This is a genomic window from Marinifilum sp. N1E240, assembly GCF_009295825.1.
Lineage (GTDB): Bacteria > Bacteroidota > Bacteroidia > Bacteroidales > Marinifilaceae > Marinifilum_A > Marinifilum_A sediminis.
In genome coordinates this window covers 1-107826 of sequence record NZ_WHKF01000010.1, presented here as the reverse complement: position 1 = coordinate 107826, position 107826 = coordinate 1, and the positions used below count along the sequence as shown (strand labels likewise).

The following is a 107826-nucleotide window of genomic DNA, read 5'->3' as shown; positions in this document are numbered from 1 at the left end:
ATTACTGCTGTTTCTTACTGAAAAATGGAAATAGAATTTTTGTTACCAGTTTAAGCTTTCCTATTGAAAAAACCTTGAGAAAAAATAAGATCAATTTTAGTAAGATTAAGATGATTATGCCTTACCTCGATAAAAAAATAGGTGAATTATTAGTTGAGAAGTGAAAGTACAACCTACAACAAAAGTTAAAATTAAAGGGCGGTGACGCTCAACTTGGTAATGTAACAAAAACAATAAACGTAATACGGTTTTGATAAGGCGGAAGTTGTACATCACCCATAAAATTTTATAAAGACTGTCTAAGAAATAGATATATAAACAAACTGCCATTAACACAAATACAGAATAATATGAGATTTATTAGATTCTTAATTATCACATTACTTTTCAGCTTTATTTTTATTGAAGCTTATTGTCAGGTGAATTTGTCAAGTCATTCTCCGATTACTATCAAGTCAACTACCCTGGACACGATAAAATTGACAGATAAAATTAAGATCATTGACGTTTTATGGTTAAATGACACAATAAGAGTGAGTGTTTCGAATCAAGATGTAAAAACTGACACTTCAGTTGTAAAAAATGTAAATAACAAGGGCTATTTTGCTTCAAGAGGTTTCATTCTTTCAGATGAGTCGGTAATGCAAAATTGTTTTTCATACGCCTTGGAAAAATATTTTGAAAACAGTGAGACATATAGTCAAAACATCTTCAGAAAAACAACAAGCATTGATGGCAAATCGATAGAAAAAATACTGAATCATTCTTTTGTAAAGATTACTGAATTTACTACAAAACCCAGAAAGAATCTAAAACAAACGATTCCGAATGATGTTGTACTTGCTTTTGTTAACAATTTTGGATCGGTGATTCACACTGTATATTACCGTAATGAAAAATTTTACACAAAGAATGGAATGTTTACACCTGATACATTTAAATCATTAAATAAATTTATACAGAAGACCTATTGGGATACAAAAAAAATTATTGTTTATAGGATTGATGAAGATAAAATAAAAAGTACTTAGGCAATTTAGCACTAATCGCAAAAAAGAAACAATTGATAAGAATATCAGATGCATGGCAACATATAATATAGCCAATAAAACAAACAACATGATTAAAACTAATAAAGCAATAAAAATTCTATTTCTAATTCTGTTATGCAATGTTGCCTTTAGCACTCACCTATTTTCTGAGAACAAGTACAAAAGAAAAATATCCATCAGTGAATGGATTGCTGAGATGGAGAATTGCAAAGACAAACTATATTTATTAGAAGACACAGAAATATATTTCGATTACGCTAAAGATTCTTTGTATTCTTTTATCCACCCTAGAGGTATCAAACCTTCGGTTAGTGATAAAAAAAATGTAAAGACGATATTGCCAACAGTTATAATTCATCATTGCAAATTACCGGATAATTCAACCTGTCAAGTTAGAAATATAATTTTTCAGAATAATATCGCCTTTAGGCATTGTGAAGGTGCTGGTCAACTTATTCTTTACAATTGCACCTTTAATCAAGGGTTGGACTTGCATCAGTCAAATTTGGGAAGTTTAGAATTTTGGTATAGTTCTATATTGCAAAGAACTGTCGTTTGTGAATTACAAATTAATAATCTATCATTCAGAAACTGTTCGTTCTATACCGACTCTAAACGTGTACAAACTATACAACGTTACGGATTTGAAATAGAAAATCAAACTTATCAGTATTTATTCAGAATTCTACAGAGTGAAAAAAATATAGATAAATTTTATTTGAGCGAATGCGAAATATTGCCAACTGAAGTGAAGCCAATTATTACATTCATAGGTGGTAAATATGATGAAATTAGCTTTAAAGGGATTAATTTTTCAAATAGCATTGTGAACTTTTCTAAATGCTCAGTAAAGGAAAACCTTACTGTTAGCAAGTGTAAGTTTAACCTACCAATTGGGACTCGGAAATTTAATTTTCCAAAAGACAATACATCTTTTCATTGGAACCAATTGGATTCGGTAGGTCTAGGATTGTATGGGGATTATGCACTAGCTCCCAAAACCAATAAAACAGATTCTTTAATTTCGGATGTTGATCTTTATAATGAACTAAACAGCTCCTATCGAAAGTTTTTCTCGATGTACCGAACCCAGGGAGATATGGAATCGGCTAACGCTTGCTTTATACAAATGAAAGATATGGAGACCAGAAGATACCGCCATTTGTACCGAAACGATCCAAGCATTAAAACATGGTTCAATTGGCGTTTCAATCAATTTCTAAAATATTTTTCAGGATATGGGACTAATCCAGTACAATCATTGATTATTTCGATGTGGACCATTCTTATTTTCGCTGGCATGTACTTCTTTTGTTATAGTGAATGGGATTGTATAAACAGAACATTCCTGATTAAACAACATCGGAAAATAATGCAATATTTCCGCTCTGAGCAAAGGTTGGAAGATTTTTATATGGAGGATTATATTGAGGATTTAAAAGCTTTCGCCGATTATAAGAACGAAATGGTAGAGAGCAAGCTCGAATTACCAACTTTTATTATTTTGTTGGGTAAGCCCTTATATCTGTTCTCAATTATAAGACATAAACTACTATCGTTTACTTACCGAAGAACTGAAGTGCTTCAGGGGCGTTGGATAGATCTTAAGCCTGCGCGTAAAGTATTTGTAGGCTTAACTGTTTCCTTTTCTCTTCTAATTTATATTATTTATTTGGGATTTATTCGAGCGCTAAATGCCACAACACTTAGTGTTAATGCTTTTTCTACACTTGGTTTTGGGGCAATACCTGTAAAAGGAGCTTCGAGGTATATTACTATACTAGAAGGATTTTTAGGCTGGTTTCTGTTGAGTATTTTTAGTGTATCGTTAATAAGCCAAATGTTACAGAATTAAAAATAATTACTGACTATCACATTTTGTATATTCCATTAAGAGCATAAAAACAAAGAATGTCTGAATTGATATTAAAAATAGAAAGAATTATGCGTGCCTTTGTTCCTGAAGCAACGCCATACATTGATGTGGAAAAGAAGAATAGTATCTGGGAGGATTTTTCTTTAAAAAACAATGGTTCCTTTAAGATAGTAAGAAGCAGAGACCATACATTTAGTCGCTTGAGAATGGAGATTCCTTTGGCTAAATATACGGTCAAATTTGAGGAATCGGATACCCATCTTTTGAGAATTAAATGCGATATCGGATGCAAAGATTTTATGTTCTACATAAGTTTCGAAGATCTATTTGAAAAGATAATAAAGACCTTTAATAACAATGAAATTGAAATCGGAGACAAAGAATTTGACGACAAATACCTGATTACAACCAACGATGAAAGAAAAATGATGAAAATTTTGTCTGATCGGAAACTAAAAGATCTTTTGATAAAGAATGATGTATCCAATTTTCACTTAGATAATGGTGAGCTTTTTATTCTAGGTAATCGCCAATTGGATAGCATTGAAGAACTGAATGATATTCTGAAAATATTTAAAAATGTAATAAGTAAAATCTAACCTAAGCAGTATTTCTTCAACGAGATATTATACTGACTTAAGAGGAAACAGAAAAATATTTAAAATATGGCAAACGCACTGGATGATTTAATGGATGATGCAAAGAAAAAAGGATCGGAACTTTGGAGTAGTGTTAAAAGTTCGAGTAAGGAGAAACTGAAGAAAGGCATTCAAAACTTAAATGATGCACAACCAGATATTGAAGAAGCTGGATTTGTTCTGATTCGTTTAGATGTAGACATTGCTCTACTTCCCCGTTTATTTGCTCGTTTTAAACAAGTACACACGATTAGCGAGGAAGAACGAAAGGCAATTCTCGACAAGACCAAAAAGAATAAATTTCTGAACTTCATTTTGATTGGTCTGTTTAAGGCTGTTGACATTAAGGGTGAAGTGAAGATTGACAGCATGGATTTAGAGGAAATCGAACTGGAAATCGGTCTCACTCCTTCTGCCAAGTTGATATTCCGCAGAGAGGAACGATTAAAATTGATGGAGTAACACTTTTAGATTACTTGATAAGCAAGTTTGACAAAATCATAAAAAATAGATGAAAAAGCTTACTATCCTACTCATAGGATTATCTCTTACATTCTCGGTTTATTCACAAAGCAATAAGCAAATAGATTGGAATACTGACTTGAACTATATTGCAGATTCATTACCTAAAAAGCATTTCAATTTGTTCTCGGTAAAGAACCAGGAGGAATATCTTACAGGAATCGAGAATATTCGTAAAACCATAAGTTCTAAATCGGATTTCGAAATTGCAATAAGCCTACAACAATTGATAGCAGAATGTGGAGATTCACATACCAATATTAACTGGCGACAGTTGATTGATAAAAGACAAATATTACCACTAAACTTATACTGGTTTAAAAACGGCATTCATATCCTTAAAACATCTAAGGAAAACAAAGCCATTTTAGGACATCAATTACTAGCCATAAACAATGTTAAAATAGAACAAATTGTTGATAGTTTGAGTTCTTTAATTACGGTTGACAATCAAGCATGTGTAAAAAAAACTGTTCCTAATTTTATACCCTTGGTACAACTGCTAAGAAAGTTCGGCATTGTAAAAAGTGATAAAATTGAATTGAAACTGATGGGTGAAAATGGAAAGATTAGTTCCTGGAATATAAAACCAGTACTACCCAACAGAAACAATTCGATTGCATTCAAACCTGATTCAATTGCTCTCTGCTTTCGAGACACCAAAACCTATTTCTTAGATTACGATCAAAAAGAAGATGACATTTACTATGTGCAGTATAATAAATGCTCGAGCCGAGAATGGGAAAAGATGCGTGGTCGTAAGGACGCTGATACAAAGCCCTCCATAAATGAATTTGCTGTTAAAGTATTAAAAACATTGGATACTAAAAACGCGAGTAAATTTGTTTTCGATCTGCGATTTAATGGTGGTGGAAGTTCCCATCCGGGCACAAAACTCATTGAGAAAATTGCTTTGATTCAAAAGCAAGATCCTAAATTGAAAATATACGTTGTATTAGGCAGAAAAACTTTCTCGTCAGCTATTATTAATGCCATGGATTTTAAACGATTAAGCAATGCAATTTATTTGGGAGAAGAAACATCTGGGAAACCTAACCATTTTGGTGAGCTCTGGGATTTTACATTACCTAGCTCTGGTATCAAGGTTCTCTATTCTACTAAATACTTTAAAGAAACGGATGACCATGTAAACTCAATCATGTCCGACGAATTATTGGAAGTCAGTTTTGAGGATTTCAAAAATGGAATCGATCCGGTATATGAGTGGATCAAAAAACAATAGCTAATTATGAAGAAAACTGAAAAAATACTTGCTGCCATTTCCATTTTGGGAATTCTACTCAGCCTTAATCTTATACCTTATGGAGGTACTTTATCCATAATAAGCATGACTTGCCTGGCAATTTTATACATGTATTTAAGTTTTGCACTATTCAATGATATTCCCATAAAAGGCATCTTTAAAAAAGATAGCTACACTAAGATAAGTAAGCTAAGAGTTTTTGGGACTATTGTAACAGGGCTAGTTTTATCTGTCAGTATTATTGGAATTCTTTTTAAATCGCAATTATATCCTTATTCATCAATCCTATTAGCTGAAGGAGTTATCGGATTATTTATTGCGGCAATTGTTGCTTTCGTTCAGCTCAAAAGAAGCAAAGACAAATTCTATTTTAATATTCTAAAACGGATTGTAATCATTGGTATTTTGTCAATCATTTTCTATCTCATCCCGCGAGAAAAGATATTGGAAATAAGCTACAGAAATCATCCCGAATATGTTGAAGCCATTAAGAAAGCATGGACCAACCCAGACAATATGGCGCTATGGGATAAAGTGTATGAAGAAAGCTTGAAAATTCATAAATAAGTTCATCGCTTGCTTTTCGCAACTAAACTGCTAACCAGATAACAAACCTACTGAAATGAATTAAGTTAATGGAAATTACAATTAAAAAACAAAGTGCATCAATCGGCTATGACTTCTTAGTTCTCAAAAATGGTGAAGCCATTCTTTCAGCTGTTTCGGAGAAGCTATTTATTTTCTTCAAAATATCGATGTGGAAAACTGGAGAAAATAAAAAGCATATCACCATAAAGAATAAAAAGCTTGATTTTATCCTAAAGCCTTCTTATTGGATCTATTATCGAGGAGAGAAAATTAGATTCAAGACAAAATCGTATCACAAAAGACATTTCCAAATAGAATTGAATGATGATCTCTATGATATTTATGGGCATCACAAAAGTTGGAAATATAGTGTGTACAAAAACAATGTACAAGTTGCCTGGTGGGACAAACAAACACAAAAACATCAGGGACCTGACATATTTACAATACAAATGAATGATGATTGCAATATTGAGCTGATTACATCATTCTGCTTGATATTAGACGATCATATTGATATGGGAGCAATCTACAGAGGCGAGTTTTTTAATACAGATTTGAGTATGAATCTCGATTGGAAAATGTATGGTGAACTGAAATCATTCGATGAGAATTGGAGGGCAAAAACCCAGTGCAATCCATAAAATACATTTCCCTTATATGCACACTTAGCAAATAACCTTTAAAAACAACCATTTATAAAACAAAATCATGCCCCAGCAAAACTATCCAGGAGTACCCGATCGAGTAAAAGCAGTGATCTGCGATTCTATTGTAATGATAGGATTCATGTTTGCGGCTACTTACACCTTCGCACAGTTCGAAACTGTACCCGATGATGCCAGAATTATCGCCTTTATCTTCATATTTGGTTTGTACGATCCAATTTTCACCAGCTTGTTTGGAGGAACCATTGGTCACTTCCTTATTGGCATAAGGGTTAAGCGAGAGAGAAAGCCAGAGAAAAACATCATTTTTCCTTTTGCTCTAATTCGCTTTGTTGTTAAAGCAACACTGGGTTGGATTTCTTTATTAACAGTATCGAATAACCTAAAGAGAAAGGCAATTCATGATCACATGATTGGTTCGGTTGTGATATACTCTGATCCTAATGAACAAGAGGAGATAGAGCAAAAGTAGACAACTAATTTCTAACATATCCTAAACCGATTCGTATGAGTTCCAATAATTTTTTCCACAAAATTTACACGAAAAAAAGCACAGAAGAATTGCAAGCCATTGCGGTAAGTAAAGATTATGCAAGCGATGCAAAACTTTGTGCTATTACAGTTTTAAAGGAAAGAAATGAACCAATAGAAAATCTACTAGAAACCCAACAAAAACTAATTGAACAACGAGACCTGCGCTCGGGTTCAAAAATAGATAACAGAAGATATAAAACCGGAACTTCCAGATTGTTAGCACTTATTATTGACGGCATTATCCTTAGCCTCTTTGGCTGGTTTTTTAAATTGTTTAATGGTGTAGAATCCATTGTTCTTATCAACTTAATCAATCTGCTTGGTCTTATTACTCCCTATTTGTATCATATTTTATTTCACGGTGCCTGTGGTCAAACCATCGGTAAAATGGTAATGGACATTAAAGTCTATGATGTGTCGGAAACTAAAGTAATATCCTACAAACAAGCATTAATAAGAGATATTATTCCATTAAGTGCCCTGCTTGTACTGCATGGTTTATCCTACTTTACAACAATAAATTCAATTGGAATATTGATTTACATGTCAATCGTTATGTCATTGATTCTTGTATTTTGGTCGATACTTGAAATTATCACCATGCTTTTTAATAAAAAAAGAAGAGCCTTACACGATTTTATAGCTCGGACAGTAGTATTAAAAATGCATGAAAACAATTAAATTCTAAACCCAAGCCAACCTACTTATGAAAATCACCGAACAAAATCACCGCAGAGCCGAACTTAACAAAGTCATGACCGAAAACGATGAATTCTTTACCACATTTGGACAACTTGACAATGCGGTTTATGCTGAAGAAGCAATTCCTAAAAAGTACAAGGAGTTGACAGGATTGTCAATCTCCATTTTATCGAGATGCGAAGAGTGTATTTTGTATCACCTGCAAGGCTGTCTGGAACAAATGGCAAGCAAAAAAGAAATAATAGAAGCCATTAAATTAGGAGTAATTGCTGGCGGTTCTATTACTTATCCATCGGCACGGAATGCTTTTAAAATAATGAAGGAATTAAACATAGCATAACCATCAATTATCTATTAATGAGTTTTTTTTATAAAAGCTATTAATAACATATAAATACAATTAACCTAAACCTTTAAATTGAAAACTAAATTTTATGAAACGAATCTTACTATTGGTATTCACCACTACATTATTCTTTAATCTAAATGCCCAAATACAAAAGGGGTCAATAATAACCGGCGGTCACTTTAATTATAATAACACAGATCATTCAACTGACAACTCATCATTCAGTAATGGTCATAATTATAGTTCAAATAGTCTTACAATTTCTCCACGAATTGGATTTTTTACTTCTGAATCAACTTTGGTTGGTATAGGTTTGGTTTTTGAACACAGAGATTCGGAAAGCGAATCTTCTGGATATTATGGTACAAGTATAGATAAATTTAAGAGTAACCTTTTTCTAATCAACCCATACGTTACCAAATACAGTAAAATTAAAGATAAATTCTACTTTACTACAAGAGTGAACTTAATGGCAGGAATTGGTAAAGAAGATGACAATAAAGTATTCGAATTAAGGGTAAATGCAACGCCTGGACTAAGCTACTTTGTAAATGACAAGTGGGCCTTAACATGTAGTGTTGGTAATATATATTACAATTATAAAGAAGTTAAACTTGAAGACGATTCAAACAATAAAGTTAAAGATAAACAGTACGGAACCAATTTAGATTTTAACACCTTCACACTTGGATTCCAGTATGTGATTAATAAGAGATCGAGAGAATAAACTAGCTCAAATCTAACAGTTATAACTTAATTGTATGAAACGAATTTTACTACTATTGTTTGCATTTTCCTTAATGTCTAATCTAAATGCACAAATACAAAAAGGATCGATAATTATTGGTGGTGACTTAAACTATAATGGAAAGGATTATTCACAAAAGCCATCCCCCGTAGGAAATCTTACGATCAATAGAGAATCAAACAATTTGAAGATTGCACCACAAATTAGTTTTTTCGCCAGTGAATCAACACTTATTGGCTTGGGTTTGACTTTCGAGCACTCTGACTATAAAAATATACAACGAACAATTTATCAAGATGGAACGTCTGTTATTCACTCTGAAGAAATTACTTCTAAAGAAAAACGCAATCTATTTTTAATCAATCCATACGTTACCAAATACAGTAAATTAAAGGATAAATTTTACTTTACTACAAGAGTAAATCTAATGGTAGGATTTGGAAAACAAGATGATAGTAAATTGACTGAATTCAGAGTAAATGCTACTCCAGGTCTTGCTTATTTTGTTTCTAATAAATGGGCACTTACATGTAATGTTGGTCAAATATATTACAATAGAACTCGTTCTAAACTTGACATGGATAACTTCTCCAACAAAAGTATTAATGAGGATTACGGTATAAATGTGAAATTCAACTCATTCACCATAGGATTTCAATATGTAATGAATAAGAAATCAAAAAAATAATCAACATTTTCATTCCCCTTTTCAGAGGGGAATGAAAATCAAATTTAATCTTTTATAATTCCTAAATTCTTGATACTTTCACCTCTCATTTCATCCAATAGTTTTGTCTCTTTTTCGAAATTCTTCCACTGCTTGCTCAAATCCTCACTCAACATATAGGTTTCACATTCCTTAAACTGAACCATCACCGATTGAGGAATACATTTCTTATTCGCCCAATCGTAAAACTTTTGAAATTCAAGCACTACTTTTTGCTTGTAGGCTTCAGGCAAAGCTTTAGTATTGTAGTGAAGGGGACGATCGAGCATGTTAATGTACAAGCCATCTGCTTCTATAATTTGTTCCATCAGGCAGGTTTGATACAAAGCCGGTAAATTCTGTATTGATAACACGGATATGGTTGGCGCGATTACAAAACGTATGTGTTTGTGTGGTCGCAAGAGTTCTCTATTGACCTGGAACTTCTCCCAATTGAATCCTTTACGGATGTATTCTCCTAACTTTCCGTGAGCATCGATACTAGCCATAATCTCCACCACAGGAAAATGTTTCCAAAATTTCAAAACATCATACTCTCCCATTTTCAATTGTGAAAAATTGGTGTTGTATCGCAAATGAATCTTGGTAGCTTTATTCTTCACCAGCCAATCGAGTAATTGATAATGCTCTTTGGTTACCAAAGGTTCGCCTCCGGCAAAGTAGATCTCTTTAGCTTGCAATAAGACTTCACCAGTTTCAGATATAAATGTATCAAAATCAGTTATATTTTGTAACAAAGCGGTATCACCTAGGTTTCGTTTCATCTGTTTGGCTTCAGGAAACCATCCGGAGCTGGCACCATGCCAACAAGTACGGCAGGCAAAATTGCAGGCATTGGAAAAACGAATATCGAAATAAACAGGCAATTTGGGGTTGTTCTGTTCAAAATAATCATCATACTTTTCATGAGTTTCCTGACGGATACTCTTCCCTCCTGCCTCTTCCAATCTTTTACAAACACCACATCTGTTATCTACTTCACCATTCGAGAACTTTTCACGCAATTGCGTAATTGCTTCCCCATTCCATATCTCATCAAAAGATTGAATATTACAATCTCCGTAAGGAATATTGGCAACGCAACAAGCTTTAACTCTTCCGGCATTTCCAACATGGTAATGAAGCCATGGCATTAGGCAGTATGGTTTTGTTTTTGTCATGATGCAAAGTTAGAAAAAGCAACCAGCTGTCAGCAGATAGCTATAAGCTTTTCTTCCGTAAATCTTACTTTCTCATTAAAACTAAAAAAGGGAGACCAAAGCCTCCCCTTTAAATATATGATGTTGAAAATTAATCTGCCATTAACACCGATAAAGCAATACAGTAAAATTTCGATTTCTCACTTTCACTTCTCGACATTACCACAACTGGTTTTGTTGTTCCCTGAATCAATCCTCCCAATTCTCCACCTGCAAATAACATCAATCCTTTGTAAAAAGAATTACATGCTTCCAATGATGGGAAAATCAAACAGTCCGCTTCACCATTAATCGGTGTTGGAATTCCTTTGATCTCAACCGAAGCAGGATCACAAGCAAGGAAAACATCCAATGGTCCATCAACAATGCAATCTTTAATCTGTCCACGATCAGCCATTTTACAAATAATTGAATCATCTACAGATCCCTGAAAAGCAGGATTTGGTTTTTCAGTTGCTGATATCAAGGCAACCTTTGGTTTTTCTATGCCAAATTTCTGTGCCATTTTCACAGAATAGTTCACCATAGCAATCTTCTGGTTCAAATCAGGATATGGCAATACTGCAGTATCGGACACAAAAAGCAATTTATCGTATTTTGGTAAATCCAAAGCACAAACGTAGCTCATTACCGCTTTTGGAGGCAATAGTCCATATTCTTTGTTTAAAACCGCTTTCAAAAATTTATCAGTACCGACCAATCCTTTCATCACAACATCAACCTCATCGGCACGAGCCATACGAACAGCTTCTGTAGTTGCTGCCACATCATTTGGAATGTGAACAATGGTAAAAATATCAGGATTGATATTCTCTTCCTGAGCTTTAGCCCTAATTTCAGCCTCATCACCAATCATTACCGCTTCAACAAAACCTTCGTTGATAGCTTTGGCAATTGCACCAATAGTATTAGGATCCTGAGCATAAGCAACAGCAATTTTCTTTTTCTTTCCGCTTTCGCGAAGATGATCGACCATTTGGTCTAATGAACGAATTGGGGACATGTATTTATAATTTATTTGAATAGAGACGGACAGCCGTCCGTCTCCACTGGGATATATTATTTTGAAGCAACTAATGCTGCCAATGCGATAGAATACAATTTGGTTTTAACACTATCGCCACGTGATGAAAGAATTGCAGGACATTTTGCGCCAACAACCATAGCACCTAACTCAGCATTAGCTAATTTTGTATTGCATTTGTAGAATACATTACCCGATTCGATATTTGGGAAAACCAAGCAATCAGCATCACCTGCTACTTTAGAATCCAATTTCTTAATCTCAGCCGATTCTTTATCAATTGCTACATCAAGAGCCAAAGGTCCGTCAACATAAGCGCTTTTGATCTGACCACGATCAGCCATTTTAGAAATAATAGCAGCATCAACACATGCATCCATTTTAGGCAATACTTGTTCCGATGCAGCAACCAAAGCAACTTTAGGAGTCTCGATACCTAATGACTTAGCAACATTTACTACATAGTTGGTTAAGGCAATTTTCTGATTCAAATCAGGCTGAGGAATAACAGCAACATCGCTACATACCAATAATTTGTGATAGTTCGGATTCTCCATTACGGTTACGTGACTCAACACAGCTTTTGGAGGCATCAAACCTTTTTCTTTGTTAAGGATAGCTTTCATATACTTGTCAGTACTAACCAATCCCTTCATGATCATATCACCTTCGCCATTATTGATCAATTCTACCGCTTTTTGTGCAGCTTTCAATTCATTAGGCTCATGAACAATCGTAAATTTGTTTGCATCGATATTGTGATCTGCACAAGTTTTCTCAATTGTATCTTTATCACCAACTAAAACACCAGCAACAATACCTGCCTCTACTGCATTGTTTACTGCTTCGATAGTGTGTGCATCATTCGCATAAGCTGCTACCAAACGCTTTTTGTCGTTACTTTTAAGAACGTCAATGATTTGCTCCAAACGTGTAATCATCCTTTATATTTGTTTAAGTGATTGTTTTGCGGATTAAGTATCCATATTTAAGTTGTAAGGCAAAAATAAGAAATAATTACGAATCACATAAAAAGCTCTTATTAAACTTTCGATTTTCCAGACAATAAAGGGAAATGATAACAATGTGAAATTTACACACAAATAAAAAATCAAAATTAATTTATACTCTCATTCATAACTAAAGTAAATGATCAAATATAATAACTTACCATTTTTTAAGTGGTATAGAGAAGTAAAATGAAGTGCCTTTATCTTTAACACTGCTAACGCGAATTTGTCCACCATTCATTTCAACAAATTCCTTACTCAACATCAAACCAAAACCGGTTCCTGTTTCATTGGCAGTTCCTTCGCTTGTAAAAATAGAATCAATTTTAAACAATTGTTTCACCTGTTTTTCCGACATTCCAACCCCCTGGTCTTTCACCTGAACAATAGCAAATTTATCTTTTTTCATTGCCCGTAGCACAATATTTTGTCCAGGAAAGGAGAACTTTATAGCATTGGATATCAAATTTCTGATACAAGTATCAACCATAGATTTATCAGCATCAACCAATATGCTCTCGAAATCTCCCTTAATGTGAATATCCTTTAATGAGGCTAAAATCTGATGTGATTCCAAATTGTTTTGCAAAACCGTTGCCAAATCGAACTCAACTTTATTCAGTTTGAAATTTCCTTTTTGCACATTCGCCCATTCCAACAAACTTTCCAAGAGTTTAAATGTATCATCGGAAGATTTATGAATCATTTCAAGAAGTTCCTTCTTCTCTTCATCGCTCAGCATGTCGCCATCATGTAGCAACATCTTAGAAAATCCCCGAATGGCATTAAATGGGTTTCTTAAATCGTGACCAATAATCGATAAAAATCTATCTTTCGCCTTATTGGCAAGTAACAAACTCTGGTTGGCATCCTGCAACTGAACCGTACGTTCAGAAACTTCTTTCTCTAATATTGCCATGTGCTGCTTTGCACGTTGCTTACTATATGCATTTGTAGCAAACACCAACAATAGTATCACTATCAACTCTGACAATAATGTATACCATCTCAAGTACCAAACCTGATTAACTTTTAAAGGAATAATCCGATGATCACTCCAAGCATAATTTCCTTCATGCTTACAACGAATACAAATTTGATAATCTCCAGGTTCCAAATCAGATACAATTACTTGATTTTTACCAGACAGTTCTTTCCAATCGGTAATTTTTGCCTCTCCTTTAAGAATACAATACTGAAATTGATTTTGTTTCTGAGGATAAATCGTAGCCGTTACATCCAATAACAACATAGCGCCGGTAGTTACCTCTAATTGTGTATTAGGATAAATAAACTGTGTTTCCTCCTTTGCAACGTGTACAATAGGTTTTGGCGTTTCGGGAATAGAATCACTAACATGCGCGTAAGCTAATCCGTTTGAAGTACCAACCCAAAGGTACCCTTTATCATCAACCAATAAATTTCCAATAGTAAAAGTTTTAGATGGTAACCCCTGATCAGGAGTAAACAGAGAAATATCATCTTTACGCTTACGAATTACACCTTTACTGGTTGTTATCCAAAGTGCATTGTACTGATCAACAGCAATTGCATTAATTTCACCCCGATTGATATCTCCAAGATCAATTTCTTCTATTTTAGAATCGTAGTACTTAAATAAACCTGAAGAACTTCCAATATAAATGGTATCCTTAACTGGTTCTAGATCACGAATCCAAAAATCACCTGTTATCTTAATCGGTAACTCTTTACTAATGTTCTCAAAACTATCAGTTTCTCGGTTATAGCTATACAAATAAGAGTGTTCGTACTCACCACCAACAAAAAGTATATTATTTTTGTGAAAACAAATATCCTGAACAATACGTCTATCATTGAATTGATCGAGATAGGAATGAATGGTTTCTTCATCTAAATTAACCTTAAAAAGCTCTTTATCAGAAACAATCCAAACCTCACTGGATGTTTCATACTCTATATCGGTAATCGCCTGATTGCTAATAGTAAGTGTTTTTACAAAGGTACTATCCTGAAATAAATGCAATTCTCCACTTTCCGTACCAATTAGCATATAATCACCATAATTCTGAAATACATTGAGTGAACCTTCAATCTCAAAATCCTGAATTTGTACTCTCTGATCATCTATTACTTTATACAAATGACTTCTTCCTGCACAAACGATCTCGCCTTTGGTATTTTTTCTAATACTTGCTACATATTCTGAATTTGCCGTTAAAAACTGTGAAGTAAAAAACTTTTTCTCCATCACTATGGCTCCCGAATTGGTTGCCACCCAAAATTTTCCAAAATCATCCTTAAATAAGCCATTAATTGTAAAATAAGGAAATCCACTCACAGGATAAAAACGATGCTCATCACTCAATTCTATTTCCACTAATCCTTGAAACCAGGTACCCGCCAGAATGCGATTTTCACTTATTCGTTCGAAGCATGAGGCAAGAATGTCTTTTGAAATTACTTCGTTATGAACCACTCTACCATTAAAATCAAAAATAATTTTCACAATTCCTTTCGAAGTGCCGAGTAAAAATTCATTAGCACCAATTTTAAATGAAGAGTGAACTAGAAATTCCGGTTTAAAAATGGATTCCTTAAATGAATTAGTCTTACTTTCATATTTATAAAAAAAACCTTTTTGAGAAACAACAATTAAATTCCCATTATCACATTCTAAAAATTGAAATGATCTGGCATAAGAACTTGTTAGGTTCTTTTCATCCATGGTGTATTTTTCAATAGTTCCACCATTTAGTCTAAATATATGATTGTAATCAGTTATCCAAATCCTATTTTCATGATCTTCAAATGCATGTTTTGGATATTTTGGTGCAGAAGGATCAAAATTACATTCTATTATTAATTCTATATCATTTTTCTCAAATGATGGATTAACCTGATATATCGCATCATCGGAAACAGCCAATAATTTACCACTATTCAGCTTAAATAATTCCTTAAAATATTGTGATTTACCTTCAGGTAATTCGAATTGATTAAATTGATCATTGATTAATGAATATACACCTCCATCCGTAGCAAAATAATAAATACCCAAAGAATCCTGACTCGTTGACTTGACCAGTTCTTCATTTAATTTGTTCTGCTTATTGTATTCGTGAAAACGAAAATTTGTACGCTGAGCAACAGATGAAAATCCGATTAAGACGAATAAGGCAAAAAGTGGTAAATATTTGTGCGTTGTTAGGAATTTAAGCATATACAGGTTTCTTTTATCTCCTTTCGGTGATGAGTCTTTGCAACTAAACGATTTTATTATGATTTTGTTTCACGAAACATCCGTAAAATCAACAAAAGAGTAATAATTATCAATGTTTGCTTTGCTCAAAGCAACTACTTGTTTGCTTCTATTTTTTCACAGGCACTGATGCTATACAAAAAAAGCCTGGCTTAAAAACCAGGCTTCTCACAATTATATTGAAGTTATACTATTTCAACTCACTCACAATTCTTTGAGTATCAGAAGCAATAACCAACTCTTCGTTCGTAGTTACTACCATTGCTTTAACTTTTGAACCTTCCTTAGAAATAACCATGTCTTTACCACGTAAACCATCGTTAACTTCAGTATCAAAATCAAGTCCTAAGTATCCGAAATCTTTTGCAATCTTCTCACGAGAAACTGAATCATTTTCACCAATACCACCTGTAAAGATAACCAAATCAACACCGCCCATTGAAGCAGAGTAGGATCCAACAAATCTCTTTACACGGTATGCGAACATATCCAATGCCAATTGAGCTCTTTCGTTACCACCTTCAGCAGCAATTTCCAAATCTCTCATATCAGAAGAAATACCAGAAATACCAGCTAAACCTGATTGCTTGTTAATCAATTTATTTGTCTCCTCGATTGAAAGGTTTTTCTTCTCAGCAATATAAAGAAGAGCGCCCAAGTCAAGGTTACCGGTACGAGTACCCATCAACAAACCTTCGTTTGGAGTAAAACCCATTGAAGTTTCGATAGACTTACCACCATCAACAGCACAAACAGAAGCACCGTTTCCTAAATGACAGCTAACAATCTTCTTATCTTCGATATTCCATCCTAGCAATTCACATGCTTTATTAGCAACAAATTTGTGAGATGTTCCGTGGAAACCATACTTACGAACTCTGTATTTCTCATAGCAATCGTATGGCAATCCGTACATGAACGCCTCAGCAGGAAGAGTTTGGTGGAATGACGTATCGAAAACTGCAACTTGCTTCAATCCTGGCAATAGCTTTTCGATAGATAAAATTCCCTCTAAGTTTGCAGGATTGTGAAGTGGAGCCAATTCGCAACAAGCAGCAATGTTCTCTTTTGCTTTCTCGTCGATCAATGCGCTATCCTTAAAGAACTCACCACCATGAGCCACACGGTGACCAGCTGCATTAATTTCTTTCAAATCGGCAATTACGCCATGCTCAGGATTTACCAATGCCTCCAATACCAAATTGATACCTACGCTATGATTTGGAATATCCTGCACCAATTCAAATTTTGCTTTCCCCTCTGGTTTGTGAGTCAATACACCTTCTTTAAGACCAATTCTCTCAACAAGACCTTTTGCCAACAATGTAGCTTCCTCACCCATGCTTAACAACTGATACTTTAAGGAAGAGCTACCACAATTAAAAACTAGAACGTTCATCGTTATTTTTGTTTATTATTTAGTTTTGATTTTTTCTTACATACCTGCAGCTTGGTTTGCCGTAATTGCAACCAAGTTTACAATATCACTTACAGAACAACCTCTTGACAAATCGTTAATTGGAGCAGCCATACCCTGTAATACAGGACCTACAGCTTCAGCACCAGCCAAACGTTGTACCAATTTGTATGAAATGTTACCTACCTCTAAAGTTGGGAATACCAATACGTTTGCTTTACCTGCAACCTCACTGTTAGGAGCTTTTTTAGCACCAATTGCCTCAACAATTGCTGCATCTGCTTGCATTTCACCATCAATTTGAAATTCAGGAGCCATTTCTTTAGCTAAACGAGTTGCTTCAACAACTTTATCAACCATTTCGTGTTTTCCCGATCCCATTGTTGAGAAGCTAAGCATTGCAACTCTAGGTTCCATTTCAGCAATTGCCTTAGTTGTTTTTGCTGTAGCAACTGCAATCTCAGCCAACTCGCTAGCTGTTGGGTTTGGATGAACAGCACAGTCAGCAAATACCATCATACCATCGTTACCATAGTTCTTATCTTTCAAAATCATAATGAAAGCACCAGAAACTACAGAAATACCAGGCATTGTTTTCACAATCTGAAATGCTGGACGTAATACATCACCGGTAGCATTTAATGCTCCTGCAACTTCACCATCAGCATCACCTGCTTTAATCATTAAGGTTGCCAAATAAAGAGGATCCTGGATTACTTCCATTGCCTTCTCCATTGTCATTCCCTTCTTCTTTCTTAATTCAACCAAAATTTCAGCATACGCTTCCATTTTGTCATGACTTTTAGGATCGACAATTGTTGCTTTGTCAATATTTTTCAATCCTAAACGAGTAGCTTCACTCTTAACTTCTTCTGGAGCTCCAATTAAAATAATTTGAGCAATTCCTTCTTCTAAAAGAATATCAGTCGCTTGTAAAGTTCTCTCCTCTGTTCCTTCTGGAAGAACAATAGTTTTGTTGTGCAATTTGGCGTTCGCCTTAATTTTCTGCAATAAGTCCATTGGTGGTCAATATATTAATCCGTTTTGTAATCTCGACATTGCAAATTTAGGAATAAAACGTAAACTTTAGATTTCTAAATTCATAATTTTTGTCAGTTTTTAGGTCAAACAATTAATAAATATTCATTCTTGATAAGATTAAATATTAAAATAAAAATGTAATTTCATTTGATGTAAAACTAAATCACACACATACACTCAAAAACACAGCAATTACATATGAACTCGTCCAATTTAAATGATAAATTTCAGCAATTACAAAATCGAATCTCTGGTGAAGTATTAAGGGATCAGAGCAGCAGGTTAATTTACTCAACGGATGCTTCAGCTTATAAAGTGATGCCTTTAGCTGTTGTATATCCTAAAGATGAGTCCGATATTAAGCATTTAATTCAATTTGCTAACAAGGAAAAGTTATCGTTGATTCCAAGAGCTGCGGGAACTTCACTTGCCGGACAAGTTGTAGGAAATGGAATTGTAGTTGATATCTCGAAGTATTTTACCAATATCATTGAATTAAATACCGAAGAAAAATGGGTTAGAGTTCAACCTGGAGTAATTTTAGATGAGCTCAATCTTTATTTAAAGGAGTACAATCTATTTTTTGGACCTGAGACCTCAACAAGTGGAAGATGTATGTTAGGTGGAATGCTTGGAAACAATTCCTGTGGTTCTCATTCTATAATATATGGTAGTACGCGTGATCATACGCAGGAAGTAACAGCCTATTTAAGTGATGGATCAAAAACGGTTTTTAGTCCTTTAAACAATGAGGAATTTGCACTAAAGTGTAATGCAAAATCAGGAATTGAAGCAAATGTCTACAATAATATAAGAGATTTACTTTCAAATAAGGATAATCAGGAAGCCATACGAAAAGAATATCCTGATCCAGCAATTAAAAGAAGAAATACAGGATATGCCATTGATCTTTTATTGGAATCAGAACCATTTACTCCCAATACCGAAGATTTTAATTTTAGTAAATTATTGGCAGGATCAGAAGGAACTTTGGCATTCACTACCGAAATTAAATTGAACCTTGTACCGGCTCCACCTAAAGAGAAAGCATTGATTTGTGCTCATTTTGAAAGTTTAGAAGAATCCATAAAAGGCAATCTTATAGCTTTAAAATACAAACCTGGTGCAGTGGAATTAATGGATGATCAAATCCTAAAACTAACCGAAGGCAATATCACACAAGCAAAAAACAGGTTCTTTTTAAAGGATAAGCCAGGCGCACTACTTATTATTGAGTTTGCAAGAGAAAGTATGGATGAAATTGAATCCATTGCAAATAAAATGGAAACCGAATTTAAAAGTAACAATTTGGGTTATCATTTTCCTCTTGTCACAGGATCAGAGAACATAGCCAGAGTTTGGGATTTGCGAAAGTCAGCATTGGGAGTTCTCTCTAACATGCAAGGAGATGCCAAACCAGTTTCCTTAATAGAAGATACTTCGGTTACCCCTGAGGTTTTATACGATTATATTACTGATTTTAAGGAATTGATGAAAAAGCATGAAATAAGTTGCGTCTTTCATGCTCACATTGGTAGTGGTGAAATTCATTTACGACCCGTTTTAAATTTAAAGGATAAGATCGATCAGGAAAAATTTCATGCAATTGGTTTGGATTCAGCCAAATTAGTAAAGAAATACAAAGGCTCTTTAAGTGGTGAACATGGCGATGGAAGATTACGCGGTGAATTCATTCCGGTAATGATAGGCGAACAGAACTATCAACTTTTACGTGAAATTAAGCAGGCTTGGGATCCTAACAATATTTTCAATCCGGGTAAGATTGTGGATACACCCAAAATGAATACTCACCTGCGCTACGAGCCAAACCAAATTACAAAAGAGATAGACACCTATTTCGATTTCTCAGCAGATATGGGAATTGTTCGTGCAACAGAACGTTGCAATGGTTCCGGAGATTGTCGAAATACTCATATTACAGGTAAAGCTCTTTGTCCGAGTTACCAGGCTAGCTTAGATGAAAAATTAAGCACCAGAGCAAGAGCCAATTTGTTCCGTGAATTCCTCACCAACTCCGACAAAAAAAATCCTTTTAATCACAAAGAGCTTTATGATATTTTGGATATGTGTTTATCCTGCAAAGCGTGTAAGTCTGAATGTCCTTCGAATGTAGATATGGCAAAACTAAAAGCCGAATTCTTACAACAATATTACGATTCTAATCCCATTCCTTTACGCAGTAAATTAATTGCAAACATCAGTAAAATAAATAAACTTGGAAGTTATGCCCCTACTCTTTTCAATTTTGTAAACCAACATCCTGTAATAGGCAACTTAGTGAAAAGTAACTTAGGATTTGCCAAAGAAAGAAGCATTCCTAAATTGCACAAAACAACTCTTAAAAAATGGCACAATAAAAAGTACCCCTCTCAATCTCCCCTGAAAGGGAGACTTTCATCCCAGAATAAAGTTAAGACAGTATATTTATTTGCTGATGAGTTTACCAATTACAACGACACTCCAATAGGAATCAAAACAGTTCAACTTTTAAATAAACTTGGCTATGAAGTTGTAATACCTAAGCATGCAGAAAGCGGAAGAACTTATCTGTCGAAAGGATTGGTTAAAAAAGCCAAGTTTTTGGCAATTAAAAATGTCACACTACTTAAAGATTTGATAACTGATAAAACACCATTAATAGGAATTGAACCGTCTGCCACTCTCACTTTCAGAGATGAATACATCGATTTGGTTCCAGATAACTTAAGAGAGTATGCAAAACAACTTGCCTCAAATACTTTTATGATAGAAGAATTTCTACAGAAGGAAATGCAAAAAGGAAACATTAAAAAAGATCAGTTTACCGATAAAGAAAAACAAGTAAAATTTCATGCACATTGCTATCAAAAATCATTGGCATCTTCTGCTCCAATAAAAGAAATACTCAATTTTCCTGAAAACTATTCTGCTATTGAAATACAATCGGGATGTTGTGGAATGGCAGGATCATTCGGATATGAAAAAGAACATTACGATTTAAGTAAAAAAGTTGGTGAACTGATTCTTCTTCCGGAAGTAAGACAAACTCCACAATCCATTATAATTGCTGCATCCGGCACCTCCTGTCGTCATCAAATTAAAGATGAAGCAGATCGTGATGCAATGCATCCTGTTGAAATTTTATTTGAAGCGTTGGAATAAAACCTATAGTTAGAACAAGTTTGTAATGGATGAAAGGCATTTAGAATCATCCTTGTGCAATAAAAACTTCTAATGATTGGAGAATTCCTTACTACCTGAATAAAATCTTTTATCAGTACAATAAAATGGAATACAAGTAAGAAAAATACTCTAAAAGTGAAGGGAAATCCTTCCCAAGTAAGAGAAAATCAGACAAGAATGGAGGAAAAAGGCAAAAAGCCGGGGAAAACACAAAAAAGCGACAGAAAGTCACACAGAGGTACGGGGAATTACTAAAAAGCTAGGGGGAACTGCTCAAAAGTGATAGAAAGACTGAAAAAATGAACTGAAGAACAGATTTTTAAAATGAAAAACCTTATAAAAATAACAATTTAATTCACCTCTATTTGGGAAGTAAGTTCTTTAATGAGATAACCGTTGCAAACTCTTCATGTAAACTTGCCAAAGCAGTATCATGAATCAATTGTGCTGCATATTTTTCACCATTCACTCCTACTTTATCAAAAGTTGCGATGGCATCTTCAATCAAGTAAGTTTCGTATCCAAAATTACCAGCCATTCGTGTTGTGGTTGAAATGCAGTGGTCTGTTGTTAAACCGACAATCACCAATCTCTTTATCCCCTTATCATCGAGTTGCTGTTTCAAATTCGTTCCAATAAATGCAGAATTTACATTCTTTTTAATGATTGGTTCTCCAGTCTTTGGCTGAGTCAACTCCAAAAATTCATTGCCGGGATTGCCGGGTGCTAAAGGTGATTCAGGAGTTGTTGAACAATGTTGTACGTGATACAAAGGCAAACTTTTCAATCTCCAAATTTCCAATAATTTGGCAGCATTATCCTCTGCATCAACATTGTTTCTCCCACCACCCCAATATTCAATATCCTCAAATCCTTGCTGAAGGTCGATCAAAAGAAGAGCCGTTGTATTATCAATAGTTAGTTTCATAGGATTCTCATTAATATGGACTGAAAAGATACCCAAAAGTTAATTAATTATCAGAAAAAACTGATTATTCCCAAAACTTATAAAAATGTTTTACTGCTCCGTGTCCTTGTCCTATTTCATAATCAGCACCAGCTTTTATTGCTTCATTAATATATCTTTTTGCTTGTAAAGCTGCTGATTGCAAATCATATCCCCTTGCTAAAAAAGCGGCAAAAGCAGATGACATGGTACAACCTGTTCCGTGAGTATTTACTGAATCTATTTTGTTAGATTTCATTTCCAATCTCTCTTGATTTTCAAAATCGTAAAATACATCGATTAACTCAGAACTATTCATATGTCCAGCTTTCAGTAAAACAGATACCTTGTATTCATTAGCTAGTTCTTTTGCACAGTTCAAAACATCAGCGTGCGATTTTATCTTCGAACCACTCAACACTTCAACTTCAGGAATATTTGGAGTTATCACTCTTACTTTAGGAATTAAATCATTTTTCAACGCATCAATTGCCTCATTTTTCAACAATGCATCACCTGATGTAGCAAGCATTACCGGATCAAGAACTACATTTCGAACTTCATACCTGCTAAGTATTTTACTTACTCTACGAATTATATCCGAAGAATGCAACATCCCGATTTTTATGGCATCAGCACCGATATCCGATAAAACTGATTCGATTTGTTCTTCCAAAATATTTCCTGGAATTGGAAATACATTACTTACGCCTAAGGTATTCTGAACAGTTATAGCTGTAATTGCCGTAGTAGTAAAACATCCACAAGCCGAAATGGTTTTAATATCAGCCTGAATTCCGGCGCCGCCTCCAGAATCACTTCCTGCAATACTTAGAACTGTCTTGTATTTTTTCATTTCTTTATTTTTTCATGTTACAATCAGCTGTAACTTACCATACGTTAAAAATCCTTCTTGTGTGTGAGTTAATAGTTATTTATTATTAGACAATTCACACTTAAATTTTAGCATAAAAAAACCGCTTCGTACAAAACGAAACGGTTCAATCTATATTATATTTATTCTATCATATGAATCGTTTCCCTACGCTACAATTATGCAGATCAGGTAAAGGGTAAAATCTCAGCCTGAATAACAATTCAAGCACTCCTAACGGAGAAACAAAGATAAAATTATTTTACCAATGCCATTCTATTCATTTAATAATATCCTTCCACAAAATACTTTGCAGGATCTTTCCAAATTTTATTTTTATAAAGTTGGTTTTCTCTAATAGCTGCAGTTACATGTAGAGCAACTCCTATTATTTCTTGTCCAACGGTAAGTGACTCCGTTTTATAACTTAAGTCACCCAATTTAATTTCCTTAGCATCATCTTCTATATCAAACAAAACAACTTGCTTCTGTTGTTTATTGAAAGGTGCATTCTCTTTTTTAAATTGTTCCCAATTTTTCAAATAATCATCTTCAAATTTCACTTGCCCCATAAGGCTTGTTGCAAATATTAGAAGTGACAAAAGACTAAATATTGCTTTCATAAGTTCAATTTCTACAAATTATGTTATAAATATATAGAAAATCAATATAGAAAACAATAAAAGAATCAATTAATATATCCAGTCAAGTAGTTGCACCTTATCTATTATTAGTTTTTTAAGAGCACCTCTCATTGTTTCAAAATGAGGACAAGCATAACCGATAAGATTGCCATTTTTTATGCATGAAGCCATAGCTATAATAGCTGCTCCTTTTTCAATCATCATTTTAGCTCTTGAAACCGATTTTTTACCAGATCAACCTCAACAGCTTACAAATCCAATAATATCAGTAGATACATTCTTTAATAAATAACAAAACAAACACACCAACCTATTATTTTACAGCTCCTAATTCGCTAATTCACAATTAACTTTCATTAAAAAAATCAGCTACCTTTTCAAACACAAGATTTAAACTATCCATCACCTTTTCTGAATCAACTTTAGAAGTGGGAAAAGGATTTTCATGTGTGTAATCATAATCAAAATCAATCTCCTCAACCTTAATATTAATCTTTCTAGAGGCTCCCTTTAAAGTATTTTCTATTTCATAAGAAGGGAAAACAGTATCTGCTTTTAATGCTAAAGCATAAATCTCCTTTTCTACTTTCCCAAACAAAGCTTCTCTAAAATCTCTCATTCGATTATATTCTAACATGGCATGAAAAACTTTTCCTTCCAAATGATCCTCTTCAATATAATGGCGTAAAAGACCATCTTTCTTTAAAAAACTATTAAAATGCTCGACTAGATAAGAATATAAGGCGACATTTGCCTCTGAATCCAAAATAAATTTAGAAACTGGCGATAATCGATTAAAAACAGCTCCACTACAAAATAAACACAATTTTACTCCTTTAAAATAATTTTTATAATTCGACAACTTCAAAATCTCAGCAAGTAATCCACCTATAGAATAAGCAAAAATATTAAAAGAAAAATCCTTATCAATTAATTCATGTTTACCATCTTTGCATTCCTCAATAAATTGAATAATATCGTAATATGTTTGTAAGCCCGACCAAATAAATCTTTGTGGCATAGAATGAAGACGCATGCTAATAGCTACATTTGATAAGGATGAACCAATAATATTTGGAAATCGATTCCTTCGATTTTTACTCAATTCAAACATTGCTTTTTTATCACTCCAATACTTTGGTGCTCGTTGCATATGAAAAGCTATAGGGAAGAAAACAACCGCACTTTGAGTTCTTTCACAAATCTCCTGCCCCCATGGTAAATACTTATCCCAAGTTTTTTCATTGAATCCATGAAAAACAAATGTGACTTTTTTAACAAGACTATTCCCTTTGGGCTTTAGGATATTGTACTTGAAATTTTGATTTTCATCAACAACGGTATCTTCTACATGTACGTCATCTTGTATCGAACCAATTTCATTATATTGTAATATACTTTCCTTAAAATCCAGCAAATGCTTTGCACAATGATATTCCGACTTTCCAGGTAAAATATCATGAGCAGTTGAATGAAAATTAAGGCAATGTAACTCCAAATCATTTACTTCAGTTTTTAACTCTCTTTGGATAAATGCCTCTTTTAATTTCAACAGACGATTTGAATAATTCATAATAAAGTATTTATATATTCAATACACCCTATGGATAGATTTTGAAATGAAACTAAATAAAATCAAATTGATTAAAACCTCCACATTAATAGACTTTTTGTCTTTTTAATACATTACAAAGTGACCGTGTTTTACTACCAATTCATAGAGCATAGCGTTTATCAAAACTAATAATTAGTTCTTGATGTACGAAATTCTTAGGTGAAATTCTCAACAACAGTTCAATTGGATTACCTTTGTAAATTCACATTTTTAATTATGCAGAAAATACAGGAAATATTAGCAAACTATACCAACCGAATACTATCATCAAAAATATTACCTGCTCGTAAAGCCTCTTTCGCCGTGATACCGGAAGAAATGAATCCAGAACTGAAGGAATGTATTCGCCAAATGGGCTACGAGCAATTATATTCTCATCAGGCTGAAATGTACAAACGGGCAATTCAAGGTAAATCTGTAGTGATTACTACAGGGACTGCAAGTGGAAAATCCTTATCATTTTACCTTCCGGTAATTCAGCGAATATTAGAGAACCCAAGCCGAAGAGCTCTCTTTATCTATCCTACCAAAGCATTAACTAAGGATCAGCTTCGCAATATTGTAGAGTTTGTTGAATATTTTGGTAAGCATCGCATACAAGCGGGAATTTACGATGGTGATACTCCTGCATCAGAAAGATCGAAAATTCGTGAAGAGGCTAATATCATTCTCACCAATCCGGATATGATTAATGCTACTTTTCTACCTAATCACAATCGTTATGGTTTTCCTCATTTATTTGCCAATTTAGATTTTATCGTAATTGATGAATTACATGCCTACCGAGGAGCTTTTGGATCACACGTATCTAATGTAATGAGGCGTTTATTGCGTGTTTGCAATTATCATGGCAATACACCAAGATTTTTGTGCAGCTCGGCAACCATTGCTAATCCTGCGGAACTGGCTGAAAACATTTGTCATCAAGCTTTTGAATTGATCGAAAAAGATGGTTCGCCTGCACCAGAAAAGGAAATTCATTTTTGGCAACCTGAATATATCAAGGAAGCTCAACGCAAAAGATCAGTAACAGAAGAGTTGAAAGGTTTCCTTCCCGATTTAATAGAAAATTGTACTCGTGTCATTACATTCTGTATGTCGCGAAGGGAAACTGAAGTTGTCACCAAAGAGTGTAGAGATATATTAGCTCAGGATCCTTTAAAATTAGGTCCTGACTTCTCTGATAAAATATCGGCTTACCGTGGTGGCTATACTCCTTTGGAACGTGCGAAAATCGAAAAAGATTTGGTGGATGGAAAAATCTATGGCGTTGTTTCTACATCCGCATTAGAATTGGGTATTGATATTGGAGCTTTAGATATGGTTGTTATGGGTGGATTCCCTGGAACACGTGCGAGTTTTTGGCAGCAATTGGGACGAGCAGGACGAAATGGCAACAAAGCTCATGCTGTTCTCATGCTGAAGGAAAAACCTATGGACCAATATGTAGGAATGAATCCTAATTGGTTGTTAGAATCGGAATCTGAAAATGCAGTAATCGACAAAAACAATTTGTACATACAATTGGCTCACATTCGTGCTGCTTCTGCAGAATTACCACTAAGTATTGATGATATTGCAAGCTTTCCTGACTTGGGAGAAATTATTCCTCTCTTACAAAAAGAAGGTGAAATAAGTGAACACAATGCCCAATACCAATGGAGTGGTCAGATATCGCCTGCTCATGAAATCAGCTTAAGAAATATTACTAGCGATACCATTAAAATCGTTGATCGCGAAAAAGAAAAAACCATTACAACGGTTGATTTAGTTCAGGCAAAAAAGGAATTCTATTCGGGAGCCATTTATCTGCATGACAGCATACAATATAAAAGTTTGGATTTAGATTTGGAAAGCAAAACTGCCTGGGTTAAAGAGGTGGATTCTAATTATTACACAGAACCACATAAACCAGGAACAATTGACATTTTAATGGAGCATGAACAAAATGAGAAACACAGAATCTATTCATGTTTTGGAGATGTTCGTGTTAGCGTTTTAGTTTCAGGATACAAGATGGTACAATTCAATTCTCATCAAAATTTAGGATATGAAGGATTGAATCAGATTCTACAAACACAAATGGAAACGGAAGCTTGCTGGATTCAAATACCTGATAATGTTGTTCATGTATTTGTTGCTACGGGTAAAGCGCCTAGTTTGGAGCCCCAAAAACAAATGCCAGATGATAAAAGCATTCCTCGATTCGATTATACCGAAGGATTGGTGCACTGTTTAAAAGCTGCAGCCTCTATGCGAGTTATGGCAACCTATTCCGACTTAGGTGGAGATATATTTGGTTTTGCTCATCCTAAATCACACCAGCATAAACATGCTATCATTTTATTTGATGAGTATCCAGGAGGATTAGGTTTCTCTGAAAAAGCATACGAATTTTTAAATGAGATTATTCAAAATGCTGGAAATCTACTGAAAAATTGCGCTTGTAATAATGGCTGTCCTGCCTGTGTTGGTGATCATAGAATAAACAAACACCTAATTCTATGGGCTCTTCGCTCCTTTTATAAAGAAGTACCTCTTCCTTCAAATATTCAAATTGACGGATTGGTTCAATATCAAAATAAACCACAAGCAAAAATGCCATGGAAACAGCTTGAAGAAAACTGGCAAGAAGTTTTAAATCGATTTGATCGAGAAAATCTTTTTGGAGCAAGGTTTTTAAAGCAAAGTAGTTTACAAGAAATTAAAAGTTCTAAACTGATTCTTTATTTTTCTGATAGTTCTTTAAAATTGGCACAAAAACCTGACGTAATAGAGGGAATACAATCAGAATTGAGTAAAGTAATCGACCTTCCGGAACATTTTGAGTTACTATTACGTCCTGATGATGGTGAAGTAAATTTGAAAAATCAATTGAAATTACAAAGGATGATGAGTAATGGCAAGGGATATCTAAACAATTAAAAACAACACATTCGCAATAAATTGAGCTTAAAAGGACTACATAGAAAATTTAAAAATACGGAATTCGAAGGCAATGAATTTGATCCTATTGCTGCTTTCGAATCCGAAGGAACTCCAGAAAATCCACATCACATTCCAATGGATAGATTTTCTGAACCTTCAGGTGATTATAGCCAATTTTTTGAGAAAATTAAATCGATACATACCAAATTAGCTATTGCATTAAAAAAACTGAATAATTACCAGTTACAAGCCGTTTTTTCTGATGATAAAAAAGTATTGCTAAGTGCAATGGTTGGAAGTGGAAAAACCACCGTTCTAACTCATAAGGTTTTGTATCTCCATTTTATAAAAGGTGTTCCTTTATCTCAAATGGCAGTTTTAACCTTTACCAATAAAGCTGCACGTGAAATTAAAGAGAGAATTCTGTCGTTTTATGAAAATTCGACACCTCCAGACAATAACGAATTGCGCTACTTTGGAACATTTCATTCTGTTGCCCGCCAATTACTAAAAGAACATTCCAATCTAAGTGAGTTGGGGTTCACACCCACTTTTTCGATTATGGATCAGGAGGCAAAAGAAGATTTTCTACAGCGTCTTATTTTAAGTCATGAATTGGATGTAAAATATCGCAACAAACTCGATAAGCGATTAAAACTATACCGTAATGAAAAGCAAATTCTTTACGGAAACATGAAAAAACCAGATGATTTAGATCAGCTACTTAAACTATCTCGAGAGGAAAAGCAGGCAAATAACCTTATGGATTTCGATGATTTAATTTCAGTTGCCAATTGGCTTCTAAATCAGCAAAAAACATTTCTTCCAAATTGGATTATTGTAGATGAGTTTCAGGATTGTAATAATGAACAACTTGAGTTTATTCGTTATTTAAACGGTATCCAAACTCACTTTTTTGCTGTTGGAGATCCAAACCAAAGTATTTATGCTTGGCGCGGAAGTACAAGTAAAATATTTAAAAATTATATAGAGGACAGTTCATGTAAAATCATGCGACTCCCATTTAATTACAGGACTTCGGGACAAATACTCAATGCTGCTTCATGCTTATTGCAAGAAGATGAAAACGCCTTGCAGGCTACACGTTCAGAAGGAAAAAAATTGATTATACGAAATCATTTCGACGATCATCAGGAAGCATATTATTACGTTCAAAAATTTAAGGAGCTCTATGGTAAAGGTGCTGCATGGGAAGAAATTGCCATTCTTTTTCGAACCAGACAACAAATAACAATATTCGAATCTATTTTTCAGCTAGAAGGCATACCATGTGAAGTGGTAAGCAAAACCAGTTTACGAGAACAAATTGCTCTTTTTTGGTTACAAAAATTACTCCTGTCAGGATTACATCCTAACGACATGGATAGCATTTTACAAGTATTTACTTCCTCAGATTTTGGATGCTTAAATGCTGGAAAAAGATTACTGACCACATTTAATAAGTTTACTGAAGGAAAAAAATTTGAATCGAAATTAGAAGCTTTTTCATACTTCTTATCCGTGAAGCATAAAAAACACAACCAACATATTGAACTTTCACAAAAATTATTGGGTTTACCTGATTATTTATGTTCTAAAAAAGAAAATCAAGACCTTTATAATTATTTATCTCTGGATGTCTTTTTAAAACCAACCTCAATAAACTATCAAGAGTATGTTTCTGATATTAAAATTGCTTTAAAGGAACTTGACCACTATACATCAAAAAATTATTTTGGCGATTGGTTGGAAATATATCAAGCTGCAATGAGTCAGGTTAATTTAGAAGGGCATTTTCAAATTAACAATGGCATACAAAAGATTAGTAATGGAGTTCGATTGTTGACCATTCATGCTGCCAAGGGTTTGGAATTTGACTATGTGTTTCTGAGTGGCGCAAATTCAGGCATTATTCCCTTAGAGCGAAAAAAAGCTAGTCACGATCATTTAAAAGAAGAGAAACGACTGCTATTTGTTGCATTAACTCGTGCCCGAAATCACATGGAAATATCCTGGCATACACAATCCAACGCATGGAATGCTCAGGATGGTCCTTCCTATTTTTTAAATTCAATTCCCAGCTCATTAATTGAAAAACTTTCCCCTTCAGTAGATGCACCAATTCCAAAACATGAGGAAGAAATAAAGATCGAATCCAAAGCAAGTTTAAAATGGCAAATTGGAACTAAGGTAAAACACCCAAAATATGGTACAGGTGAAATAATATCAGCAAATACACAAGATGTAATTTGTGATTTCGGTAAATTTGGAGAAAAAAGTTTTGCCTCAGCCTGGGCTCCACTAGTTAAAGTGTAAATATCACAACAAACTTAACAGTACATTCCATATTTAATGCTAAATTAGATTTCCAATTTAAAAACACTCAATTCATGTATCAGAAAGATTATATCCTTAGAATGATAGAAATGATTGCGGAAGTAATTGCCCGTATTATTGGTTTAGCAAAAAAAGGAGATTCAAAGCAAGCTTCAAAAATTTTAGAAAATTCATATCGTGATTTCTTAAAAGAAGATGCCTCCTATTTTAGAAAAATTCCGAAAAATCAGCTTACTACAGAATTACTTACAAAACACAATTACACAAGTGGGCACTTACAAATATTAGCTGAACTTTTCTTTGTCGAAGGAGAAATGCAATTTACTAATAATAACATTTCTTCAGGGCTTGAATATTTTGAAAAATCCCTATCCCTATTTGAGTTTGTAGAAAAAGAATCCAACGAATTCTCATTAAGTTTGGAAAAGAAAATCAATACCCTAAGATATCGTTTAAATCAAAATTAATTCCAATATTCCTCAATACCATTTGTTAGTACAGACATTCCATCGCGATAGAAGTATTTTGAATTTTGCAGATATTTCTTCGAATCAATTTTATTTATAATCTTATAACTGAAATGGGTTTTGGTTCGATAATAAAAAACAATAGGTTCTAAAACAATTGTAGTATCGTTAAAATGTTCTACCTGTCCAAATATTTTAGAGATTGAATCATTTTGAATAGAAAAATTCTCTATCTGAAAAACATCTTTATCCAGAAATAGATTCTTATACCCAACACTTTGAGGAACATAAAATTTCCGGTCTGTTTTGTAATAAAACCTCTCGTACTTGTAAAAAGCTCTTACTTTATGTTTTTCAGGATTTAATACTGACACCGTTAAGGAAATTTTATTGCCAACCTTCTGATGTTTTTGATTACCTTTTAAAGAATATTTACCAGCGTAGCGTTCTCCATCTACAAAATAAAAATAACGAATGGTTTGCTTCCAACCTTTCCCAAGTTTCCCCATTCGAAATTTTGTCTCATACACAAACGCCTCCTTCTTTATCGTTTCTCCAAAAAAAACTGTTGGTAAAGTGAAACTATTCCATGCATAATAAGTAAAAAAACATAAAATAATTAAGCCCAATATCCAAGGATTTTTATTCCCCATTTTACTTCTCCCTTTATATGATTGTAATTATAATAACTCTTGTGAAATGTTAAATTACACAATCAATAACAATTGAACAATAAGCGAGACATTAGATTCATTTTAAATTAAAAAACTAGTTTTTTATTATATGCTAAAAAACAATAAATCTGTTCGATATTTTTTAAGGAAAATCATACATTTGCTAGTAACCAACTTGAACCTTTACAATGAGTTTTTTTTACAAAAAAAGTAAGGCTGATATTGCCTTGAAATACTTTCACAAGCCTCCGGGATATTACAACTGCGCACAAGCTATTTACAAAGCTTTTCAGGATGAATACAATATTAGCAACGATGAAATTTCTGAATTCGCCAAGTTTGGCAATGGGAAAGCGATAGATGGCAATTGTGGAGCCTATTTTGCAGCTTTGGAATTAATAAAAAACAATCCTGAATTATCTGAAGAGTTTAGCAAAAGGTTTCAAGAAAAATCAGAATTTTTAACCTGTTTTGATATACGTTTTAATTACAGTATGTCCTGCAAAAATCTAGTGAAACTTGCAGCCAACTTACTTGAGGAACTTACTCCAAAAGAGGGAGGCAAATAAATGAAAAAGATTGAAGTTACTGCTGCAATTATTCAAAAAGAAAACCGAATTCTTGCTGCTCAACGAAGTCATAATGATGAGCACAGCCTGAAATGGGAATTTCCTGGTGGAAAAATAGAAGTTGGCGAATCTGCAGAAGAATGCATTGTACGTGAACTTAAGGAAGAATTAAATATTGACACAAAAGTTATAGCTTATTTAGGAGAAAGCGAATACGATTATGGAAATAAAGTAATTCTACTAAAAGCCTTTTTTGTGGAACATATTTCTGGTGAATTTCATACTCATGTTCATCAAAACATTTGTTGGGTAAACATCTCCGATTTGAAAACTTTGGATTGGGCTTCTGCGGACATTGAATTGGTCAATTTACTTTTTCAAAGTTTAAATCAGAGTAATTGATCAACAGAATCCTTCACAAAATCACGAGTGTGATAATCTTGATCTTTTATCTCACCATTCCAAACTACAATATCCAAATCGATCGTTCTCGGACCAAATTTTGGTAAAGTCCGATCTCTTCCCAGTTTATCTTCTAATTGTTTTAAGTATTTGGTAAATTCTTCGATTCCATGATTCGTTTTAACATGAACTGCTCCATTTACAAAATCATCCTGATCAGTAATTCCAATTGGCGCGGTCTTCAGCCATGAAGAATGTTTGCCAACCCAATGATCTTTAGCTAACAAACAGAGCATCCTACGGATATTTTCATCAGCATTAATGTTCGAACCTATACCTAAAATACATTCATTCATGATTAAAAAGTAAGTTTAACGACTAGATTCTAACTCAATAGAAACCGATTCTGCAAAGCGTAAGGCATGAGGTTTGTCAACTTCTACTTTAGCCCATTCTACCTGAGGATTTAGCAGGATTAAATCTAAAATTTGCTGAGTTAAATTCTCTAACATTTTAAATTTCCCTTCCTGAACAAGCGTAATTACCTTTTTTGTAATAGTTTTATAATTGTATGAATTCTCAACATCATCATTCTTAATCGCTTCCTCAACATTAGCTTTAATCGTCATATTAATAACAACGTCTTGCTTGTTTCTCAATTCATCAGGATTAAAACCAATATAAGTTCGAATTAACAAATTTTTCACACGAATAATCGCCATAAGCAAAATTTATAAGAGTTGTTCTCCACCGTCGCAATACAAAATTTGTCCGGTAAGATTTTTATTAGTTAAAATATAATTTATCGATTGCAAAATCGGTTCAATTCCACCAGGAATCTTCATTGGTGTTTTTTCTGCTACCTTTGCTAAGTAATCATCTCCTTTCCCTTCTGGTGATAAAGTTGCTCCCGGAGCTATTCCATTTACACGAATATCAGGACCAAATTCCAATGCTGCCATTTTAGTTAAATGAGCCAGGCCAACCTTGGAAATACTGTATGCCGAATGAGAATTACTATTGCTCGAAATGCGGGTATCCAAAAAATTAATAATATTTCCTTTTTTATTATTTAAAGCAAAATCTCTAGTTAGAACAAAAGGAGCTTTAAGATTGATATCAAACTGATTATTATAAAGTTTTACACTACTTTCACGAATTATACCAGGTTCAAAAACAGATGCATTATTTACCAACAAATCAATTCTTTCGAAATGCATCATCACTTTATCCATTAACTTCTCTACTTCATTTTCATCGCTTAAATCACAATGGAATATTTTAAAAACACCATTTACATATTTTGATTGCAATTCAGCTTGTAATTTTAAAGCTTCTATTTTCGAAGAATTATAATGAATGGCAATATGATATCCCTTTTCAGCCAGATAATTGGATAAATGTTTTCCTATACGCTTTGCTCCTCCAGTTATTAATACTGTTTTATCTTGCATAAACTTAAATTCTACGATTCCCATTAAAGTTATGGAATATCTTTTCTGATAAAAAATTTATGATAAAATAATTTAATGATCGACTAAATTTTTTAGCTTTAAAATTTCCTATTTTTGAGTAGAGAATCAAATTACCAATATTTAAACACAGAAATGACCAAAATAGAAATCGAAAGCCAATTAAAGACTCTTTGTCCTGATTTAAGATTGGGAATTATTCAATGCAAGGTAGAAACCGAAGAAAACAATGCTGCTCTATGGGAAGTAATTAATACCTCTATAAAAAAGAAAACAAATGAATTGAGCATTGAGAAAATTAGGAATTTATCGACGATAAAAAGCTCTAAACAAGGATATAAAACCGTAGGTAAACATCCGAGCAGATATCGATTATCTGCGGAAGCTTTGTTACGCCGAATTGTAAATGAAAAAGGCTTATACAAAATCAATAATATTGTTGATTTGCTGAACTTGGTTTCGATTGAAAGTGGCTTTTCAATAGGAGGTTACAATGCTGATAAAATTACTGGAGATGTAAAATTTGGCATTGGTAAAAAAGAGGAAGATTATCAAGGCATTGGAAAAGGAAAATTAAACATTGAGTTTCTACCTGTATTTAGGGATGATATAGGAGCTTTTGGCAGTCCTACTAGTGATTCAATACGAACTTCAATTAACACCGAATGCACCAACTTTTTAATGATTATTATAAGTTTTCAATCAGAAATTGATTTGCCTGAATCAATGAATTTTGCCATTAATTTGTTGGAAAAATATGCAAAAGCTACATGCATTGAAACAGCAATTATATAATGTAAAAAGTCCGCTTTTAAAATTAGCGGACTTTCCTTTTCAAGTCTGTGTACTTAATTATTGTAATACAAATTTTATTACCGAAGTATAAGAAACTTTCACCGGTTTCCCTCTTTGCATTCCCGGTTGAAATTTAGGTAAATTTTTAATCACCCTTATAGCTTCTTTATCTAGAGAAGGATCAACACCTCTTAAAATTTCTACATTGTAAACACCACCATCTTTCCCAACTATAAATTTCACAAAAACTCTACCAACAATTCCATTTTCCTGGGCAATTACCGGATATTTAATCTTAGAGTAAATGTACCGATAGAGTTCCTCATCTCCTTCCTTTTTATTTTTACAAATATCTGGACGGAAAATTGGCATTTCCTCTACGATTACAAAAATCTGAGCTTCATCATCAACCTCTTCTTCTGCAATAACTTCAATTGGTTGTTGAAATTCAATTTCTGTTTCCTGATCAATGTCGATTTCAATAATCTCTAATTCTTCTTCAACTTCAACATCATCATCAACTATTGTAATCACATCGGTTACCCTGATTTTGGGAGGCAGTTTTGGTGGAACTTTTATCTCTTCCTGTCTGGTAATCGGTACCATTTCCTCATCAATTGTAAACTCACCAACTTGTTTAAAATCTACAACTTCTTTTACATTCGATTTCCATTCAAAAGAAATAAAGGTTATCGCCAGAGCCACAACTAATCCAATTTCAAAGAATAACGATTTACGTTTTTCCAAATCAACATTTGGATTCTTCTTAGGTATCATAGCTAAAGATTTTTAAGGTAACATGACGATAAAAATAGAACCGCAAGCCTAGCACTTAAGTAAGCTGTTTTGTATTAGGTTGCGGATCTTATGAGAGAATGAATTCAATGAACGTTGTGCTAATTGATAATACGAAATTTAAGCTTTATAGTTTCGGAAAAAATCTTTCTATAATGATTAATTTGATTATTGCAATTTGAAATTCACATAAGCCGAATAGTAAACTGGAACAGCCTTATTTCTTTGCATTCCTGCTTTAAACTTAGGAAGCTTTTTTATGACACGGATCACCTCCTTATCGAGCGATGGATCAACAGAACGAGTAATTTCTATGTTACCTATATCTCCATTTTTTGTTACCACAAATCTTACAAAAACCTTACCCTCAATACAAGATTCTTGAGCTATGGCGGGATACTTTACCATTTTTTGAACTGTTCTGAATAAATCTATCTGTCCTTCTTCAAAAGTTCTATTTTTGGAAGGATTAAAAATTGGCATATCTTCAACAATTACAAAAGTCGTCACCTCGTCATCTTCTATAACATCATCAAAGACAGGTAAAGGAATATCTTCACCAGGATCACCAAAAGAGTCTTCAGGCTCATAAGGATCAACCTCATCATCATCATCTACTACTAATGGATCTAATAATACCAATTTCTTAATTTTTGGTGGTTCATTAGGCTTTTCGGGTTCCCTAAAAGTAACCGGAATTAGCTCATCTGTAACGTCCCAAGCTACAAAATCTATATCCTCTGCCTCTTCCATAGGAACCCGATATTCGAAAGCCATTAATACAAACAAAAAACTAAATACAAAACCGAATTGTAAAAACAATACTCTTTTTCTTTCAAGATTATATTTTGGATTCTTTTTCTCTTTCATAGTTTTCAATTTTAATGAAACAATCTATTTTCTTTTAAATCTTAAACTATTTTTTTAGTTATACTGGATAAAAAAATATCACTGCAAAACAAACGATATGTATCCGCTAAACCAAACACTAGCAGGTCTGTTTCGCTGCATGCCAGGCTTAAACTTCGGTAAGTTTCTAACAACTCTAATCGCTTCTTTATCCAATGCTGGGTCAACCGATCTAACTACCTGTACATTTGTAATATCTCCTGTTTTTGAAACAACAAATTTTACAAAAACTTTCCCTTGAATACCATTCTCTTGCGCAATAATTGGGTATTTGGTCATTTTCTGCATGGTTATAAACAAATCCCTCAATCCCTCTTCGTAAGTTTTATTCTTTCGTGGATTAAAAATTGGCATATTTTCAACTCTTACAAATGGAGTATCTTCATCAATAATTTCCTCTTCTTCTACAACATCCTGTATATCATATGAATCATCTTCCGAAGCATCAGAATCTACAATTTCCAAATCATCCTCCTCATCTTCATCTTCTGTTATCATTATATCTAACAGATCTAATTTTTTAACCTTGATCTCTTGTTTAGGTTTTTCTTTATCTTGTACGGTAATGGGAATCATTTCATCTAATTCTTCAAGAGGATCAAAATCAAGTACAGCTGTTTCTTCAATTGGGGTTTTGTATTCAAAAGCTGCAAAAACAATAGCAAAACTCAATAAGAAACCGATCTGTAGAAACATAGATCTTTTCTTTTCTAAATCGTGGCGTGGGTTTTTCTTAATTTCCATAATATTGATTTTTTGGTTAGACAATAAATTGGTTTATTTTTTTCTCCTAAAAAAATAGTTACTGAACTAAATTCTTAGTTAATATACGTAAAAAAATTTATTAATTCAAAGCAAAACGAATAGGAATTGTATAACTAACTGCAACTTTAGTTCCATTTTGTTCTCCTGGAGACCATTTTGGCATTGCATTAACCATGCGTAAGGCTTCCGTATTTAACTCAACATTTGCACCTTTAAGCACATATGCATCCGATACACTACCATCTTCATTCACCATAAATTTCACAAATACATACCCCTCATATCCTTGTTCTGCTGCTAAAACAGGATATTTTACATTTCGTGCAATATATTTACGCAATGCGATTCGTCCACCTGGAAATTCTGGCAATTTTTCTGCAACAATATATCCATTCGATTTAGAAACACTTTCTTTTAGCTTAAGTACGTTATCCAGATGATAATCTGATGCATTTTTAATTTTTGCAACTAATGGTTCAGGTGTATTGATGGATTCAACTCTAAAATTATTTAGCTCAAAATTAACAGGGAATGAATAAGCCACATTTACAAAACTTCCCTTGTTTTTTCCAGGCTTCCAATCAGGCAATTCTGAAATTACCCTTTTAGCTTCAGCATTTAAGCTAGGATGTTCACTACGTATTACATTAACATTCTTTACATTTCCCTCTTTTCCTACTACAAAAGATACAAACACTCTTCCTTCTATTCCATTCAATTGAGCCTTGTCAGGATAGTTAATCTTACTCTTGATAAATTTTTGAAGAGCCTTAATACCACCAGGGTAAACAGGCATTACATCAGCAATATGATATACCTTATTTGGGTTCACTTTATCCTTATGCTCCAGACTTCTAATAGCATGAGCGTTGTTTTTATTTGTAAATGTAAACTCATCTTTCGAATCTAATGAGTAAATATCACTCGAGAATGAATAAAATCGTTTTAAATCTGAAGAAACAAATTCACTAATTGAAAAATTTGTCGATAATTTCTCTTTTTCTTCAATGGTGAAAGCAAAAGCTGAAAACAAAACCGCAAAAATTGGAAGTAAGAGTAATAACTTAACCAGAGCAATTTTTGGTGTTTTAATTTTCCCTAGCATAGAAATTCTCTTCTTTAGAGTAGATTGCCCGAAATTATTTGCCAATCTAAATAATTCTCCTCCTGCAAATTGATTGACAATGTGCATTTTGTACTCATTGGCATTTATGTGTCCCTTAACAACACGATCATCCGCCAGATATTCATGGACTTCTTGTAATGAAGATTTATACATCCACACAAATGGATTCAACCAAAATAAAACAGATAGAACCTCAATGATTATTAAATCGAATGTATGCAATTCATCTACATGAACTCTTTCATGCGCCAGTATGGAATTAAATTCAGGTTTTCCATAATCCTCTTTGCAAATGAAAATTGAATTTAAAAATGAAAATGGCGGATAATTGTCTTTCATTACCACCAATTGCACTCCATCTTTTTTAATTCTTTTATTGGTTCTGCTCCATATCAGAAGCTGAATTAAATTTTTCAGAAAACGAACCGATAATAATAAAGCCCCTATAAAATATATAAAACCAAGGTATTGATACCAGCTATATGATTTCTCAACAATTGGAGTAACAACCACCTCTCCTAACATATTACTATTTAGATATTGATGAGAAGTAACTACAACTGCCTCAATCATTGCCAAATCAACAGTTGCTGAACCACTTTCGGGCTGAAATGGAATTTTTAAAGATGGGATAAGTAACGAAGCGGCTAAAGTCAACAACAAAAACACACGATTGACCCTAAAGAAAGTATCTCTCTTAAGGAACAACGAATACAAAGCATAAAAAAATGCCATGCAAATTGTTGATTGAAGAAAATATAAAATAATGCCTGTTACCATTCAAATTTTTAGCTATCGCTTTGTCTTTTAATTTGTTCTTCTACCATTCTTTTTACCTCTTCCAGCTCAGATAAACTAACTTGTTCCTCTTTAGCAAAAAATGAAACCATATCACGATACGAATTGGAAAAGTAATTTCGCACAAAACCTTTCATAAACTTTCTGGTATATTCTTTTTTTGTAATCAGAGGATGGTAACGATGACTTTTACCATAAGCTACGTGACCAACAAATCCTTTTTTTTCGAGGATTCTAACAATAGTAGAAACGGTATTATAGGCAGGTTTAGGTTCAGGTATCAGTTCAATTACCTCCTTTACAAATGCACTTTCTAATTCCCATAGAATTTGCATCACCTGTTCTTCCGCTCTTGTTAATTCTTTCATTGTTTTTTGTTTTGTATAAAAGTGGGACATTGATCTTTAAAAAGAATAGGATTAGTTTTCTCAGATCATAGACATAAATATAGAACTATCTTTTTAGTTTTGCAAGGATATATTAATAATAGAATTGCCAAAAAATTACAACCAACTATTATACAGACCTATAAAGTCAAATTAAATTTCAATCTGAAACGCATCAGCATCAAGTAGTACCGGAAATTTCTTTCTAAAATCCTTTAAATCTTTCAAGTTTAATTCCGAGGAAATAATTTCAGATTTATTATCCTCGCATTTTGCAATAAGTTTTCCCTTGGCATCAATAAAACATGTATCTCCTTTATAGGTCAGGTTCAATCCATCTTCACCAATACGATTAACACCTGCAACATAGGTTTGATTTTCAATAGCTCTTGCCTTTAATAACGTATTCCAGACCTCTCTTCTTGCCGATGGCCAGTTGGCAACATAAATAAGCAGATCATAATTATTCGTATTTCTACTCCAAACAGGAAACCGAAGATCATAACAAACCAAAGGACAAATACGCCAATTGCCAATTTTAAAAACCTTACGCTCTTTACCGGCAGAGAAATGCTTATTCTCCTCTCCCATCCTAAACAAGTGTCTTTTATCGTAACTGCACATTACACCGGATTGATTAACAACATACAATCTATTAAAGTATTGTCCTTGCTCTTCAACAATTATGCTACCAACAATAACAGTGTGGAGTTTTGAAGCTTGCTTCTGCATCCAGCCCAACGTAATAGCTTCATACGGAGCAATTCGTTCCTTTTCATTCATTAAAAAACCCGAAGTAAACATTTCAGGTAAAATCACTAAGTCCGTTTTTTCATTTAAACCAACAAGTAACTTGGATAAATGATTTAAATTTTCTTCTACATCTCCCCATTCTAATGAAGATTGAATCAAACTCACATTCAATAAATCAGTCATATCAGCAATTCTATAATCCTGTGGAGAATTTCTCCGGATATTTTGGTTTGCAACCTATATAAGCACTCTTAATATACTTCATATCTTTCTCAACATCCCCCGTAGGATAAAAAGCTTCGCCACATGTTAAGCTCTTTTCTTCATAATCAATTTTCGCCAAATAAATTGGCACATTAGCCTTTAAGGCAATATAGTAAAATCCTCTCTTCCATTCAGTTCTCAAACTTCGGCTACCTTCAGGCGAAAGTGAAAGGTAAAGAGAATCTCTTTTTGCAAATTCCTCAGCCAACTGATCCGTCATATTTCCCTTTTTCGATCGATCAATGGGAATTACTCCCCATGATTTTAAAAGGTACTTTATAGGAAAAACATACATCTCTTTTTTCATTAAAATAGTTGTTTTTATTCCATAAGCTAAGAAAGTAAGTTTTCCCCAAACAAAATCCCAATTTGAAGTATGCGGTACCGCAATTATTACTGCTTTTTTAATCTCCGGAATTTCACCTATGTATTTCCAACCAAACATTTTCATGATCAGTCTGCTTAATTTTGCTCTCATTTTTATGTATTAATATTTGTATTGCAAAACAATCAATTCTTTGTTTGTAAAACAACTCCTCATTATCCTTTTTCCACTAAAAGGTGCAAAAAGCGTAAAGAATTCTAATAAAAATTATTATTTTTTAGGAAATCTTACTAATCTTACGCATTATTATCAACCACAAAAAAAATTACTGATTTTGGCTTTTCTACAAAAGGACTCTATATTTTCGGGGAAATGGTTTTATAATTATTCTCTAGTATTTGCCGGTGCATTTATTATGGCTGCCGGATTTGTTTTTTTTATCGTTCCCTACGATTTAGTTCCTGGTAGTATATACGGAATTGGAATTGTTATTAACAAACTGACTGTAGGTTTATTTCCTCAAGGATTATTCGGTGCACTTAATCCAGATGATTATACTGGGTTTTTCTCAGGATTGCTATATCATTTTATGGATTACTCCAATGATTTATTCCGACGCTTTGGTGGTGGAATTCCCGTTGGAATTGCCAGTTTGGCTATAAATATTCCTTTAAGTTTTATTGGTGTTAAGATATTAGGTCCGAGATTTGGGATAAAAACAGTCATCTCGTTTATTCTTTGTGCACTTTTTATTGATACACTTACAGCTTGGTGGGGAGTTATTCCATTAGTTGATGATGTTTTGTTATCGTGTATTTTTGGAGGTATTTTAATTGGTTTTGGTTTGGGTTTAATTCTTAAAGCCAGAGCAACATCTGCCGGCTCAGATATTCTAGCAATGATTACCGCTAAGTACCTTAAAATGCCTTTAGGGCAAACTGTAATTTATATCGATTCATTAATTGTTCTATGTAGTTTGTATATTAAACCTGATTGGCAAATTCCACTTTATTCATGGATTGTTGTGTTCATTATCGGAAAAGTTATTGATATAACTATGCAAGGTTCTAATTATGAAAAGGCTTTGTTCATTATATCAGACAAATACGAAGAAATTAAGGATAAAGTAATTGGTGATATGAATAGAGGCGGCACCTTTTTAAAAGGTACTGGAATGTATGATGGTAGTGAAAAAAATATGATTTTTATGGTTGTTAATCGCCGTGAACTGTCAATGCTACAGGACTACATCCATTCCATTGACTCTAACGCTTTTATAACCGTAATGGAAACAAATGAAATATTAGGGAAAGGCTTCAAATCTCTTAACGATAGATCTTAAGAATTAACATTATTCACCCATTAGAAAAAACCTAGATAATGACTTTCTCCAGTTATCATTCTGTAATTCCTTTATCTTTACATTCAATAAATCAGTGTAATGTTTAGGCATTTCACAACCTCCAACTTCTAGAAACAACTTAAACAATTCACAATCTGCCTCCGGAATTTCTGTTAAATCCATTCTTAAAATGTATATTCTCAGTTTCTCCTCTTCTTCTAGAGTAGTATTTCCTGAATAATACTTTAGTAAGAATTCGTGACAATTCATATCATTTAAAATGCCTTTAGGATCAATCTTAGCTCGAATTAATTTTCGTGTATTTGCTAATATAGATATTACATTATTTATCCCTAAACCAACCACAATTGAGATTTCATCGATACTTAATCTTGTCAGTGATCGAAGGCACATTACCTCTGCCTGAACAGGTGCCAGATCTTTTATAAGTTTGCAAAACAAATCTAACACCGGATTAACTTCCAATTCTGTTGATCCATTCTGCACTGCTGATTGCCTACAATAAGATGCTTTATTTTTGGCCAAATTACGCGCTACTTTAAATGCGTAGGTTATTTCTGTATGTGAAAAATTCTTTCTTTTTTTCCAGCATTCCTCTATCGTTAAAGAAACAACCTCCATTGTTTCTTCAGGATTTTTTAAAATACAAAAAACGTAACTGTATATCTTATTCGCATTGGAAAAGATAAACGTATTAAAATGAGATTTATCCATTAAGTATGTAGTAGTCATAGTTTAGTGACACATTGGTCACAATAATCATTGTTTACTTGCAATAATTATAAATGTTACAGCTAAAAAAAACAAAACGAGTACTATTGCTAATACTCGTCAAAAATTCAATCCCTTACTTTAGTGGTGAATTGGGTTCTTTTGCCATATGATTGTAAGTTAATTTCTCTAATAAAGAAGGAAACCATTTTTTTAACCAAACCGTTATTTTTCCTTCTACAAAAGTCATAATTAACTCTCGTTTACGTTTCACCACAGCTTTAGCAATTAATCGCGCACATTCTTCAGCACTCATCATTTTATCTTCGTCACGTGGAGTTTCTCCCTGACTTGAACCATCAGCCGTTAAGGCAACATTTCTTACGTTGGAAGCTGTAAATCCAGGTGCAGCTACCAATACGTGCACCCCAGTTTTTAAGTTCTCTACTCTTAATGTATCTAAAAAGCCACGAATAGCATATTTAGAAGCTGAGTATCCCGATCGTGCTGGTAAACCAATATATCCAGCAATAGAAATAACACCAACTACTGAGCCTTTTGCTTTAGTAATATATGGCATAGCATATTTGGTACAGTACACCGTTCCCCAGAAATTTACATCCATTAATTGTTTTAAAACCGATAGGTCTAAATCTGCAAAAAGTGCTCTCATGGATATTCCTGCATTGTTAATAAGAACATCGATAACTCCAAAACGCTCAATCGATTTTTCCATTAAACCCTTACAATCCTCCTCAATGCTAACATCGGTTTTCACAGATAAAACTTCAGTGCCATTCGCCAATAATTCATTTTCAACTTCTTTCAATTTATCGGTATTACGAGCTGCCAATACAACTTTCGATCCTCGGGATGCAAATTCAAATGCCAATGCTTTACCAATTCCAGATGAAGCTCCGGTTATTACTACAACTTTATTTTCCATGAAGACGAATCGTTAAGAGTTAAATCTATTAAAATGGAATTTCTCAGTCATCAGATATAATATTAGATCCAATTTTAGCTGAAAAATTCGATCACAAAATTAAAATTATTTTTCGTTTATGACGTTTTTTTCATTTTGAGATGCTCCAAAACTGCTAATTCTTTATTTTTAAAATTCGCTTACCAATTTGATTTTTTCACTCAAAAATCACCGTTATCATAAGCAAAACAAGAGTTTTTTCAAGATTTATATTTTTTTGCGTTTTTTTTTCATTTTTATATCAAATTGCCCGCCAATACTATAAAGCAGGTAAGTATTGTTTACTGGTGTAAAAACCATTAATTTCGGCAAAATAGAGTTTGCGATTTCAATTTAATCGCTCTATATTTGCATCGCTTTTGAAAACAAAGCATACACAATGATTCCTTAGCTCAGCTGGTAGAGCACAACACTTTTAATGTTGGGGTCCTGGGTTCGAACCCCAGAGGGATCACTAAAGACAACCAAAGTCTTTTACAAAAAATCAGGATGATTCCTTAGCTCAGCTGGTAGAGCACAACACTTTTAATGTTGGGGTCCTGGGTTCGAACCCCAGAGGGATCACTTATAGACAACCAAAGTCTTCAAAAAATCAGGATGATTCCTTAGCTCAGCTGGTAGAGCACAACACTTTTAATGTTGGGGTCCTGGGTTCGAACCCCAGAGGGATCACTAAAAACCGTCGATAATTACATCGATGGTTTTTTTATGCCTTTTTCCTTCAAAATCATGACTATACCAATATAGGATGGTTTATGGTGACAATCTACACAAAAGATCGAGAGCGCTTTTTCGGAGAGGTTTTGAACGGTAAAATGGAATTATCTGAAATTGAAAAACAGGCAAATTTATTTTGGAATAACATTCCTCTATATGACAATCATATGTTTCTCGGTGAATATGTCATTATTCCTGATCATATACATGGCATAATTGGCAGTGTCGGGGATTGTAAGGACGTTTCATTGCTACGTCAACCCCAAAAATTACAAAAATCAACACATGTGTTCCATTTCTCCAAAATCTGGCAGTTTATCTGTGGTGATAAGATCGTTCAAATCAGCATTAACAAAATGGTGCAAGTAGAATAGTAATTTTTTTGTTTGATTGGTTACCTCGCTTCCTTGATAGAATTATCAAAAATCAAAAGGAATTTTAAAAGATCAAGAAATATATTCGTAAAAATCCTATAATATGGAACTCATAATATGGATGTAGCAATGCTACGTCACCTACTTAAAAACTTCCATTAATTTTTTCTCCAACTGAAATACGGTTTGTGGTACATCAACAATTTTAAGTGAAGGATCCATTAAAAACAAACTTGGAGTTACGTAAACATTAAACTGACTTGCGACTGTTCCATTTAAGCCATCGGTATCACACGCATTTATCCAGGGAAAATCATTATAAGAAATGATTTCTTTCCAAAAATTAAGGTTATTATCTAATGATACAGCAACAACCTCTAAACCTAAATCTTTGTAAGTATAGTATAAATTCGAAATTTCATTCAACATCTCAATACTATGTCTACAACTGCCCGACCATACCACAACTAAAGTTAACTCACTATTTACATCACTTAACGATTGAATTCTTCCATCCAGTGAATGATAAAGTGGAATATCTGGAGCTTGCCAACCTTTTTTTATCTGTTTGTAGTTGCTAATTCTATTTCTTATGGTGCGGGTATTTAACACATATTCGCAAGTATTTAAAACACGATAAGCATCTGTTACAATATGGTAAACCTCTGTATAAGTCTCCTCAGGATATTTGTTCATCAAATAATTCGCAAGATATTTTTGTGAATCAGGATCCAACTCTGTTAACCAAAACAAATTCCCAATTACATCTTTTATTTTTTTAAAATTCCCAATTTCAATCAGTCCTTCAAGGTCACGTAGCTTTAAATATTTGCCAATTTTCTCATAGTAAATAGGCGTACCCGCTAATAAGGAATCACTAAAGGCAAAAAAATCAAAAAAATGCTTTAGATAATAATCTTCAGCTTTTTGCCCTTTTAATTTTACATCAGACATAAGTTCCTGCTGTGCCAATGCAAAACGTGCCGACCAAGAATCAATATGACTCCCCCATAGATCTTTTAGTAAACTTCGCTTCTCTCTTTTGACTTTCTTATAATCAGTAAATAAATCTTTGTAAAGATTATCTTTTTCATTCTGATTTTTTAAATCGTCATGCAATTCTGATATTGATTCATTTAATATTGAAAACTCTGACAAATAGTATTGATATTGATTGTTCTCATCACCATCAGGGAATCTTAAATCACCACCTTTAAAACTTCCCGAAAGAGAAAACTCAAGTTTGTGACCACTCATCCTAAAATCAACAAACCCATCCTTACCGCTGATTCTATAAAAACCAGGTTCTCCATCCCAATCAAAAGTCAACTTTCCTTCCTTATCTGTACTTGAATTTGCTACAACGAAAACACCACCATCATCTCCCTGCAAAAGCATTAAACTTTCATTTGTATAATCAGGAAATTCAGCGTTTATTGACATTTTATTTTGAGCAAAAACCGAATTCGTGAGTACTAAAAAAGTAATAAATAGTAACTTTTGAAACATACCAAGAACATATTTAAAGTGAATTATTCTGCAATAAGGATGTATAAAGGTACATATTCTTATTATGTAACACCAGCTAAATTCAATTCAAAAAACAATACAAGCGCCTAGAACTATAAATATGAAGCACTTTCATTTTTATAGATTTAAAAAAATCTTTAAATTAGCAATCCTGATTCCTTAGCTCAGCTGGTAGAGCACAACACTTTTAATGTTGGGGTCCTGGGTTCGAACCCCAGAGGGATCACACAGCTATCGGAAATATTCGGTGGCTTTTCTTTGCTATATTATCCCATCCTATTCTTTCTAATTTGATGAGTTACTGCTTATTCCGGATGAACTTCAGTAGGAATTTTTGTTATTTTTATTTATTCTATATAAATTTAAAATAACCCTTCAACTTATCATTTACATGGATACAATTAAATTAGTAATCTGGGACTTAGACGATACTTTCTGGAAAGGAACTCTTTCCGAAGAAGGTATAACTCCAGTTAAAGATCATATTCAACTGATAAAAGATCTAAGTTCACGTGGTATTGTAAATTCAATTGCTTCCAAAAATGATTTTGCTCTTGCCAAACAAAAATTGCAAGAACTTAAGATTTGGGACTATTTTATATTTCCTCAAATCAATTGGAATCCAAAAGGACATAACATTCAACAGATTATAGAAAGCGCTCAATTAAGAGCAGAAAATGTTCTATTTATTGATGACAATCATTTGAATTTGGCAGAAGTGCAATTCTACAATCGAGACATTTGGATAAAAAAGCCAGATTTTATTTCTGAAATTTATTCTCACATTGCATTTAAAGGTAAAGATGATAGTTCCTTTTCCCGATTAAATCAATATAAAATACTAGAAAAAAAAGAGAAAGAAAAAGACCATTTTTCTGATAATACAGAATTTCTTGAATCATCTGAAATACAATATTCAATCATTAACGACCTTAGGCCTATAAAGGATAGAATATTGGAGTTAATTAATCGTACCAATCAAATTAACTACACGAAAAAAAGAATAAACAGCGAAGAATTAGATATTCTTCTATCTAACTCAGATTACAAATGCAAGGCTATCAGACTTAAAGATAGATTTGGCGAATACGGTATTGTAGGATTTTATGCACTACATAAGAAAAACAATAAACTTGAACACTTTCTGTTTTCGTGTCGATCAATGAATATTGGTATAGAACAATACATTTATTCACTATTGCAATTTCCTGACATTAATAAAGTTGGAGATGTGACAGTGGAACTTAATCAAACAGATCATCCTCATTGGATTAAAGAGGTAGAAGATTGGAGCCATTCAACGGTTAAAAAAAATGATTCAAATTCAACAAAAATTTTTCTTAAAGGTGCTTGTGACCTAAAACAAATGGCACATTACCTCTCCTATAAAAATGTTGATGTTCTTACGGAATTTAACGATGTAAATAGCAACAATCATCCTGTTGCAAAATCGAGTACCGAAATATTAGTACAGTCAGAAAATATTTCAGATCATGAAAAACAGAATCTGGTAAACAATTTACCATTTCTTGATGAGAATGCTTTTAATAGTGAAGTTTTTTCGAACCAGTACGATATACTAGTTTATAGTTTGCTTGTTGATTACACTATGGATTTGTTCGAATCTAAAACTACAGGTTTAAAAATTCCATACGAGAGCTACTCCGATTTTCCCAAAGAAACTGAGAAAGAATTTGTAGAGCGTTGTAGCTATCACAACTTTAAAAGTATGGATAAAAATTTCTACCAATACTTTGTAAGTGAGTACAAATTCGTTGGGCAAATTAGTGAAGAGCAATTGACCTTAAACCTGAATTCAATTCGTAAAAAAGTCTCCAAACCTATTATTTTTATTAATGGTGCTGAAGTCGAATCTCCAATTTCAAATAAATCAGAATACAATATTGCCAAAAAACGACATACACGAATGAACAAAGTATTGGAAACTTTCTGCAAGAATCATCCAAACACATACATTTTAGATGTCCGAAAATTTGTCACTGAAAATGATATCAACCACAGTATTCGCCACTACAAAAGAACCGTTTATGAAAATATGGCCGATGAACTAGCAGCAATAGTTGGTGAAATCAAGAATCAAAAACTTGAAAAAAACATTTTCTTGTATAGTTATCTGCGGTCAAAAGAAATAATTTATCATGGAATAAAAAAAATGGCTAAGCACCTTTTGTCTAAAGCAGCACTCCTCTCAAAATAAATTCATACCTCCGTTACAAATAATTACGCTCATTATTTATACATAAGTATAAATACTTTTTCTTTTTGATTATATTTATTGTGATAATTATTTTCAAAACATGCAACGCATGATTTCCGCATTCGTCATTAGAATAGAAATAGATTAATGAGCTCAGTATACCGAAACATTCACCAGGATTTAATTGAGCTTTGCGGAAAAAATGATCCCAAAGCACAATTCAAAATTTATAAGCTTTATTACAAAGCAATGTACAACTCATCTTTACGAATTGTAAAAGATGAATACGAAGCAGAAGACATTATGCAGGAAGCATTTTTGTCGGCTTTTAAGAACATTAGCAAGTACAAAGGTGAAGTGAGTTTTGGTGCCTGGCTTAAAAGAATTGTTGTCAATCGTTCTTTGGATAGTTTAAAAAAGAAAAAATTAGAATTATTTCCTCTCGAATTTGAAGCTCACAAGCTAAAAGCTGAAGAAATAAAACTTGAAGTAATTGACACCAAAGAACAGATTGAAGAAATTAGAAATGCTATTGACCTGCTACCAACAGGTTACCGAATAATACTGAGTTTATACTTGATTGAAGGCTACGATCACGAAGAAATTGCATCCGTTTTAAAAGTGAATGCATCTACTTCACGATCACAATTTTTAAGAGCCAAGAAAAAGTTAATTCAGATTTTAAAAGAAAAGAAAACCAAAAAATTGCTGTAAAAACCCGTCTCTCATTTCTACTGATTTTTAAAATCGGTAAATCCGAAAAGAAGGTTACATACAACAATACAATTAAAATTTGTATGTATGAAAGAATTGGAAAAAGTATTTAGAGAACATCAGGAAGAATTTAATGATCATGAACCTTGCGAAGGTCATTTTGATATGTTTCTTTCGAAATTAGACAAAAACAAACAGAAAAAACCAACTTTTAAAATATCAAACCTTTTAAAAGTGGCGGCAATCGTTATTTTTGTGATCATTTCGGGAATTACAGGCTATCAGATTCGAAATTTACAGGGTGACCAAATTGGATTAGGTGGAATTTCACCTGAATACAGAGAGGTTGAAATGTTTTATACGTCGAATATCGACAGCCAATTACAAATGATCGAAAGAATGGGAACTTTTGACAACACGCAACATCAAAACATACTGGCTCAGGAGTTAAAAGATATGGATGAAAGATACAATCAATTAAAAACAGAACTAAAATTACATCCTGATGATGATCGTGTAATTGAAGCTATGATTGAATATTATCAGGTTAAAACCAGTATTTTAAATCGCATTATTGAACAATTGTATCAGGTCAGAAAACAGACAAAATCAAACTTGAATGTTTCTGCCTAAAAAACTTTAACACAAGAAATAAAAAGTAAACTTCAAATAAACTGTAAACGGATGAAGACAATAAAATTTAAACTTTCGGCTCTACTTTTAGTATTATTCATAAGCTTAAATACAAGCGTATTTGCTATTGATGATTACGAAAAAGAAATTAAAGAGGTTTTCCCAGTTAGCATGGGAAATGACTTAAGTATCAGCAGTAAATATGGAGATATCGACATTAAAAACTGGGAAAAAGATTCGATTTCGATTAAAGTTTTAATCACCATTGAAACTACCAGCGAAGAAAAAGCAAAATTACTCTTCCATAATATCGATATTAAAATGAATAAATCCGGACAATCCATTTCTGCTCATACTGAAATGTCTCACAAATTTAAAACCGGAAAAAAATTCAAGATCGATTATGAGGTGTTTATGCCTAGCTATATTAAGCTTGATGTTTCAAACAAGTTTGGTAATATCTTCATCAGCCAATTACGCGAGAAAGCAAACATCAACTTAAGTTATGGTAATTTACGTGGCGAAAGCTTTCTATATCCTGAAGAAAAGCCAGTTAGCACAATTAACTTATCCTACGCAAAAGCCACTATTGATGAGTGCAATCGTACAAAATTGACTTTAAAATATTCAAAAATGAATATTGGAACTAGTAAAGCTTTAGTTGTAGTGAGTCGTTACTCAAAATTACATTTAGATAATAACGAAACTGTAATTGCCGATTCTAAATACGATGCATTCAATGTAATAAATACAAATACCTTTATGGTAAATATGGGTCAATATTCCGATTTCAGAATAGAGAATGTAAACAAAAATCTAGAATTAAACCTTCGATATGGAAATTGTAAAATTGATAATGTATCAAAGGATTTTGAGTCGATAAAAGTTGACAATCAATATGTAGCCAGTAAAATTGCAATTGAAGAAGGTGCCTCCTATACCCTTGAAGCTGAAACGAAATACTGTGGAATTAATTATCCTGATAATGCACAGGTAATTCAAAAAATTGTTGACAATTCTGAAACCTCACTAAAAGTAATCGTAGGCGACTCAGATCAAGTCAAAGGAAAAGTGAAAATTAACAGTCAATACGGAAATGTAAGTTTACGATAACAAATCAAAATACAAGCAAGAACCTCTTTCATAATTTGGAAGAGGTTTTTTTTATGATTTTTCTCAAAAAACCTAAAATTTAAGCTACGAAACACAGCATGTACATCATATTATTGTAATTTTATGCTTTAAACAATAACAACCTTAAAATGACCGTCGCTGAAAGAGTAAACGCATTGCGTTTTTTAATGAATGAAAAAGGAATTCAAGCCTATATTGTAACCAGTTCTGATCCACACATGAGCGAATATGTACCAGATCGCTGGACTACTCGTCAATGGATTTCAGGTTTTACCGGATCAGCAGGAACAGTAGTAATTACAAATGACAAAGCTGGTCTTTGGACGGATTCAAGATACTTTCTTCAGGCTGAAACACAACTAAAAGATAGTGGAATAACTTTATTTAAAATGGGTACGCCTGGCACTCTATCTCCTTTCGAGTGGTTGGCAAAAGAGTTACCTATTGAAGCACATGTAGGATTCGATGGAACTTGTTTCTCTGTTACTCAAACGCGTGACCTAAAAAATCAGTTGGGTAATTTAGACATTCATATCATTGAAGAATATGATTTGGTTGGAGATATTTGGAAAGATCGTCCTCAATTACCTAATGGCATTATATTCGATCATGAACTTAAATTTTCTGGTCAAACCAGATATTCTAAATTAACTCAGGTTCGTAAAAAAATGGAAGAAAACAAGAGCAATTATCACTTTGTTGGAAGCATGGATGATGTTGCATGGATATTCAATTTGAGAGGATCTGATGTTGATTACAACCCTTTAGCATTAGCTTATGCGATAATTGGGAAAGAGAAGGCATGTGTTTATTTAAATGAAGCGAAAATTTCAGATGTCTTACTAAAAAGTTTAGCTGAAGATGAAATTTCAATCGCCAGTTACGGACAAATTTTTAATGACTTAGAAGAACTTCCTGCTTCAGCAAATGTTTTACTTGATGTCAACAGAACCAACCTCAAAGCATTCTACTCTATTTCTGCTAACATTATTGAAAGAGAAAACCCTTCGCAACTTTTCAAAAGTTTAAAAAATGAAGTTGAGATAGAAGGCATGAAAAATGCCATGAAAAAAGATGGTGTTGCCTTAACACATTTTTACTATTGGCTGGAAGAAAACCTAGAAATAGAATCTATTACAGAATTTACTATAATGGAGAAACTGAGAGAGTTCCGTAGTCAGCAAGAAAATTTTAAAGGTGAAAGTTTTGGAACCATATGCGGATACAAAGATCATGGTGCCCATCCACATTACTCTACCACTCAGGAATCAAATGTTGAGATCAAAAAAGATGGAATTTTACTAATCGATTCTGGAGCTCAATATCTTGATGGAACAACCGATATCACAAGAACAATTCCTTTAGGAGAAATGAGTGAAGAAGAAAAATTGGATTACACTTTGGTTTTAAAAGGTATGATTCAATTGGCAATGGCAGTTTTTCCTATGGGTACTCGTGGTTGTAATATTGATATTTTAGCTCGAATGGACTTGTGGAAAAATTTCAGAAACTACGGACACGGAACAGGACATGGTGTTGGTTGTTTTATGAATGTTCATGAAGGTCCTCAGAGTATTCGTCAGGAACTAAAGGAACAGGCGATGATAAAGGGAATGATAACCTCCAATGAACCTGCCTTATACCGACAAGGACAATATGGAATTCGACATGAAAATTTGATTCTTTGTAAAGAAGCTGGATCATCTCAGTTTGGAGATTACTTAGAGTTTGAAACCATTACTCTTTGCCATTTTGAAACAAAAGGTGTTAATGTTGACATTTTAACGCAAGATGAAAGATATTGGCTGAATTCATATCACCAGAAGGTATATGACCAATTATCACCTCAATTGGATGCAAAACACAAAGCCTGGTTAAAAGATAAAACCAAAGCAATATAAAATTTAAACGCCTCATTAATTGAGGCGTTTTTTTATGAATAGATCGTAGCAACAATTTTACGACGTCCTCCTCTATTTCTGAATTCACACAAATAAATTCCTTGCCAGGTTCCCAAATTTAAACTTCCATTACGAATTGGAATTGTTAAATCGGGACCAAGCAAGCTTGCTTTTACATGAGCTGGCATATCGTCTGCACCTTCGTAAATATGAGTATAATATGGCTGATTTTCTGGCACCAAATGATTCATGATAGATTCAAAATCCTCACGAACAGATGGGTCTGCATTTTCATTAATGCTTAAGGCAGCAGAAGTATGCTTAATGAACAAATGCAAAATTCCAACTTCAGGTAAATTTGACAATTGATTTATAATCTCCGAATCAATAAGGTGATATCCTCTTGAATAGGCAGGTAATGTAATTTCTACTTGATGAACCATTTTCTGTTATAAAGATTTCTTCTAAAATTAAACTATATGCTAAATTAAATATTCAGATAAAAAATACCAAACAGCAAAAATTCCCAGCTTTGAATTCTGCTTCGATGGCAATCTAACAAAACTCAAAACTGGGAACCGCCTTACTTACCTATTGTATTTATACCACTATTTTTCCTTACTTAATGTCTGATACGAACATTTACATTCACTTTATCTTTCTTAAAAATATTCTTTACACAAGCAATCATTTGCTTTTCTGTCATCTGATCTTCAGATTCAATTTTACGGATTCTATCCTTTAAATTTGAATCCTTACTCAAATGTTTTGCCAAATGCACTTTGGTTTCAGCCGGACCGAAAAGATAAATCTCCTCTGCTTCTGAAAGGCAATCTGTAATCTCCTCAAAATATTGCTTAAATTGATGCCTCCTCCGGTGAGTCATTCTTTTAGCTGGGTTAATAAACTGATTCCCCATTTTGGAATATGCTTTTGTTTCCCCTTTAAAACGAACTCGTGTTTCCACATCTGATTCAATTATTTCCACATGACTTTCATCATTTTTTAATGTAATGATATAGGCTTTTTCGGTGTCTAACCAAACTCCAATATTATTTTTCATCTTCGCCTCCTTTAATGAATAGATTCTTATAAAATAAAAGGTTTATTTTTGGTAGGATAATGAGAGATTTTATTCCGTTTTTTTTCGTGAAGACAACCAGTTAATATTTGTAGGATTACGTATGTCATAAACTTATCTGTTCTAATTGCCTTTCGGTATCGGATTTATAATAAAATTACAAATTATCCGAGTCCTTGTCAAGCACTTGCACCATGTAAGGTTATTATTAATACGAAAATAATGCTCTACATCAACAACTAAATCATGAAGAAACTATTTCCATAAGATTTCATAATCAAGCTATTTATTAATGAGTTTAAAATGAGAGGAGTTCACTATCTTCAGCTAGTCAAATAAAAAACGGGATTCAATATTTGAATCCCGTAGAACATATTCCTATTTATTTTTTTATTCAGATAATAAGCAATTTACGCTCAAAATGTTTATCAATACATATATCAAATTTATGGAACAATCCTGAAATGTTCCTGTACAAAAACAAAACATGCATCATCAACAGCATTACAAACAGCATTATAAGCTTGTAATTTCACGTTCTCCTCTCCTTCTACTTTGGCAGGATCAGGCAGATCAAATATCTTAATTTCAGGATTTCCAATCAATTCTGGTAATTTATCTGATAAATTCTTATCGAAACACAATACGAAATCAAATTCTTTTTCATCCAAATCTGAAAGGCATTTCGATTTGTATTCAGGTATATCCATTACAGCTTCAGCCATTGCCTTTTGAGCCATAACATTAATCTTACCTTTCAATAAACCGGCACTCCATACATTTATGTGCTTTTTTCCATAGTAATTCAGCCATTTCTCAGCCATTTGAGAACGAGCTTCATTTTTATCGCTAATTACCAATACTTTCTTCACTTGAACATCAATTTTTATTAATTCAACAAATGTATAAAATAAGCTTTACCAAAAAACTTGTTTAGGAACAGCTACAAATTATCTCTATCTCTTTGCGTACAACTCAATCTCCTTAAAAACACGCATAAAATTACCTCCCCAGATTTTATGTATATCTTCTGCTGAATAATCTCTTTTAAGCAACTCAATGGTAATGTTCATCATTTGGCTAACATCAACACAATCTTTTAATCCACCACCGCCATCAAAGTCGGTTCCAATTCCAACGTAATCAACACCTATCGTCTTCACAATATGATCGATATGATCTACTGCATCAGAAACGGTTGGTTTCTCTTTAGGATAATCAATTTGAAGTTGTCTCCACTCATCCCAAATTTTCTTCTCCTCTTCCGGAGTCATTTTTCCTGCTTTCCTGTATCGCTCGCGCAATTCCAATTCTTTTTTATATCGCTCGGTATTTTTATTTGCTGCCTTAACGTAATCGTCAAGTATACACATTTGAATAACACCGCCATTTTCAGCCAAAGCTTTCAACATGTCATCGTTAAGATTTCTTGGGCTATCGCAAACCGCACGTGCACAAGAGTGAGATGCTAATACAGGTGTTTTTGACAAATTTATAACATCATAAAATGCACTATCCGAAATGTGAGAAACATCAATTAAAATTCCCAATCGATTCATCTCTTTCACCACTTGTTCTCCAAACTCACTTAATCCATTAAATTCAGCTCCCTTTCTGTCGGTAGAGGAATCACAAATATCATTATTAGATGTATGACAAAGCGTAATGTATCTCACGCCTTTATCGTAATATCGTTCCACCTCAGAAATTGTAGTCCCAATCGGAAATCCATTCTCCAGCCCGATATAAATGGCTCGTTTACCTTCCTTTTCAAGTCGGTACCCATCTTCAACACTTGTAGCAACTTCAGCCAATTGATTGTGCTGCTTACATGCTGAATGAATGGAATCGATCAATTCATCGGCTTTTTCCCTGGCAATTTGAATGTTTTCTTCAGTTCTATCTCTTTGAGATGTAAACGCCGCAAAAAATATTCCATCTAATCCACCTTCCTTCATTCTTAGAAAATCAACTCTGCTACCTCCTGGAGTATATTCATGATATTCAGCTATGTTAAAATCTTTATCTAACAAATGATATGGAGTATCAACATGTGTATCAATAGTAAATGCATGATTATGAATTTTAGCTGCCTTCTGTTCAAAACTTTCACAAGATGTAAATACAAGATTACTGAGAAACAAAAAAGACAAAAATATAGCCTTTAATTCGAACAATTTCATAATAAATTTAGATTTTAGAAGTTAAGATTTGTAAAGATAATTGACTTAAATGAATAAGCATCTGAATTTCCGTATTTTAAATTTTATGCAAAATGTTCATTATTTTCAAATTGCTTTGTATATTGGTGTTTTGGTTATTTTCCGGAACTAATCCAATACTATAATTTGCACTGTAATTTAATTTTATGATTCAATCTATTTCTCGTATTGTGTTAATTTGTTTTTTGATATTACCACTAATATCTCAAGCTCAAAACTCTACTATCAATGGTACAATTCACGATTCCAGTAATAATCCTGTTACAGGAGCGCACATAAGCATCAAAAATCACGAGCAAATTACAAGTAGCGACAGTTTAGGTAACTTTTATCTTAATGTAAAAGCTAACGATAGAATTACATTACTTATAACTCATATTAGCTTTCAGGATTATCAGAAAAATATTGTTTTGAAAAATGGTGAGGCGAAAAAGTTGCAAGTAACCTTACATTTAAAACAAGAAAACATTCAAGAAATTAGGGTCGATGCTGATCAAAATATAAGAAGTAAAGCAACTGCTATCAATACCAAACACATAGATCAAATACCAGTTACCGGTAGTGGTAAAATTGAACAGATTATAAAAACTCTTCCCGGAGTTAGTTCCAATAATGAATTGAGTTCTCAGTATACGGTTCGAGGTGGTAATTTCGATGAAAATTTAGTCTATATTAATGAAATAGAGATTCATCGTCCAAATCTAATTCGCTCTGGACAGCAGGAAGGACTTAGTATTATTAATCCAGATTTGGTTTCTTCAATTCAATTTTCATCAGGAGGTTTCGATGCTAAATATGGAGATAAACTTTCATCGGTTTTAGATATAAAATACAAAGACCCCGGCAGTTTTGAAGCTTCCACAGAGATAAGTATGCTTGGAGCGTCAGCGCATATTGGCGATAAAAGTAAAAACCAAAAATTCTCCTATATCGCAGGAGCACGATACAAAACCAATCGTTATCTGCTACAATCTCTCGACACCAAAGGAGAATATGAGCCAAATTTTAAAGATTTTCAGGCATTGATAAATTATCGTTTTAGTTCAGCAATTAGCCTTCATACCTGGATTAGTTTTAGTGAGAACGATTATAGGTTTAGACCTGAAAACAGGACGACTTCATTTGGAACAATAAGTAATGCCTTACAACTCAAAATCTATTTTGAGGGTCAGGAAAAAGACGAATTTAAAACCAATACGCAAGCCTTCACCTTTAAATATCACCCGAATTCAAACTCTTTAATTCGATTAATTGGTAGCAGATATCAAACCACTGAAGAAGAAAAATTTGATATTATGGGACAATACTACTTAAGCGATTTATTTGTCTCCCAAGGAGGATCAACAAATGAAAGTATTGAAAATTTAGGAGTTGGAACTTTCATTGATCATGCGAGAAATAAACTTGAAAAAGATGTTTACACTCTGGATGTAAAAGGTGATCATTCTATAAATGATTGGTTTCTTCAATGGGGAGTTGGAATAAAATCTGAAGAGGTAGATGATAAAATAAATGAATGGCAATATCAGGATTCTGCAGGTTATTCAGTCCCAGTTTCCGATTCGGATGTACTGTTAGCTTACGCAAGAAATGCCAAAAACAAAATCGATTCAAAACATTATAAATCATTTGTCCAGGCAACAAAACTTATTGAGTTAGAAAATGGAGAATTACAACTTACCGGTGGTGTACGATATCATTACTGGGATTACAACAAAAAAGAGATTTTTTCGCCTCGCGCGTCATTAAATTACATTCCCGATTGGAAAAATAAAGTGAAATTCCGTTTGGCTGCCGGGTATTATAAACAAGTCCCATCCTATCGGGAAATGCTGATGATTGATGGAAATATTAGCCCAAAATTGGAATTTCAAAAATCAATTCATTACGTACTAGGTCAGGAATACTACTTTACCGCTTGGGACAGACCGTTCAAATTTTCCAGCGAATTATATTATAAAGATTTAGTTTCAGTAACTCCTTACGACATCGAAAATGTCCGAATTCGTTATTACGCTGATCAAAAAGCAAAAGGATATGCTGCAGGACTCGATTTACGTATAAATGGTGAATTTGTACCTGGAACGGAATCCTGGGCTAGCCTATCCATAATGAAAACAGAAGAAAATATCATTGGAGATCAAATGTCTTCTATTCCGCGTCCAACAGATCAGAGGTTTAATTTTTCAATGTTTTTTCAGGATTACCTGCCAAATAACCCATCGTATAAAATGCATTTGAGCTTATTTTATGGAGGTAAATTACCAGTATGGAGTCCCAAAAATGGAAAAAATGGAGGTTCATTTCGAATGCCAAACTACAAAAGAATTGATTTAGGCTTTTCAAAAATACTTGTCGATGAGAAGATGAACAAAAGAGGTTTCTTAAAACACTTTAAATCGATGTGGTTGGGACTCGAGATTTTTAATGTGCTGGATATCAACAATACAATCTCTTATTTATGGATTAAAGATGTTTCAGGAAATCAGTACGCAATCCCAAACTATTTAACTGGTCGAAAGTTGAATTTAAAGTTGAGTGCCAAATTTTAATGAATGAATCTTATTTTTATCAATTCTATTAACAATTACAAGTAAAAAACAATGTCAATTCAATTTTTGAATCCTCATATTCTTTGGTTTTTATTTCTGCTGATCATTCCAATCATCATACATCTTTTTAATTTTAAAAGATTCACAAAAGTATATTTCAGTAACCTTAGATTTTTAAAAAACTTTAATACCGAAAACAAACGGAAATCAAAACTAAAGAAATTATTGATCTTACTCTTACGATTATTGGCTTTGGGGTGTGTAATTATCGCCTTTGCTCAACCGAGTCTAAATTCTAAGCTCAATAACTCCCATAAACAGGAAAGACTAAGCATTTATATTGATAATTCGTTTAGCATGAATGGGAATACCGAAGAAGGAAATGCTCTGGAAATTGCTAAAAACAAAGCCTTTGAATTAATTAAATCGGTACCCGATGATGCAAAAATTAAAGTGTACAGTAATGATATTTCTCATCTCTCGGTCAGTCTAAATAAAGATCAGGCAATCGCCAGAATTCAAGACATACAACCATCACCTGTAAACGTAAAACTATCCAACAAAATAAAAAACATTACTATTGACACGAAAGATGAATCAAATGATGTCTTTGTTTTTTCTGATTTTCAAAAATATCAAAGTGATTTTGAAAACATTACAACAGATAGCTTAATGAGCATTCATTTTGTACCATTTAAAATTCAAATAGCAAATAATATCAGTATAGATAGTTGTTGGTTTGATAAGCCATATCGTAAGTCTAAAGAAATTCAACAACTACATGTTAAATTAACAAACACTTCGGTTACTGATTTGGAAAAACTTCCCGTCCAATTAAAAATTAATGATAGCATTAGAGCAATTGTTTCTGCTGATCTTAAAGCCTACTCTACTCAAATTATACAGCTTAAGTTTACAAACCCCAAAACTGGATATTGTTTGGCTAAGATTGAATTAAACGATCATCCAATAATTTATGACAACAACTTATTTTTCTCTTATAAAATTGATAACAATTCCAATATTCTATCAATAAATGAATTTTCTGAAAATAAATATGTGAGCAAACTATTCCAACTTTCAAGTGATTTTGAGCTTACAAATATTGAAAAATCGAAATTGTACAACCAAAACCTTAACAATTATAAGCTGGTTATTTTAAATGAGATAAAGGAAATTGAAAGCGGATTAAATCAAATCATTAAAAATTATCTAAAAAACGGAGGAAATGTTCTGTTCGTTCCAGGAGAAAAAATTAATTCCAGTGTCAATTCATTTCTTTCCGAAATATCTACTAACGAATACACCACTATTGATTCGAGCAGACAAAGACTTTCCTTAATTGAAAAACATGCTGAAATATATAAAGATGTTTTCAAAGAATTGGAATCTAATACCAGGCTTCCTGATATATTTAAGCGCTACAAATTGAGTACTTCCAACAACACAACTACTGAAGCAATATGGAAAACGGCTGGTGGGGATAATTTATTTGTCAAGAATAACTTTGGTTTGGGACAGTTTTTCCAGTTAAGTATGAACCTAAAACCTACTTGGACAAACTTAATTGTTCACCCAATCTTTGTACCAAGTGTGATCAATCTCACAAAATCAAAAGGAACAAAAAGCAATTTATACGACCAAACAGGGAAAAATATTTCACTTACTGTAAATGCATCTAAAACCATGCAAAATGATATTCAATATCATATTACAAGCATAAGTTCAGAAATCGACTTTATTCCTCAACAATTTTACTCTTCAAATCAAAGTGTAAACCTTTACACGCATGATCAAATAAGGAATTCAGGGCATTTTTTCATCAGGCATAACGATTCAATAATAGAAACACATTCATTCAATTATTCAAGAAAAGAATCAATACCAGAATATTACAGCCAAGAAGATGTTAAATCGAAAATAACATCAATAAAAAGCATGTCAAATGTAATTTCTCCATCAAAAATGAAACTATCTGAGTTTTATAACGAACAAAGAGATGAAAGTAGCTTATGGATAACATTTATTTTATTGTGTTTTACATTTATGCTTGCAGAAAGCATTATACAAAACATAAACAATAAATCTTAACGAATATCAACAATCTATCTTTCAATCTTTTTAATCATTTTACATTAACATAGACCCAAATCCAAATAAATGAAAATTGACACAAAAATACAATTACGTCAGCTAAAGAAAATTCATACAACTGCAGGAATAGGTTATTGGGTATATTACTATGGTTCAAAAGAAATGTGGTGGTCTGAGGTTACCTATTCAATATTTGGGTACAAGAAATCAGATTTAACTCCTAATCGCGAGAAACTTTTTAAACACATTCACCCTGAAGATCTTTCATTTTTTGAAGAAGCCTTATTGCAGATGAAAGATCAACCAATGGAAATTGAATTTAGGTTTTACAGAAATGGGGAATTAAGATTAGGGAAAATTACGGGCGAAGTTTACAAAAAAGAAGAGCAAATAGAAGAGGTTCTTTTTCAGGACATTACAGACATAAAAATAAAAGAATTTGAAATTGCAAAAGCATGGAACAAAGCTCTTGAGGCTGAAAATCTTAAGAATGCTTTTCTTGCCAATATGAGTCACGAATTAAGAACTCCTTTAAATTCAATAATTGGTTTTTCTGAACTACTTGAAACTGGAAACTTAAATGGAAATGTTCCAAAATTTGCGGGATCGATTAAAAACTCTGGACTTCAGCTTTTAAAAATTATTGAAGATTTACTAAAGGTTTCTATGCTGGAAAGTAGAACTTCCAAACCAATTAAACGCAATTTCAATCTTAACCAAATGCTTAAAGACGTTAGGATTAAGTGTGAAAAAGAGATTACATCTTCGAACAAAGAACATGTGCAATTAAAGTTTGCTCCTAATATTATCGACAAAAATATCGTTATTAAATCAGATCAAAATAAGATCTCAAGCATTCTTAATAAAATATTACACAACGCCGTTAAGTTTACTGATAAAGGATCTATTTCATGCACTTATCAAATTAAAAATCAAGCCGTTCATTTTACTATTAGTGATACTGGACCAGGAATTCCGGAAGAATATAAAACAAGTGTTTTTCAACGCTTCAGACAAGTGAATGAATCAAACAGCAGAACACCAGAAGGAACAGGTCTTGGCTTATATATTTCCAGATTAGAAATAGAATTACTTGGTGGTAAGATTTGGATTGCATCAGAAAAAAATGTCGGTACAGTTGTTAATTTCAGCATTCCCGATGTTACCGAAAATACTATAATTGATGATATTGATCCTATCCCGGAAATCTACAATTGGGAAAATTACACGGTTGTAATTGCCGAAGATCAAATGACTAATTATAAAATCATTGAAGCCTATCTTCAGAGAACCAACATTAATATCATTTGGGCAAAAACGGGTCAAGAAGCTATTCAAGCTTGCCTAAACAGAGCTGAAGTTAATTTAGTACTTATGGATATTAATATGCCACATACCAATGGCTTAGAGGCAACTAAAATAATTAAAGAAAAGCGTCCAAACTTAAAAATATTAGCACAAACAGCTTATGCTCTCGAAGGAGATAAAGAAAAATCATTATCAGCTGGTTGTTCCGAGCATCTTGCCAAACCATTTAATAAAACCGATTTATTAATGGCAATGTCGAAGTACCTTCCTTAATTTATAAGGCTTTCACATTTTATTTGGATTTACTGTTTTAATCATAAGCAAATCTATAATTAAGAATTGCATTTATGATAAAAGTCAGATTTTAATTATTTTTTTGATTTCATTTATTTTTTTCTTCAAAAGGCATGGAAAATCAAAAAATAATTACAAAATTGGCGTACCAAAATTTAAGTATTTAATCCTAATAAATAAATCTTATAAACATTGTAATTATGACTAATACAACAACAATGACAGCAAAAGATTACATGGAGAAAGAGTCCAAATTTGGAGCTCACAACTATCATCCACTTCCAGTAGTCTTAGAACGTGGCGAAGGCGTTTATGTTTGGGATACAGATGGAAAGCAATATTTTGATTTTCTTTCAGCGTATTCCGCTGTTAATCAAGGACACTGTCATCCAAAAATTATTAACGCATTGGTTGAGCAAGCACAAAAACTAACCCTTACCTCACGTGCTTTTTACAGTAATAACCTTGGTAAATATGAAGAGTTCGTAACTAATTACTTTGGGTACGATAAAGTATTACCAATGAATACAGGTGCTGAAGCTGACGAAACAGCTATCAAGCTTGTTCGCCGTTGGGGTTACGATGTAAAAGGTATTCCTGAGAACGAAGCTAAGATTATCGTTTGTGATGGTAACTTCCACGGACGTACCGTTACAATCATCTCTATGTCTAACGATCCAGATTCATATAAAGGATTCGGTCCATTCACACCAGGTTTCGTTTCAATTCCTTACAACGATACTGAGGCATTGGCTAAAGAATTAAAAGATCCTAATGTGTGTGCATTCCTTGTTGAGCCTATTCAAGGTGAAGCTGGTGTTTATGTACCTGAGAATGGATTCTTGAAGAAAGCTTCTGAGCTTTGTAAAGAAAACAATGTACTATTTGTTGCTGATGAAGTTCAGACTGGTATTGCAAGAACAGGTAAATTATTAGCTGTTGATCATGAAGGTGTTCGTCCTGATGTATTGATTCTTGGAAAAGCAATTTCAGGTGGTGTAGTTCCTGTATCTGCAGTATTGGCAGATGATGATGTAATGCTTGTAATTAAGCCAGGTGAGCACGGTTCTACTTTTGGTGGTAATCCAATTGCCTGTGAGGTTGCAATGGCTGCTCTTGAAGTAGTTAGAGACGAGAAATTAGCTGAGAATGCTGAGGCAATGGGTAAGATTTTCCGTGAGGAATTATCGACTGTTAAATCTGATATGATTGAGCTAGTACGTGGTAAAGGTCTTCTTAACGCTATCGTAATTAAGCCTAAAGGTGGTAAAACTGCTTGGGATGTGTGTATGCGTCTTCGCGACAACGGTATGTTAGCTAAACCAACTCACGGACATATCATTCGTTTTGCTCCTCCATTGACAATTAACGAAACTCAACTTCGCGAAGCGATTGAGATCATTAAGAAAACAATGGCTGAATTTGAATAATCGAATTTTACAGATAAAAAAAGGGGCAATTCCAAATTTGGAATTGCCCCTTTTCATTTTTATTCTTACGATTGGGATAACCTATTTCGTTATTATCAATTTCGTTCGAACCACTTTATCAGGATATTGAATGGTCAAGAAGTAAAAACCTCCCGCAAGACCTTTCAGATCAAACTCTAACTTTTCAGAATTGAAATGCCCCTTAATTTCCTTCGAGACTACAAGCTTACCTGCAGAATTAAAAATCCTTAAGAGTCCATCCTTATCTATTGCATTAATCTCTACAAAAAATTCACCACGATTTGGATTTGGATAAACCACCACTCCACTCTCGGCAATTAAATCTTCAATTCCTGTTGTAATAAATACTTGCTGAGAACTCTCACTATCTGGACAAGCTCCATTCGATGCGGTTAATGTTACCACGTAACCACTACCGCTTGAGTTTTCAAGAACGTAGGAATGACTAGGTTCAAATTCACTACTCAATACACCATCTCCAAAATCCCAAAGAATAGAGGTTGCATTTGTACTTAAATTCGTAAAATGAACCTGATTGTAATCAATTTCAAATGTAAATTCAGCTTCTGGTTGCTCTAATGGACTCACTGTAATTGAATTTGAATATTGCGAAGAAAAACCTGCTTTGTTAACAACAGCACGGTATCGTTCATTTTGAACAATTTCATTCGTTACCAACAACTCCGCATTTTCTCCTTCAAGATCTTCATATACATCATCCAACTCATTGTATTTTTGCCATTGAATTTCTCCATCGAAACCAACAAGTGTAATATTTGATTTTGAACCATAACAAACCAACTCCGGATTGGCTGTTGCCTCGCCTGCCCTGTTCGACTTAGGTTCAGGAATAGTAAATCTTGCCGACATTATGGAAATTAGTCCTGTTCCTTCAAATTCCATTCTAGCTCCTTGCACTTCCATCTCACTAGTCGCTGCCAAATCAATAAATTTAATTTGTCCATTTGCTGCAAGCTGAGTTAAAGTTCCGGATAAAGTCCAATCTTCTAAATCTGCCTTACGAACGGTTACAGGCGATTCATTATCCGTATCACAAATATTTCGATATTGATCCTGAAGAGACAATTGTGGTTGTCTGATAAACTGTTCTCCGTTTGTTGTCGGAGGTGATGGCTGTTTCTCAATTATCAGATATTTAGATTTACCATGATGAATTGCTTGTTCAAACCTTGTTGTATCATAACTACCTGAATATACATACATGGAATCAACTCCGTACTTTTGTAAAATTGAAGTGACTGTTGGATCAAAGGTAATCTGTCCAGGAACTGAAATATCATAGTTTCCTTCCAAACTTCTAATACCATATCGGATATCTAAAATTTGATCTCTCCATGATTTGTTATCGGTAAATGTAACTACAAATTGTTCATCTACATTTGCATCAACAGCTGGAGTAATTATTGGTGCTGGAGGTCGAACAATATCAAAACTATCCGATACTATATTTAGTAATCCATCAGATGTAAACAGCAACCTTGCACCTATTACCTCATCTTCACTAAAAGCACCTAAATTTGTAAACTGAACAATACCTTCCACTGATGTAATGGTTTTTATTCCGCTCAAACTCCATAAATTAGAATTATCATTATCCGGATCAGAAAACTTTTGCACTAAAACTTGAGTAAGATCATCACTTGTACAATTGTTCTCGTATTGATCTTGCAATTGAATTTTTGGCTGTTGAGCCAAAGTATCACCATTGTTCTCTGGTCCTATTGGTTGTTCAATAATAACCATGTCAGTAGTTACTCCATGTCCGATAATTTGTTCAACTCTAGCATCAGCATATCCGTTTGCTACAACTACAATGGTATCGGTTCTGGCAATAAACAAAGTCGAATCTTTATCAGGATAAAAAGTAATAACACCAGGTTCAATCAAGTAAGAAGTATCCACCAACGTATTACCTGCAAAACTGATAGACGAAATAGAATCTCTCCAACTTGCGTTGTCACTCGCCTGAATCGTAAATTCATTGTCAACAGTTGCATTCTCTGCTGCCGTCAAATCAATTACAGGAACAGGAATTGTAAATAAATCAGATACTACACTATCACCAATAAAATAGAACTGTAAGTAAGCAGAATCTATTGCAATTTCACTTTTTGCAGTTAGATCAGTGAAATTAATCAAACCATCCACAGAAGTTACCTCAAGAGTTCCTCCCAACTCCCACGCTTTGGTGTCGAATTTTTCGACTGATACTATGGTAGAAATGTCAGTTGTACAATCATTCAGATATTGATCTGCTAATTTCAGTTCAGGTTGTTGAGCCAATAAACTTCCATTTTCAGATGGCGATGTTGGTTGTGTTAAAATCAATAAACTATCCGCAACACCATGCTGAATATCTTGCTGTATGGTATCATGAGAAAATCCTCTTGACTGAACGATCACCTCATAACTTCCATTTGTTTGTAAAAACTTCGATTCTGCCGGAATCAATTCAAGCTCACCAGCTACAGAAAAATTATAACTCTCTGCCACTAAGACACTGTCATTTACCGTTACAACATTAATCCTATTTCTCCATACAGAATCTTCTTCAAAGGTAATTTTAAATGGATTATCAACTGTTGCCCCAACCGCTGCAGTCAATACAGGAGGCGTTGCAATATCAGGAATATCAAAAGGTGTAGCAACAACTCCATCCATATCTGTAGAGCTAAATATAATTTCAGCTCCTATGATCGGTCCGGTTGAAAAGGCTGACAAATCATTAAAACTTACAATTCCATTCTCAGCTGTTTTTTCTAATGTACCTGCTAAGTCCCATTCTCCCTCATCATTTCTACTGGCTGTAATGGTCTTTTCATTATCACTATCGCAAATATTAGAATACTGATCGTAAAACTCCAGAATTGGCTGTTGTGCCAACAAATCTCCATTTGCTAAAGGAGCCAATGGTTGTTGTGTAATATTCATACTATTAGCAACTCCATGACCTACGGTTTGTTCTGCCGTAGCATCACTATATCCTAACGCCTTAACTACAATATCGAATACACCTGATTTTTGTAAAAGAACCTCTTCGGATACATAGAATACAATTTTATCCGAATCAATATCGTACGCCGAACTTGGAAGTGTATCTCCTTCATAAGTAATCAATTCAATACTCGTCGACCAGGAATCATCAATTGAAAAATAGGTAAGTTCAAAATCGTTATCGACTGTTGCATCAAATTGAGTTGACAAATTTGGTGGATTTTGCAAGGATGGAATATCAAAAGGATCGGAATCAACGGAAGCAATTCCATCTCCTGTAAAAGTAAGATATGCACCTGTTACAGCTAAACTACTTGATGCAGTTAAACTTCGGTAATTAATTACTCCATTGCTCACCATTTGTAAAGTATCGCCCGCAAGCAACCAATCTCCTGTTCCCCCTTTAATCACTAAAACTTCATATTCATCTTCAGTATTACATGCATTATTATATTGATCTTTTACAGAAATCTTAGGTTGCAAATCCAATTCTCCACCATTAACCAATGGAGCAGTTGGTTGCGTTTCTATTACTAAAGTATCTGGCTTACCATGTTTTATTTCCTGATTTACAGTTGAATTTTGATATCCTCTAGAAAAAACAATTATCTCCTTAGTATCGGCAACTTGCATACTTGCATCCTGCGATGGATCGAATACAATTTTACCAGCCTGACTCTTGTCATAAGCAAATGTGGGAAGAGTAGATCCATCGTAAGATACAGAGTCAATTTTCCCCTGCCATTCGGGATTTTCCGAAAAAGTAACATCAAATAAAGAGTCAACTGTTGCACTTGTTGAAGCTATAAGAGAGGGTGCAAAAAGAGGAGCTGGAATCAAGAACGAACCAGATTCCACATTTGTTAGTCCTGTGCCGGAAAATGTAATTGTTGCATCACTTATCAAATCTGTACTTCCGGCAGTAAGATCTGTATATGCTACAACACCGTTTGTTACCATTAAAGAAGCTGTACCTTCGAGGTCCCAGCTGCCTCCGCTTGCATTTGCATTTATAGTTATAGAATTCTCTCCTGTACAATCATTAAAATACTGATCCTGTAATTTTACAACAGGTTGTGTTCCCAACTCCTCACCATTAGAGTTTGGTCCCATAGGCTGAGTTGTTATCACAATATTTTTTGCCACACCATGTGCAATTGCCTGTTCAACAGAATCGAGTAAATAGGATGTTGAAGTAACATATATATAGTCGGCATTTACCAATTGCAATAGTGCCGATTCGCTTGGTTTAAATGTAATTTTACCTGCGACTGTAGCGTCATAAGCATTGGTTGGCAATATTGCATCACCATATTTTATTTCGGTAATTTTTGATCTCCAATCTGCATTTTCCGTGAAAGTAATTTCAAAATCTGTATCAACTGTTGCATTCGATGCTGCTGTTAGAATCGGTCCGGCATTTAAATCTGGAATATCAAATGTTGTTGAATTAACAATTGTTAAGCCAGAAGCCAAAAAGCTAATAAACGCACCATTTACTGGACCATCACTCGCTGCTGTTAAATCAGTATAACTAACCGATCCATTCGCTGCAGTTTTTATTAAAGTTCCACCAAGAGTCCAATCGTTCACATCTCCTTTATCCGCAGTTATCTCAATAGTATTTTCCTCTAAACAATCATTTCCATATTGATCTCGAAGAGTAACACCTGGCTGAGTTGCCAATTCTCCACCATTCTCCACTGGAGCTGCCGGTTGTAAAACAATCACCATTTCACTTGCAACACCATGCTTTATCTTTTGAGATACACTAGCTGTTTCATAACCTGCTGCGTGCACCTCCAAATCTTTAGTATCTGCCACCTGTAAATCAGTATCCTGAGAAGGATCAAATATGATCTTTTCGCCCTGAGTTTTATCGTAAGCCCCTTCAGATATTAGATTTCCATCATATGTAATTGAATCAATTGCCAATTGCCAGGTTGGATTAGCAACAAAAGAAATTTCAAATTCTCCGTCAACAGTTGCGCTTGACGATGCTAACAATTGAGGTGAAGCATCTAATGCAGGTACTGTGAATGCACTACTTGTTACATCTGTTAAAGAAAATGACGAAAAAATAATTGTCGCAGTAGTAAGCTCTTCATCACTACTTGCCGTTAAATCTGTAAAATTAAAAACACCAGACGATGAAGTCAAGCCCAAGGTTCCTCCTAAGGTCCATGTTCCACCTGAAGCTACCGACGAGATAGTTGTAGTATTATCTGTTGTACATACATTTGCATATTGGTCGTGCAATTGTACCACAGGTTGAGTAGCCAAACTTGCTCCATTTGAACTCGGTCCAACAGGCTGAGTACTTATGAACAAATCAGCAACAAGTCCATGTCCAATTTCTTGTGTAATCTCAGCATTCGAATAACCACTTGAAATAATAGATAGTGCTTGAGAACCAGCAACCTGAAGTAATGCTGATTCAGCCGGTTTAAGGGTAATACGACCAATGGAAGTTGTAACATATGCCTCTACAGGCAATGAATTTCCTCCGTATTGAATGTCCGTAATATTTCCTCGCCAGCTGGCGTCGTCACTAAATGTAATAGAGAATTCATTATCCACTGTTGCATTTATAGCAGAAGATATATCTGGTACATCATCAACGGGTATGTCAAATGGATTCGAATCAAGCGTAGCAAAACTTCCAGAAGAGAAGGTTAGATAAGCACCTGCAACAGCTTCTGTACTGGTGGCTGATAAATCAGTGTAAGTAAATACTCCTCCTGCCAAAGTTTGATTAGGTGATCCACCTAACGTCCAATCACCAGCATCTCCTTTAGCAACTGATATTGTAGTCGCATTATCACCTGTACAAGCATTTCCATATTGATCCAAGCTACCTATTTCAGGTTGAGTTGCAAATAATCCTCCATTACTACTAGGAGCAGTTGGCTGTGTAGTAATACTTATTGATGCCGGAGCTCCATGTCCTATTTCCTGAGATAAAATTTTATCATTAAATCCTGCAGATACAAAAACGAAATCTGCTGTCCCAGATATTTGCAATTCTGTTGATAGCGAAGGATCAAAAGTGATTTGATTTCCAACACTGATATCATAGGCAGCTGCATCTACTGTATTCCCATTGTAGGTAATACTACTAATTTTACTTTGCCATGATTGAGTATCTGTAAAAGTAATAATGAATGAATTATCAACTGTGACTCCCGTTGCCGCAGTAAGATCAGGTGGTGAATTCAATCCCAAATTAAAGTTTGTTGAATTAACACCTGTCAAACCCGAGGAAGAAAATCCGATAAATGCATTATTCACAACTTGTGTACTTGAAGCTGTTAAATCGGTATAGGATAATACTCCTGAGGTAATAGTACCGGTTAATGTTCCCTGTAGATCCCAGTTTACAGGATCATTCTCTGCTGCTGTAATTGAAATTGAACTATTACTGGTACAAATATTACTATAAATATCTCTTGCACTAACAACTGGCTGTGTTTGAAACGGATCTCCATTGCTAGCTGGAGCTACTGGCTCTGTATCAATTGTTAATTGTGTAGCCACACCATGTCCTATGGTCTGAGATACTGTTGCATTATTATAACCATCAACAAAAACGATCATATCCGCTGTTTTAGCCGTTTGTAGTACGGCATCAGCAGAAGGGTCGAAAGTAATTTTATTGCTGGTAGAGTTGATGGTATATGCAATGGATGGCACCGTATTTCCATCAAAAGAAATACTATCAATATTCGATTCCCAATCCACATTATCATCGTAAGATATTTCAAAAATTCCATCTACGCTTGCTCCTGATGATGCTGTAAGATTCGGTGCTGTATTTAAACCAAGGCTAAAATCTGAAGAAGTCACTCCTGTTAATCCTGTTGATGAGAAACTTATATTTGCTCCCGTTATATTCTCATTACTGCTAGCTGTAAGACTGGCAAAAGTAAGAGTTCCCGAACTTGCATTTTGATTTAAGCTTCCCCCCAAAGTCCAATTTCCGGCATCTCCTTTGGCAGCCGTTATTGTTCTTGAGCCATCGGTAGTACACAAATTATTGTATTGATCTAAAATTTCAAGAACTGGTTGTGGGCTAAATTCACCTCCATTAACCGAAGGCGCTCCAGGTTGAATATTAATTGATAATTTATTAACTGCTCCGTGCGCTAGGACTTGAGATAGAGTAGCATCACTAAATCCGTCTGAAGAAATTACTAAATTAGCAGTTCCTGCTGTCTGCAATGCAGTTGATAAAGATGGAGTAAATACAATTGTTCCTGTAGTTCCCGTATTATAAGCAGCAACATCAACAGTGACTCCATTATAAGTTATAACACTTATTTTAGATTGCCATCCATCAACGTCTGTAAAAGTAATTGTAAAATCAGAATCAACATCTGCATTAACATCCTCTGCCAAATCTGATGGCGGTCCATTTAAACCTAAACTAAATGTTGATGAATTCACTCCGGTTAAACCTGTACTACTAAATGAAAGGAAAGCACTTGAAATTGCTTCATTACTACTAGCAGTTAGGTTAGTATAGGAAAGAATTCCGGTATTAACACTTGCTGTAACATCACCCCCTAAAGTCCAATTTCCAGCATCACCTTTTGCAACTGTTACCGAGGTGGAATTATCCGTTGTACAATCATTATTATATGAATCCTGTAATTTAACTACAGGCTGATCTTGCAATTGACCTCCATTCACACTTGGTCCGGTTGGTTCAGTTACCATTACTATATTTTTAGCCGAACCATGACCAATTGTTTGTGATACAGGAGAACTGTTATTAAAACCATCCGAAGAAATAATTAAATCTGCGGTTCCAGCTACCTGTAAGGCGGTAGATAAAGATGGAGTAAAGGTTATCTCTCCACTTGTTGCTGTATTGTAGGCGGCATTATCAACAACATTCCCATCATAGGTAATGCTATTAATATTTGATTGCCAATTGTTTTCATCCGTAAAGGTAATTGTGAATGGATTATCTACTGTAACGCTACCTGCTGCAGTTATATCTGTAGGCGCATTATTTAAGCCCAAACTAAAATCAGAAGATGTAACCGGAGTAATTCCTGGAGAGGTAAATTCAATATTTGCACCAGTAACTTCCAAGGCACTACTTGCTGTTAAACCCGAAAAAGTCAATACACCTAAGTTTGCATTTTGATCAGGTGTACCTCCAAGACTCCAATCACCAGCATCAGCTTTTGCCGCGGTAATTGTTCTATTTCCATCCGTCGAACAAAAATTATTATACTGATCTCTAACCTCAATAACAGGCTGAGGATTTAATTCTCCACCATTTATAGCTGGAGTGCCTGGCTCTGTTGTAATTGCCAGTTGATTTGCTACTCCATGCCCAATAACTTGCGATAATGGTGCTGTATCGTCAAATCCATCAGAAGAGATAATAAAGTTAGCAGTACCAGAAGTTTGCAAAGCTGTTGATTGAGAAGGATCAAAAGTAATTTGATCACCAACACTAATATCATAAGCAGCTGCGTCTACATTATTCCCATCGTAGGTTATACTACTAATTTTACTTTGCCAGGATTGTGTATCCGAAAAAGTAATGAAAAATGTTCCGTCAACAGTTGCTCCAGATGCTGCTGTTAAGTCTGGAGGAGAATTTAAACTCAAATTAAATGTCGCTGAATTTTCACTGGTAACACCAGTTGCTGAAAAGGTAATAAAAGCACCAGTCACCACCTGAGTACTTGAAGCTGTTAAATCAGTATATGATAAAACACCAGAAGAAATTGTTCCAGATAGGCTTCCATTCAAATCCCAATTTCCAGGGTCATTTTCTACTGCTGTGATAGATATTGAACTATTACCAGTACACACATTGCTATATTGATCCTGTACATTCACAACAGGTTGAGTTTGAAATAAACCACCATTATTAGATGGAGCAACAGGTTCCGTGTCCATAACAATCTTTGATGGAGCACCATGTCCGATGGTTTGTGATACAACTGCAGTTTCATATGAATTAACTGATATTTCAATGTTTGCAGTTTTTGCAGTCTGTAAAGATGAATGTTCTGATGGTTTAAAGAGTATTTTATTACTTGTAGAGTTAATTGTATACGCACTACTTGGAACCGAGACTCCATCAAATGTAATACTTAATGAAGGGGAAGATTCCCACTCAACGATATCTGTATAAGAAATTTCAAAATCATTATCCACAGTAACACCAGTAGCAGCCGTAAGTGTTGGTGCAGTTTTTACTTCTATTGTAAAAGGATCAGATTCCAAGGAGAAAGAGGCGATCCCAAAAGTGATAGTCGCATTATCGACCTTAAGATCACTACTAGCTGTTAGGTCAGTGAAAGTAATTACCCCGGAAGATGCATTTGGATTTGCTCCACCCAAAGTCCAGGTTCCATCACCTGTTTCACTTAATGTTACCGTGCTTGCATCATCAGTAGAACAAGGATTGTTGTATTGATCCAGAAGTTGAAGAACTGGCTGAGCACCTAATTCACCACCATTAGATACCGGAGCAGCTGGTTGAGTAGTTATTGTAAATTGACTTGCAGATCCATGCCCAATTTCCTGAGAAACAGAAGCGTCTTCATAACCTGTTGCAAATACTACCAAATCGGCAGTTCCTGCAGCTTGCAATGCTGAATTTCCACCACCTGGTTTTAAGGTAATTGTATTAGGTCCTGTATTTAGCGTATAATCTGTTGTTTCTGTTAAACTTGCTCCATTATATGTGATGGAAGTGATTTTGGTTTCCCAATTTATATCCTCTGTATAGCCAACATCAAAGTTAGAATCTACAATTGCACTCCCTGCAGCAGATAAGGTAGGTGCACTATTAAGTGCAATTGTAAAAGCGTCGGAAGCAAAAGTATAAGAAGCAATCCCAAAAGTAATCGTTGCATTATCAACTTGTACATTACTACTTGCTGTGAGATTGGTAAAAGTAATGATTCCTGAAGATGCAGACGGATTTCCTCCGCCCAAAGTCCAGGTTCCATCACCTGTTTCACTTAATGTTACCGTGCTTGCATCATCAGTAGAACAAGGGTTACTGTATTGATCCAGAAGTTGAAGAACTGGCTGAGTACCTAATTCACCACCATTAGATACCGGAGCAGCTGGTTGAGTAGTTATTGTAAATTGACTTGCAGCGCCATGCGCTATGGTCTGCGAAACTGTTGCATTAGCATAGCCTCCACTAGCAGTAACAACGACATCTGCTGTTCCTGAAGTTTGCAAAACAGAATTCCCTACAGATGGTTTCAAAGTAATGGTACCACCTGCATCTATTATATAATCCTCGCTTCCAGGTACCGATGCATCAAGAGTTGTACCATTATATGATACAGTTAAAATAGAGCTTGCCCATGTACCATCATCAGTAAATGTAATTACAATATCATCATCTACAGTTGCGGAGCCGTCGGCAGATAACGTGGGGGTAACTTGAGCGAAAAGAAAAACAGTGGAGAATACGCATAGGTATCCCAGGAGTAAATATTTTTTCATAACATAGGACTTTAGGTAACTAACAGGCTTAAAAAACCAAAGCATGTACCAAAACACCTACACTATTAAATATCAATCCATTGAATAGGGCAAATCTTACTATTTCAATTTATACGGAAATGGAGATATATCCAAAGTAGGCGGATAAACCTGCTAAAAGCGTAGTGTTTACAGTCCTTTAGGATAATACCTCCTTTTTTGGATGATTTATCCGAATGTGGATAAAAAAAGCTGACTTAAATAAGTCAGCTTCGATATCTTAATATTCAAATGATTTCTGTATCAAATCATCTTCTTCTACCTTAACTTCTTCCTGCTGACGTTCGACCTCCTGATGTCGAATTTTAAAATCTCGTGAGTAATTGATCAATTGCAATCCTCTGTTTTCAAATCCTCCGAAAGCACTTATTCTTTTAAAATGATATGTAGATTGTAATAAATCAACATTCATATCATTCATCTTTTGAGGAAATTCCTTTCCATATTTACTTGTTGCCAACGCGAAATATCTACACATATCATATCCTCTAAAACTGAAATCATTTGGCTCGCAAGAATATCTGTTTCTGAATGATGAAACAAAATTAAATGTCTTTTCATCCTTATAATCCACATAATAAGGACTAAATAGAGAAAAGTTCAAATTGTAAAACAATTCTGATTCCAAACTGGTGTATCGCTGCCATCTTGAGAATCCAACCAATCGTATCGCAAAACGTTGACTGAGTACATTTAAATTGGTAATGATATTCTCAACCAAAGGCTGATCATTAGAAGGAAGAACAACAATATTTTCGCAAGTATCACACATCATAGCTTCCATTCCATACAAGCCATACTCGTCGAATGATATTTTTTGATAATTCACCTCATCCGTTTCCCAATACAAACCCTTCTCAAACAAATTGTGTTCAATATCTTTCACCAACTTAAACTCATTCAAATGCTTGTATCGCTCAGGATGGACTACAATTACATTTTTGTATTTAAAATCAGTACAAACATATTCTGAAATTTGCTTGCAAACAGAATTCAAAGAAGTATTCAGTTGAATAACATACGGATTGTTATTGATTTCAGGATTCTTTCCGGTTAATGGTGAAACAATCGGAATGCCTTTTCGCTTTGCAAACTCCGATGCTACAACAAAAGTTTGCTGATAAACAGGACCAATTAAAAAATCAAAATCTACAAATTGATTTAGAGCAAGTATCTGTCGAACTTTGGCAGGATCTTTTTCTGTATCAAAAACATGAAGATTTACCGAAAGTCCCTCTTTTCTTAATGAATCAACCGCCAATAAAACACCTTGATAGAAACGTATGAACTCACGAGATTTTCTATACACCACGCGAGGTTCTCTCTGGGTAATAATCTCTAATGTATCTTTATAAGTAACAATCTGATTTATGGTATCATTGGTTTCCAGATAAAGAGGCAAGAATAAGCCAATACGTATTTGTTTTTGAACAATTCGATCTACATCTTCCACCTCAGGAATGGTATCAATTGTCACAATCTCTTCCACTATGGTATCTTTAACAACTTCTTTTACCTTGAAATATTCAGGAGGAACCAAATATCTGGGAATTCTAACCCAATCTCCTACTTTTAGAACGCCTCTTTTCAATTTTGGATTCAACTTTCGAAGCTTTTTCTGCTTCATCTGAAATTCCTTAGAAATAGAATATTGCGTATCGCCAGCTTTAATTACATGATAGTAATATTTTTTATCGTGCTGTGGCACATTAGAAACTTGTTCTTTTGGTTGAGATGGGGATTTGGGGATTTTTACCACACTATTAAGGGGCAAATTTTCCCCTAATTCAGGATTAACTGATTTTATTTCCTGGATTGAAACCTTATATTTTCTCGATAACGAAAATAAAGTATCATCTTTCTTTACAACATGATACTTAAAATTAGGATCATCTTTCTTTACTATTATTGGAGCAACTGCTTGTTTACCTGATAAAGGTATCCTTAGCACTTCGTTCAAATTAACCGTTGCCTGTGATTTACCATTTGCTTTCATTAAATCGGTAAGTAAAACTCCATAAGCTTTCGAAATAGAAAACAAAGTTTGCTTCTCCTTAACGATATGCAAAAGGTAAGTCTCACCTTCAACAACTACCTTATTCTTAGATAATTCAATAGTAGTACTTTGAGAAAAGCCTACATTTATAGTCCCAAAAACCAGACTAAATAAGAGGATACTTCGAAAAAAACAATTCATTAAATATTTGTTTTTCAATTATTTATAGTTTATTCAAATTGCCAACAAAAATACTAAAGCTTGTGCGGAAAACAAAATAAGAACAAGAATTGAACCAATTATTATTTGAGCCTTTACTATCATATAAAAACAAAATCGAAGCTGCATATTATCAACTCCGATTCTAATAAACATTTTCTCCTTTTACTGTCTCTAATTCTCCATCAAAACATATTCATCGTATTCAATTTCGAATTTTAGTTTTTGTCTGGCTTCTTCATTTGCCAATGCTAAAAAGGTTTGTTTACATTCCTCGTTTATTGCTTTTTCAGCCATATCAATATAAAACTTAAACTTTACCTTTTCTTTCTTCATGGCTAAAATTAGTGCATCCTGATAAGATAAATCTGAATTTGTAACATCTACCTCCTCTAAATATCCGGCAATTTTCATATCCTGAATATCATCGGTATCAAAATCCAATTTCAGATCTTTCATTTTCTCTAATCTCAGCATTCTAGCCGTTTTCTCCAATGCTATATTGTGAAACAATCTTCGTACATTTTTCCGGTCCATTCTATCCGCTAAATCCGAATAAAACTCAATTTCATTCATCTCCTTATCAATAGCATAATCGATAATCTCTTCAAATGTTCTAAAAATTTTCATCCCCTAATTTTATTTGATTTAACAATCCACACAATTCCACACCTGCTCAACCCATTAATTCGAATCGAATCAATAAGTTACAAAATTATAGGCGCGACGGCAAATGAATATCTAAAACAAATAAATTAATAATGAGACAACTAAATCAATTTTACATTTTTATGAATTTCCTTTTTAATTCCGGCAAAGAACAAATAATCGTTTTAAAATCAATTAACTCTTGTTCCGAAAAAGATTCTTTTGGAATGATATTAGCTACCTGTCGGTTTTGATAAATAAGCATCCAGGCATTTAATTCCTTAACCTTATACGTCTTCTCCCATGTAACGGATGAGCTAAATGTCTCCCCTTTTATTTCCATCTTTTCCTTATCAAACCCATAACTTATTCTTTCCTGCAATCTACCATTTGAAATAAAGTTTCTTTTCGATTGGTAATAGATTAAAAATGGTAAACCTATTAAGATAAAACTACTAAAGCTTAATTCAAAAATAGGTACTTCCTCATCTATTCCATTATAGCCTGTAACTTTTCCTATGGCAATTAGCAACATCAGTAAACCCATAACTAAAGTAAATATCATTGACCACTTTCTATAGCTTAACTGATACATCAGCTTTAGATAAGGCTTGAATTCTAACTTCGATTCAATTTGTATTTTCATATTTATTATTTCTATTTTTTTAATTGTCTTTCACTTAAAATCTACCTTTATATTAATCAATCAAAATCCTAATTCCCTTCGAGTTGCTGCTAAATTCTGGTGCATACATACTTTGTATAGTAGAAATTCCATTTGAGAAATTCCCACTGTTATTCGCCCTTACTTCATATTCAAATACATATGTTCCCTTCGGCAATTCATCAAAGAAAAAGTGAGTTGCAACATCCTTCGTACTCTGATAATATCCAACACCATCCTGCCATTTGTATTTCGAAAGTACATCAACCGGTTCTAATCCTGAGGCTCTCAAATCTTTCAGGTGAACGAATTCCAAATCATTTTTTGATTCAATTTCCAACCTTACTGTTATTAAATCTCCTAGCTGAATCGCTTTACTTTTTTCCATTGGAATCAAACTTTCACCCTCATCATTGGTTTCTTTAATGTACATGGTTTTCCTAATAGATAGAGTTTTATTTTCTGACGATTCGATTTGATCCAAATCTTCAAAATACTGCCAATAAGCTCCACCAAATCCGGCAATTTTATTTTTATTCTGAATCTTAAGAGTAGCCATTTTTGAATTCACCTCATCACCTTTCCAAGTCAATTTAAAATATCCTGTTCCGGCTTCCTTTTCAGTTTCACTCATTTTCTTTGTACTAATCTTTTCATCTCCAAGTTTAATAACTGTATTGTCTGCAACAGATAAACACTCATTTCCATTCATCAACAATGCGTAAATAGCTTCTGTTGTAGCTTTGGTGGTACTCCATTTATTGGTCTGTTTATTTTTAAGAAGCCATTGTTTTAATTGCTCTACTTTTTTCAAATCACCATTAATTTCTGTAAAGGCTTCAATTAGTAAAGCTTGTGTTTCAGTAGGGGATTGATACCAGTACCAACTCTTCCTGTTTTCTTTCCAGTACATGCCATTTTCATCCGAAATTACAGCTTGCTCGCTTAATGCTTCAATAATATTTTGTGCAATTTCAATCTTACCATTTCTATGCATTAGTAAGGCGATCATGCCTTTATCGTAAAGAGATTGAGTTAGCCATGAATTTTCACATTTCTCCAAATAGATATTTGCCACCTTCTCTACTTTATCCGATAAAGGGTGAGAATTCTTAAAAAAGCTTCTGGTATATAAATAATGTATCAGCTGATGATTTAAAGCAACACTCGCTGAATCTTTTGACAATTTACAATAGTTCTGATATTGCTTTACAAATTCCTTATCCAGATACTTAACAGCTTTTTTTGCAATATCTTTAAGCTTGTAGTCATTCTCACACTTCACATCCAATTTGTGCAAATGCCCAATTCCGGATACAATATGCTGAGTAATAAACTGATTTTCCCGACCTCCTGAAAACCAAGGAAAACCGCCAGAACTCATCTGTAATTCCTTCAATTTACTACTTGTTCGTAATTGCTCACTTCTTACCTGCTCCTTGTCGAAGAATTTGGCTAATCTTGCCTTATTCTCTTTGTCGTTTTGTAAATCTATTACCCAAGGTGTTTCTGAAATTAAAATTGATTTTAAATCTTCATTTTCCTCCAATGGCGATTTCAAACTTTCCTTATTCATCCAAGTATTGATCACTTCTTTTATCTGAGGATTTTTTTCAAGAAGAACCTCTGCCAAAGCATTGGAGTAAAATCTTGAAAATGTTTGTTCAGCGCATTCATGAGGAAACTCCATAAGGTAAGGCAAAGATTTAATGGCTAACCAGGCTGGATTAGAAGTATATTCCACGCTAAATTTGTGATTTGTCTGCGTTGAAGACTTTACTTTTTTCAATTTCGCGAATTGTACCTCTTTCGATTCTCCTGCCGAAACCCATAAAGGTCTGCTTTCCGTTACCAAAGTTCTATTGGCAAGAACTGGTAAAATACTACTTTCTCCATCGCTATGCTTACCAGATTTTGCCACAATCTTATATTGAATTGCTGCTATACCTTTAGGAATCTTCAAACTCCAGGCTACTGATGAATTGCCTTTGGCTGCTATGCTAAAATTCTGAGTACTCTTAAAATCAATTCGCTCTTTGTCAATTGGATTCATTGTTACTGCATCGAACAATTGTAAAGCTGCGACTCCGGTAGCTTCTTCTTTGGTCAGATTACTGATTTTTACACTTAAAGTAATTGTATCATCTTCACGTAAAAATCTTGGTGCATTGGGTATCACATTGATATTTTTCTGCGTAAGCACCCACTTTTCAAGACTAGCCGTTTCCACAGATTTGTTATGAGCGAATAGCATCAAACGCCATTTGGTTAATGCCTGAGGAGAATCAAAACTAAAGCTTAGCTCACCCTTTTTGTTTGTTCTTACATGCGGAAAGAAAAAAGCAGTTTCCTTTAGATTGCTTCTTGTTTCCACCTGAGTTAGTTCTTCCAAGCCTTTTTTAGTACTAATAAGAACAACTCCATATCTCGCTCGTGCACCATAAATTCCTGTTGCCGATGCGCCCTTTAATACAGAAATATCAGCAATTTCGCTGGCAGAAAATTGAGCTCCAGCGGCTGCATCCATAGGTACACCATCAATAACATACAAAGGTGAATTACCTGCAGCCATTGAATTACTTCCTCTAATTTTTAGAAAAGAAACCTCTTCATCTTCCTCCTCTTCCACAACTAAAATTTCAACGCCTGCTACAGTACCCTTCAATTTTGAGAAAAGATCATTTCGGATATCTTTTGCACTCACATATCCAACCGAACCCGATAATGCTTTATCCTTTCGAGCAATTCCCATTGCTGTGACCACAACTTCATCGCATCCGACCGCATCTTCCGACATAGCTAGATTATATGTTCCCGACTTTCCAATCAAAACATCTCTTGCTGTAAATCCTATAAAACTGAAAACTAAAACTGACCCTTTAGGTGCATCAATAGAGTAAAACCCGTTAATATCGGTAGTTGCACCCAGCATTGTACCTTTTATAATTACAGAAACTCCTGGTATTGGAGAGCCAGAATTATCGGTTACGATACCACTAATATTTCCTTTAAAATATTTTGGTTTGTATTTTTTGCTTGAAAGCCTTTCCAAATATTGTTTGTTCGAATATTCCGATGATGCAAAATTAAATCCAAACCATTTCAATCTATGGTAGTTTTTCAGGAATGATACATTGTTATTTAAATAATTAGTATTAAAACCTACGAAAGTACTGGTATTAAAAAATTCACTATTAACATATGGAGAACGATAATAATGGTTCTTTCTGAAATTAATATTTGTTTTCCAGGAATGACTCTTAAATTGATCCAAAGAAGAATCGTACATAGAAGCCAGAACTTCAGCATTTGCATTCTTACTATCCGAATTCTTAATCTTAAAACTCCATGATTCCTTGTTTCCAGGAGTCAATTTATTTCTAAAGCTTAAAGTTTCTATGTTTAATTCTCTTTCCTCTTCTTTAAAACTTGTAGAAAACTGTTTTTGAAACAAGCTATTGTACTTTACAAAGTAAAGATTGAAATCCAGTTTATTTTTATAATGCTGAGCTACCGGTACGTTTACAATTGCACTTCCAGTTTCAACAGAAATCAACTCACTAAACACCAATTTTCCCTGATAATAAGCTTCCAAATTCACCTTAAGATCCTGACAAGCAGTTTTTAGTTTTAGAGATACAAATCGATCTTGCTTAAAATTCGAGTTGATGATATCATATTCAAACATCTGATTGTCAGCAAGAGAAGTATCCTCTGGATGATACACCTGAAAATGTCTGTTTACTATTATGGTATCTCTAAATTCATCAACGGCTATCACCTTCATCTTATAGCGACCTGATTTCCAATCAGAAATATCTGGCAATTCACAATCCTTAGAATTTGTCGCGGCAAATTTTCTAGAAAAGACCACTGTTTCTTCTTTCCAATATTGCATTACATCAGTTCTATCGTAAGGCTCATGTGGAAACAGTTTTATATATTTCTCCTTTGGAATGTATTTCAGTTCCGCTACTTCCCAAGGCTTTTTCCTCACCACTCTGTCTGGGCTCTTCAGTTTTTGAATGAGTATTTCTAGCTCTGCATCAACAGGCTGATTGTTTAAATTCTTTGTCTCAATTTTAACTTTATGAGACATACTACTATTTAGTTTTCTGCCTAAAAAGAAGTCAACTTTTAAATTGTGATAACCCACATGAACATTTTGCGTAGCACTTCTGGTTTCCCCATTACTATCGGTAACATTCGCTTTTATCGTATAAACAAAAATCGGTTTGTTCGACTTTTCTGTCAAAGAATCGGGAATGGCTATAAAATCGATACTAAATTTGCCTTTCTCATCGGTTTGCGTTGTTCCTGTTTTTATGATTTTTGACGATCCTCCATAATAATTTCTTCCCCAAATAGGCAAAACCTCTCTTGTAACCGTATATTTAGTGTTAGCATTGGATACCGAAGAACCTAAAAATGCTTTTGCCAAACCACTTATTCTAACACTATCTCCTACTACATAATTATCAGAAACAGCATCGAATGAAACTTCAAATTTAGGACGTTTGTACTCTTCAACCGAAAATTCAACTTCAGCAGTTTCAATATCATCAATCTTCTCATAATATTCATCTTCATCAATTAGGTCTGTACCATAGTCCTCATCCATTTCAATGGTAAATTCACCAGTCATTAAATTACGAGGCAATTTAAACTCCCCACTTATCGAACCAAATTCATTGGTTTTTAAGCGCATTTCTTTTAATTCCTCATAGTTAGAATCATAAATTACTACCGTTGTATAAGTGTTAGGTACAACTCGAGATATTCCATTTTTCTTTTCAACAAATATTCCTTTAAAATAAACCGTCTGACCCGGACGATAAATACTTCTATCCAAGTACAAAAACATTTTGGCAATGTGCTCTTTTTCCTTCTTTTCTCTTATCGAACGAGAACTTATGTAGCCATTATCTTTTAGAAGCGTATCATTTTTATGAATCGCTAAAATTTTTAAATATCCATAATTCTCATTTTTTTTAATGAAAAACTCACCATTGGCATTTGTCTTACCAACTTGCTTGGATCTTTTAGGTGATGTCACAATAATTTCAACATCTTTCAAAGGATTTCCATTTTCCCTATCCAATAATTTAATTGCAAGATCATCACTTCTACTAATATCCAGAATAGACATGCCACTCACACAAATAACCTCCTGACTATAGATATGCTGTATGGACTGAATGTTCTTTTTTTGAGAAGCAACAATAAGATAATTGCCCAATTCCAAACCAGGGAAATCAACCTCTGTAGTATATTGATAGTAATCCTTTTTTGCTTGTAGTTTGTAAAAACTGGATTGTACAGGTTTGTTTTTTTGAATCATCTCCAATAACAAACTGTCTTTTTTGTAAGAATACCTTTCGAAAATAAAATCATAAGGAACTTTGTATGCCGATAAGTACAAACTATCAATACCTTTAAAGTCTACCTTCGCCAAAAAAGCTTTTTGGGGAATATTATATCTTTCAGCCTCTATCGTAACCGTTTTTTTCTCAATATTATTTTTTAAAATAGTACACAACAATCCCCCATCAGAATTTGGATACTTTTTTATCACCCTCTTACAGATTTCCAATGCTTTAATTCGATAATCTTTCAAAACCTTATCGTTTTTCGCTCCAACTTGCATACTCCTTTGATAATAGTAATCAGCTATTTCATAATCAACACTTGCCGAAGCTGAATGAGCATTGATAGCACTTGAAAGCTGACTTAAGGCATGAAAGTACAAATCATCTTTATCTCTATTGGTATGATTATTTCTAACGAAATTTAATCGTTCCAATATCACATCAACATAAGCAGTAGTATCATTTGTCTGGTGAAATAATTCCAATGCCTGATACCATTTTAAAACATTTTGTTTGCGACTGTAATCATCTGTCTTGATAGATATATTTTTTACAAACTTATCGCTGGCGGCAAATAAACCTGGCTCTTTTAAATGAAATTCATTTCTAGGCTTATTTACATACCACCTATCTTCCTCATAGAAGTCTATTGCTCTTTGAGCCAAAAAGTCGAACAATGTCGGACGAAATTTATGTGAAGTCTTACTTTCCGATAAAATATTCAAATAATCCTGAATTGGCAATTGTTGCAAACCTATCGGATTCGACAGAGATTGTTCGAAATGTTTTGAAATCTGCCTCATGAATGTATTCACATCCCATTTCTTAAAATCATCAGAAACATTTTTAGAAGCTACATAAGTTCTTTTTCTAATCCTATAATTGTTATCATCCAGATATTGATCTAAAAAACTCGCATAAACCGATTCTAAAATTACATTCGTCGGAAATTCCATCTCTTGAATCGCAGCTTCCAACTCTCTCACAATCTGCTCTTGAGCTTCTTCCTCGAGTAGTAATGTAAATTTAGATTTGTAGATAAATCCTTTTACAATTTGATCACTTTGATTGGAGCGCTTCGCTTTCTTTAGTATTTTATCGACTACCAAATTTGCACTCTGGAATTTACCTTTCAGCTCCAAACCTTCCACCTCGGTCCAAAGATCATTGTATTTGTTTTGTGCTCCAGCTGTGAAAATTACCAGTACAAACAGGCTAAGAATGACTATTTTCCTCAAAATCATTTGTTTTTTTACTTATTTATTGACATTAATGACTCGTTCTCTTATTACTAATTTAAATGTGAATAGCTTATATCAGATTGCTCCTCAAAACTTCACATCTATAAATGTAAAACTAATCAAGCAATACAATTATCATATTGTAGAATTATATTCTTAGAATCATTTTAAATTTGTTAAACAATAGTTAGCTTATTGCTACATTAAAATATATCGTATAAAAAAAGAGCTTCGTTGAACGAGGCTCCTTCTTATTCTATTCTGGTTTCATTGCAAGTAAACAGATGCACTAATTTTCATCTCTTTTTCCCAAATCATGCTCTAAAAACCAATCGTATATCTCCTGATTTGTATAAACATGCCAGTCCATCCAATGTCCGACATTTGGCTCTGCTGTGAATTTTACATTTTTATTTTTTCTCATAAGTTCATTCACCAACCACTCTGTATCTTCAAATTCCACAATCCTATCAGTTTTGCCATGGAATGCCCAGATGGGCATATCAATCAACCGGTCTATATTGTTCTCAATAAAATCCATATGACGAGTAAAACCACTCATGGGTGCAATAGCTGCAAATTTATCGGGATGCTTCATAGCCAAATACCAGGTTCCCGAACCGCCCAAGCTCACACCTGTAAGATAAATTCGGTCTGTATCTACTCTATATTTTGATGTGATTTCCTGATAAAAGTTCTCAAACCAATCGTCGGTCGACCATCTTTGATTTATCGGACATTGAGGAGCTACAATTACAAAAGAAAATTCTCTTCCACGCCAGATCTGATCGGGAATGCCATGCGAAAACAATTTTATGGTGTCTTGTCCCCGACTCGATCCTCCATGCAAATAAATGATCAAAGGCCATTTCTTTAGGCTGTCTGCCTGATAAGTTTTGGGTGTATAACTGATATAATGATAATTGGTGTCCTTTTTATGCTGATTTTCTCCTCTTACAAATGTCATTTCTCTTTGCAAAGAACCATCCTCATTCCACCAGGTGCATTTTCCATGTTTCTGCCCCTTGTTATAATGTTGTACTGATTCTCTTTCTCCATTCAAATACCAATATTCATGCAGACCATCTCGTAACCCCTTCGAATAATTATTTTTACTCAGCAACAAACCATTTTTATACCACCGTTTAAATTCTCCTTCCTTGGTATTGCCTTTGTAGTTGCACCAAAAGCTTTTCTCCTTTATCCTTTTGTCAAAAGAACTGTAAGTTCCTTCCATCTGAATTTGTCCATCAGGGTAGTAATCCCGAACGTGATACAGTTTTTCAATCGAATCGTATTCGATCAATCGCTTGTATTCAATAGTATCCTTGTTCGAAACCCGATCATGCAAATAATAGGTTTCAACTTGCTGAGCTTGGACTTTTATAGAACAAACCAATACGGCGAACAATAAAATGATATTCCTGAGCTTCATATTACGATTGAATTATAGTATATGCTAGTCAACAATTTTTGTTCTCAATGTTTTCATTCTTTGCTTATAGTAATCATTACCACTTATTGCATAAGCTTTAGTCACATACAAAGCTGCTTTTACAAAGTCCTTATTTCTTTCGTAGTAATCTGCCATTGAATCGTATACATTTGGACTATTTGGATAAAATTCGATTCCGAACTCGAAAAACATTTTAGATTTTCCCAATTGTCCCATGTCCAAACTCATATATCCTAAGGCATTTAAGAGATCTTCCGGATATGGAGGCACCTTATACTTAAAATACGTTTCCAATTTTTCAGCTCGATAATTGATGATCTTAAACAACTCCTCTTTTGAGCTTGCTGGCGAGTTGAACTTATCTGTATTTTCCATTTGATACCATTCAAAATCGAATATCAAACCATCCATAATGGAAGGCAATGGAATGGTACCATGCAAATCACGTGGGTAGAATTTCCATTCAAAGTTCAAGCCATTTTTCTGTTCCTGCTTTATCAGTTTTGAAAATTCAATGTTCGATCTCGCAAATAAAGTGAACTCACTGGAATCCTGCATCACATTATCAATAGTAACCTCTGGATTTTGCATGTGCAACTGCCCTCCTAAGGATAGAAATAAGGATTTCCCTCTATAATCTTTCTCTGAAATCTTCTCCTGTGCTTCCTTCAGCAATTTTTGATTGTCCCAGTCCAAACTTGGATCAATTGCTACATAGTTAGCAAACAGTTCGGGATGATTGATCAAAGTATAAATGGCAAATAAACCACCGTAAGAGTGTCCTATTAAGCTTCTAAACTTGCTCACCGGATATTTTTCCTCCACAAATGGGATCAACTCCAATTGGATAAATTTACTAAACTTAGCTGCCTCTCCATTTTCCTCTTTAAATGGCATCCCATACTTCTCTGTAATTTTAGATGTGGTTAAATCTCTGGTTCTGTTCCTGGCATTCGAAACACCAACCAAAATCATATCGGGCATAAATCCGCCACTATAAAAACTATGAACATTGTTAACAGCGGGCAAAAGCACTTCCCCATCCAAACAAAAAACAAGCGGATATTTCTTGTTTTCATCTGGCTTGAAATTGGCAGGAAGTTGAACGTATATTTTTCTATATTCTTGTAGAATCTCGGAATATAAACTATCCGAGAGTCCAATATTTTGCAAATGTTGAACATCCTGTTTGCTCTGAGCATTTGTAAACTGTTGTAAAAATACCATGAGAGCGATAAGCAATAGGGTACGCGTTCGATTCATCATTTATCTGGTTTTTATTTCAATCAATTAGAAAGGATTCACTAGTTAACACTTTCAGTTTTGATTCACAAGTATGACCGTTAATTTAGAATCAATTGCGTAGGTTTTTAATTACTCATCCACTGAATTCTGAACAATGGAAACATTTTTAATTTTTCCACAGAATGTCTTGCCTTTAGTATTTCCAATCGTAGATACCGGACAGAGCATTTGAATATTCTCACTTCCAACAAATTGACCGTCTACATACAAACTTGTTTTTCCTTGCTCTCCAATCAGTTTTATTTTAACCGCTCGCTTCAAAGGAATCTGATAATCAAACACAATCACTTGCGGTCGGTGAGATGTCAACGGACTATCGCCCGCTGTTTGATTGGCTCTTACAATTGCTATACCTCTCTTGCTAATCGTATCTTTCTTACTTTTGAATTCATATTCCAGATCGGAATAAATACTTGCCAATTCAGAAGTGAATAATACATCCTCTTTAGTGCCCTCTTTTATTTTCTCAACAGTCATTTCCAAAGTCCATGGATACTCTACATTCTCAATCCCTGTATTTAAAGAGATACTTTTCTCCTTCTCCAAATGAATATCCTCTTTATGGGCATAAATTACTTTTCTCTTTGTAAAGTTTCTATCCAATAAATTGGTCATTGGAATTCTGTTTAATTTAGCTGCATCCTTTTTGTAATCTTCGAATGAAAGTTGAGATTGACTCCCCCACATTTTCTCCGAAAAGATCAGAATGGAAGACATGCTAAGTCTTGTTATCTCGGAAGTTGAATAACCTGTAGGACCGAAATCATTCCAAATGTGCATTTTACTACCTAGTAAACCCGGACTGTTTGTAAGTAGGTTCTGTTCTGTTTTATCACTAAAAATCTCAGGAGTCCACTCTTCATAAATAAACCTGTTATCAACACCATAATAAGGCGCACCCGGCACAATATAGGTGTAAAAATGCGTTGAGTTAATAAACTGATACCCACGTTTCGATTTGTCTTGTGCATCACTAGTCTCCCACATGTCAATTACAATATCCTTATCAATTTTTGTTTTTCCTGGCATGTGTTCAAATCCCGACCAGATACGAGTTTGTTTGCCATTTTTCTTTACAATGGCATTAAAATAATTGATGTACTTTCTAAAGGTGTTTCCAATATGATATTTCAAGGAATCATCTTTGATCCTATTAATTCTGTACTCATCTGTACCCAAATGGAAGTCGGGTGCATCGAAATGTGGAATCACCTCTTCCAAAATTTCCTCCATAAATGTATAGGTATCAGGATTGGTGATATCAAGATAATTAGCAGTCAACCATTTGCTTTTCAGATCGGGTCGTACATTGGTGAAAGCCAAAGAATGCCCTGGTGAATCAATTTCAGGAGTAATCACGATTCCGTAGGAATGAGCAAAATCCTGAAGTTCTCTTATTTGTTCCCAAGTATAATGACCATCTTTAGCCGTGAGTTCAGGATATATTTCACTCTCTAAACGGTAAGCACTATATCCTCCCCACGAGTTATCGCTTAAATGCAGATGCAGTTCGTTCATCTTTGCCCAAGCCATTATTTTAATAAAATCCTTTAGTTCATCAAACGTAAAAAACTTTCGAGTCACATCTAACAACAACATTCTTTTCCCATATTTTGGATAATCCGTAATCAATCCTTTTGGAAAACTTTGTTTGTATTTTTCCTGAGAAAACAGTTGTAGTAAAGTTCTGCTAGCATTTACCAATGCTTTGTATGAGGATGCCTCAACTTTCGTTTCCCTTCCCAAATCAATACGGTAAGCATTCTTATGCTCGCCAATAGCTTTGTAATTCAAATCAATGTTTACAAAAAGTGAATTTTTAGCATTTTTCTCAACAACATTTACATTCAAATCTTTTAGTTCTTGCTCGAATCGATTCAGAAACAGTTGCTCCTTTTCAGGTGCTTCCTTATCCCAATTTAAAAAGATTGCATTGTACTTTACTACTTCCCCTGCACTATCCCATTCCTGAACTGCTGGGATTACATTTATTCTTTCTTGAGAGAAGGATGGAATCAGAAAAAGGATTAAGAGTAAACTTAGAATTGTTTTTTTCATTTTATTTCTGCGATATTTTAAGCGTAGTATTTTATTTTGCTCTCTCCAGTTTGCGTAGCACTTTTATTCGTTTTTTGGTTTTCTCATCCATTAATGCAAAAATTTCTTCACTCGTTTTTCCTTCAACTGGCAAATACCAAATGCATCTGGAATAGAATTTTAACAAATCCTTTGAATTGAATTTATATCCCTTACGTGCAAAAAAGTAATTTCTCAACATCCTTAACCTGTCGGCACTCAAAGGTTCTAATTCTTCCAATTCTGCTATCTCCGCCTGATAAGCCAAAGATTCAGGATCCTGATACTCGGCAATTCTTCCCGGAACATATATGTTTATATCCTCAATGGGTTTCAAGTTCTTTTTTTTCAATTCTATAAAACCATCTTTAATGTAAAAATTTCTAGCCCTCTTATTCCCCACACCTACTATTTTCCAATCATCATAATAAGAAATGTCTTCAAGCATTTCAAATTCGATATCACTTCCCATGTCAATTTGAAGCGTAAAGTCTGCAATTCCTTTTCCTGCCCAGTTCTTTGCCGTCAATAGTACGTAATTGTAAAAACTACCACCCGAACTATCGTAACCTCCATTAAAAGAATAGGTATGCTTTACAATGTTAAGACCACTTTTAAACCTGGCTTTAAAATAGTAAACGTAGTTCCATTCCCCCTCTACTTCCTTCAATTTGGTAAAAGGCGTATCCTTTAACAATCCGAACTTATAATCCGTCAAACTATCATTTATTACCACCGTAAAATCTTCTATGTCTGGCTTTCTTTTTTCAATATCAACACTGTCAACATCAGAATATTCCGGAGAGTATTTAGGAGGAACAACAAAACCTACTGTGAGTTCCTTTTCCTCTTTCGGATTAAAAAATTCAAAATAGACATCCACATACATATCATTACGTAAGGTAAGTTTCAACACTTCCTTCTGGATTTCAATATCAGATTCCAATACTGGAAACAAATCTCCTCCACTACTATTTAGTACTGAATCATTGGATTGAAAAAGTAATGCCAACAATACAATCAAACCAACTTTTAAATATTTAATCATGATTTATTTTTTCTGATCTAACCTGTGATAATTCTGCGTTATCTAGCCCCTTACCTAATAGTTTAGCTTATATCGCCAATAAACCTATTTCAACCTATTAATCTCTTGTTCTGCTGTAGTTTTAGCCTGTTGATCACCATACTTTAAAACCTTCTGATAATACTCTAAAGCTTTTTTATTATTTTTCATCTCCCGATAAGCATAGGCAATATTGTTTAGCACTATAAAATCATGAGGATTCAATTTTTCAGCTTTTAAAAGTGGTTGAAGTGCTTTCTCAAAATTCTTCTCCACAAGGAAAGCAATGGATAAATTCGACAAACTTTCTATATGCTTTGGATAATGATTCAGCACAGCATTTGCAATCTCTTGCATGTTCTTCAACAAAGCGTCATCCATGGTATTGTACAACTGCATTTGATAATCCTGTAATGCTCCTAAAAAAAAAACATCAGCATCACCCCTAGATTCATTTAATGTCCATGTCCATTGGTTTTTATTAATCACAGAATAATTTACAGTTTTAATGATTTCATCCGTAAAATTTCTCCAATCTTTTATTTGTCCCAATACATATATTTTCCCAAATCTCATATCCAAACGGTTGGGATAAAGTTCAATCCCAGTTTCAATACTTTCAAATGCTTTCTTCAAATTCGACTGCTCATAATCTATTCTACTGCCTATAAATCCTGCTACCTTATTCAAACTATCCTTCACTAGTAATACCTTCTCTCCCTTAGGAGGTTTTCCACTTGCCAGCAATACAACTTCATTTCTGCTCTTAGCAAAATAGTAGTTAAACAAACTTGTATACAATTCTGCATCTTTTGGCTGATCATTTTCCCATTTCTCCAGCAATTCTCTTTGCCTGATTGTATCTCGATTGTTGCTATATTCTTTAAATTTCTCAAAGTAATTTTGAGCATTTAGCTGAAAGACGCAAAGCACTACTAGAAGGGTTGGTAATAATCTTTTCATTTTCTATAATTTACTATATTGTATATAATCTTCTAATTTAGTTTTATATACCGTCAATCCAAAAAATTGACAATATTCATCACTCAATTATCCATTCCAGATAATCATCCAACAAGCTAGAGAATTCTTCCACATACTCATGCCCCTTGTCTTTATTGATGATCAACTTGGTATTCCCTCCTTGTTTGTCTATCTTCTCCATCAATCTTTTTTGATTGTCTATGGCAAAATCATTCTCTCCTGTAATCAATCCAATCCTTTTCTTTTGTGCTACAAAGTTCTCAATTGCTTTGTCTGATATATCCTTTGGCACTACCGGACAATTCACCACCAACCCACTCATTGGAATTAGTTCGTCGAATGCGAGCTGAAGCGCCAAATAACCACCCGCCGACATGCCTGAAAAGACAATTTTGTTCGTGTCCACAGGGAAAGATTCTGTTACATTCTCATAGATATTTCTCAGTTCTTTTATCGTTTTATCATCATCGTACTTCCACTTGTATTCTCCTTTATTCTTATTGCTAAATGCGTAGGATTGAACAAATACCGAAATGTATTCCGTTTGCATCACTTCCGATAACCACGATTTTTTCGCCCATTTCATATTGCTGCTATTGCCATGCAACACAAATACAAGTGGATAGCTTTTATCCTTATCGTAACCAGAAGGCAGAACTACCTCATGTTCAATATGAGAATTCTGATACCAATTGCGCTCTACTCTTGCCAATTCTTTAAAATTCGAATTCTCCTTATAATACTTGTCGTAAGAAGGATTGTCTAAACCAAAGCAGTATCCTTTTTCATGACCAGCTTTCCATATTGCCGTTGCTTTTTTGTATTGTGCATTTCGGGTATACAAGCCTCCGAGAAAAGTAATCGCATCTTCCTCTTCGGCAGGAAAGGTTTTATAAGCGTATTCAGCAAGCAGAATCGCTGAATCCAATTGGTTATCATGATAATACTTTAAGGTACGAGGAATCATCTCCTCAAAGGAATTGTATTTATTAAGTTGTGCAAAACTTGTGCTCACACTTACGGCCAATACACAAAGGGGCAAAAGGATTTTGGATCTCATCGTTTTATGAATTATTGTTTGTTTTGATACTTTATCATAGGCTAATTTATAGCCTTAAGCTATTTATTATCCCAATTCAAATGTGGTCACTCCATAAACCTTATTCAACTCAAAATCTGGAGGATTGCCATAGTACATTCTTGCGCACTCAAAAACATAATTGGCGACATATTTTTTTACAAGAGCCCTTGCTCCCTGATTGATAAATGGAATATCCAAATACAAAGGCTCTCCAACTACTGAATTCAAACATGCTTTGTAAAGCTCTTCTGCAATACTGTCATTATTTGCAAATAGTGGACAAACCTTATATCCAACATAGGCTTTCCTTACAATGGCAAAGCCTTTCAATTCACCATCTTCTACATACTTAAATGTTTTGTTCCCGGGCAATTGTAACCAGGGAATGAGAAACTGCGGACGCGAAAATCCAAAACATTCTTTGTCGTAAGCTACAATCGTTGCCACATCTTCTTCTCTTATGGGATAAATGTTTTGATCCAGATCGAATGGCATTCCCATCTTTTCGTATCGAATATCCCTGTAGGCTATTTCAAAGCCACCTTTCTGGTAGAATGCCTGCATATCCACCACTCCATCCATTCCTATGCTTGCATCCTTATTTAATCTCGATAGCAAAGTATCTCGTCTTTGATACCACAATTTCCGACCTATGCCTTTTGATCTGCACTCGGGAAGCACAATAAAGAAGCCCATAAAACCAAATTCTCCATTATAAGAAACAATCGATCCGCCTCCTATCAACTCTCCTTGATAATAGTATCCATAAAATCCATCCGGATCAGTTGCCCAAAATACATCGGCATCCTTAGGACCAGGATTCCACCCTTCCTCTTCAGCCCATTTTAATAGAATTTGTAAGCCCTTAAAATCCAATTTCTGAAATTGCAATTGATCCATATTGTCCATAAATCTTTTATTTAAGTCTACCAATTCCTAAAATATACGACATTAGAATCAAGTTGGAAAAACCTACGAAGTACAAATCTTCTTTGTTGTGAAATTTATATTTATGACCCAAAACTTATAAATTGATAATTACTATAAATCTAACCTTCCGTAAAAGAAGAAAACGGTTTTAACTGCTTTCGCAGAGCACGAGCAACAAGCTCGCGCTAGTAGGGAATGCGAACACCATATACTCTATACTAGCACATTAGGCAATATTAATATTGATAAAAAGAAAAACTAATGTCTATTGCTGAATACAAATTGTAATCCAAAATAATTAATTGATTTTCGTCAACAAATATTTTTCTTCCGTTCTCATTTATTGGAAGGGACTCTTCAAAAATAAATGTTGAAGCATTGTATCTGTTTATTGATGAATCATTTTGGATAGAATATATATAAGTCCCGTTTGCATTTATAAAATAATCTTCAAATTCTCTTACACTATCTAATTCAGGTTTATTAGATATCCATAACTTACTTTTTTGAAGAATTTTCCCTGCCTCACCTGTCAAAATAAAGTCAACATTATCATTGGTCTTAGTGAATGAATTATAACTACCCTTACCTAAGGCAAAGTCTAAATAATTACCTTGATTATCAAAAACAAATTCATGAAAATAATTCCTAGTTGAATAGCGTGGGAATGATGCACATTTAACTTGATTTTCATTTAAGATATCTCGATAAACAAGCAGGTATCCATAATTAGGATTGTAAACAGGATCACCGGCTTGATTAATTAAAGTAAAATCTTGTCTATTATAAACTGAAACAAAACGTTTAGCATAAACCTGGTGACTTACAAATAATAAACCATCTTTAATTTGAACACTCGATATAAAACTATCAGGAATAGTTAAACTAGTTATTTCAGTTAAATCAATAGGATCAAGAATAGTTAGTTTATCTCCACGAAAGAAATAGAGTTCTATTTGATCGTTGTATACCCCAATTGCAGTAGTAGGCTGAGTAGTATTATATAAACCTTTAATCTTTCTTTGGGCCGATATCTCTTTTAATTCATAATTAAACGCATTGATTTTAAAATCAGTAACTCTCCTATTATAATTCATATTATAGGTAAAATAGTAGATAAGTTTGTCTTGTGGATTAAACAATATATCATCATCCAGTCCATCTTCCTCAATTTTAAACTTAACTTTATTTAATGTTGTTGGAGATTGTATATCATCCTTACTACAACCAAATAAAGTAATTACAAATAATATAATTACTATATTTATTTTTGCATTAATTTTATTCATAACTATAAGTTATTTAATTCCAAATAAATTTATGGATAGATTATTGTAATTGTACTCAGGGAAATAAAACTTGCCTTCAATAAAAAGAATACATACGAATATGTCACACCCTATACTTTGATCATCTCTTCTCTGAGGTTCAAACTTGTTAAGTTTCTTTAAATTCTCTTCGAATGGTTTTATTATCATTTTATTATTTGAATGAACCTTTACATTATCAACTACACCTGTTTCAAGAACTGAGAATTGTACTAACGACCAAAAATTATCGTTTGAATTTATTGATTTTAAAATTAAGGCTATATCGTTAGCGAGTGCTGTACCTATATTTGAATACCCTTTATATTTAATTGATGATTTAAAATCATTAGTACTAAAACTTATATCATTATTCCTAAAATTCACGGGAACTCCAATTAATCTAACATTTTTGTTCTCTCTATCGTTCTCCCTTGGAATAGATATGTATTTATAAATTTCGACGTTCTCATGCTTATCATAACCACAAAGCTTAGTAATTATTCTGGGGTTTTTAAAACCATCATGTATTCCATAAGTTTCAGTCCTAACAAATACTCCATTCTCAAAGTATTCTTTTCCCTGACAAGTTCGCTCTCTCCAGTTCCAGCCTCCTTCCATCTTTCCATTACTTATTTTACCTGAAATAAAGTGTTTTTTAGAATTTTTATATAGGGCATTTATTTTATCTTTATACTTACCATTGGCATTTAAGAATACTACCTTTCCATTTTTTTTATAGAATTCCTTAACAAATGGCTCATTCTTAGTGTAAATAATTTTTTTCTGAATAAGCCCATTGTCATAATAAAATGTCCATAAGCTATCTCTCAGAAAATTATCTGAATATCCTGTAAATTTAATTTGACCATTTTTATAATAAGAAGTCACCCGATGTTTGTCAACGATGGAGTCATTTAAATATTTATAAGCAATAGTATTATCCAAATAAAAATCACAGGTATTATTGCTAAATCCAAAAGAATCTCCAATTATAGTTTCCCTATAAAACTCAGCTCTATTTTTAGTTGTAATATCACCAACATCATCTAAATAGATTCTTATTGTATCACCCTTAACTTCAAAAAATAAAATATCACTTCCTTTTGTAATAGAAACAAATAGAAGTACTAATAAATACGTGAATAACAGTTTTAATTTCATTTTTTCCAATTAATGTGTCAAAATTGAAGATCCTTTACATTACTATTCATTGTCCAACTCCTTGCCTCATCCAAAGCATTCAATACTTTCTTGCATAGCTTCTTCAATCTATTGCTTAAGTTATTTCAATGAATAAGTTTTAAATTGATAATTACTATAAATCTAACCTTCCGTAAAAGAAGAAAACAGTTTTAACTGCTTACGCAGAGCACGAGCTACAAGCTAGCACCAATTATTTTCTCGTAGCTTTAAAGCTGCCGTTTGGTTGTATCAATACGATTTCTTTTATCGATTTATCATCAGATTCCACAAACTCAACTTTAAATCCCTCTAAAGTTTTAAAAGAAAACTTATGCTTGTCTGTTGCCAACAACTCGTACTCTGGCTGTCCTTTTACAAAAAGATAGAGCTTACTTTCATTTTTAATGTATACTTTAATTTCAGTTCCAGCCAACTCATAAGTCCCTGCATAGCTTACTAAAGTCTCTTTCTTAACATCAATTACATTTGGCTTGTGCTTAAATTCAATCGGATGATCCAAAGTTCTCTCCACCTTCATTTTCACCAATGAAATCTCTCCACTATTATTGGTCGTAAAATTCAATCGCAAAGGACTATTCCCCGTAGTATCAATTCCTGTTTTGGTCACCTCAATGGGTTCAAAAATATCATAATGCACATGCTTTAAATAGAATGTTTTCAACTTAAAGTTTGCAAATAAGGAGTCATTTTTATTGCTGATATTGAATTCACCATAGCCAGGATTTGAATACTTACCCGTATAATCCTGCAAAATATGCGATGGTTTTGTGTTTTCTATTTTCGAAGATCCCTTTTTAGAATTCGCCTCTTTCTCTTCTTCTTTAGCCTTTAATGTATTCTTTGCAAATCGTTTCGCCCAATCTACTTTTTGCACTTTTAACATTCTATCGGCAACCGTATTTCTAACCAAATTGGGAACCGCTGAAGCATTTTGATTGGTTAAGACAACCACCCCAATACTATCACTTGGGAAAAAAGCCACATTGGCAGAAAAGCCATCAATGTTTCCACCATGCTGAACTCGATAATGTCCTTTATAAGATGAAAGAAACCAGCCATAACCATAGTTCGATAGGTGAATATCCGGAAACTCTTTATCGGGAAGAGCTCCACTAATCACCATTTGAGAACTTATCGCCTCATCCACATAAGCTTCAGGAAGTATCTGCTCACCCTTAAACTTTCCTTTATTTATCCAGGTAATCAGCCAGTTCGACATCTCATTCACACTACTGTTAATGCTACCTGCCGGACTCATCCCTGCAATATGATAGTAATCCATTTTGCTTAGTATACTGTCCTTTTGTAACTGATATCCAATGGCAATGTTCGAGCTTTTCTCCAATTCGTCAATAGATACATTCGACCTAATCATACCCAATGGGGTAAAGAAGCGCTCTTTTATATTTTCCTCCCAGCTTTTTCCGGTAATACGTTCCGCAATTACACCCTGAGCCAGAAACATGAAGTTGTTGTAATGCCATTTTTCCCTTACACCCGTAAAAGGTTCCTGATTTTGTACACGAAGAAGCAGGCTATCTTTATTATAGGTCGGAAAAAGATACCATGAATAATCATGACGAGGCAAGCCGGTTCTATGACACATTAAATCTTTTACAATGATGTGCTTATTCATATCATCATTGTAAAACTTAAAATCAGATAGGTATTTCAATGGGCTTTCATCAAAAGAGATTTTATCTTCCTGGCGCAATTGACCCAAAATAGAAGATGTAAAGGCTTTTGAACTTGAACCAATCGCATACAAGGTATTGGCATCAGCAGGAATTTTATTTTCAACATCTTTGTACCCAAATCCTTTGGCATAAATAATTTTATCGCCTTCGACTATAGCTACAGCAAAGCCTGGTGCTTTGGTAACTTCCAGAATGCTTTCCAATTCTTTTTCCAAGCCTTTTAAACGCTTATCCTGTTGGGCAAATACCGTTGATACCGAGAGGATGGTCAATAGGGCAATTAGTATTTTTTTCATGACTGTTTGGGTTTAGTATGAATTACTTCTATTATTAGTTTTAATGATTGGAGGTAAATAGCAGATTTAGGGAGCGTATCCGTCCAATAGGAAAGGATAATCGGATGTAAATCCAATGTTGAATGACCCTCGAAACCCGCTATTAATTCCTACATTATTGGGTTTTGTTATTTTAAGCCTGTTAATACTTCTTCTGCATTTTTATTATTAGGATTTAACTCTAAAGATTTTTCATAAGCCTTAATTGCCAATTCCTTGTCTCCCAGATCCAGCAAACATTCACCATAACTGTCAAACGTATTGTAGGCATTTGGGTGCAATTCCGTATTCAATTTAAAAAGCTTTAATGCATCTTCTTTTTCACCCTGATTCTTTAGCTGATAAGCAAAATTATTAATCCAGTTTTCACGTAAATCATACTCAGAATTGGTCACATCCCCTTGCTTGACAATTCGTATGATTTCATCAATACTTTTCCCTTCATCTACTAATTCTGTTAGTTTTTTTCGATTCAAATTTTTTAGTTTCTCTCTTTGCTCTGCTAAAGTTTCAACACCATATTCAATTCTCTCTGCATCCGTAATTTTTGTGGAATCCAACTCTTCTCTCACAACAACATTATTATCTAGGCGAGTATATTGCGTTCCATAAATCTGAGCTTTATTTATGCTCAACAAATACCTGTCGCTTATAGCAGCCAAAAGCCATTTGTTTCTTGTTGAATCCAATTCTATAGATTTTGTCATTAGCTTTACCGCCAATGCATAGGTAACGGAGTCTTCACCATGATGAAAAATTAGTGCAGCGTTCTGATAGTCTATGGAGGTACGAACTTTATTGGAATCTAGTAACTCGTAAACTCTAGCTTCTCTCAGGCTATCATTTTTTTGTCTGATACTCCGGTCTAGATGCTGCATTCTATCCTCCTGGTCACTTTTAAAAATCTCAATCAATTCCTGATTGTCCACAACTTCCTTCTGAACTTTGTCATTCTTGAAATTGCAGGAAATAATTCCGAACATACTTGCTAGTAAAATAATTCTTCTCATATTCCTATTTTATTAAATGTAAACTTCTTATAAGTGCCAATTTGTATCTTAATGCATTAGATTACCATCCTTTCAACTTTCTTATTATTATAAATCTATCCTTCCGAAAGGGAAGAGAAGGTTTTTAACTGCTATCGTAGAGCACGAGCTACAAGCTCGCGCTAGCAGAGGGTAATTATTATTTAGATCCTTTTATTCTATTTTCATCTTTATGCACAATTTGAAGATTTTCTATATCATCATTTCCTCCTTTAGCAATAGGTACTATATGATCAACCTCAATTTCATCACCTCGAAAAATTACTGCCTGTGAAAGTCCACTTATACCACCTTGTTTCAGTAATAATTCATTCTTTTCTTCGGCAGTCAGCTTTATTCTTCGAGAAGAAATTGTATATTTTAAAATGAAATTCTTACAAATTCGATCAAAATGACGAAAACCTTTATTGTCAAGCCAATCAGATTCTGGAATGTTTTTCATATAAAAAAAGATACTTTTCATTTCTTTCTTCATTTCTATACGATGTAATTTTACCATCTCAAAATTGATAGTATTTAACAAATGCCATGCGATATAAAAATCTTGAAGAGTTCTTCTGAAATATTTAGCTTCTTTTCCAGCTTTAAAAATATCATCTAGTTCTTCTTTGAGATAATCAAATAAATCACTATTTTCCTTATCACAATCTAGTATTACAAACTTAAGTTTTTTAATAAATCCTTTAACATTCTTAAATGCGTGTAGAAAATCCTTCTTTGAGTTATCTTGATTTTCAGTTATTTTTTGGAGTAATACCGAAATATTATATTTGCTTCCAATACGTGCATTAATTCTTTCACTCTTTTGAAAGATATCAAGTGATTTTTTATTAATATTCAAATGCTTATTATACTCCAGATATACAAGAGAAGTAACTAACTCTTCCGTCTCCATTCTATCCCTAGTGTTCTTATTTATTTGTTTTAAATAAAGCCAAGAATTTATTTCTTGAACCAAAGTTTTTATATTTTTTATAATTTCAAAATCTACCCAAGAATTCCACATTTCAAATGAGTTTTCCCTAATTGGATAAGGTTTATCATTTAATCGTATAAAAAGATCAATAGGATCAAATTTGGGGTTTTGTGCCTGATCTATTTCTACAACATATAATTGAAAATCATAAATTTTATTTTGCAGATCTTCATTTAATTGATCAAAAGTTTTACCTTCTAATTTTTTTAAAATCTTCAACTTCCTAAGTTTGAATTTATTATTTTTTGAAAATGCTGTATTCAATTTGTGATCTACATATTCTGCACCAGTAAAACCAAGTAGTGTTAATATTCTTTGTTGCCCATCAATCACCTCATTAATACCATCTTTCCTTTTATATACAAATATTGCCGGTATTGTAATACCTAATAAAACACTTTCAATAATTGATGAAGCTTTCGAAGGATTTATTACTTCTTTTCTTTGATAAGAAGGTCTTACTAAAAAACGTCTTCGTTGCATAGTCCGAATTATATCATCAATTGAGTTTCTTGATGGTTCAGGTTTATTTAACCTTAACGTTTCCAATTCCGATAATTTTGTTGAAGTATCATCTGGTTTTCTTATTTCCTTCAATTCCTCCTTTTTTAAATCATCAGCATTAATATATACTTCAAAATTTGTTTTATAAAAATCTTCTAGAAAAAAGGAAGTTGCAAGAAAACGAGTCATTACTTCTTTATTAAAAGCATAATCAACTTCTGTGTAGTCATTAATATTCTTATTAACATACGTTGCATATGCTTCAATTAATTCATCATTAAAATCATATTCGATTTCTTCTTGATCTAAAATACCAAAGCCCCATAACAAACACTCTAATGCAAGTCTGTTTATTTTTAATCCTTTGATTTCTGAATGTTTTTTTATCTCATTAATAAAATTTACTTTTTCAAAAAAACAATTAATGACTTGTTGTTCATTGTCAACCGAATCGTCAGAAACAAATTCGTACAATTTTGTTAATACTTCAGTTCTTCCAGTTCCCCTTGCATATAAATTTATTGGAAACATTGGTAATACAAGAAATCTTCGAATAAATGACATTATATTTTCCAGCGGAACATCATTTTTATGTTTTTCACTTACTTTGAAAAATGTACTGTATATTTTAAATCTGAGTTCAATGTTATTTTCTAGAATATTTTTGAATTCATTGGATAAATTATCTTCATCATAAATAGCATTGTCTATTTCAGATTTTCTTAAAGGTGTTATCCCCGAGTTATATCTCGAAAATATTTCCTTTTTAATTCTATCCTCAAGATATTTGTCTAAAGGCGGCTCATTAACCAATTTAAATTCAATTATTCGAAGCTTGGCATCAAGAAAACTATCTATAATTTCCCTATCTGTGGATGCAAGATCATCGTATGTACATTTTTTAAGTTGTTTTAGAGTATTAAGTCCTTTCGCAGAGAGTGAGAATTTATTACTCATGAACCTAAGAATAGTCTCAAACCTTTGACGACCATCTATTATTTCAATTTCATCATTATTATCAAAGAAAATCAAGGGTGGAATCTCCGTACCAATTAATATACTTTCGATGAAATAAGTTGCTTTATTATTATCCCAAACATAGTTTCTTTGATAATATGGTTTGTAGTTTATTCTATTCCTAAGCCTATGACTATATAAACTATCTATTGATTTTGAATATGTCTCAATTTTTAAGTGTTCTTTGAATATTTTTTCAAAAGTCTTTTGTCTCATAATCGCTTCTATATTAAAGAAAAGTTAGTTTTTTACTTTCATTACTGATATCAGAAAATCGTCTAATAACTATCATAAAGTCTCTAAGTATTGAATATTTAATTATTTCAAAGGCACTATCTAATAACAAAAAGTATCATCCTACTTTTTAGACAGTCTGATGTCACAATAATGAGTAATTGCTAGAGACAGAACTTAACTTGCAAGTACACCAAACTGGAAATCATTGAGGATTTTAAGAAGAATACGAGAATAACGTATAGTCACAACTATCTGCAGTTGTTTTATCGATCATGACTGATAAGAATTTCGTTTATTCAACTTGATACAACCTCTGGCGCTACCAATTCTGCTAACTTAGCAGCAACATCAACCATTGACTCATCTATTGTGCTTAAACCGCTTCGTGAGCCTAGTAAAGGACTTACCTCACGTAAATCTTCAAATGTTGTTTTGTGAACAATAGGAACAAGTAAATCACGAGCGAGGAGAGCTGAAAGCTCCTTGTCAGCAATTCCCTCTCCTTTAACTCGCTTAAGAAAAGAAGGAGTAACTAGTACGATACCAACACGAGACTTTGCCAATCCTTTATCTATTTCACGAAGTAATGATGAGCCTAACAAAACATCTTTTTCGCTAAACCAAACAGAGACACCTTTAGATTCCAATAAATCATGTAGATTTTTAGCTGCATTTTTACGGTCATCCCATGCATGACAAAGAAAAACATCACGCAAGTCTGGTAAATTAGAACGCTTCTCCACATTTTCACGAACAGGTGTAAGAGTTCGAATTTCTGCAGGCGTATATAAAATATTAGAGCCTACTGAAGACCAACTTGCTTTTGTTCTAGCTTGATCTCCACTGATTCTACCACTTAATGATCTGCCTGAAGATGAAGAATAAGGTGAAGAATAAGACGAATAAGTAGGGTAACTTCGATAGCTACCTCCACATGCTGGGCAATTTGCCCTACCACTTGCAGTACGATGACCATGAACTGGTGCTGTACATCTTGCCATATTTTTTTTGGATTTATAAGTTATTAATTAAATTTTATATTCTTAATTCTTGAATTGAATACTTGAGCTATTTCATAATTCGAGCATAACATATAACGTAGAAGTGTTGTTATGCTGAATTATTTTAAATCACCATTAAATTTATAATTATTCCCTTTATTCGCTTTACATATTTTAGCTTAATTTCCTTAGAATCAGTATAAATATGCTTAACAGGTGCTTTTTTACTGCTAAATTGTAATTGTACATATTAAGAAGAGCCCCGTTTACTGGGGCTCTCAGAGCATTTTGAGTCTTAGGCGCTAAGCTTCGGCTTCGCTTGCTACAACTATGTCTTCCAATTGGAATACAATATCGAGTTGCATGCAATGATCGGCTTCCAGCATAATTACCCTGCTTTCTTTCTAATAGGATTTTTTACTGAACACCAGTTTGTGTTGTCTGGGAGCTACATTGTAGAAAAAGAACTGTCCATTATTGTCAGTCCATTTACCATTCCATCATCTACACTTTTCTAAATACATTTAAGCAATCTAGCTTCTTACACATTCCTTCTCCCTTGCTTAGTCGACAGCCTCTATTCATACCAACTTGCAATAAGATCATGAGTTTCATTTCTGTTTTCAAACAATATTTCCATCAAGTAATGCATTTCGTTCTAAAGCTTTCGTTTGTATTTTATCTATTGTTGTAACTACTCTTATCGCTTTATGTAATCACTACTAACGCCTTATGTAACTGCTCTTATCACTTGTTGTAACCACTCTTATCACTCTATGTAACTATCCTTATCGCTTCATGTAACCACTCTTATCACTCTATGTAACCACCCTTATCGCTTTATGTAACTACTCTTATCACTCTATGTAACTACCCTTATCGCTTTATGTAACCACTCTTATCACTCTATGTAACTACCCTTATCGCTTTATGTAACTGCTCCTATCGCTTGTTGTATTTTACCTTTTGTTAATTAGATTTCGTATTCTATCATCATGCAAAACCTTTAACAACGGACATTTCAGCCCTATTGCCAATGTATTTTTTGACAACACTCCAATCCTATTAGCTTGCGCTGAATGTTCGAAAGGCAATTTTACATACGCTGTTCTTTCCGTTTTAAGAGAAATCTTGAAATGGATTTTACCAAAACACCTCATCTCAGTCCTTTCCTTAAGGAGAGGAAGATCAGATTTTCATTCATAATTATTCATTAATAAAGCACCCCTCTGTCTATCGACATCTCCCCTGGCAGGGGAGAAATCCAATATTCTGCAGTAATTCTTAAAGCCGTGTTCTTTCTTTAGAGTAAGGTCTTTCAGAGCGAGAACCGTCAATCTGACGCGGTTCGGGTAAATACGCTCCCATGGAATGCCGAACAGTATCAGATGGACTTGATTTTTTGTTTACTTTTTCATCTAAGGAAAAAGTTAAAGCCCGTCTGGCTTGAGGACAATATAAAGATAGAATGAGGTCATCCAAAACACCTCACCCAGTCATCTCCTTGAAGAGAGGAAGTCGTCTGTAGATTTACAAAAGCGTGTCTATTTTATTTGAGAAGCGGTGTTCCTTTCTCCTTGAGGAGAGAGATAGAATGAGGTCTTTTAAATGGAATACAATTCCGTCGCAAACGACAATTGTATTCCATTTTTAGATAGCAGGTGGGACGGATTCTCATCTACCACAATACCCGGGGTATTGCCCCGGGCTACAAATATCAAGCACTTTCAGGGCTATTCCTTAAAGCGATGTTCTTTTCTCTAGACTAAGATCTTTTGAGCAGGAACCGTCAATCTGACGCGATTCGGGTAAATACGTTCCCATGGAATGCCAATCAGTATCAGATGGAATTGATTTTTTATTTACTTTTTATCTAAGTAAAAAGTTAAAGCTCATCAGACTTGAGTACAAAACGAGGAGAATGAGAACATCAATCCGAAACATCATTACTTTAATCATGGTAATAAAAATTTCCTTGACAATTTAGTCCGATTGGTAAAATAATATACATCACATAATTCGTTTAAATCCCCAGGTTTTATCCTCGGGATTTTTTATATTACATAAATATAAAGCACTCCTCCTTTACCTCTATATTATCCTGAATAAAAACTAAACTACAAATAGGTACAATTACATTATTTAGTTTCATTTTCATATTTAAACTTTGTTTTTTGAAACTTTTATTCTATATTCACCTAAGAATTCACTATCAGGAAGAATAAATGACATTAAATAGAGATACATCTAAATCTGAACATATTAATTGGAAATACATTCCAATTAGCATCCAAAAGCTAGAGTTGGATAAACAATATAAAATAGCTTTAATTGTTGCTTTCGGATGTTTTTTTGGTCTTAGATTAAAAAGCATCTTAACGATTCGTTGGGAAGATATTTTAGGCAAGACTTCTTTTGAGATTCAAGATAAAAACAAAATAAGAAGCATTTATATCATAGATGACATTCAAAATATTATCCGTAGAATCCATTCAAAATTAGGATCCCCAACACCTGATCAATACATCTTTTTAAACAATTCTGGTAAACAGGTCTTATCCTCTCAATATGTCAACAAACAAGTCAAATTGCTTTTCACGAAATACGAAATCCCTTATCTGAATTTATCTTCGGATAGCTTTTTAAAGACATTCTGTATAAAGTTTTTAGAAACAAAAGATTTTTCTACTGATTCCAAAAGATGGATTTCTAAAATACTGGGACATGCCTCCTGGACAATTACAGCAAACTTTCTTGGCTGTTCAGATGATTCAGAAGAGATGGATAATTATAAAGTATTCTCTATGTAAAACTTTCTCACATAAATAAAGCTGCATGAAAAGAAGCATTAACATTCATAGCCCAACTAGGCATTAAAAAATAGTAATAACAAAATCAATAATTAATTTATAAAACAAAACAATGGAAAATTTCATAATTATCATCAGTATTGTATTAGGAATAATATTCCTACTTCTTTCAATCATTATCGTGAATCAAAAACAGGCTAAAATCATACAACGATTAGGTAAGTTTCAATCCGTTCGTAGAGCAGGTATCAGCCTTAGAATCCCACTTATCGATCAGGTAGTTGGAGTTCAGAATCTGCAGATTCAGGAGCTACGTGTTCCTGTAGAGACCATTACTCAGGATAAAGTAACTCTGAAAATTGAAGTTGCTATTCAGTACCTTATTAAAGCTGATGTGGAAAGTATAAAAAACTCTTTCTACGAACTATCCGACTCAACAGCACAAATCGAATCCTTTGTTTTCGATGCCGTAAGAGCTGAGGTACCTAAGATGGAATTGGATATGGTTTACGAAAACAAAGACAATATCGCAAACACGGTAATGGAAGGTTTGAACTCTTTATTATCAAATTATGGTTTTGATATTAAGAAAACATTGGTTGTAGATATCTTACCAGATTCTAAAGTGGTAGATGCAATGAATGCGATTAACGAACAGAAAAGACTTCGACAAGCTGCAGAAGAAAAAGGGGAAGCTGATAAAATTCTTATCATTAAAGCCGCTGAAGCTGAAAAGGAAAGTAAGAAGTTACAAGGTGAAGGTGTTGCTTTACAGCAAATGGCAGTTTTAAAAGGACGTGAAAAAGCAATCAAAGATTTAACTGTAGGAACCAATATGGAGATTAAAGATGCTACCGAATTGGTGATGAAGCTGATTGATCAGGATACGCTTATCTCTATGGGCGAGAAGAATAAAAATGTCATCTTTATGACTTCTGACATAGGCATGAAAGGAAAAGTTATGGAAGCTATGGTTGGAGCTGATGTTGTTAACGCTCAGCATAAAAACTAAATAGAATTTGAATCAAACAAAAAAGCCGTAGCATCATGCCACGGCTTTTTTTTATTAGTAGTATCCCATAAAGTGTGTAAGTAAAGTTATTCTGATTTTTTGAGAGCCCTTTTCTAGCTCAAGAAAAAAATCGGAAATAACTTTATAAGGCGAGTAAATCACTTAAACACACTTATTATGAAA

General features: G+C 33.8%; 78 protein-coding genes, 4 tRNA genes, 1 pseudogene and 1 riboswitch. Of the genes and pseudogenes, 36 read left to right on the top strand and 47 right to left on the bottom strand.

What is annotated here, in order from left to right; genetic code table 11:
• Positions 1 to 350 precede the first annotated feature (350 nt).
• The 12 genes from GCQ56_RS18025 (at position 351) to GCQ56_RS17970 (ending at position 9629) form a co-directional block, all read left to right on the top strand.
• The gene (locus tag GCQ56_RS18025; RefSeq protein ID WP_152735930.1) at positions 351 to 1031 is read left to right on the top strand and encodes a hypothetical protein; all 681 of its coding nucleotides are present in this window, start codon (positions 351 to 353) and stop codon (positions 1029 to 1031) included.
• Positions 1032 to 1083: 52 nt separating this feature from the next.
• Positions 1084 to 2907, top strand: a complete 1824-nt coding sequence (locus GCQ56_RS18020; RefSeq protein ID WP_227006110.1) for a hypothetical protein — start codon at positions 1084 to 1086, stop codon at positions 2905 to 2907.
• A 56-nt stretch (positions 2908 to 2963) separates the two neighbouring features.
• The gene (locus tag GCQ56_RS18015; protein WP_152735928.1) at positions 2964 to 3527 is read left to right on the top strand and encodes a hypothetical protein; all 564 of its coding nucleotides are present in this window, start codon (positions 2964 to 2966) and stop codon (positions 3525 to 3527) included.
• Positions 3528 to 3593: 66 nt separating this feature from the next.
• Positions 3594 to 4028 carry a hypothetical protein gene (locus tag GCQ56_RS18010; RefSeq protein WP_152735927.1) on the top strand — a complete coding sequence of 145 codons (435 nt, stop codon included), beginning with the start codon at positions 3594 to 3596 and terminating at the stop codon, positions 4026 to 4028.
• 49 nt (positions 4029 to 4077) lie between these two features.
• On the top strand, positions 4078 to 5331 hold the full coding sequence (locus GCQ56_RS18005; RefSeq protein ID WP_152735926.1) for a S41 family peptidase: 1254 nt from the start codon (positions 4078 to 4080) through the stop codon (positions 5329 to 5331).
• A gap of 6 nt (positions 5332 to 5337) precedes the next feature.
• Positions 5338 to 5919 carry a hypothetical protein gene (locus tag GCQ56_RS18000; protein ID WP_152735925.1) on the top strand — a complete coding sequence of 194 codons (582 nt, stop codon included), beginning with the start codon at positions 5338 to 5340 and terminating at the stop codon, positions 5917 to 5919.
• 68 nt (positions 5920 to 5987) lie between these two features.
• Positions 5988 to 6584, top strand: coding sequence for a hypothetical protein (locus tag GCQ56_RS17995; protein ID WP_152735924.1), 597 nt, complete (start codon positions 5988 to 5990; stop codon positions 6582 to 6584).
• A gap of 67 nt (positions 6585 to 6651) precedes the next feature.
• Positions 6652 to 7080, top strand: a complete 429-nt coding sequence (locus GCQ56_RS17990) for an RDD family protein (RefSeq protein WP_152735923.1) — start codon at positions 6652 to 6654, stop codon at positions 7078 to 7080.
• A 35-nt stretch (positions 7081 to 7115) separates the two neighbouring features.
• Positions 7116 to 7823 (top strand): RDD family protein, encoded by a 708-nt coding sequence (locus GCQ56_RS17985; protein WP_152735922.1) that lies wholly within the window; start codon positions 7116 to 7118, stop codon positions 7821 to 7823.
• 25 nt (positions 7824 to 7848) lie between these two features.
• Complete coding sequence (locus GCQ56_RS17980) at positions 7849 to 8184, top strand: carboxymuconolactone decarboxylase family protein (protein WP_152735921.1); 336 nt, start codon at positions 7849 to 7851, stop codon at positions 8182 to 8184.
• 94 nt (positions 8185 to 8278) lie between these two features.
• A complete protein-coding gene (locus GCQ56_RS17975; protein ID WP_152735920.1) occupies positions 8279 to 8920 on the top strand; it encodes a hypothetical protein in 642 nt (213 codons plus the stop codon).
• Between the two features lie 34 nt (positions 8921 to 8954).
• Positions 8955 to 9629, top strand: coding sequence for a hypothetical protein (locus GCQ56_RS17970; protein WP_152735919.1), 675 nt, complete (start codon positions 8955 to 8957; stop codon positions 9627 to 9629).
• A 44-nt stretch (positions 9630 to 9673) separates the two neighbouring features.
• On the opposite strand, the gene GCQ56_RS17965 is transcribed toward GCQ56_RS17970, so the two are convergent.
• The 6 genes from GCQ56_RS17965 to pta form a co-directional block, all read right to left on the bottom strand.
• A complete protein-coding gene (locus GCQ56_RS17965) occupies positions 9674 to 10828 on the bottom strand; it encodes a twitch domain-containing radical SAM protein (RefSeq protein ID WP_152735918.1) in 1155 nt (384 codons plus the stop codon).
• A 130-nt stretch (positions 10829 to 10958) separates the two neighbouring features.
• The gene (locus GCQ56_RS17960) at positions 10959 to 11870 is read right to left on the bottom strand and encodes a phosphate acyltransferase (RefSeq protein ID WP_152735917.1); all 912 of its coding nucleotides are present in this window, start codon (positions 11868 to 11870) and stop codon (positions 10959 to 10961) included.
• A gap of 56 nt (positions 11871 to 11926) precedes the next feature.
• Entirely contained in the window at positions 11927 to 12832 is a 906-nt protein-coding gene (locus GCQ56_RS17955; RefSeq protein WP_152735916.1) for a bifunctional enoyl-CoA hydratase/phosphate acetyltransferase, read from the bottom strand.
• A 226-nt stretch (positions 12833 to 13058) separates the two neighbouring features.
• Entirely contained in the window at positions 13059 to 16103 is a 3045-nt protein-coding gene (locus GCQ56_RS17950; protein WP_152735915.1) for an ATP-binding protein, read from the bottom strand.
• A 229-nt stretch (positions 16104 to 16332) separates the two neighbouring features.
• Positions 16333 to 17541: an acetate/propionate family kinase gene (locus GCQ56_RS17945; RefSeq protein ID WP_152735914.1), complete on the bottom strand. Its 1209-nt coding sequence runs from the start codon at positions 17539 to 17541 to the stop codon at positions 16333 to 16335.
• Positions 17542 to 17577: 36 nt separating this feature from the next.
• Positions 17578 to 18579 (bottom strand): phosphate acetyltransferase, encoded by a 1002-nt coding sequence (gene pta / locus GCQ56_RS17940; RefSeq protein ID WP_152735913.1) that lies wholly within the window; start codon positions 18577 to 18579, stop codon positions 17578 to 17580.
• Between the two features lie 219 nt (positions 18580 to 18798).
• Between pta and GCQ56_RS17935 the strand changes: the two genes are divergently transcribed.
• Positions 18799 to 21762: an FAD-binding and (Fe-S)-binding domain-containing protein gene (locus GCQ56_RS17935; protein WP_152735912.1), complete on the top strand. Its 2964-nt coding sequence runs from the start codon at positions 18799 to 18801 to the stop codon at positions 21760 to 21762.
• A 382-nt stretch (positions 21763 to 22144) separates the two neighbouring features.
• Here the strand turns inward: GCQ56_RS17935 and GCQ56_RS17930 are convergent, their stop codons facing one another.
• The 5 genes and pseudogenes from GCQ56_RS17930 to GCQ56_RS17910 form a co-directional block, all read right to left on the bottom strand.
• Entirely contained in the window at positions 22145 to 22711 is a 567-nt protein-coding gene (locus GCQ56_RS17930; protein ID WP_152735911.1) for a cysteine hydrolase family protein, read from the bottom strand.
• A gap of 64 nt (positions 22712 to 22775) precedes the next feature.
• Entirely contained in the window at positions 22776 to 23585 is an 810-nt protein-coding gene (gene thiD / locus GCQ56_RS17925; RefSeq protein WP_152735910.1) for a bifunctional hydroxymethylpyrimidine kinase/phosphomethylpyrimidine kinase, read from the bottom strand.
• A 166-nt stretch (positions 23586 to 23751) separates the two neighbouring features.
• A riboswitch (TPP riboswitch) is annotated at positions 23752 to 23849 on the bottom strand.
• A gap of 38 nt (positions 23850 to 23887) precedes the next feature.
• A complete protein-coding gene (locus GCQ56_RS17920) occupies positions 23888 to 24226 on the bottom strand; it encodes a hypothetical protein (RefSeq protein ID WP_152735909.1) in 339 nt (112 codons plus the stop codon).
• A 69-nt stretch (positions 24227 to 24295) separates the two neighbouring features.
• Positions 24296 to 24466 (bottom strand): annotated as a pseudogene (locus tag GCQ56_RS17915) (hypothetical protein); the annotation flags it as partial.
• A gap of 127 nt (positions 24467 to 24593) precedes the next feature.
• The gene (locus tag GCQ56_RS17910; protein ID WP_152735907.1) at positions 24594 to 25820 is read right to left on the bottom strand and encodes a DUF6051 family protein; all 1227 of its coding nucleotides are present in this window, start codon (positions 25818 to 25820) and stop codon (positions 24594 to 24596) included.
• A 258-nt stretch (positions 25821 to 26078) separates the two neighbouring features.
• Here GCQ56_RS17910 and GCQ56_RS17905 point away from each other — a divergent pair, with 258 nt between their 5' ends.
• The 3 genes from GCQ56_RS17905 to GCQ56_RS17895 all read left to right on the top strand — a co-directional run bounded on the left by GCQ56_RS17905 (position 26079) and on the right by GCQ56_RS17895 (position 31594).
• Positions 26079 to 28787, top strand: coding sequence for a DEAD/DEAH box helicase (locus GCQ56_RS17905; RefSeq protein ID WP_152735906.1), 2709 nt, complete (start codon positions 26079 to 26081; stop codon positions 28785 to 28787).
• A gap of 21 nt (positions 28788 to 28808) precedes the next feature.
• A complete protein-coding gene (locus tag GCQ56_RS17900) occupies positions 28809 to 31106 on the top strand; it encodes an ATP-dependent helicase (RefSeq protein WP_152735905.1) in 2298 nt (765 codons plus the stop codon).
• A 74-nt stretch (positions 31107 to 31180) separates the two neighbouring features.
• Positions 31181 to 31594, top strand: coding sequence for a hypothetical protein (locus GCQ56_RS17895; RefSeq protein ID WP_152735904.1), 414 nt, complete (start codon positions 31181 to 31183; stop codon positions 31592 to 31594).
• Here GCQ56_RS17895 and GCQ56_RS17890 read toward each other — a convergent pair.
• Positions 31591 to 32247 (bottom strand): hypothetical protein, encoded by a 657-nt coding sequence (locus GCQ56_RS17890; protein WP_152735903.1) that lies wholly within the window; start codon positions 32245 to 32247, stop codon positions 31591 to 31593. The genes GCQ56_RS17895 and GCQ56_RS17890 overlap by 4 nt on opposite strands.
• Positions 32248 to 32456: 209 nt before the next feature.
• Here GCQ56_RS17890 and GCQ56_RS17885 point away from each other — a divergent pair, with 209 nt between their 5' ends.
• Together GCQ56_RS17885 and GCQ56_RS17880 are read left to right on the top strand one after the other, a co-directional pair.
• On the top strand, positions 32457 to 32837 hold the full coding sequence (locus GCQ56_RS17885) for a C-GCAxxG-C-C family (seleno)protein (RefSeq protein WP_152735902.1): 381 nt from the start codon (positions 32457 to 32459) through the stop codon (positions 32835 to 32837).
• On the top strand, positions 32838 to 33239 hold the full coding sequence (locus GCQ56_RS17880) for a (deoxy)nucleoside triphosphate pyrophosphohydrolase (RefSeq protein ID WP_152735901.1): 402 nt from the start codon (positions 32838 to 32840) through the stop codon (positions 33237 to 33239).
• Here GCQ56_RS17880 and folK read toward each other — a convergent pair.
• The 3 genes from folK to GCQ56_RS17865 are packed head-to-tail and all read right to left on the bottom strand — an operon-like array spanning position 33227 to position 34693.
• Positions 33227 to 33595, bottom strand: coding sequence for a 2-amino-4-hydroxy-6-hydroxymethyldihydropteridine diphosphokinase (gene folK / locus GCQ56_RS17875; RefSeq protein ID WP_152735900.1), 369 nt, complete (start codon positions 33593 to 33595; stop codon positions 33227 to 33229). The two genes, GCQ56_RS17880 and folK, sit on opposite strands and share 13 nt — an antisense overlap.
• 15 nt (positions 33596 to 33610) lie before the next feature.
• Positions 33611 to 33961 (bottom strand): dihydroneopterin triphosphate 2'-epimerase, encoded by a 351-nt coding sequence (folX, locus tag GCQ56_RS17870; protein ID WP_152735899.1) that lies wholly within the window; start codon positions 33959 to 33961, stop codon positions 33611 to 33613.
• 9 nt (positions 33962 to 33970) lie between these two features.
• Complete coding sequence (locus GCQ56_RS17865) at positions 33971 to 34693, bottom strand: SDR family NAD(P)-dependent oxidoreductase (protein ID WP_193323831.1); 723 nt, start codon at positions 34691 to 34693, stop codon at positions 33971 to 33973.
• Positions 34694 to 34807: 114 nt separating this feature from the next.
• Between GCQ56_RS17865 and GCQ56_RS17860 the strand changes: the two genes are divergently transcribed.
• Positions 34808 to 35506: a B3/4 domain-containing protein gene (locus GCQ56_RS17860; protein WP_227006109.1), complete on the top strand. Its 699-nt coding sequence runs from the start codon at positions 34808 to 34810 to the stop codon at positions 35504 to 35506.
• Between the two features lie 57 nt (positions 35507 to 35563).
• On the opposite strand, the gene GCQ56_RS17855 is transcribed toward GCQ56_RS17860, so the two are convergent.
• The 7 genes from GCQ56_RS17855 to GCQ56_RS17825 all read right to left on the bottom strand — a co-directional run bounded on the left by GCQ56_RS17855 (position 35564) and on the right by GCQ56_RS17825 (position 41780).
• The gene (locus GCQ56_RS17855; protein ID WP_152735896.1) at positions 35564 to 36283 is read right to left on the bottom strand and encodes an energy transducer TonB; all 720 of its coding nucleotides are present in this window, start codon (positions 36281 to 36283) and stop codon (positions 35564 to 35566) included.
• A 186-nt stretch (positions 36284 to 36469) separates the two neighbouring features.
• Positions 36470 to 37171, bottom strand: coding sequence for an energy transducer TonB (locus GCQ56_RS17850; RefSeq protein WP_152735895.1), 702 nt, complete (start codon positions 37169 to 37171; stop codon positions 36470 to 36472).
• A gap of 78 nt (positions 37172 to 37249) precedes the next feature.
• Positions 37250 to 37954, bottom strand: a complete 705-nt coding sequence (locus tag GCQ56_RS17845; RefSeq protein ID WP_152735894.1) for an energy transducer TonB — start codon at positions 37952 to 37954, stop codon at positions 37250 to 37252.
• 100 nt (positions 37955 to 38054) lie between these two features.
• Positions 38055 to 39836, bottom strand: a complete 1782-nt coding sequence (locus tag GCQ56_RS17840; RefSeq protein ID WP_193323830.1) for a M56 family metallopeptidase — start codon at positions 39834 to 39836, stop codon at positions 38055 to 38057.
• 53 nt (positions 39837 to 39889) lie between these two features.
• A complete protein-coding gene (locus GCQ56_RS17835) occupies positions 39890 to 40267 on the bottom strand; it encodes a BlaI/MecI/CopY family transcriptional regulator (RefSeq protein WP_152735892.1) in 378 nt (125 codons plus the stop codon).
• A 171-nt stretch (positions 40268 to 40438) separates the two neighbouring features.
• A complete protein-coding gene (locus GCQ56_RS17830) occupies positions 40439 to 41221 on the bottom strand; it encodes an amidohydrolase (RefSeq protein WP_152735891.1) in 783 nt (260 codons plus the stop codon).
• A gap of 10 nt (positions 41222 to 41231) precedes the next feature.
• Entirely contained in the window at positions 41232 to 41780 is a 549-nt protein-coding gene (locus GCQ56_RS17825) for a 1-acyl-sn-glycerol-3-phosphate acyltransferase (protein WP_152735890.1), read from the bottom strand.
• Positions 41781 to 41961: 181 nt separating this feature from the next.
• Here GCQ56_RS17825 and GCQ56_RS17820 point away from each other — a divergent pair, with 181 nt between their 5' ends.
• A complete protein-coding gene (locus GCQ56_RS17820) occupies positions 41962 to 42969 on the top strand; it encodes a YitT family protein (protein WP_152735889.1) in 1008 nt (335 codons plus the stop codon).
• Between the two features lie 9 nt (positions 42970 to 42978).
• On the opposite strand, the gene GCQ56_RS17815 is transcribed toward GCQ56_RS17820, so the two are convergent.
• Positions 42979 to 43722 carry an RNA polymerase sigma factor gene (locus GCQ56_RS17815; RefSeq protein ID WP_152735888.1) on the bottom strand — a complete coding sequence of 248 codons (744 nt, stop codon included), beginning with the start codon at positions 43720 to 43722 and terminating at the stop codon, positions 42979 to 42981.
• Between the two features lie 115 nt (positions 43723 to 43837).
• On the bottom strand, positions 43838 to 44647 hold the full coding sequence (locus GCQ56_RS17810) for an SDR family oxidoreductase (protein WP_152735887.1): 810 nt from the start codon (positions 44645 to 44647) through the stop codon (positions 43838 to 43840).
• A gap of 420 nt (positions 44648 to 45067) precedes the next feature.
• On the opposite strand from GCQ56_RS17810, the gene GCQ56_RS17805 reads away from it, so the two are divergent.
• The 4 genes from GCQ56_RS17805 to GCQ56_RS17790 all read left to right on the top strand — a co-directional run bounded on the left by GCQ56_RS17805 (position 45068) and on the right by GCQ56_RS17790 (position 45777).
• A tRNA-Lys gene (locus GCQ56_RS17805) sits at positions 45068 to 45140 on the top strand.
• A gap of 37 nt (positions 45141 to 45177) precedes the next feature.
• Positions 45178 to 45250, top strand: a tRNA-Lys gene (locus GCQ56_RS17800).
• A gap of 35 nt (positions 45251 to 45285) precedes the next feature.
• Positions 45286 to 45358 (top strand) — tRNA-Lys (locus GCQ56_RS17795).
• 83 nt (positions 45359 to 45441) lie between these two features.
• The gene (locus GCQ56_RS17790; RefSeq protein ID WP_152735886.1) at positions 45442 to 45777 is read left to right on the top strand and encodes a hypothetical protein; all 336 of its coding nucleotides are present in this window, start codon (positions 45442 to 45444) and stop codon (positions 45775 to 45777) included.
• A gap of 141 nt (positions 45778 to 45918) precedes the next feature.
• On the opposite strand, the gene GCQ56_RS17785 is transcribed toward GCQ56_RS17790, so the two are convergent.
• A complete protein-coding gene (locus tag GCQ56_RS17785) occupies positions 45919 to 47220 on the bottom strand; it encodes a TlpA disulfide reductase family protein (RefSeq protein ID WP_193323829.1) in 1302 nt (433 codons plus the stop codon).
• A gap of 240 nt (positions 47221 to 47460) precedes the next feature.
• On the opposite strand from GCQ56_RS17785, the gene GCQ56_RS17780 reads away from it, so the two are divergent.
• The 6 genes from GCQ56_RS17780 to GCQ56_RS17755 all read left to right on the top strand — a co-directional run bounded on the left by GCQ56_RS17780 (position 47461) and on the right by GCQ56_RS17755 (position 53907).
• A tRNA-Lys gene (locus GCQ56_RS17780) sits at positions 47461 to 47533 on the top strand.
• A gap of 165 nt (positions 47534 to 47698) precedes the next feature.
• Entirely contained in the window at positions 47699 to 49525 is a 1827-nt protein-coding gene (locus GCQ56_RS17775) for an HAD-IIIC family phosphatase (protein ID WP_152735884.1), read from the top strand.
• 147 nt (positions 49526 to 49672) lie between these two features.
• Entirely contained in the window at positions 49673 to 50239 is a 567-nt protein-coding gene (locus tag GCQ56_RS17770; RefSeq protein WP_152735883.1) for an RNA polymerase sigma factor, read from the top strand.
• A gap of 87 nt (positions 50240 to 50326) precedes the next feature.
• Positions 50327 to 50872 (top strand): hypothetical protein, encoded by a 546-nt coding sequence (locus GCQ56_RS17765; RefSeq protein WP_152735882.1) that lies wholly within the window; start codon positions 50327 to 50329, stop codon positions 50870 to 50872.
• A gap of 51 nt (positions 50873 to 50923) precedes the next feature.
• Positions 50924 to 51985 (top strand): hypothetical protein, encoded by a 1062-nt coding sequence (locus tag GCQ56_RS17760; RefSeq protein ID WP_152735881.1) that lies wholly within the window; start codon positions 50924 to 50926, stop codon positions 51983 to 51985.
• A gap of 149 nt (positions 51986 to 52134) precedes the next feature.
• On the top strand, positions 52135 to 53907 hold the full coding sequence (locus GCQ56_RS17755) for an aminopeptidase P family protein (protein ID WP_152735880.1): 1773 nt from the start codon (positions 52135 to 52137) through the stop codon (positions 53905 to 53907).
• 32 nt (positions 53908 to 53939) lie between these two features.
• On the opposite strand, the gene GCQ56_RS17750 is transcribed toward GCQ56_RS17755, so the two are convergent.
• From GCQ56_RS17750 to GCQ56_RS17735, 4 genes are all read right to left on the bottom strand, one after another.
• Positions 53940 to 54350, bottom strand: coding sequence for a secondary thiamine-phosphate synthase enzyme YjbQ (locus GCQ56_RS17750; RefSeq protein WP_152735879.1), 411 nt, complete (start codon positions 54348 to 54350; stop codon positions 53940 to 53942).
• Positions 54351 to 54529: 179 nt separating this feature from the next.
• On the bottom strand, positions 54530 to 54970 hold the full coding sequence (locus GCQ56_RS17745; protein WP_152735878.1) for a hypothetical protein: 441 nt from the start codon (positions 54968 to 54970) through the stop codon (positions 54530 to 54532).
• Positions 54971 to 55434: 464 nt separating this feature from the next.
• The gene (locus GCQ56_RS17740) at positions 55435 to 55860 is read right to left on the bottom strand and encodes a hypothetical protein (RefSeq protein WP_152735877.1); all 426 of its coding nucleotides are present in this window, start codon (positions 55858 to 55860) and stop codon (positions 55435 to 55437) included.
• A gap of 84 nt (positions 55861 to 55944) precedes the next feature.
• The gene (locus tag GCQ56_RS17735; RefSeq protein WP_152735876.1) at positions 55945 to 57171 is read right to left on the bottom strand and encodes a dipeptidase; all 1227 of its coding nucleotides are present in this window, start codon (positions 57169 to 57171) and stop codon (positions 55945 to 55947) included.
• Positions 57172 to 57356: 185 nt separating this feature from the next.
• On the opposite strand from GCQ56_RS17735, the gene GCQ56_RS17730 reads away from it, so the two are divergent.
• From GCQ56_RS17730 to rocD, 4 genes are all read left to right on the top strand, one after another.
• A complete protein-coding gene (locus GCQ56_RS17730; protein ID WP_152735875.1) occupies positions 57357 to 59762 on the top strand; it encodes a carboxypeptidase-like regulatory domain-containing protein in 2406 nt (801 codons plus the stop codon).
• A gap of 51 nt (positions 59763 to 59813) precedes the next feature.
• Positions 59814 to 61853 (top strand): BatA domain-containing protein, encoded by a 2040-nt coding sequence (locus GCQ56_RS17725; protein WP_152735874.1) that lies wholly within the window; start codon positions 59814 to 59816, stop codon positions 61851 to 61853.
• A gap of 69 nt (positions 61854 to 61922) precedes the next feature.
• Positions 61923 to 63437: a PAS domain-containing hybrid sensor histidine kinase/response regulator gene (locus tag GCQ56_RS17720; RefSeq protein ID WP_152735873.1), complete on the top strand. Its 1515-nt coding sequence runs from the start codon at positions 61923 to 61925 to the stop codon at positions 63435 to 63437.
• A 221-nt stretch (positions 63438 to 63658) separates the two neighbouring features.
• A complete protein-coding gene (gene rocD, locus GCQ56_RS17715; protein ID WP_299994746.1) occupies positions 63659 to 64888 on the top strand; it encodes an ornithine--oxo-acid transaminase in 1230 nt (409 codons plus the stop codon).
• Between the two features lie 81 nt (positions 64889 to 64969).
• On the opposite strand, the gene GCQ56_RS17710 is transcribed toward rocD, so the two are convergent.
• The 18 genes from GCQ56_RS17710 to GCQ56_RS17625 form a co-directional block, all read right to left on the bottom strand.
• Positions 64970 to 75418, bottom strand: coding sequence for a hemoblobin-interacting domain-containing protein (locus tag GCQ56_RS17710; protein WP_193323828.1), 10449 nt, complete (start codon positions 75416 to 75418; stop codon positions 64970 to 64972).
• Positions 75419 to 75677: 259 nt separating this feature from the next.
• Positions 75678 to 77654 carry a LysM peptidoglycan-binding domain-containing protein gene (locus GCQ56_RS17705; RefSeq protein WP_152735871.1) on the bottom strand — a complete coding sequence of 659 codons (1977 nt, stop codon included), beginning with the start codon at positions 77652 to 77654 and terminating at the stop codon, positions 75678 to 75680.
• A gap of 192 nt (positions 77655 to 77846) precedes the next feature.
• Positions 77847 to 78302: a ferritin family protein gene (locus tag GCQ56_RS17700; RefSeq protein WP_152735870.1), complete on the bottom strand. Its 456-nt coding sequence runs from the start codon at positions 78300 to 78302 to the stop codon at positions 77847 to 77849.
• Between the two features lie 151 nt (positions 78303 to 78453).
• Positions 78454 to 78966: a YcxB family protein gene (locus tag GCQ56_RS17695; RefSeq protein WP_152735869.1), complete on the bottom strand. Its 513-nt coding sequence runs from the start codon at positions 78964 to 78966 to the stop codon at positions 78454 to 78456.
• 52 nt (positions 78967 to 79018) lie between these two features.
• Positions 79019 to 85591, bottom strand: a complete 6573-nt coding sequence (locus tag GCQ56_RS17690) for a carboxypeptidase-like regulatory domain-containing protein (protein ID WP_193323827.1) — start codon at positions 85589 to 85591, stop codon at positions 79019 to 79021.
• A gap of 292 nt (positions 85592 to 85883) precedes the next feature.
• Positions 85884 to 87029, bottom strand: coding sequence for a prolyl oligopeptidase family serine peptidase (locus GCQ56_RS17685; RefSeq protein ID WP_152735867.1), 1146 nt, complete (start codon positions 87027 to 87029; stop codon positions 85884 to 85886).
• Positions 87030 to 87053: 24 nt separating this feature from the next.
• Entirely contained in the window at positions 87054 to 88316 is a 1263-nt protein-coding gene (locus tag GCQ56_RS17680; protein ID WP_227006108.1) for an alpha/beta fold hydrolase, read from the bottom strand.
• 108 nt (positions 88317 to 88424) lie between these two features.
• On the bottom strand, positions 88425 to 90413 hold the full coding sequence (locus GCQ56_RS17675; RefSeq protein ID WP_152735866.1) for a glycoside hydrolase family 20 protein: 1989 nt from the start codon (positions 90411 to 90413) through the stop codon (positions 88425 to 88427).
• Positions 90414 to 90444: 31 nt separating this feature from the next.
• Entirely contained in the window at positions 90445 to 91479 is a 1035-nt protein-coding gene (locus tag GCQ56_RS17670; RefSeq protein WP_152735865.1) for a YARHG domain-containing protein, read from the bottom strand.
• 84 nt (positions 91480 to 91563) lie between these two features.
• The gene (locus GCQ56_RS17665; protein WP_152735864.1) at positions 91564 to 92460 is read right to left on the bottom strand and encodes a tetratricopeptide repeat protein; all 897 of its coding nucleotides are present in this window, start codon (positions 92458 to 92460) and stop codon (positions 91564 to 91566) included.
• A gap of 79 nt (positions 92461 to 92539) precedes the next feature.
• A complete protein-coding gene (locus GCQ56_RS17660; RefSeq protein WP_152735863.1) occupies positions 92540 to 93541 on the bottom strand; it encodes an alpha/beta hydrolase-fold protein in 1002 nt (333 codons plus the stop codon).
• Positions 93542 to 93607: 66 nt separating this feature from the next.
• Positions 93608 to 94471: a GNAT family N-acetyltransferase gene (locus tag GCQ56_RS17655; protein WP_152735862.1), complete on the bottom strand. Its 864-nt coding sequence runs from the start codon at positions 94469 to 94471 to the stop codon at positions 93608 to 93610.
• Positions 94472 to 94728: 257 nt separating this feature from the next.
• Positions 94729 to 95781, bottom strand: coding sequence for a hypothetical protein (locus GCQ56_RS17650; RefSeq protein ID WP_152735861.1), 1053 nt, complete (start codon positions 95779 to 95781; stop codon positions 94729 to 94731).
• Positions 95782 to 95790: 9 nt separating this feature from the next.
• Positions 95791 to 96963, bottom strand: coding sequence for a hypothetical protein (locus GCQ56_RS17645; RefSeq protein WP_152735860.1), 1173 nt, complete (start codon positions 96961 to 96963; stop codon positions 95791 to 95793).
• Between the two features lie 232 nt (positions 96964 to 97195).
• The gene (locus GCQ56_RS17640; RefSeq protein WP_152735859.1) at positions 97196 to 98998 is read right to left on the bottom strand and encodes a serine hydrolase; all 1803 of its coding nucleotides are present in this window, start codon (positions 98996 to 98998) and stop codon (positions 97196 to 97198) included.
• A 167-nt stretch (positions 98999 to 99165) separates the two neighbouring features.
• Positions 99166 to 100047, bottom strand: a complete 882-nt coding sequence (locus tag GCQ56_RS17635; RefSeq protein WP_152735858.1) for a tetratricopeptide repeat protein — start codon at positions 100045 to 100047, stop codon at positions 99166 to 99168.
• A 178-nt stretch (positions 100048 to 100225) separates the two neighbouring features.
• A complete protein-coding gene (locus tag GCQ56_RS17630) occupies positions 100226 to 102799 on the bottom strand; it encodes a DUF262 domain-containing protein (protein WP_152735857.1) in 2574 nt (857 codons plus the stop codon).
• A gap of 317 nt (positions 102800 to 103116) precedes the next feature.
• Positions 103117 to 103821, bottom strand: a complete 705-nt coding sequence (locus tag GCQ56_RS17625; RefSeq protein WP_152735856.1) for a toll/interleukin-1 receptor domain-containing protein — start codon at positions 103819 to 103821, stop codon at positions 103117 to 103119.
• Positions 103822 to 106046: 2225 nt separating this feature from the next.
• On the opposite strand from GCQ56_RS17625, the gene GCQ56_RS17620 reads away from it, so the two are divergent.
• Together GCQ56_RS17620 and GCQ56_RS17615 are read left to right on the top strand one after the other, a co-directional pair.
• The gene (locus tag GCQ56_RS17620; protein ID WP_152735855.1) at positions 106047 to 106631 is read left to right on the top strand and encodes a tyrosine-type recombinase/integrase; all 585 of its coding nucleotides are present in this window, start codon (positions 106047 to 106049) and stop codon (positions 106629 to 106631) included.
• 112 nt (positions 106632 to 106743) lie between these two features.
• A complete protein-coding gene (locus GCQ56_RS17615) occupies positions 106744 to 107643 on the top strand; it encodes an SPFH domain-containing protein (protein ID WP_152735854.1) in 900 nt (299 codons plus the stop codon).
• The last annotated feature ends 183 nt before the right edge of the window (positions 107644 to 107826 follow it).

Excerpts from the sequence above, each read along its gene's own strand:
- GCQ56_RS18025 (WP_152735930.1), top strand. The coding sequence starts at position 351 with ATGAGATTTATTAGATTCTTAATTATCACATTACTTTTCAGCTTTATT.
- GCQ56_RS18020 (WP_227006110.1), top strand. The coding sequence starts at position 1,084 with ATGGCAACATATAATATAGCCAATAAAACAAACAACATGATTAAAACT.
- GCQ56_RS18015 (WP_152735928.1), top strand. The coding sequence starts at position 2,964 with ATGTCTGAATTGATATTAAAAATAGAAAGAATTATGCGTGCCTTTGTT.
- GCQ56_RS18010 (WP_152735927.1), top strand. The coding sequence starts at position 3,594 with ATGGCAAACGCACTGGATGATTTAATGGATGATGCAAAGAAAAAAGGA.
- GCQ56_RS18005 (WP_152735926.1), top strand. The coding sequence starts at position 4,078 with ATGAAAAAGCTTACTATCCTACTCATAGGATTATCTCTTACATTCTCG.
- GCQ56_RS18000 (WP_152735925.1), top strand. The coding sequence starts at position 5,338 with ATGAAGAAAACTGAAAAAATACTTGCTGCCATTTCCATTTTGGGAATT.
- GCQ56_RS17995 (WP_152735924.1), top strand. The coding sequence starts at position 5,988 with ATGGAAATTACAATTAAAAAACAAAGTGCATCAATCGGCTATGACTTC.
- GCQ56_RS17990 (WP_152735923.1), top strand. The coding sequence starts at position 6,652 with ATGCCCCAGCAAAACTATCCAGGAGTACCCGATCGAGTAAAAGCAGTG.
- GCQ56_RS17985 (WP_152735922.1), top strand. The coding sequence starts at position 7,116 with ATGAGTTCCAATAATTTTTTCCACAAAATTTACACGAAAAAAAGCACA.
- GCQ56_RS17980 (WP_152735921.1), top strand. The coding sequence starts at position 7,849 with ATGAAAATCACCGAACAAAATCACCGCAGAGCCGAACTTAACAAAGTC.
- GCQ56_RS17975 (WP_152735920.1), top strand. The coding sequence starts at position 8,279 with ATGAAACGAATCTTACTATTGGTATTCACCACTACATTATTCTTTAAT.
- GCQ56_RS17970 (WP_152735919.1), top strand. The coding sequence starts at position 8,955 with ATGAAACGAATTTTACTACTATTGTTTGCATTTTCCTTAATGTCTAAT.
- GCQ56_RS17965 (WP_152735918.1), bottom strand. The coding sequence starts at position 10,828 with ATGACAAAAACAAAACCATACTGCCTAATGCCATGGCTTCATTACCAT.
- GCQ56_RS17960 (WP_152735917.1), bottom strand. The coding sequence starts at position 11,870 with ATGTCCCCAATTCGTTCATTAGACCAAATGGTCGATCATCTTCGCGAA.
- GCQ56_RS17955 (WP_152735916.1), bottom strand. The coding sequence starts at position 12,832 with ATGATTACACGTTTGGAGCAAATCATTGACGTTCTTAAAAGTAACGAC.
- GCQ56_RS17950 (WP_152735915.1), bottom strand. The coding sequence starts at position 16,103 with ATGCTTAAATTCCTAACAACGCACAAATATTTACCACTTTTTGCCTTA.
- GCQ56_RS17945 (WP_152735914.1), bottom strand. The coding sequence starts at position 17,541 with ATGAACGTTCTAGTTTTTAATTGTGGTAGCTCTTCCTTAAAGTATCAG.
- pta (WP_152735913.1), bottom strand. The coding sequence starts at position 18,579 with ATGGACTTATTGCAGAAAATTAAGGCGAACGCCAAATTGCACAACAAA.
- GCQ56_RS17935 (WP_152735912.1), top strand. The coding sequence starts at position 18,799 with ATGAACTCGTCCAATTTAAATGATAAATTTCAGCAATTACAAAATCGA.
- GCQ56_RS17930 (WP_152735911.1), bottom strand. The coding sequence starts at position 22,711 with ATGAAACTAACTATTGATAATACAACGGCTCTTCTTTTGATCGACCTT.
- thiD (WP_152735910.1), bottom strand. The coding sequence starts at position 23,585 with ATGAAAAAATACAAGACAGTTCTAAGTATTGCAGGAAGTGATTCTGGA.
- GCQ56_RS17920 (WP_152735909.1), bottom strand. The coding sequence starts at position 24,226 with ATGAAAGCAATATTTAGTCTTTTGTCACTTCTAATATTTGCAACAAGC.
- GCQ56_RS17910 (WP_152735907.1), bottom strand. The coding sequence starts at position 25,820 with ATGAATTATTCAAATCGTCTGTTGAAATTAAAAGAGGCATTTATCCAA.
- GCQ56_RS17905 (WP_152735906.1), top strand. The coding sequence starts at position 26,079 with ATGCAGAAAATACAGGAAATATTAGCAAACTATACCAACCGAATACTA.
- GCQ56_RS17895 (WP_152735904.1), top strand. The coding sequence starts at position 31,181 with ATGTATCAGAAAGATTATATCCTTAGAATGATAGAAATGATTGCGGAA.
- GCQ56_RS17890 (WP_152735903.1), bottom strand. The coding sequence starts at position 32,247 with ATGGGGAATAAAAATCCTTGGATATTGGGCTTAATTATTTTATGTTTT.
- GCQ56_RS17885 (WP_152735902.1), top strand. The coding sequence starts at position 32,457 with ATGAGTTTTTTTTACAAAAAAAGTAAGGCTGATATTGCCTTGAAATAC.
- GCQ56_RS17880 (WP_152735901.1), top strand. The coding sequence starts at position 32,838 with ATGAAAAAGATTGAAGTTACTGCTGCAATTATTCAAAAAGAAAACCGA.
- folK (WP_152735900.1), bottom strand. The coding sequence starts at position 33,595 with ATGAATGAATGTATTTTAGGTATAGGTTCGAACATTAATGCTGATGAA.
- folX (WP_152735899.1), bottom strand. The coding sequence starts at position 33,961 with ATGGCGATTATTCGTGTGAAAAATTTGTTAATTCGAACTTATATTGGT.
- GCQ56_RS17865 (WP_193323831.1), bottom strand. The coding sequence starts at position 34,693 with ATGCAAGATAAAACAGTATTAATAACTGGAGGAGCAAAGCGTATAGGA.
- GCQ56_RS17855 (WP_152735896.1), bottom strand. The coding sequence starts at position 36,283 with ATGATACCTAAGAAGAATCCAAATGTTGATTTGGAAAAACGTAAATCG.
- GCQ56_RS17850 (WP_152735895.1), bottom strand. The coding sequence starts at position 37,171 with ATGAAAGAGAAAAAGAATCCAAAATATAATCTTGAAAGAAAAAGAGTA.
- GCQ56_RS17845 (WP_152735894.1), bottom strand. The coding sequence starts at position 37,954 with ATGGAAATTAAGAAAAACCCACGCCACGATTTAGAAAAGAAAAGATCT.
- GCQ56_RS17840 (WP_193323830.1), bottom strand. The coding sequence starts at position 39,836 with ATGGCATTTTTTTATGCTTTGTATTCGTTGTTCCTTAAGAGAGATACT.
- GCQ56_RS17835 (WP_152735892.1), bottom strand. The coding sequence starts at position 40,267 with ATGAAAGAATTAACAAGAGCGGAAGAACAGGTGATGCAAATTCTATGG.
- GCQ56_RS17830 (WP_152735891.1), bottom strand. The coding sequence starts at position 41,221 with ATGACTGATTTATTGAATGTGAGTTTGATTCAATCTTCATTAGAATGG.
- GCQ56_RS17825 (WP_152735890.1), bottom strand. The coding sequence starts at position 41,780 with ATGAGAGCAAAATTAAGCAGACTGATCATGAAAATGTTTGGTTGGAAA.
- GCQ56_RS17815 (WP_152735888.1), bottom strand. The coding sequence starts at position 43,722 with ATGACTACTACATACTTAATGGATAAATCTCATTTTAATACGTTTATC.
- GCQ56_RS17810 (WP_152735887.1), bottom strand. The coding sequence starts at position 44,647 with ATGGAAAATAAAGTTGTAGTAATAACCGGAGCTTCATCTGGAATTGGT.
- GCQ56_RS17790 (WP_152735886.1), top strand. The coding sequence starts at position 45,442 with ATGGTGACAATCTACACAAAAGATCGAGAGCGCTTTTTCGGAGAGGTT.
- GCQ56_RS17785 (WP_193323829.1), bottom strand. The coding sequence starts at position 47,220 with ATGTCAATAAACGCTGAATTTCCTGATTATACAAATGAAAGTTTAATG.
- GCQ56_RS17775 (WP_152735884.1), top strand. The coding sequence starts at position 47,699 with ATGGATACAATTAAATTAGTAATCTGGGACTTAGACGATACTTTCTGG.
- GCQ56_RS17770 (WP_152735883.1), top strand. The coding sequence starts at position 49,673 with ATGAGCTCAGTATACCGAAACATTCACCAGGATTTAATTGAGCTTTGC.
- GCQ56_RS17765 (WP_152735882.1), top strand. The coding sequence starts at position 50,327 with ATGAAAGAATTGGAAAAAGTATTTAGAGAACATCAGGAAGAATTTAAT.
- GCQ56_RS17760 (WP_152735881.1), top strand. The coding sequence starts at position 50,924 with ATGAAGACAATAAAATTTAAACTTTCGGCTCTACTTTTAGTATTATTC.
- GCQ56_RS17755 (WP_152735880.1), top strand. The coding sequence starts at position 52,135 with ATGACCGTCGCTGAAAGAGTAAACGCATTGCGTTTTTTAATGAATGAA.
- GCQ56_RS17750 (WP_152735879.1), bottom strand. The coding sequence starts at position 54,350 with ATGGTTCATCAAGTAGAAATTACATTACCTGCCTATTCAAGAGGATAT.
- GCQ56_RS17745 (WP_152735878.1), bottom strand. The coding sequence starts at position 54,970 with ATGAAAAATAATATTGGAGTTTGGTTAGACACCGAAAAAGCCTATATC.
- GCQ56_RS17735 (WP_152735876.1), bottom strand. The coding sequence starts at position 57,171 with ATGAAATTGTTCGAATTAAAGGCTATATTTTTGTCTTTTTTGTTTCTC.
- GCQ56_RS17730 (WP_152735875.1), top strand. The coding sequence starts at position 57,357 with ATGATTCAATCTATTTCTCGTATTGTGTTAATTTGTTTTTTGATATTA.
- GCQ56_RS17725 (WP_152735874.1), top strand. The coding sequence starts at position 59,814 with ATGTCAATTCAATTTTTGAATCCTCATATTCTTTGGTTTTTATTTCTG.
- GCQ56_RS17720 (WP_152735873.1), top strand. The coding sequence starts at position 61,923 with ATGAAAATTGACACAAAAATACAATTACGTCAGCTAAAGAAAATTCAT.
- rocD (WP_299994746.1), top strand. The coding sequence starts at position 63,659 with ATGACTAATACAACAACAATGACAGCAAAAGATTACATGGAGAAAGAG.
- GCQ56_RS17710 (WP_193323828.1), bottom strand. The coding sequence starts at position 75,418 with ATGAAAAAATATTTACTCCTGGGATACCTATGCGTATTCTCCACTGTT.
- GCQ56_RS17705 (WP_152735871.1), bottom strand. The coding sequence starts at position 77,654 with ATGAATTGTTTTTTTCGAAGTATCCTCTTATTTAGTCTGGTTTTTGGG.
- GCQ56_RS17700 (WP_152735870.1), bottom strand. The coding sequence starts at position 78,302 with ATGAAAATTTTTAGAACATTTGAAGAGATTATCGATTATGCTATTGAT.
- GCQ56_RS17695 (WP_152735869.1), bottom strand. The coding sequence starts at position 78,966 with ATGAAAATACAAATTGAATCGAAGTTAGAATTCAAGCCTTATCTAAAG.
- GCQ56_RS17685 (WP_152735867.1), bottom strand. The coding sequence starts at position 87,029 with ATGAAGCTCAGGAATATCATTTTATTGTTCGCCGTATTGGTTTGTTCT.
- GCQ56_RS17680 (WP_227006108.1), bottom strand. The coding sequence starts at position 88,316 with ATGATGAATCGAACGCGTACCCTATTGCTTATCGCTCTCATGGTATTT.
- GCQ56_RS17675 (WP_152735866.1), bottom strand. The coding sequence starts at position 90,413 with ATGAAAAAAACAATTCTAAGTTTACTCTTAATCCTTTTTCTGATTCCA.
- GCQ56_RS17670 (WP_152735865.1), bottom strand. The coding sequence starts at position 91,479 with ATGATTAAATATTTAAAAGTTGGTTTGATTGTATTGTTGGCATTACTT.
- GCQ56_RS17665 (WP_152735864.1), bottom strand. The coding sequence starts at position 92,460 with ATGAAAAGATTATTACCAACCCTTCTAGTAGTGCTTTGCGTCTTTCAG.
- GCQ56_RS17660 (WP_152735863.1), bottom strand. The coding sequence starts at position 93,541 with ATGAGATCCAAAATCCTTTTGCCCCTTTGTGTATTGGCCGTAAGTGTG.
- GCQ56_RS17655 (WP_152735862.1), bottom strand. The coding sequence starts at position 94,471 with ATGGACAATATGGATCAATTGCAATTTCAGAAATTGGATTTTAAGGGC.
- GCQ56_RS17650 (WP_152735861.1), bottom strand. The coding sequence starts at position 95,781 with ATGAATAAAATTAATGCAAAAATAAATATAGTAATTATATTATTTGTA.
- GCQ56_RS17645 (WP_152735860.1), bottom strand. The coding sequence starts at position 96,963 with ATGAAATTAAAACTGTTATTCACGTATTTATTAGTACTTCTATTTGTT.
- GCQ56_RS17640 (WP_152735859.1), bottom strand. The coding sequence starts at position 98,998 with ATGAAAAAAATACTAATTGCCCTATTGACCATCCTCTCGGTATCAACG.
- GCQ56_RS17635 (WP_152735858.1), bottom strand. The coding sequence starts at position 100,047 with ATGAGAAGAATTATTTTACTAGCAAGTATGTTCGGAATTATTTCCTGC.
- GCQ56_RS17630 (WP_152735857.1), bottom strand. The coding sequence starts at position 102,799 with ATGAGACAAAAGACTTTTGAAAAAATATTCAAAGAACACTTAAAAATT.
- GCQ56_RS17625 (WP_152735856.1), bottom strand. The coding sequence starts at position 103,821 with ATGGCAAGATGTACAGCACCAGTTCATGGTCATCGTACTGCAAGTGGT.
- GCQ56_RS17620 (WP_152735855.1), top strand. The coding sequence starts at position 106,047 with ATGACATTAAATAGAGATACATCTAAATCTGAACATATTAATTGGAAA.
- GCQ56_RS17615 (WP_152735854.1), top strand. The coding sequence starts at position 106,744 with ATGGAAAATTTCATAATTATCATCAGTATTGTATTAGGAATAATATTC.